Source organism: Cohnella mopanensis (assembly GCF_022352055.1).
Classification (GTDB): Bacteria; Bacillota; Bacilli; order Paenibacillales; family Paenibacillaceae; genus Cohnella; species Cohnella mopanensis.
In genome coordinates this window covers 57,672-147,559 of sequence record NZ_JAKRWM010000012.1, presented here as the reverse complement: position 1 = coordinate 147,559, position 89,888 = coordinate 57,672, and the positions used below count along the sequence as shown (strand labels likewise).

General features: G+C 51.1%; 75 protein-coding genes and 1 riboswitch (1 of these 76 only partly in view). Of the genes, 21 read left to right on the top strand and 54 right to left on the bottom strand.

The features are described 5' to 3' along the window. Nucleotides 1-1,411 precede the first annotated feature (1,411 nt). Nucleotides 1,412-1,732 carry an ArsR/SmtB family transcription factor gene (locus L3D05_RS18540; protein WP_239617805.1) on the top strand — a complete coding sequence of 107 codons (321 nt, stop codon included), beginning with the start codon at nt 1,412-1,414 and terminating at the stop codon, nt 1,730-1,732. Between the two features lie 219 nt (nt 1,733-1,951). Here the strand turns inward: L3D05_RS18540 and L3D05_RS18535 are convergent, their stop codons facing one another. After that, nucleotides 1,952-4,555: a hypothetical protein gene (locus tag L3D05_RS18535; protein WP_239617804.1), complete on the bottom strand. Its 2,604-nt coding sequence runs from the start codon at nt 4,553-4,555 to the stop codon at nt 1,952-1,954. A 219-nt stretch (nt 4,556-4,774) separates the two neighbouring features. Here L3D05_RS18535 and L3D05_RS18530 point away from each other — a divergent pair, with 219 nt between their 5' ends. The 4 genes from L3D05_RS18530 to chrA all read left to right on the top strand — a co-directional run bounded on the left by L3D05_RS18530 (nt 4,775) and on the right by chrA (nt 9,938). Further along, the gene (locus L3D05_RS18530) at nt 4,775-8,125 is read left to right on the top strand and encodes an SNF2 helicase associated domain-containing protein (protein ID WP_239617803.1); all 3,351 of its coding nucleotides are present in this window, start codon (nt 4,775-4,777) and stop codon (nt 8,123-8,125) included. Nucleotides 8,126-8,343: 218 nt separating this feature from the next. Continuing rightward, the gene (chrS, locus tag L3D05_RS18525; RefSeq protein WP_239617802.1) at nt 8,344-8,796 is read left to right on the top strand and encodes a chromate efflux transcriptional regulator ChrS; all 453 of its coding nucleotides are present in this window, start codon (nt 8,344-8,346) and stop codon (nt 8,794-8,796) included. Nucleotides 8,797-8,799: 3 nt separating this feature from the next. Further along, nucleotides 8,800-9,399 (top strand): chromate efflux transporter ChrB, encoded by a 600-nt coding sequence (gene chrB / locus L3D05_RS18520; RefSeq protein WP_239617801.1) that lies wholly within the window; start codon nt 8,800-8,802, stop codon nt 9,397-9,399. Continuing rightward, on the top strand, nt 9,399-9,938 hold the full coding sequence (gene chrA / locus L3D05_RS18515; protein ID WP_239617800.1) for a chromate efflux transporter ChrA: 540 nt from the start codon (nt 9,399-9,401) through the stop codon (nt 9,936-9,938). The genes chrB and chrA overlap by 1 nt, the downstream gene beginning before the upstream one ends. Nucleotides 9,939-10,013: 75 nt before the next feature. Here the strand turns inward: chrA and L3D05_RS18510 are convergent, their stop codons facing one another. From L3D05_RS18510 to L3D05_RS18420, 19 genes are all read right to left on the bottom strand, one after another. Continuing rightward, a complete protein-coding gene (locus tag L3D05_RS18510; RefSeq protein ID WP_239617799.1) occupies nt 10,014-10,991 on the bottom strand; it encodes a sensor domain-containing diguanylate cyclase in 978 nt (325 codons plus the stop codon). Between the two features lie 32 nt (nt 10,992-11,023). Beyond that, nucleotides 11,024-11,830 (bottom strand): alpha/beta fold hydrolase, encoded by an 807-nt coding sequence (locus L3D05_RS18505; protein ID WP_239617798.1) that lies wholly within the window; start codon nt 11,828-11,830, stop codon nt 11,024-11,026. A 78-nt stretch (nt 11,831-11,908) separates the two neighbouring features. After that, complete coding sequence (locus L3D05_RS18500; RefSeq protein ID WP_239617797.1) at nt 11,909-12,451, bottom strand: RNA polymerase sigma factor; 543 nt, start codon at nt 12,449-12,451, stop codon at nt 11,909-11,911. A gap of 100 nt (nt 12,452-12,551) precedes the next feature. Next, on the bottom strand, nt 12,552-13,229 hold the full coding sequence (locus tag L3D05_RS18495) for a TIGR00266 family protein (RefSeq protein ID WP_239617796.1): 678 nt from the start codon (nt 13,227-13,229) through the stop codon (nt 12,552-12,554). Nucleotides 13,230-13,287: 58 nt separating this feature from the next. Next, nucleotides 13,288-13,872, bottom strand: a complete 585-nt coding sequence (locus L3D05_RS18490; protein ID WP_239617795.1) for a hypothetical protein — start codon at nt 13,870-13,872, stop codon at nt 13,288-13,290. Nucleotides 13,873-14,471: 599 nt separating this feature from the next. Beyond that, a complete protein-coding gene (locus tag L3D05_RS18485) occupies nt 14,472-15,149 on the bottom strand; it encodes a hypothetical protein (RefSeq protein WP_239617794.1) in 678 nt (225 codons plus the stop codon). A 218-nt stretch (nt 15,150-15,367) separates the two neighbouring features. Then, nucleotides 15,368-16,465, bottom strand: coding sequence for a toxic anion resistance protein (locus L3D05_RS18480; RefSeq protein WP_239617793.1), 1,098 nt, complete (start codon nt 16,463-16,465; stop codon nt 15,368-15,370). A gap of 20 nt (nt 16,466-16,485) precedes the next feature. Next, a complete protein-coding gene (locus L3D05_RS18475; protein ID WP_239617792.1) occupies nt 16,486-17,196 on the bottom strand; it encodes a hypothetical protein in 711 nt (236 codons plus the stop codon). Nucleotides 17,197-17,311: 115 nt separating this feature from the next. Next, a complete protein-coding gene (locus L3D05_RS18470; RefSeq protein ID WP_239617791.1) occupies nt 17,312-18,334 on the bottom strand; it encodes an ATP-grasp domain-containing protein in 1,023 nt (340 codons plus the stop codon). Then, on the bottom strand, nt 18,331-19,140 hold the full coding sequence (locus L3D05_RS18465; RefSeq protein ID WP_239617790.1) for an HAD family hydrolase: 810 nt from the start codon (nt 19,138-19,140) through the stop codon (nt 18,331-18,333). The genes L3D05_RS18470 and L3D05_RS18465 overlap by 4 nt, the downstream gene beginning before the upstream one ends. Next, nucleotides 19,137-20,276 (bottom strand): cysteine protease StiP family protein, encoded by a 1,140-nt coding sequence (locus L3D05_RS18460; RefSeq protein WP_239617789.1) that lies wholly within the window; start codon nt 20,274-20,276, stop codon nt 19,137-19,139. Before L3D05_RS18460 ends, L3D05_RS18465 begins: the two co-directional genes overlap by 4 nt. Further along, nucleotides 20,273-21,634: a phosphoribosyltransferase family protein gene (locus L3D05_RS18455; protein ID WP_239617788.1), complete on the bottom strand. Its 1,362-nt coding sequence runs from the start codon at nt 21,632-21,634 to the stop codon at nt 20,273-20,275. Before L3D05_RS18455 ends, L3D05_RS18460 begins: the two co-directional genes overlap by 4 nt. Next, on the bottom strand, nt 21,627-22,835 hold the full coding sequence (locus tag L3D05_RS18450) for an HpcH/HpaI aldolase/citrate lyase family protein (RefSeq protein WP_239617787.1): 1,209 nt from the start codon (nt 22,833-22,835) through the stop codon (nt 21,627-21,629). The genes L3D05_RS18455 and L3D05_RS18450 overlap by 8 nt, the downstream gene beginning before the upstream one ends. Before the next feature lie 102 nt (nt 22,836-22,937). Beyond that, nucleotides 22,938-23,747: a TerC family protein gene (locus tag L3D05_RS18445; RefSeq protein WP_239617810.1), complete on the bottom strand. Its 810-nt coding sequence runs from the start codon at nt 23,745-23,747 to the stop codon at nt 22,938-22,940. Nucleotides 23,748-23,801: 54 nt separating this feature from the next. Next, on the bottom strand, nt 23,802-25,067 hold the full coding sequence (locus L3D05_RS18440) for a TerD family protein (protein ID WP_239617786.1): 1,266 nt from the start codon (nt 25,065-25,067) through the stop codon (nt 23,802-23,804). A gap of 35 nt (nt 25,068-25,102) precedes the next feature. Continuing rightward, entirely contained in the window at nt 25,103-25,684 is a 582-nt protein-coding gene (locus L3D05_RS18435; RefSeq protein WP_239617785.1) for a TerD family protein, read from the bottom strand. A 12-nt stretch (nt 25,685-25,696) separates the two neighbouring features. Then, nucleotides 25,697-26,275, bottom strand: coding sequence for a TerD family protein (locus L3D05_RS18430; protein ID WP_239617784.1), 579 nt, complete (start codon nt 26,273-26,275; stop codon nt 25,697-25,699). Between the two features lie 83 nt (nt 26,276-26,358). Further along, nucleotides 26,359-26,934 carry a TerD family protein gene (locus L3D05_RS18425; RefSeq protein WP_239617783.1) on the bottom strand — a complete coding sequence of 192 codons (576 nt, stop codon included), beginning with the start codon at nt 26,932-26,934 and terminating at the stop codon, nt 26,359-26,361. Nucleotides 26,935-26,980: 46 nt separating this feature from the next. Continuing rightward, nucleotides 26,981-27,565 carry a TerD family protein gene (locus tag L3D05_RS18420; protein WP_239617782.1) on the bottom strand — a complete coding sequence of 195 codons (585 nt, stop codon included), beginning with the start codon at nt 27,563-27,565 and terminating at the stop codon, nt 26,981-26,983. A 255-nt stretch (nt 27,566-27,820) separates the two neighbouring features. On the opposite strand from L3D05_RS18420, the gene L3D05_RS18415 reads away from it, so the two are divergent. The 4 genes from L3D05_RS18415 to L3D05_RS18400 all read left to right on the top strand — a co-directional run bounded on the left by L3D05_RS18415 (nt 27,821) and on the right by L3D05_RS18400 (nt 31,747). Then, a complete protein-coding gene (locus L3D05_RS18415) occupies nt 27,821-28,309 on the top strand; it encodes a DUF4358 domain-containing protein (RefSeq protein ID WP_239617781.1) in 489 nt (162 codons plus the stop codon). 6 nt (nt 28,310-28,315) lie between these two features. Next, nucleotides 28,316-29,710, top strand: coding sequence for an MBOAT family O-acyltransferase (locus L3D05_RS18410; RefSeq protein WP_239617780.1), 1,395 nt, complete (start codon nt 28,316-28,318; stop codon nt 29,708-29,710). Between the two features lie 14 nt (nt 29,711-29,724). Then, nucleotides 29,725-30,867 carry a DHHW family protein gene (locus L3D05_RS18405; protein WP_239617779.1) on the top strand — a complete coding sequence of 381 codons (1,143 nt, stop codon included), beginning with the start codon at nt 29,725-29,727 and terminating at the stop codon, nt 30,865-30,867. 97 nt (nt 30,868-30,964) lie between these two features. Next, nucleotides 30,965-31,747, top strand: coding sequence for a DUF4358 domain-containing protein (locus tag L3D05_RS18400; protein ID WP_239617778.1), 783 nt, complete (start codon nt 30,965-30,967; stop codon nt 31,745-31,747). 95 nt (nt 31,748-31,842) lie between these two features. Here the strand turns inward: L3D05_RS18400 and L3D05_RS18395 are convergent, their stop codons facing one another. Further along, the gene (locus L3D05_RS18395; RefSeq protein ID WP_239617777.1) at nt 31,843-32,319 is read right to left on the bottom strand and encodes a C40 family peptidase; all 477 of its coding nucleotides are present in this window, start codon (nt 32,317-32,319) and stop codon (nt 31,843-31,845) included. Between the two features lie 268 nt (nt 32,320-32,587). Here L3D05_RS18395 and L3D05_RS18390 point away from each other — a divergent pair, with 268 nt between their 5' ends. Then, nucleotides 32,588-32,950, top strand: a complete 363-nt coding sequence (locus L3D05_RS18390; protein WP_239617776.1) for a hypothetical protein — start codon at nt 32,588-32,590, stop codon at nt 32,948-32,950. Between the two features lie 98 nt (nt 32,951-33,048). Here the strand turns inward: L3D05_RS18390 and L3D05_RS18385 are convergent, their stop codons facing one another. Beyond that, complete coding sequence (locus L3D05_RS18385; protein ID WP_239617775.1) at nt 33,049-33,249, bottom strand: hypothetical protein; 201 nt, start codon at nt 33,247-33,249, stop codon at nt 33,049-33,051. Between the two features lie 258 nt (nt 33,250-33,507). Continuing rightward, nucleotides 33,508-34,533: a cation diffusion facilitator family transporter gene (locus tag L3D05_RS18380; RefSeq protein ID WP_239617774.1), complete on the bottom strand. Its 1,026-nt coding sequence runs from the start codon at nt 34,531-34,533 to the stop codon at nt 33,508-33,510. A gap of 260 nt (nt 34,534-34,793) precedes the next feature. On the opposite strand from L3D05_RS18380, the gene L3D05_RS18375 reads away from it, so the two are divergent. Further along, nucleotides 34,794-35,597, top strand: coding sequence for an AAC(3) family N-acetyltransferase (locus L3D05_RS18375; RefSeq protein ID WP_239617773.1), 804 nt, complete (start codon nt 34,794-34,796; stop codon nt 35,595-35,597). Between the two features lie 241 nt (nt 35,598-35,838). Here L3D05_RS18375 and L3D05_RS18370 read toward each other — a convergent pair whose 3' ends face one another. From L3D05_RS18370 to L3D05_RS18360, 3 genes are all read right to left on the bottom strand, one after another. After that, nucleotides 35,839-36,723, bottom strand: coding sequence for an ROK family protein (locus tag L3D05_RS18370; protein ID WP_255807602.1), 885 nt, complete (start codon nt 36,721-36,723; stop codon nt 35,839-35,841). Nucleotides 36,724-36,750: 27 nt separating this feature from the next. Further along, a complete protein-coding gene (gene thrC / locus L3D05_RS18365) occupies nt 36,751-38,154 on the bottom strand; it encodes a threonine synthase (RefSeq protein WP_239617772.1) in 1,404 nt (467 codons plus the stop codon). A gap of 81 nt (nt 38,155-38,235) precedes the next feature. Further along, nucleotides 38,236-39,174 (bottom strand): TRM11 family SAM-dependent methyltransferase, encoded by a 939-nt coding sequence (locus L3D05_RS18360; protein WP_239617771.1) that lies wholly within the window; start codon nt 39,172-39,174, stop codon nt 38,236-38,238. Between the two features lie 164 nt (nt 39,175-39,338). On the opposite strand from L3D05_RS18360, the gene L3D05_RS18355 reads away from it, so the two are divergent. After that, nucleotides 39,339-40,169, top strand: a complete 831-nt coding sequence (locus L3D05_RS18355; RefSeq protein WP_239617770.1) for a sugar phosphate isomerase/epimerase family protein — start codon at nt 39,339-39,341, stop codon at nt 40,167-40,169. 51 nt (nt 40,170-40,220) lie between these two features. Here the strand turns inward: L3D05_RS18355 and L3D05_RS18350 are convergent, their stop codons facing one another. From L3D05_RS18350 to L3D05_RS18330, 5 genes are all read right to left on the bottom strand, one after another. Beyond that, nucleotides 40,221-40,880: a hypothetical protein gene (locus tag L3D05_RS18350; RefSeq protein WP_239617769.1), complete on the bottom strand. Its 660-nt coding sequence runs from the start codon at nt 40,878-40,880 to the stop codon at nt 40,221-40,223. Nucleotides 40,881-41,319: 439 nt separating this feature from the next. Further along, nucleotides 41,320-42,120 carry a phosphodiester glycosidase family protein gene (locus L3D05_RS18345; RefSeq protein WP_239617768.1) on the bottom strand — a complete coding sequence of 267 codons (801 nt, stop codon included), beginning with the start codon at nt 42,118-42,120 and terminating at the stop codon, nt 41,320-41,322. 141 nt (nt 42,121-42,261) lie between these two features. Next, nucleotides 42,262-43,746, bottom strand: a complete 1,485-nt coding sequence (locus L3D05_RS18340; protein WP_239617767.1) for a glutamate synthase subunit beta — start codon at nt 43,744-43,746, stop codon at nt 42,262-42,264. An 18-nt stretch (nt 43,747-43,764) separates the two neighbouring features. Continuing rightward, nucleotides 43,765-48,366 (bottom strand): glutamate synthase large subunit, encoded by a 4,602-nt coding sequence (gltB, locus tag L3D05_RS18335; RefSeq protein ID WP_239617766.1) that lies wholly within the window; start codon nt 48,364-48,366, stop codon nt 43,765-43,767. Nucleotides 48,367-49,016: 650 nt separating this feature from the next. Continuing rightward, complete coding sequence (locus L3D05_RS18330) at nt 49,017-49,829, bottom strand: helix-turn-helix transcriptional regulator (protein WP_239617765.1); 813 nt, start codon at nt 49,827-49,829, stop codon at nt 49,017-49,019. A 130-nt stretch (nt 49,830-49,959) separates the two neighbouring features. On the opposite strand from L3D05_RS18330, the gene L3D05_RS18325 reads away from it, so the two are divergent. Together L3D05_RS18325 and bglX are read left to right on the top strand one after the other, a co-directional pair. Next, nucleotides 49,960-51,312 carry a glycoside hydrolase family 30 protein gene (locus tag L3D05_RS18325; RefSeq protein ID WP_239617764.1) on the top strand — a complete coding sequence of 451 codons (1,353 nt, stop codon included), beginning with the start codon at nt 49,960-49,962 and terminating at the stop codon, nt 51,310-51,312. A 17-nt stretch (nt 51,313-51,329) separates the two neighbouring features. Next, nucleotides 51,330-53,507 carry a beta-glucosidase BglX gene (bglX, locus tag L3D05_RS18320; RefSeq protein WP_239617763.1) on the top strand — a complete coding sequence of 726 codons (2,178 nt, stop codon included), beginning with the start codon at nt 51,330-51,332 and terminating at the stop codon, nt 53,505-53,507. A 341-nt stretch (nt 53,508-53,848) separates the two neighbouring features. Here bglX and L3D05_RS18315 read toward each other — a convergent pair whose 3' ends face one another. Continuing rightward, nucleotides 53,849-54,892 (bottom strand): glycoside hydrolase family 130 protein, encoded by a 1,044-nt coding sequence (locus L3D05_RS18315; RefSeq protein WP_239617762.1) that lies wholly within the window; start codon nt 54,890-54,892, stop codon nt 53,849-53,851. 184 nt (nt 54,893-55,076) lie between these two features. Between L3D05_RS18315 and L3D05_RS18310 the strand changes: the two genes are divergently transcribed. Beyond that, on the top strand, nt 55,077-55,778 hold the full coding sequence (locus L3D05_RS18310) for a metal-dependent hydrolase (protein ID WP_239617761.1): 702 nt from the start codon (nt 55,077-55,079) through the stop codon (nt 55,776-55,778). 301 nt (nt 55,779-56,079) lie between these two features. On the opposite strand, the gene L3D05_RS18305 is transcribed toward L3D05_RS18310, so the two are convergent. The 14 genes from L3D05_RS18305 to L3D05_RS18240 form a co-directional block, all read right to left on the bottom strand. Next, nucleotides 56,080-56,424 carry a potassium channel family protein gene (locus tag L3D05_RS18305; RefSeq protein WP_239617760.1) on the bottom strand — a complete coding sequence of 115 codons (345 nt, stop codon included), beginning with the start codon at nt 56,422-56,424 and terminating at the stop codon, nt 56,080-56,082. A gap of 85 nt (nt 56,425-56,509) precedes the next feature. Continuing rightward, nucleotides 56,510-58,387 carry a DUF2264 domain-containing protein gene (locus L3D05_RS18300; protein WP_239617759.1) on the bottom strand — a complete coding sequence of 626 codons (1,878 nt, stop codon included), beginning with the start codon at nt 58,385-58,387 and terminating at the stop codon, nt 56,510-56,512. Between the two features lie 12 nt (nt 58,388-58,399). Next, nucleotides 58,400-59,530 (bottom strand): glycoside hydrolase family protein, encoded by a 1,131-nt coding sequence (locus tag L3D05_RS18295; protein WP_239617758.1) that lies wholly within the window; start codon nt 59,528-59,530, stop codon nt 58,400-58,402. A gap of 40 nt (nt 59,531-59,570) precedes the next feature. Next, nucleotides 59,571-61,415, bottom strand: a complete 1,845-nt coding sequence (locus tag L3D05_RS18290; RefSeq protein ID WP_239617757.1) for a heparinase II/III family protein — start codon at nt 61,413-61,415, stop codon at nt 59,571-59,573. Nucleotides 61,416-61,429: 14 nt separating this feature from the next. Continuing rightward, nucleotides 61,430-63,028: a response regulator transcription factor gene (locus L3D05_RS18285; protein WP_239617756.1), complete on the bottom strand. Its 1,599-nt coding sequence runs from the start codon at nt 63,026-63,028 to the stop codon at nt 61,430-61,432. Next, on the bottom strand, nt 63,021-64,862 hold the full coding sequence (locus tag L3D05_RS18280) for a sensor histidine kinase (RefSeq protein WP_239617755.1): 1,842 nt from the start codon (nt 64,860-64,862) through the stop codon (nt 63,021-63,023). Before L3D05_RS18280 ends, L3D05_RS18285 begins: the two co-directional genes overlap by 8 nt. Nucleotides 64,863-64,930: 68 nt before the next feature. Beyond that, nucleotides 64,931-66,325: an ABC transporter substrate-binding protein gene (locus L3D05_RS18275; protein WP_239617754.1), complete on the bottom strand. Its 1,395-nt coding sequence runs from the start codon at nt 66,323-66,325 to the stop codon at nt 64,931-64,933. A 140-nt stretch (nt 66,326-66,465) separates the two neighbouring features. Further along, nucleotides 66,466-67,308 (bottom strand): carbohydrate ABC transporter permease, encoded by an 843-nt coding sequence (locus tag L3D05_RS18270; RefSeq protein ID WP_239617753.1) that lies wholly within the window; start codon nt 67,306-67,308, stop codon nt 66,466-66,468. Between the two features lie 18 nt (nt 67,309-67,326). Next, nucleotides 67,327-68,208, bottom strand: a complete 882-nt coding sequence (locus L3D05_RS18265; RefSeq protein ID WP_239617808.1) for a carbohydrate ABC transporter permease — start codon at nt 68,206-68,208, stop codon at nt 67,327-67,329. A gap of 200 nt (nt 68,209-68,408) precedes the next feature. Continuing rightward, nucleotides 68,409-69,224: a cobalamin-binding protein gene (locus L3D05_RS18260; RefSeq protein ID WP_239617752.1), complete on the bottom strand. Its 816-nt coding sequence runs from the start codon at nt 69,222-69,224 to the stop codon at nt 68,409-68,411. Between the two features lie 16 nt (nt 69,225-69,240). Beyond that, entirely contained in the window at nt 69,241-69,789 is a 549-nt protein-coding gene (cobO, locus tag L3D05_RS18255) for a cob(I)yrinic acid a,c-diamide adenosyltransferase (RefSeq protein WP_239617751.1), read from the bottom strand. Between the two features lie 43 nt (nt 69,790-69,832). Next, nucleotides 69,833-70,615, bottom strand: coding sequence for an ABC transporter ATP-binding protein (locus L3D05_RS18250; RefSeq protein WP_239617750.1), 783 nt, complete (start codon nt 70,613-70,615; stop codon nt 69,833-69,835). Between the two features lie 4 nt (nt 70,616-70,619). After that, entirely contained in the window at nt 70,620-71,657 is a 1,038-nt protein-coding gene (locus tag L3D05_RS18245; RefSeq protein WP_239617749.1) for a FecCD family ABC transporter permease, read from the bottom strand. Beyond that, a complete protein-coding gene (locus L3D05_RS18240; protein WP_239617748.1) occupies nt 71,650-72,660 on the bottom strand; it encodes an ABC transporter substrate-binding protein in 1,011 nt (336 codons plus the stop codon). The genes L3D05_RS18245 and L3D05_RS18240 overlap by 8 nt, the downstream gene beginning before the upstream one ends. Before the next feature lie 199 nt (nt 72,661-72,859). After that, a riboswitch (cobalamin riboswitch) is annotated at nt 72,860-73,053 on the bottom strand. A 358-nt stretch (nt 73,054-73,411) separates the two neighbouring features. Between L3D05_RS18240 and L3D05_RS18235 the strand changes: the two genes are divergently transcribed. Then, nucleotides 73,412-74,380 carry an alpha-L-fucosidase gene (locus L3D05_RS18235; RefSeq protein ID WP_239617747.1) on the top strand — a complete coding sequence of 323 codons (969 nt, stop codon included), beginning with the start codon at nt 73,412-73,414 and terminating at the stop codon, nt 74,378-74,380. Nucleotides 74,381-74,437: 57 nt separating this feature from the next. Here L3D05_RS18235 and L3D05_RS18230 read toward each other — a convergent pair whose 3' ends face one another. The 5 genes from L3D05_RS18230 to L3D05_RS18210 form a co-directional block, all read right to left on the bottom strand. After that, entirely contained in the window at nt 74,438-75,271 is an 834-nt protein-coding gene (locus L3D05_RS18230; protein ID WP_239617746.1) for a carbohydrate ABC transporter permease, read from the bottom strand. A 47-nt stretch (nt 75,272-75,318) separates the two neighbouring features. Next, entirely contained in the window at nt 75,319-76,197 is an 879-nt protein-coding gene (locus L3D05_RS18225; protein WP_239617745.1) for a carbohydrate ABC transporter permease, read from the bottom strand. Nucleotides 76,198-76,268: 71 nt separating this feature from the next. Next, a complete protein-coding gene (locus L3D05_RS18220) occupies nt 76,269-77,591 on the bottom strand; it encodes an ABC transporter substrate-binding protein (protein WP_239617744.1) in 1,323 nt (440 codons plus the stop codon). A 134-nt stretch (nt 77,592-77,725) separates the two neighbouring features. Beyond that, on the bottom strand, nt 77,726-79,330 hold the full coding sequence (locus tag L3D05_RS18215) for a response regulator (protein WP_239617743.1): 1,605 nt from the start codon (nt 79,328-79,330) through the stop codon (nt 77,726-77,728). Beyond that, on the bottom strand, nt 79,327-81,132 hold the full coding sequence (locus L3D05_RS18210) for a sensor histidine kinase (protein WP_239617742.1): 1,806 nt from the start codon (nt 81,130-81,132) through the stop codon (nt 79,327-79,329). Before L3D05_RS18210 ends, L3D05_RS18215 begins: the two co-directional genes overlap by 4 nt. Nucleotides 81,133-81,369: 237 nt before the next feature. Between L3D05_RS18210 and L3D05_RS18205 the strand changes: the two genes are divergently transcribed. The 4 genes from L3D05_RS18205 to L3D05_RS18190 all read left to right on the top strand — a co-directional run bounded on the left by L3D05_RS18205 (nt 81,370) and on the right by L3D05_RS18190 (nt 86,787). Further along, a complete protein-coding gene (locus L3D05_RS18205) occupies nt 81,370-82,248 on the top strand; it encodes an AraC family transcriptional regulator (RefSeq protein ID WP_239617741.1) in 879 nt (292 codons plus the stop codon). 186 nt (nt 82,249-82,434) lie between these two features. Further along, nucleotides 82,435-84,135 (top strand): molecular chaperone HscC, encoded by a 1,701-nt coding sequence (locus tag L3D05_RS18200; RefSeq protein ID WP_239617740.1) that lies wholly within the window; start codon nt 82,435-82,437, stop codon nt 84,133-84,135. Beyond that, nucleotides 84,135-86,111, top strand: a complete 1,977-nt coding sequence (locus tag L3D05_RS18195; RefSeq protein ID WP_239617739.1) for a J domain-containing protein — start codon at nt 84,135-84,137, stop codon at nt 86,109-86,111. The genes L3D05_RS18200 and L3D05_RS18195 overlap by 1 nt, the downstream gene beginning before the upstream one ends. 25 nt (nt 86,112-86,136) lie before the next feature. Then, the gene (locus L3D05_RS18190) at nt 86,137-86,787 is read left to right on the top strand and encodes a DUF1266 domain-containing protein (RefSeq protein WP_239617738.1); all 651 of its coding nucleotides are present in this window, start codon (nt 86,137-86,139) and stop codon (nt 86,785-86,787) included. A gap of 106 nt (nt 86,788-86,893) precedes the next feature. Here the strand turns inward: L3D05_RS18190 and L3D05_RS18185 are convergent, their stop codons facing one another. Further along, nucleotides 86,894-87,235, bottom strand: coding sequence for a zinc ribbon domain-containing protein YjdM (locus L3D05_RS18185; RefSeq protein WP_239617737.1), 342 nt, complete (start codon nt 87,233-87,235; stop codon nt 86,894-86,896). Between the two features lie 148 nt (nt 87,236-87,383). On the opposite strand from L3D05_RS18185, the gene L3D05_RS18180 reads away from it, so the two are divergent. Then, entirely contained in the window at nt 87,384-87,869 is a 486-nt protein-coding gene (locus L3D05_RS18180) for a DUF2798 domain-containing protein (RefSeq protein WP_239617736.1), read from the top strand. On the opposite strand, the gene L3D05_RS18175 is transcribed toward L3D05_RS18180, so the two are convergent. Next, nucleotides 87,858-89,402, bottom strand: coding sequence for a tetratricopeptide repeat protein (locus tag L3D05_RS18175; protein WP_239617735.1), 1,545 nt, complete (start codon nt 89,400-89,402; stop codon nt 87,858-87,860). The genes L3D05_RS18180 and L3D05_RS18175 overlap by 12 nt on opposite strands. 149 nt (nt 89,403-89,551) lie before the next feature. Continuing rightward, nucleotides 89,552-89,888, bottom strand: the 3' portion of a protein-coding gene (locus L3D05_RS18170; protein ID WP_239617734.1) for a cell wall hydrolase. It continues 656 nt past the right edge of the window; only the last 337 of its 993 coding nucleotides appear in the window; its start codon lies off the right edge, out of view; the stop codon is at nt 89,552-89,554.

Sequence of the window (89,888 nt, the reverse complement as noted above, 5' to 3'; positions counted from 1 at the left end):
CGAGCTTGGCGAACGCTCGTCCATGATGGGAGCCGCCGAAATGGCCATCGCCGGTTTCTTCGCAAGAGTGAAAGCGACTTAGCTAAGTCGCTTTTTTTGTGACTATGGTGGGCTCTCTCCTCGGTGCCGCTCTCGTATAGTCGCATTTTGCGACTATGACGGGCTCTCTACTCGTTGCCGCTCTCGTATAGTCGCATTTTGTGACTATGGCGGGCTCTCTACTCGTTGCCACTCACTTATAGTCACTTTTTGCGACTATAGCGGGCTCTCTCCTCGGTGCGGCTTGCTTATAGTCACTTTTTGCTACTATGGTGGGCGCTCTCCTCGTTGCGGCTCTCGTATAGTCACTTTTTGCGACTATGGTGGGCTCTCTCCTCGGTGCCGCTCTCGTAAAGTCGCATTTTGCGACTATGACGGGCTCTCTACTCGTTGCCGCTCTCGTATAGTCGCATTTGGTGACTATGGCGGGCTCTCTACTCGTTGCCACTCCCTTATCGTCACTTTTTGCGACTATAGCGGGCTCTCTCCTCGGTGCGGCTTGCTTATAGTCACTTTTTGCTACTATGGTGGGCGCTCTCCTCGTTGCTGCTCTCGTATAGTCACTTTTTGCTACTATGGTGGGCTCTCTCCTCGGTGCGGCTTGCTTATAGTCACTTTTTGCTACTATGGTGGGCTCTCTCCTCGGTGCGGCTTGCTTATAGTCACTTTTTGCGACTATGGCGGGCTCTCTCTCCGTTGCTGCTCTCGTATAGTCACTTTTTGCTACTATGGTGGGCTCTCCCCTCGTTGCCACTCTCGTATAGTCGCATTTTGCGACTATGGTGGGTTCTCTCCTCGTTGCCGCTCTCGTATAGTCGCATTTTGCGACTATGGCGGGCTCTCTACTCTTTGCCCCTCGCTTATAGTCGCATTTTGCTACTATGGCGGGCTCTCCCCTCGTTGCCGCTCTCGTATAGTCGCATTTTGCGACTATGACGGGCTCTCTCCTCGTTGCCCCTCACTTATAGTCACTTTTTGCGACTATGGCGGGCTCTCCCCTCGTTGCCACTCTCGTATAGTCGCATTTTGCGACTATGGTGGGGTCTCTCCTCGGTGCCGCTCTCGTATAGTCGCATTTTGCGACTATGACGGGCTCTCTCCTCGTTGCCCCTCACTTATAGTCACTTTTTGCGACTATAGCGTGCTCTCCCCTCGTTGCCGCTCCCGTATAGTCACTTTTTGCGACTATGGCGGGCTCTCCCCTCGTTGCCACTCCACTCTCGTATAGTCGGCTTTTGCGACTATGGTGACCCGATCTGCCTCGGCATCTATCTTTATTATGTTAGTATTTTATGGTATAAATTATTATATCGTTATATACGAATTTATTGATGCTAAATGGCACCCTAAACGGAGAAATGAGGTCGGAACGATGAACGATAAACTAGCGGAAATGGCCGAACTTCTAAAGTTACTGGGAGATCGGACTAGGTTGGCTATATTAGGTCTTCTGCAGGAGAGGGATTTATGCGTTGGAGATATCGTAGAATTACTGGGCACGAGTCAACCGAATGCCAGCCAACATCTTCGCAAACTAAAAAGCGCCGGCCTTGTTAAAGAGACGAAACGCGGCCAGTGGGTGTTCTATTCGTTGAATTTGGACGACTTCCCCGACCTCAAAATTTTCTTATCGCAACTGCCCGGCCGCAAAGAACGGCTTCGTTCGTTATCCATTTTGGGTAAGCGTAGTTAAAATATGTGTTACACTGACTTCACTCAAGGCACTTTTTGGGTCTTCGCACATCATCCGAGGTAACCCATCGCACATTCAAGGCACTTTTCTAGCTTTCATTCATTGCTAATATTCTGTAACACCTAGTGTACGGAGTAAAGCTCGAAGCTCGATACCTTTTCTGTATACCAACAGCTTCGCCGTTCCAAGAACGGTGAAGCTGTTTTATTTGGTATAAAGTTACTTTCGAGAGTTTAATTGAGTTAAATCCATGGTACCCAGTTGAGGTTGATCAGGAAGAGCTTCGCCGTAGGATGGCCTATACCCCAGCTTCAGAATAGCTGTCCCGTTGCTAGCCCCTTCGCCTCCAGCGATCCCTTCGCTTACCCATCCCTTTTCTAATTGATACCGCTCGATTTTCCCGCTTTGCTTATCCAACGCAACAAGTTCGTTCGAATAGGGATAGGTAATCGCCGAATATGAATACGAACCCTTGTCGCCCTCGACGCTAAAGAGGATCTTGTCACCATATTGAGCAAGCTTGCCAATTCGCGACTCCGCTTGGGAGAAGATCGGCTTAGCCGTGCCGTTAACCAAGTCGATCAGAATGATGCTACAGCCGTGCACCAGATAGATTTCCCCCCGCTCCGCATCATAGGCGTAACTATTCTCCCCGTCGGCCCATCCGTTGCAATCGGTCGTATCCTGAGGAAACGCGATCGTTTGCTTCCATTGCCCGCCGCCAGATAATCGTTCGACCCTGTTATCCGACAGGATCACGATATCTTTCTTATAAGGCAACGGCTTTACGACAGTTCTCCCGCTCTCCGGATATCCGATAAAATAACGCAAAAGCTTCATGTTTCCATCCTGCTTAGACAGCATAAATACGTTACCGTAAACGGACATCCAGCCGTTGCCCGTGTTCGGATCTTTGTAGTACGTAGCGGCGTCAATCTCATGGCTTACGACTGATAACTTACCAGAGGCTACCGGATCGGCCGGAGATTGTTTGACGACCTGCAATCGCTCAAGCCCAGCCGTTGTCGTTCCCTTTAAGCTCGTGATCTCCAAGCGCCCATCTTTAACCGCTTTAAGCCGATAAGGCATAGGCAATTCCAACACACCGGTCACTTCGAGCGAGTCCGATAATCGAATGACCCGATCCGCGAACGTGTCCGCGACATACCAGCTCCCATCCGCCCGAATATAATCTTGTGCCGTATATCCGTTAGCTCCTTCGCCGATCGTCGTTCTTAATGTAATCGGCAACTGTCCGATTAGCTTAAGGCTGCCTCCTTCCAGACGGAACAAGCGCTTATCCTGAAGCACATGCCATACTCCGTCAATGGAGCGGATTTGCCTGACTGCGGCGAAATCCGGATCGCAATCGAATAGACAACTCTCTCCGGAGGCATTACCGGCTTCCATCGCCTTCTGTACCTCTTGAGGTACCTCTGTATCCATCCAAGAGAGATCCCACATCTTCTGCGGGAGCTTGACTTTGACGGTCGGAATTTGCGGTTCGCCGCCCTGTTCAGCAGATTTAACTAACGTTAGCGGCTCTCCAAGCCACATCTGACCGATGTCCCCCGAGCCAAGCAACAAATCAAATACCGATAAAAATTCGCGACGGCGCGTCTCCGAAGTCTCATACGTCAGCAATCCTTTGATTTCCTCTACAAGTGACCCTTTCGTGACATAATGGCGTCTCTCGAAACTAGTATCGTCTCGATCCCCTTGAATATATCGAATCGTATCCACAGTCCCATTCCCCACCGTGTAAAAACTGCCCGAGTCCACCATGCGCCACTCCGTATGAAGCAACTCCGGAGCCGCTTCCAGCACCGAAACCGAACCGCTAAATGGTAAAGATAGCATTTGGCGCCCGCTTCCGCTATCATTAATACCGCTTAACAACGCCAATGGCTGCCGTTGCCCTACAATATCATCCTTCCACACCAACTTTTCCGTCTTATACCCCGGGTAGCGCACAACCCCGCGATTACCGCTCCCCCACTTCGCGGCAATGAGCGTGCCTCTCTCGTCCTGCAACGCCCTAAGTGCCTCTCCTTCTCCCTCGCCACCTTCAGCGGATAGAATTTGCCGATAACTTTGTAGCTGCATCGACTTCTCAGGCCGTTGTGATACGAATCGCTCGTATGCCGCATCCCTGTTTCCCCCTGCCTCGACGTTAACCGAGAGCAAGCTCGGATCGCCGGGCCAATAAGCGAATTCTCGGTATCGCCGATCATCGTCGGCAATCGCGAGCACGAAGAGCGCTGGATCATCCACTGCCGTAACGGATAAAACGCTTCTTGGATCTTGATAAGCTTCCTCGATCCTAACCGCTTCAGGAGCGGCCTCTCCCTTCATTTGAACGGAATACCACTCCCCGCGCAGACTGCTCTCCGGATTATTTTGCTGCAATGCGACTCCGATAAGAAGGTGATCCCCTTGCATCCAGTAAACAGCCTGTTCGCCGGCTAATTTAATTAGCGGAGGGGTACCCGCATCTTCCGAAGAAGCATCTTTGCCCGCATTGGAACCCACGACAACCTGTTCGAAGAAAATAGACCCCCTAAGCGCATAGAGAGCTTGCTTCGTCTGACCATTCTTATATAACACAATGGGTTCGTTCGAATTCGTAGCGAATGAGGAGCTAGCCTTCTGCCATTGGTCGATCTGCGTCCAGCGATCGTTCGACGTTACGGTTATCGGTTCGCTCACGACACTAAATGCAGGTCTCATCCGCTCATGCCGGCTTTCGAACACTAGCCACGCAATACCCGCAGCCACCGCGATCGTCACTAGGATTCCGCCCCATATCCACCTTTTACTCATCTCGGATCCCTCGCCTAACTCTCGTCTAAGGCGCCATCCATACCTGCCAAGTTCGCCTTACTAACTTAGACGGAATCGGATGTGGAAAAGTTTCCCTGACGAGTCGGCGATCCTCCCCCATAGCCCGATCGTAACTTTCCTCTCCAATCTGTTATCATAAGAGTATATAAATTCCGAGAAGCAAGACAAATACGCATTTCAATAGACAGGAGTACAGCAATGAGCTTTCAATTGACGAAACGGGTGATCAAGCTGTTATGCGGCCCGTATTCCTATGAACGGGGAGAAGCCGATTACCGCGCAGGCAAAGTGACGATCACCGAGTACGATTCCGATTCGTCGCAATATATCGCCACGGTTAAAGGAATCGATAGCTTCCAAGTGCAGATCAGCATCGACCGTAATGGGGATGTTGGGGCGCAATGCAGTTGCCCGGTCTTCGATATTTCCCCGAAATATTGCAAGCATATTGCAGCGGTCCTGCTCAGCGTGCACGATATACAGAATGCAGGCAAATCTCCTGTCCGTTCGTACGCCTCGTTGTTCTCAACGGAGGATAATCACTCTTCCGTCCAAGGGACGGGGCAATTGACTCCACGATTCACAACCGCCACGGCGAATGGCTCTTCCGGGTCGTCCGGAGACAACGAACTCGCTAGCGGTATGCTCGGCCTATTCCGTAATAAACCACCGCGTTCGAGCCATGCTAGGCATTTGTTAGATTCGAGGCAAGCGTTGGATGTGGAGTTTACTTTTAGCCCATTCCCATACGGATATCGTAAATATATGTTCGGAGTGGAGCTTAAGGTCGGTCCCGGCAAAGGGTACATCGTGCGGAAAATCAGAGAGCTGCTTGAACGGATCGCCCGAAGGGAATCCTATGTTTTCACCAAGCATTTTACGTATGAACCGGAGCTTCACCGCTTTACTAGAGAGAACGGCGCCATCCTCCAGCAGCTAATCGATATTTATCATAACGAGAAAATGTACAGGGAAACTTCCAGCATTTATTCCGCGCACGCAAGCCATATGAGCGGCGATAGAATGCTTCTGATTCCCCCGTCCGCCTGGGAAGATCTTGTTCCATTGCTTGCCGATGCGCCCATCGTAAAGCTCGAGCAGGATAACCAAATCTACGAAGGAATCCGTTTGGTCGACGAACCGGTACCGCTTCAATTCGAATTTAACCGAGACCAGACAGATGGCGACCAGGAAAGCTACCAGTTGGACGTGGTCGGCTTGGATCGGATTACCGTCATGGACGCTTACGGGATCGTTCTCGCCGAAGGCAAGCTGTTGAAGCTGAAAGGCGATCAATGCACCCGACTCTCCGAGCTTAAGCGGATGCTGGAATCTTCCCAAAGAAGCGAAGTGCGGATCAAGCCCGAACAAATGGAGATTTTCATGGAGCAGGTCATCCCCGGTCTCATGAAACTCGGCAGCGTCCGCATTGCCCAGGAAGTATCCGAACGCCTCGTCCAAGCGCCGCTCAAGGCTAAGCTGTACTTGGATCGAGTGAGAGACAAGCTGCTTGCTGGATTGGAGTTTCAATATGGCGATATTATCATCAATCCTCTAGAGGGGAGCGGCCAGCGACGCAGCACGAACCGCATTCTCATGCGGGACGGTGAGCAGGAAGCAAGAATACTGGAGTTGATAGATCAGAGCCGATTCGCCAAAACCGAGAGCGGATATTTTATGGACGAAGAAGAGGGCGAATATGAATTTTTGTTCCATATCGTTCCTCAGCTCGAGAAGCTGCTTCAGGTGTATGCGACCTCGGCCGTTAAGGCTCGCCTGCACGTCGGTCATACCCCTCCGAAAATCAGAGTGGACGTGGACGAGCGCACCGATTGGCTGGAATGTAAATTCGAGATCGAAGGCGTACCCGAGACCGAAATTCGCAATCTCCTGAAAGCGCTCGGCGAGAAACGCAAGTATTACAAGCTACCTAACGGAGCTTTAATGCCGCTAGAAAGCATCGATTATGATGAAATCAATCGGTTCATGAATGATATCGGCGTTCGTAAAAGCGATCTTCTAGGTACCGAATTCCGTCTGCCTGTCGTGCGGGGCCTTCATCTTATGAACTCCGAACAACAAGGCAATGCGATTAAGCTCGGCAAATCTTTCCGTGCGTTACTCGACAACATGCGAAATCCGGACAATCTGGAATTCCCCGTACCGGACAATCTCGCCACGATTATGCGAGACTATCAGAAGTATGGCTACCAATGGCTGAAGACGCTTGCCCACTATCGCTTCGGCGGTATTCTGGCGGATGACATGGGTTTGGGGAAAACGCTCCAAAGCATCGCCTTTATCGTCTCCATGCTACCTGAGATCAAAGACCAGCAGATGCCGGTAATTATCGTCTGCCCGGCTTCCCTGATGTACAACTGGCGCAACGAGCTTAAGAAGTTCGCTCCGGAAGTTCGTACCATCATTGCGGACGGAAGTAAAATAGAGCGAGATCGCGCGTTAAAACAATTATCCAACGTAGACGTCGTCATTACTTCCTACCCGCTATTGCGCAGGGACGTCGAATCCTATGCCGCACCGTCATTTCACACGCTTATTCTGGACGAGGCCCAAGCTTTCAAGAATCACGCGACTCAGACGGCTCATGCGGTGAAAGGCATTCAAGCCCGTTATCGATTCGCGCTTACCGGAACACCCGTGGAAAATTCCATCGATGAGCTGTGGTCGATCTTCGACGCGGTATTTCCACAATTGTTCCAAGACCGGAGGACGTTCAACGAGCTGACAAGAGAAACCGTCGCCAAGCGAATTCGTCCATTCCTGCTGCGGAGGCTGAAGACCGACGTACTGAAGGAACTGCCCGAGAAGATCGAGTCGCTCCAAACTTCCGAACTGCTTCCGGAGCAGAAGAAGCTGTACATGGCTTACTTGGCCAAGCTTCAGAAAGAAACGCTAAAGCATCTGAACGAAGAAGGCTTCCAGAAGAGCCGGATCAAAATTCTTGCTGGCTTAACTCGGCTCCGTCAGCTCTGTTGCCATCCCTCCCTGTTCGTAGAAGACTATGAAGGCCGTTCAGCCAAGTTCGAGCAGCTCATGGAAATCGTCGAGGAATGCCGCAGCGCAGGCAAACGAATGCTCATCTTCTCGCAATTCACTGAAATGCTAGGAATAATCAGCAGGGAGCTCGGTGATCAGGGCGTTCCATTTTTCTACTTGGACGGCCAGACTCCGTCCTCCGCGCGCGTCGAGCTTTGCAATCGATTCAATGAAGGCGAGCGGGACCTGTTCCTTATTTCCTTAAAAGCCGGAGGCACGGGACTGAACCTGACCGGAGCCGATACCGTGATTCTGTATGACCTCTGGTGGAATCCCGCAGTGGAACAGCAAGCTGCGGACCGCGCCCACCGGATGGGACAGAAGAACGTCGTGCAAGTACTGCGTCTCATTACCCACGACACGGTCGAACAGAAAATGTACGCGCTCCAGCAAAGGAAAAAGAATCTGATCGAGGAATTGATCCAACCGGGCGAAGAAGCGCTATCGACCCTGACGGAGCAAGAAATCCGAGACATTCTGATGCTGCAATAAAATATAACGCTAATGACCCCCTCTCCTCGTTGGAGTGGGGGTTTTCGCTCAGCGATCGAATCGTCCATTGATTGTGTATGGCAACATTTTACCGATCGAAATATTGAAAATGAAATAAAATGGCGTTATATTGTTACATATTGCAATTATTAAACAAGATTATATTTCGTATCGAAATAAAATGAACGAAATCTTGTATAACAAAGGAGTTGCTCCTCATGCAGCATATCGACGATATCGACCGGCAGATCATTAAAGCGTTGAACGCGAACGGAAGAATATCTTATACGGACTTAGCCAAGGATATCGGCCTCTCCCGCGTAGCCATACAAGCACGAATCAACGCGCTCATGGACGAAGGCGTTATCGAACGTTTCACCGCCGTCATCAATCCCGAGAAGATCGGCATTACCGTATCTGCCTTCTTCAACGTGGAGGTCGAGCCGAAATGCCTGCAAACCGTGGCCGATGTCCTGGCCGATGAACCTGCGGTTACAAGCCTTTACCATATGACAGGCCCAAGCAAATTGCATATGCATGGGTTGTTTACGAACAATAAGGAAATGGAAACTTTTTTGAACGAGAAGCTGTATCGGCTTCAGGGAGTCGTGAGCGTCGATTGCCAAGTACTGATTACTCGCTATAAGAGCAGAATGGGAATGAGGTTGTAACCGATGTCCGAACAAACGATAGGAAGGCCCTACGCCCAGCTCGCCTGGGCAATGAGCAAGACGGGTATTCTCGGATACGGAGGCGGCCCGTCCGTCATTCCCTTGATCCGCTATGAAGCGGTAACCCGCTATCGCTGGATGGAAGACGAAGAATTCGGAGAAATTCTCGCCATCGCCAATGCGTTGCCGGGGCCGATCGCCACGAAGATGGCCGCTTACCTCGGCTATCGCTTGAAAGGCGTTCTTGGTTCCATCGTCGCGATTCTAACGCATATATTGCCATCCGCGATCGCAATGATTGGCCTGCTTGCCTTTGTGGACTATTTAAGCAACTCCGCCGTCGTCCAAGGGATGATCGTCGCCGTTATGCCCGTCATCTCCGTCATGCTCGGCGTGATGGCCTACGAATTCGTCAAGAGAGCCTACAAAGGTCTCGGCAAGATCATGCTCGTCGTGTTTTGCGGGATTTCGTTCGTACTGCTCCAGATCGTCCCCGTTCATCCCGCCATCGTGATCGTCTTATTTTTAGGTTACGGGGCTTTCCATTATCGAATCGTCGATCGATGGAAAGCAAAAGCCAACAAACCCGGAGGTGAAGCCTAATGAAAGACTTCATCGACCTATTGCTTGGCTTCTTCCTTTCGAACGTGCTTGGATACGGCGGCGGACCGGCGTCGATCCCATTGATGTACCAGGAAGTCGTTACCCATTACCACTGGACTTCGGACCACCAGTTCTCGAACATTCTCGCGCTCGGCAATACGTTGCCGGGACCGATCGCGACCAAGATCGCGGCGTTCGTCGGTTATGACGTAGCTGGAATTCCGGGTGCTCTGATAGCGCTGGCGGCTACGGTCGTCCCTTCCGCCGTCGCCCTTATCGTACTGCTGAGAATCATGCAGCGTTATCGGCAATCCTCCGTCGTGAAAGGCATGACGCTGCTCGTACAGCCCGTTATCGCCGTCCTGATGCTTGTGCTGACGTGGCAGATGGGCAGAACCTCCATCGATTCTCTAGGAATCTGGCAAGCCCTTATCATTGCCGCTATTGCGTTATGGGCGATGGAGAAACGCAAAATCCATCCCGCCTTCGTCATTTTGTGCGCTTTTATATACGGAGGAATCGTCGTGCCCTATATTTAATCCACTTCATAGTCATCTTCGCGCGTGATTATAAAAAAGAGGACCAGACGGTTAGTCTGCTCCTCCTTTTTCTTGCTAACTTCGATCATCGGAATGAGTCACTCGATTCCGCCCTCTGCTTTTCGAGGTGTATAACGACTGATCGGCTCTCGAGACTATCGTTTCTTCATCATCTGCATCCGATACGGTTGCCACGCCTACGCTAACCGTGATATTGTATTCGCCCCAATCCCCTTGTTGGATCTCCATACGATACCTCTCGGCGACGAGAACGGCGTTGTCCCGATTGGCGTCCGGCAAAATGATGGCGAATTCTTCTCCCCCGTAACGAGCCACGATATCGATATCCCTGGATTGCGATTGCATGATTTTCGCCACTTTAATAAGAACTTCATCCCCCACGGGATGGCCGTAGGTATCGTTAATCCGCTTAAAATAATCGATATCGATGAGAAGCAACGAGAATGGAATCTGTAACCGATTGAATAAGGACATGCTCCCCTCCAGGCTTTCCTGGAACGATCTGCGGTTTTTCACGCCGGTCAAACCATCCGTCGACGCTTGCGCTTCAAGGCTTCGATTCAGCTTGATAAGCTCTTCCTGCTTCTTCTCAAGTTCCTCGTTTAAGGCTTTCAGCGTCTCGTGCGCCTCATCCTTCGCTTGGTTCAATTCCTCCAGCTTTCTTTTCGAACTTAGGATATCCCGTTCATATTCAATCCTCTTACGCATCTCGATTAAGACGCAATCGATATAAGTGTCCCCGTCGCGCTCTTTGCGAACTCCGTTCAAGAGTACCGGCACTTCCATATCGTTCTTATTCTTAAGTGTAAGATAGATCTCGTTGACGTAACCATTGAGCTGGATAAACGGATAAAAGTAAGTATGGAAAAAAATCTTATTCGCAACGTTCATAACCGTCTCGATATGCCGATTAAGCAATTCGCCGCGTTCGTATTTAAGCAGGTTTAGCAGCGTTTGGTTGGCGTCGGTAATCATTCCGGTATTCGATAGAGTAATAAAACCGCATGGAGCATAATTTAACTGGTCATCCATAAGGCCGCAGCCCTTTCCCTATAATTAACGAATCAGAAATGCATCAAATATTGTTTAATGTATTGCGTCGTTTCTTCCGGATGGCTTAAGTGAGGATAATGGCCTTTCGCCCTCATCAACTTCAGAGTGTTATTCCTCAGATTCGAATGCAAGTATTCTCCTACCTCTATGGGAGCGATACTATCCTCGGAACATTGCAGGATAAGAGATGGAACCGTAACCTTGTTCAACTCTTCGCGACAATCGCAGTAGAAGGTTACCTCCGCGAATTGACGCGCGATACCGGGATCTCTCGAACAGAACGTCTGTTCAAGCTCGTCCGCCAGCTCGCGACGCTCAGGATTATTCATAACGATCGGCGCCAAGTAACTGGCCCAGCCCGTGAAATTCATTTCCATCATGGTTAGCAGTTCTTCGATATCTTTTCTGTCGAATCCACCGTAATAGTCGGGTAGATCGTTAACGTAACAAGGTGACGGTCCGAGCATGATCAGTTGCCCGAAATATTCGGAGCGGCTGATCGAAGCCAACGTTCCGATCATTCCGCTAACCGAGTGCCCTACGAATATCGCATCGCGAAGCTCCAACGCTTCCGCGATCTCAAGTACGTCCTGCGCATACCCGTCCAATTGACCGTATCTTACCGGATCGTAATCATTCAAATCCGATTTTCCCGAGCCAACGTAATCGAACAAGATCACGCGGTAATCTTCCTCGAAGGCAGGCGCGACATGTCGCCACATCTCCTGATCGCATCCAAAACCGTGCGCGAATATTATTGGCCGATCGCCTTTACCCGTAATAGTAACGTTGTTGCGGGTTATAATGTCTTTTGCCATCATCTTCACCTCTCGTTTGTCATCCTTCAAACAAAGAGCCGAGAATATCCGGATCCCCCGGCGTTTCTCGGCTACTGACTAGGCCTTCTCCATATGCTTCTTAAGTAAATCCCGGCCCCTCTTCAGACGGGACTTTACCGTGTTCATCTTGACATGGTTCATCTCGACGATCTCTTCCATGGACATATCCAGCACGTATCGCTGATAGACCATCAGTCGATAAGCTTTAGGAAGCTTATCTATCGCCGCTAGCAAATGCTCCGAAGCTTCCTTCAAGATCAGCGCGTCTTCCGGCCGCATCGCATCGGCAGCCTGGTCTTCCCAGCCTTCGTGCTTCATCATGGGATGAGCTAACGTAAGCTTGGTTTTCCGCTTGCGCAAAATATCGATGCAGATGTTCTTCGTCGTAGTGAAAATTAAAGAGGAGACCGACCCTGCCGGGTCAAGGCGTTCGAAATTAATGTACAGCTTAAGGAACGTCTCTTGAACGGCCTCTTCGCTATCCATTTTACTCCGCAGGATTTTCCATGCGAAGCTGAAAATTTTATCTTTGTAGTGCTCGAATAATTGCTCGTAAGAGATAACAGGGATGCCCCTGTTGACGGTATGTTGCATATCCATAGGTTTGCACCTCTATTCTGTGAACCTCAATATCCCCCATTATATCAAAAGAGAGCTTGTCTGCTAAGAATTCACAGAAAATTTCGCAAAAACTACACGATTAGCGACTTGGGATAAACTTCTTGATCCAACTGCCGAATCCTGAAGGATTGCGGGTTTGTACGAGTACGACTCCTTCACCGCGGAATCTGCATACTAACCCTTCACCGCTTGTAATGCTGGAGAACCAGCCTTTGGAAGCTTTCTCGATCGTATAGTTCATGTAATCAGGCCAAGCGACCAGATGCCCGTTATCGATAATCCGCTCTTCTCCTGGCTCGAGATTGATGGCGTGAATAGCGCCGTAGGAAGATAAAAACACCGTACCGGTGCCGCTGATCTCGATAATGAAGAACCCTTCGCCGGACAAGAGACCACGGCTAAGATTTTGCATTTTCGTATTCACATGAATTCCGCTAGTTCCCGCTAAGAAACCATCCTTCTGCACGAACAGACGGTAGGAGCCGTCCAGCTCCACGGATTGAATATCCCCCATGGACGACGGAGCGAGCAACACTTCTCCGCCCCCCCGGTTCGCAGCCAGCTCTTGAAAGAAGAACGTTTCGCCGCTCAGCATTCTTCCCAGTCCCGCCATAATGCCGCCATCGGCAGTCCCTTTAACATCGATATTAGGAGACATGGACACCATTGCGCCCGATTCCGCTTTTACAGCCTCGCCTGCGTTCAATTGAATCTTCAGCAACGCGAATGCTCCCTGATACAGAACTTCATGTTTCATCGTTAACCCTCCGAGTGTCTGATTGGCTTATCTGTTCAACGATCTCAGGTACAGCGGTCTAGAATCGACGCCCATCCTTGTTACGGTCTCCTAAGAGGCTGTCCGGATCTATCAATTCATCTAATCTACCAGCAGTATCTTTGTAAATTCGCGTAATTTCTTGTATTTTATCAAACTCTACGTTTCCAGGACCCAAATTTTCATAGAACATTTTTTGCAACAAAGTATTAAAGAGCTGCAGTCGCTCCTCGACTGCTTGCAGCTCTTGGGCCAATATTTCATCGAAAGTATGGTTTCTAACCCAATCGTCTATCGGATCGTTGCCCGTTTCTTCAACCTCGTCATCGAATCTTCCGCCCCGAACCCGATCGTAGTCGTTCTGATTGCCGGAGACATCGATTGACGTTCTGAGTTGAGACAGCATAATCCTTTCCTTAGCTAGCATAACCTGAAACGGTTTATTCGCGAGCAGGTCCGCCACGACGAGACGGCACATGTCCGGGTTACCTAGCAAATTCGCATCGAAGGGATGAAGAATCCATTGGTTCTGTTTACAGTACAAATTAAACTCGAACCATTCGCCTCCATAATTGAATCGAACGTTAATCGTGGTAGGATCTAAGATTTCAAAAGTAAAATCCAAGCAGTATGCTCCTCCCGGTTGGCGAAGTTATCTATTGGTATAGTACCAAATCGGGGGACATTTGAACATCTTTTGCCATCCTACTCCTCGGAAAGCTCCATGATCGCTTCCGCCTTCTCGCTGCTCGCCACGACGATCAGAACCAGAATGCCAATGCCGATAACCCAACTCATGATCATGGAATCGACTTCCTCTCTATCAGGCCGGATACTATAGTGTATCCAGCTGAGAGAGGATTCATGACGGGTCATATTCCTAACGGGTTCTCTCCTTCCCCTACTTATCTCCTCATCCCGCTCCTACGAATGAATTAGTCGGTTTTCCCTCGCTACTTCTCCCTCACTCCCCCTCCTACGAATGAGTTAGTCGGTTTTTCCGTGCTACTACTCTCCTCCTCCCGCTCCTACGCATGAGTTAGTCGGTTTTTCCTCGCTACTTCTCTCCTCCTCCCCCTCCTACGCATGAATTAATCGGTTTTTCCTCGCTACTTCTCCCTCACTCCCCCTCCTACGCATGAGTTAGTCGGTTTTCCTCGTTGCTTTTCCCCTCCAATTCCATACGCCCGTCCGTACGCACGTCCGCCTGCACGCACGCACACCCTACTCGAGCTGCTTATTCCGATGGAAAAGATCCTTCGCCTTCTCCGTGATCATGAAAGCATGGCATCTAGTGCTGCCGCCCCCAACAGGATAGACTAGTCCCTTGGACTCGAGATTTCGCAGCACGCTCCTGCTGGCCTCTCTCTTAAGGTGGAGCCATGTACATATGTCCGCCATCTGGAACGGCTTATTCCGCAGCAAAGCAAAGCGCATGGCCTCTCTCTCGTATACGGGTAATTCGAGCAAACCTGTTCCTTCCGCAATACCGATACGACCGATTAATTCGTATAAATTCCGTTGGCAGAACTCCGGTTTTTTATCCAACTCATCCCGGCTATACGGAAAATAGATGTACCCGAAGATCGCAACCGAACGAGCGCGAGCCCTTTCGAAGGAAAACCGGTCCCGCGTTATCTTCTCCGCATGGGTGACGAAGTGGTCTTCCTCGAAAACGACCCGCAACCGGGAATGAAATACATCAGCGTATATTTTCGTACCTGATAAGCTGACCATTTCATATTCGATCTCCAAATCCTCAAAGCTCCCGAATACAGGAATTAATACTGATTCCAGCAGCTTCCTCGTCCCCGTCAAATCCCTCTGCAACATCTCAAGCCTCTGCCCTCCAACTCCCTTAACCTGCTTTTTCCAAAAAAGCTCATATTCCTTCTCGAACATATCAACCTGCTCCTCCCAAATTGAAAATAAAAAAGCCGCCAGCTCCCTGTGGGGAACCGACGGCGTGTGCTTCACGCGTCTTTCGAGCGTACCTGCATTGGTCTTGCTAGCGTACCTGCATTGGTCTTGCTAGAGTACCTGCATTGGTCGAGCGAGCGCAACTGCATTGGTCTTACTAGCGTACCTGCGACAATTAAACTCTTTAACATAATAAACAATTAGTCCAATAAACTCGTGACTTCCGGCTGTTGAATGGCAGCCGGCGTTGGAGAGCTTGTCCCGGCTTGCAAACCTAGACGTTGACCCATTTGCTTGTTGATCTCGGTCAGGCGCGTGGTTTGTTCCGTCGCCGATGCGATAATCGTACGGTTGGACTCTTCGCAACGGGTAATCGCCGAAGTCAGATCGTTCATCGCTTGGTTGATTTGCTCCATCGACATGGAGGACTTCGTCATCGCTTGCGTCGTCTTCTGCGTCGTTTCGTTGAGAAGACGGGCATTTTCCGCGAACTGCTTACCAAGCATTTCGTTCGTAGTGTTAACGGCATCAATAACCTTCAACTGATCATCCAAAGCCGTTGCGATCATCGCGGACACGGTAATGAGATGCTGCGTCTTATCAATTGTCGCGTCAACCGAATCGATCAGCTTGTCATTATTGTCGTTAATGATGTCCGAACCGGCAATCGCTTGCTGGTACAGCATGATCATCTCGGTCAAGGCTTGAATCCGAGTAACGACCTTGCGCAAGCCCCGTTCCAACTGAGCTTTTCTCGACTCGTTCTCCGGCTTGGCGATTTCTTGCTCGAACAATACTTTAAGCTGGTTCCCCATCTCTATGCGTTGCTGAACGTTATACATTTCCTGAAGACACATTTGCTTCAGATTGCGCATATGCACGATGTTCTCTTCCAACGTGTCTTTGCCGTTACGCAGCGCGGAGATGATCGCTTGTACGTTGGTTCTAACCGACTGATACTTCATGATGTAGTTTTTCATCGGAGTTTTGCGCAAAATTTTCTGCATTAGCGATAGATCCTTGCTCCGGTTCAAGTCGTCCACTTCATTGCGCAGCTTCAAAATATTGCCGGCGATTTCCGAACGCTTGCCGCCCAGAAGATCGTTCAACGGACGCTCCAGCAAAGTCAGGTTAGCTCCGGCTTTTTCCATCGTCTTCTGGCCCATTCTACCGATTTCGTCCATTAGAGAATCCAATTGAGTAGCGTCCGTCGAAGAAATGCGTTGAATCGTTGCTTGCGCTTCCTGTTGAACCTTTGCCGCGTCTGAATCCTTAAGCAGAATGACTTGCGAACTCATGCTTAAATCCTCCCTTAGAGTTAGTTGCTCGCACCGTAACGCTGGTGAATGAGCTCAGCTTTGTTTTTCAATTCCATAAGATCCTTCTGCTCGATAAAACCCGTGTAAGTCGTAATTTGACCGTCGATATCCTTAAGGCTGTTCAATAAAATTCTGCGATTCTGCCGTTTGGCTTCTCCGCTAAGATTAAGGAATGGCGTAATGGTTCCGTTGAGATCCTTCAAGACAAGGCGTTGGATCTTGTGATTAATGTCCCCGTTGTTGAATTGGACGAGTTGCGGAATGACCCGATTTAACCTGACGAGCAGCGATAGAGTACGTTGAACGATCTCGTTGTCCAGATTGTTCTTCTCTCCCTCGATCAGCACCATATCCTCGATCGTTCCAATATAATCCATGACCGTGTCCCATTCCGGTCCAAGAGCAGGGCCTCTATGCCCATGCGGATGGTTTGCATGCCCCGCGGACGTATCGGGAACCGAATTATTCTCGCCGCGTAACTGATCTACCCGTTGAGTGCTATTCGTTGCCGCCGACGCTGCCGCATTGGCGGACTCTCTCTCCGCGGCCAACTTGGCCACTTTAAGCTCGGCTTGACGAATCGTAGAGCCCAGAAGAGTTCCCAAGATAGGGAATATTAAAGATACGGTAACATGAACAAAGTTAACTGATACAAGACCTACAACATAACCGACGATTACGGAGGCAAGCCCCCATTTGGAACGAAGCAATGTTTCGCGTACCTCCTGTCATATGACCTTTGTCAGTAATTGAACCTCTTGTTCAAGTGGTTATATAACACAAGTGTATGGTTTTCAACCGCTCTCGTCAATTTATTATGTGTGGTCAGCCTTTGCCCTGCATAACAATCGGCAGCTCGAGATAACTCGCTTTGATTCCCAACCGAGGATCAGGCCGCTCGAAAGATTGTCCCATTATCGTCTTCACCGCTAGGTACGGCATGTTTACTCCGCTCAGGCACGTAATGAACAACCCACCAGACATTCTAGGATTAATCTCCAATAGCTTAGGAACGCCTTTGTTATATTTCACCTGTATGTTAAATACGTATGGAATCCGGCATTTAGCCGATACTTTCTCGGCAATTTCCATCAGCTCGGGCACATCGTCCAGCAAATAAATTCTTCCGGAGGATTTCCTCCTAGGTATGGCAACGATCAGCTTCCCTTCCGGATCCGCTAGGCAGTCGATGCTGACTTCGTCCTCCTCAAGAAGCTCCATCACCATAAGCTTAGGAAATTTCTCTACGGCGCTTAATGTGCCGTACGCTTGCTCGAAGGGAACCGACGAGCTTACCCAGCCGTACAGATTGGCCAAAGGATCCATGTCATTATCGATGATTCGAAATCCCATGCCCCCCTCGGAGTCCGTCGGTTTAAAACAAACCCGATGCCCGTTCCGAACAAGAGTATCATAAGCCGTCTTGAATTGGTCCGCGGTTTCGACGACGTAGTATTCCGGAATTGCCACGACTCCCGTCCCTTGCAACGTTTCATAGAATCGATCCTTCTCCAGCATACTCTCCAGTAACGGAATGTCTCTGCATACCATGACCTTGGTGCCGATCGCGTCGAAACGTTCGACTTCCTTGGCGATATCGAGCATTTTGAGACGCGGGATGAAAATATCGATTTCATGGCGGCGACAGAAGTCCACGGCATAATCGACGTACTCGGTGCCATGCAGCACCGGCTCCCGTTCGGAATAATCGCATGCTTGCAAGCTAAGATGGTTCGGATCCGGATGGGTACCGTAAAATTTGAAGCTGCCCCCGTCCGGGTTATCGCGAATCATGTTCATATAGTGGTAGGAAACGGAAAACCAGCGGTTAAAATAGATGTTCGTCATAACGCGTTCCTTACCTCCATCCGATTCATCAGCGAGCCCACGACTTCTTCGGACGCCCGGATTCCTGCGCGTTCCGTAAATCGAATATGGGCGTGTACGCCGTATTTCCGATATAACTCCCCATGCTTAGGAGCCACGAACTCATCCGCGACATCGAGCATGCTTTCATCTAGCAAGCTATCCCCGGCCGCGTACACGTACTTGGCTCCGGCTAATTCCTTCACATATCGCACCGCCGCGCCTTTGTTAACGTGATCGGGAACGAGATAGATTTTTCTTCCTTGAAGCGAGCAGTTCCATCCATGATCTTGCAGGCAAGCCGCCAGCTCGTCCATTTTCCCTTCGGGAAGACTAGCCCGATCTACGATTACGGAGTAGAACAACTCATCGCAATATCGATCTTTGATTACCCATTCCTTAGCTACTAATTCGTAGAACATCCGTTTGATGTCAAGAGAGGACGCGCACTCAGCGCGCACGGCCTCCCGTACGCGGCTATCCCACTCCCTGTCCGGTTGGCCATCGACAAGCACCTTACCGCCGTTACTGACGATGGCATAGCGCGAAACGACGCCTTCTGTTAGTCCGAATATTCTCTGATATTGTTCGTATACTCTTGTCGTCGTCGGAACAAAATGAATCCGCCGGCTAAGAGCTTGCAAATCATCGTATGCCTTCCGGGTCATGTACGAAAGATAGTCCCCCTCGTAGCACTCAACAGGTACGAGTTCATCGGGTTGCTCGATCGGTCCCATTGAATTCCGGGAGTAGATGAGCGTCTGGTCCAGATCGCAAGCAAAGATCAATCTGTTTCCCCCTTCAACGGCTTAATGATCCCGCAGCAAGAATAAGTTAAGTCCGGATACACCTCGACGGGGACGCCTCGGTCGCGTGCCAGAAGAAGGATCGAAGCCAAATTCGGATTGTCCGGGTCGTTCACGAGAATTTTCCACGGCACTCTTCTTAGAAGCACTCTCGTCGTTTCCCCGACTCCCGGCTTGATCAGATTGATGTCGGCAATGCCGTAATCTTGCTGAATTCTGCGAATATCCTGTTCGCCCTTCCAAGTCACGGGATCGCCGGTAGCTTCCATCAGCAACTCGGCTTCCTCCCCTGCTTCTTCTCTCACTTCTTCGAAGTAGGCCTCGATCGCGTCAATAAAGACGTTCGATAGATCGTCTTTCTCCCACTCCCGATAATATTTGGCGCCATGATAATCATCCGGTCCGATGAGATCGTCCCGCAAGACGGTTCGGCTCATCAATCCCGACACGGTGGAGTTCAAGCAAGCGCTCGGGATCAGAAAGTCTTCTCGCGTCCCGAAGGTTGCGGAGCAGCATCCTGGATCCGCCAGCACGGCCAGATCGTCGCTCAGCCTTATTCCGTATTTCTGCTCGAAGCTATCGCAAGCGTCAATAAGCACTTTACGGATGGCCCCTTTGCCCGTCCATCCGTCGACGAATTGAATGTCGGCTTGCGGATGGGTCCGCAAAATATACTTAAGAGCGTTCTCGTCGATGCCTTTGCCTCTAATAATCGAAATGCTGTAGTGCGGCACATCTCGATCGTAACGTTCCTTAATGTATCTACGAATCAATACGCCGATCGGCGTTCCCGCTCTGGCCAGCGAGACTAGCACCAGCGTGGAACCTCTTTTGCGCACGGTCTGCTCGGATACGACGGCCGCAGCCAGCGCAACCCGCCTAGCCGTCGCTTGAAGAGTCTTATGGAAGAGGGCAATGTACGCCTCGGACGGCCGGTATTCTACCGGCAGCATCTCGGAATAATGAGTGCCCGATTGAATCGCTTCCTCTCGGTCCTCTGTTCCCCTCTCCAATGCCACATTACTCAGATCTTTAAGCAAAAAGACGACGTCATTAGGTTTATAGCTCCCCATCACGGATGGAGAAGCTATCTTTCCGTCGAATATCGAAGCACTCATGAGCGCACCCCCGGAAGCTCCGACTTGCCGAAGAAAACGAGGTTTACGATCGGAATTCCAATCCGGGATAACGCCCGTTCGAAGGATTTACCCTTGTCCGCTTCAAATTCCCGTTCTATAAAAACGAAAGCTTCATCATATTGCCCCGGTGCCACGTTATACATAAAGTTGGCTACGGATTCATCGTCCACGGATTCGAACCGGTAGGCGGAAGTTACGGCATAATTCTTCTGTTGCATCGGATAGATGGGGCTCCTCGTCGTCGATTGATAATAAACTCCGTCGCCCATGAGATCCGCAATCCGCATCGGTACATACATGAACTCGCCGGTACCCATACATAGAATACGCTTGCCCGTTCTTCGCTCGCCCAAGTTTTTAGCCGCTTGAGCAACTTCCAGATCCAGCTCCGCCCCTTGCAGGGCATTCATCCCGAATCTGCCGGTATTCTGTAGATAAGGAATATCATCTTTCTCGGTATGCGATCCGCTAACATGCGAGAAAAAGTCCGATACATCGAACCGTCTGAAGCTGACGGCATTATCCGGCTTCTCCGTTGTCGCCGATTGTTCTTCATGAACGAGCGGGCTTCCTTCCACGGTTATCGCCCCTTCGACGAACGACAAGCAACGAATACGAATGTCCAACTCTTGCTCCAACTGATCGAATCGGCTTCTATCGGCTTGCGAACGCCAATCCAGCAGACTAGCCACGATATAGTCGCGTTGGCCGAACTTCTCGAATAACTCCTTTATGATGTTCAACGACGTTTTCCCCGTCGTCATCTCATCGTCGACGAGGACGATACGGGAAGCCTTGCGAAAAGTATCCGCGTCTTCGGCATAACAGCGGTGAGACATCGCATGGGAATGCTCTTCCTCGAAGTTGATCACCGATCTTCTGTGCTCGATTTGCTCGCGAGTCGTATGCAAGTACATGACGTTCCCTTCGAACGCATCGAACATACTATGTCCCAGCCCAGTAGCCGTTTCCGCGAATCCAATGAACAGGGTAGGCTCGTCCACCTTGATTTTGTTGTCCATTAATCGACGGTATAGTTCATCAGCTTTCTTCGGATCGTTACAAGCTTCTTGCAATTGTTGCACAGACAAGGAGGCGGGTGACGCCGGCTGGCGCTCAAGTATCGTGGTCTCATATAAACATCCCAGCATTGCCCCCGAAGCTAGAGATAGCGACGGATGGACCGGGAGATGCTTGCCCAGCAACTTACTGACGAACAGAAAGCTGCGTTTCTTATTGATTCTCGCCGCCATCTGGAAGAGATGATCTAGCTCTATGCCGTAAGGATTCGAAGTGATGTCCACTGTTACTTCCAATCCCTCAACAATCTTATACAATCGCTTCCTCTCGCCGTGTATCCGCGAGTAAGCAGGTGAAGTTATGTTTGTCATGTAACACCCCGAAAATCTTAGCTCGGATCATGATCCGGTTGGACCAGTTCAGATGCGGCTTAATTTCATTCATTTTGTTCTCGTACTGGCTCTTCATGACGCCTAGATCGCCTTGGCTATTGGAAATGATGCTCATTGCATCGATGTATTCTTCATGGGCTACGACGTACATCGACTGTACGGGTTGCAGATGCGTCGGATGAATGATCGTTTTGCCGATAATTCCGTTTTCCTTGTCGTAGGCAACTTCCCGAATTAAACCGTCCACGTACCGATCCAAATACGACATCCTCAGCCTTAGGCCGTCTTTGCCCATCGTTTCTTGGAACGGCGTGGCCCGCAATTGAGGCTTCAGCACGCGGTCGCTCTTGAAATATTCCCACACGGGGCCGGAAATGATGAATCGATTGTCTTCTCTTCCGAAAATATTGATTATGTCCGTTACGCAATCCCGGATAACGCCGATATCGTAGATCGTCATATCAGGGTTTCTCCTTAATCCGAACATGCTGGAGAAGTCCGTTGCTCCGATCCGCACGTTCAGCACATAAGGCTTGTATTTCGTTAATAGCGCCTGAATGCGAAGCAGCGTAGCCAATCGGCTCTCCCGGTAGATGACATCCGGCGTTTCCAAGATCGGCATCCCATATAGGATCGGGGCGTCCGGAGCTTTGCCTTTATTGTAAGCGTCTAATATACGGAAGTAATCTTCACCTTCGGCAGCCGTAAACTTAGGAAAAGCAAACCCCGTAATGAGCCGTACTTGATCCCCGAATCGTACAAGCAATCTATCGAATTGCTCCGCTGATCTTACTCGAATAAAGAGAAGAGGGATCGATTGGGGGAGCAAAATGCCCCTGTTCAAGAAATCCTCCAGCTTGTCCATCGTCTGGCATAGATTATGCTCCGCGAAATGAACTTGGTTGTCCCCAACCGCGTCCTCTAGATCGATGACCATGGACACGAGTCCTTTGATCTTCTTGTTCGCGATATCCTCCGCGATCGTCAGCCTGATCGCCGGCATATACAGCGCCGCTCCGACCGCATACGCCAATACTTCTTGCTCGGTCCTATTGTTAAACTCCGTTGGAAGATGATGAAAAATATCGTTTTCCTGCTCCGGGGTCAGATAGTCAAAGTACCGCACCGACATCACCCTCCTTAATGCTTCTTACCTTTGAATATGAATCCATCGTCGCTTCCAAAAAATATCCCCCACTTGTCCATGAGGGATATTTGCTACGAACGACTATTTGGCGGAATCGGAAGCTGTTGCCTCTTGTCCTTTTCTCTTGACGGAGCTGTAGATCATCGTTCCTACGAAGATCGCGATCAGAATGGAGAAGAATACCGCATGCGAGACATGGAATCCGAACGCTCCGGAAATCATCTTAGCGGCAATAACGATAATAAGGATAAAAGCCGCTTTCTCGAGTTCCGGGAATTTCTCGATCAACTTCAGGAACAACTGCGCAACGCCACGCATCATCAGTACCCCGAGAATTCCTCCGAGGAACAATACCCATACCTCTTCGCTTACGCCGAACGCCGCGAGCACGCTGTCGATACTGAAAGCAATGTCCATGATTTCAACCGCAAGAACGGTACGCCAGAAGCTAAGGCCTTTATTCTTGACTTCGCCCTCTTCCTCTTCCTCTTTACGACGAATGTAAGGAATGAGCGGAATGCCGCCGACTCGAGCGAAAGCGAATTCCAAGTGGAACAAGTTACTTAGGGCGATCCAGAGTAGATAGAGCCCCCCTGCGACTTTAATCCATGTGATCTTGACCAGGTAAGTTCCGATCCCGATGGCCAAAAATCTGAAGACGTAGGCACCGATAAGTCCGTAGAACAAAGCTTTCTTCTGTTGCTCCTTCGGAAGATGCCTGACCATAACCGCGAGTACGAGCGCATTATCAGCCGAGAGCAAACCCTCGAGAATGACTAGTGTACCGATAATCCCCCAAGTCGAAGGCTCCGATAAAATTTGGCCCATGTGGTTCCAATCGAAGAAACTTGCGAAACTATCAAAGAAATTACTAAAAAAATCTGCCATGATGCTCCCCCTACCGATATTTGCCCAAATTTTGTATATCGATTTCTATTCCCTTTTCTATTTCCTGCCCTTAGACCAACGAAGTCCCCAATTGTAGGCGACGTCCAGCTTCTGCTGATCATCGAAAAATTGAACGAGCCTCTCGATACTGAAGGTTTGATTATTCACGTTCTTAATCATTGCGATAGCGCATAAGCCCTTGCTGTTGTTGTACTCGTCCATTCTCACGACGATATCGGGACCGCCCGATTGGGTTATGGTCACTACGCCGTCTGCTTGAGACCAGTTCGTCACGCCTTCATAAATGAACGCGAAGATTACGATTCTCTCTATTTCCGAAACCTTCGAGCCATTAATTCTTAGATTTTCGCCACCGGCCAGCGCGCCAGTACGATCATCCCCATCCAAGGAGATGTAAGGCGGACGGCTAAAATCTCCGAAAGCGTTGCCTAACGCTTGAACGCCGCCCTTCGATCCGTCCTTCATTTCGAAAAGACAACCTAAATCCAAGTCGATTCCGGAAGCTGCTTTGAATAGACCGCCCGACTTCTTGCGATTCCAGTTCAAATTAACAAGAATTTCTCCCAGCGAGCCCGAGTTCTTCTGAAGGTTGATGACCTCTCCCTTCTTACGAAGCTCGATCTTATCTAGGCGTATCGTAGTCGGCTGCGCAGAAGGTGGCGCGGCTGGCGGTTGAGACGGCGGTTGTGGAGGGGAAGCTTGTCCTGCTGCAGGCTTGGACGCGGAATCCTCCCTAACGTCGACGCCGAAGCTACCGCACAACGCGGACAATCCGCCGGAATAGCCCGACCCGATCGCATTAAACTTCCAGTCTCCGTTGTATCTATATAATTCTCCCACGACAATCGCCGTTTCGATAGGAAAGTTTTTTCCAAGTTCATATCGAAGCAATTCGTTGCCAGTAGCTTCATCGATGATTCTAATATAGGCATCGTTCACTGACGAAAAATTTTGCTTGCGGGCATCTCCCTCATAGATCGTTAAGGTAAAAGGAACCTTCTCGATTTCTTTCGGAACGTTGCCTAACAAGACGTTTACTTGTTCTTTATCCGCATGGTTTCCATAAGTTTTCCTGTTGCTTTCCGCTACGATTTCTATCGCCCCTGCGGCACCGGAAGGATTCGAATAGAATATCAAATCTTGATCCGACCGGACTTTGCCGTTCGCTTGAAGCACGAACACCGAGAAATCCACATCGACCCCAGGGGACGTGTTCCAACCCATTCCGACAATTACGCGAGATAATGAGGGATTGGTTTTGGTGATATCTGCTTTCTGACCTTTGATGATCGACAACGACATTGCGAGATAGCCTCCGTTTGGTTGTACAGGTTCATTTACTTGGCGTCAAGGCCATAATTGTGAGCAAGCGCCGATAAACCGCCGGCAAATCCAGATCCGATCGCCTGGAACTTCCAATCCGGTCCGTGGCGATACAGTTCGCACACGACAACGGCCGTTTCTACCGAGAAGTCTTCCCCGAGATCATAACGTAAAATTTCGCTTCCGGATTGCTCGTCCAACAATCGAACGAACGCATTGGATACTTGTCCGAAATTTTGGTTGCGCCGTTCCGCGTCATGAATCGTTACGGTAATGCCGATCCGGTGGATTGTTTCGGGAATTTTGGAGAAGTCGATTTTAATTTGCTCGTCGTCCCCGTCACCTTGCCCGTCGCGATTATCGCCGGTATGCAGGACTGCTCCGGAATAGACGGATAGATTGTTATAAAATACGAAATCCTCTATCCCGCCTGCTTTACCGTTCTGATGCAACAAGAACGCGGATGCGTCCAAATCGAACCCATCGCCGCCCGTATATTTATTCGTATCCCATCCAAGTCCGATAACCGCTAGCTTCAGACCGGGATTCGTTTTCGTCAGATCGATTCTTTGCCCCTTCGACAAGCTGATCGTCATGGCAAACCCCTCCTATACTTGTACTCCGAAATCACGGCAGAGCCCTGCCAATCCGTCTCTATAGCCGCTTCCGACGGCGCTGAATTTCCATTCTCCGTTATGGCGATACAATTCCGCAACGACAACCGCCGTTTCGATCGAGAAATCTTCTCCCAGATCGTACCGGATTAGCTCCTCGTTCGTTCCGTCTTTCACGACTCGCGCGAAAGCGTTAGCGACTTGTCCGAAGTTCTGGTTGCGTGCCGCCGCATCGTGAATCGTAATGCAGAACGCAATTTTCTCGATATTCGCCGGAACTTGGCTCAGATCGATCGTCAACGACTCGTCGTCGCCCGCGCCTTCGCCAGTTTGATTGTCGCCGGACAACTGGATAGACCCGTTCGTATTGTTCTTGTTATTGTAGAAAATAAAATCGGCATCCGAATTCACTTTACCGGAAGCATTCAAGCAGAACGCGGACGCGTCAAGATCGAACGCGCTTCCGCCATCGTATTTGTTCGTATCCCAGCCTAAGCCGACCATCACTTTCACGAGACCCGGATTGGACTTGGTTAAATCTACTTTCTGACCTTTGGACAAATTAACGGCCATGCGGGGATGATCCTCCTTTAATTGGAAAAAGGACCGCGATCCGAATGAAAAGCGGTCCCTTGAAGTCAGGGTCTAACGAACGATTACATCAAACCGAAATCTTTGCACAAGCCTGCCAGACCGTCTCTATAACCGCTGCCGACCGCATTGAATTTCCATTCGCCACTGTGGCGATACAATTCTCCTACAACGACAGCCGTTTCAATGGAGAAGTCTTCTCCCAGATCATAACGGATCAATTCCGCTCCCGAATCTTCGTTCACGATCCGAACGAATGCATTCGTCACTTGTCCGAAGTTTTGTCCTCTCTCGGCAGCTTCATGGATCGTGATACAGAAGGAAACCTTCTCGACTTCGGCAGGAACGGTAGCCAGGTTGACTTTAACTTGCTCATCGTCGCCGTCGCCTTCGCCCGTCAGGTTGTCGCCCGTGTGCAAGATGGAACCGTTTGGATTTTGCAAGTTATTGTAGAAGATGAAATCTTTCTCGGACGCAGCTTTGCCCGTAGCGTTAAGGCAGAAGACGGAAGCATCCAAATCGAACGCTTGCCCTCCATCATACTTGTTCGTATCCCATCCTAATCCGATTAGCACTTTCGTGAGTCCCGGGTTCGTTTTCGTTAAATCGATTTTTTGGCCTTTAGATAAGCTGATAGACATAGAAGTAACCTCTTCTCATCATTTTATTTGGGGGTAGGTCGAATTATTATTGGTAAGTACGAGCCAGAACATCAATATGCGGCGAATTCGATCCTTCACCGATTGCGTTAAATTTCCATTCGCCGCCGTAACGGTAAATCTCGCCAACGATAAGCGCTGTTCTGCCGGAATAGTTGTCCGTTAAATTAAAGAGAACCAATTCTTGCTCATTGGTCTGATTAAGCACCCGAATATAGGCGGAGGAGATCATTCCGAAATCCTGCTTGCGATTCACGCAGTCATAAATGTTAACGACCACGAGAATCTTGTGAATGTTCGCGGGTACGCGTCCCAGATCAATATGAATTTGCTCGTCGTCCCCGTCGCCTTCGCCCGTGCGGTTATCGCCGGAATGAACGACAGAGCCGTCCGGACTCTTCAAGTTATGGAAGCATACAAGATTTTTCCCTTGAAGCTTGCCGTTCTCGTCCAGTAGGAGGGCGGAAGCATCGCAGTCAATATCTACTTTCTTGGAGCCGAAGAAGCTCTTCTTCTCCACGGGGTTCCAACCGAGACCAACAACTATCCTGCTAAGCCCGGCGTTACCCTTCGTTAAATCGACTTTCTGTCCTTTTACTAGAGAAATCGTCATTTCAATGGGGTCTCCCTTCAACTAGTTCAATCAAGAGCGATTTCGGTAATGGATTCTATGAATCTATCATCCATTGACTAACTTAATTTACGACAATATCTTCAAAAGGTTTCATCCAACATCTAAATTATAATCCATATTCGACTATCCCATCAATATTTGGGAATCGTAAGTTTACTGTAACCTTCTTTCCTTCCTTTGCGTCAGTACACTTGTCGAATTCGCGCAAACATACATCAAGGAGAGTGCATCAATATGAAAAAAAGAACTTTCGTTCTTCTGTTAACCCTCGTGCTAAGCGTAGCGCTGAGCGCATGCTCAAGCAACAATAAGGAAGCCGCAATAGAGTCTAAGGTACCTGCTAAGGAAATGGCAGACCAGATGTTAGCCCAGTTCGAGCAACCCATGCTAATGGAATTGGAAGCCGGCATGGTTCAACAGCTTTATCACCTTGACCCGGCTTTGCTCGAACAATATACGATCAGAATTCCCCTTATGAATGTGAAAACGAATGAAATCTCGATTTTGAAAGTCAAAGACGCCAAAGATGTCGCAACCGTCGAAGCAGCCGTCAAGCAACGTGCCGCGGACGTGCAGAAACAATTCGAGACTTATCTTCCCGACCAATATGAGCTTTCCAAAAACTATAAACTTGTCACCAAAGGAAACTACGTGCTATTCGTTATTTCGGAGAAAGCCGACGAAATCGTCAAATCTTTCGATAGCTTCTTCGAACAAAAATAATCGAATATGGTATTCAGTAGCCTGATTTTCCTATTCGTCTTTCTGCCCGCCGTCCTGCTTCTATACTATTGCTCGCCCTGGAGAATCAAGAATCTCATTCTGTTCTTAACAAGCCTTGTGTTCTACGCTTGGGGCGAGCCCGTCTATATCGTTATTATGCTCATTTCCACCGTAACGGATTACAGCTTCGGGTTGCTTCTTAGCAATCCGCGGCTGAAACCGATTCAACGCAAGTGGATCGTCGTTTTCTCTATTATCGTCAATCTCGCGCTTCTCTCGTACTTCAAGTACGCCGATTTTCTCATTCATAACGTGAATGATCTGCTCGGAACCGATATTCCGCTTACTGAGCTGGCTCTGCCGATCGGGATCTCCTTCTATACGTTTCAATCCATGTCCTACATTATCGACATCTATAGAGGGACGGCCAAGGCGCAGCGCAACTGGATCGACTTCGCCACGTTCGTCGCTTTGTTCCCGCAACTGGTCGCGGGGCCGATCGTTCATTACAAAACGGTATCGGAACAATTGCGCAAGCGTTCAATCAATATCGAGATGTTCGCGGAAGGCGTACGCAGTTTCATCATCGGGCTAGCGAAGAAGGTGCTGCTCGCCAATAATATCGGCCTGCTCTGGCATGCGATATCGGAAACCGATTCCGGCTCGTTGCCTGTGTTGACCGCCTGGTTGGGCATTATCGCCTTTGCGTTCCAAATCTATTTCGATTTCAGCGGTTATTCCGACATGGCCATCGGACTTGGCTTAATGTTCGGCTTCCGTTTCAACGAGAACTTCAACAAGCCTTATACCGCTCAGAGCATTACCGACTTCTGGCGGAGATGGCATATTTCCCTTAGCAGTTGGTTTCGGGATTACGTCTACATACCGCTCGGTGGCAACCGGCGGGGATTAGGCAAGCAATTGCGCAACATCCTCATCGTTTGGTTGCTAACGGGAATCTGGCATGGAGCGAGCTGGAACTTCTTGTTATGGGGCTTATACTTCGGCGTGATCCTGATTTTCGAAAAATGGTGGGTGTTAAAGCTGCTTGAACGTACGCCCCGTTGGGTACGTCACATCTATGCTATCCTTCTCATTCTCATTGGATGGGTATTGTTCGCATTCGAAGATCTTCCGTTAATAAGCGAATATCTGCAAGCGATGATCGGTCTGACCGGTCAACCGTTCTGGGACGACAATACGCTGTACTTCGCTTATACGAACGCGATACTGCTTGCCGTGCTCGTCATCGCTTCTATGCCTTGGAGAAAACTTTCCGCGGCTCCTGCAAGCGGCAAGGGCGCGATCCTGAACTTGATCTGGTGTGGACTATTGTTCTTCCTGTCCGTATCCTATCTGGTCGATGCGACCTTTAATCCATTCTTATATTTCCGGTTTTAAAAGGAGTTAGACTGATGAAACAGAAAGCTGATCGTCTATTGGTGGGAGGATTCGTTGCCGCGCTGTTTCTCATATCGTTAACCTTCTTCCTCCTGCCGATTACGCGGTTTTCAGAGCTTGAGAACCGCACTTTGCAGGCTGCGCCCAAATTCACTTGGGATAATCTGATCTCGAAGAAATTCGCCGAAGACGCGGAAAGCTTCGTAACGGACCATTTTCCTTACCGCGGCGATTGGGTATGGATGAAATCCTCGATCGAGCAATTACGATTGCAGCAAGAAAATAACGGAATTTACAAAGGGAAAGACGGCTACTTATTCGAGAAATTCGCCAAGCCCGATTATACGAAGGTCCAGCAATATATAGAAGCGATCAATCTATTCGCGGCCAGCCATCCTGAAGTTAGCACCACGTTCATGTTGGCACCGACATCGGTCGGCATGTACCCGGATCGCCTGCCTTGGAAGGCTCCGTTCTATTCGGAGGAGAAGGTCAACAACGTCATCGCGGATCAACTGAATAACAGCTTGACGTTCATGAACGGCTTCGACTTCCTGCGTCCGCATGCGACGGAATCGATCTATTACCGGACGGACCACCATTGGACGACATTAGGCGCTTATTATGCTTATTCGGCTTACGCCAAGCAGATGGGTTGGCAACCGCTCAGCTTGAAAGAATTCCAGGTAGCAACCGTCAGCGATTCTTTCCTAGGCAGTTTCCATACCCGCAGCCAGTTCAGCGGATTGACGCCGGATCAGATCCAAGCTTTCTTGCCGACCAAGCCCGTCCATTCGGAGATGTATATCGCAGATACGGATAAGACGCTCAATACTTTGTATGACGATAGCTTCCTTCGGAAGAAAGATCAGTACTCGTATTTCATGGGCGGGGTTCATGCCCTGACGACGATCAAGAGCGACCTTGATCCGCAGTCCGTCGACCTAGACAAGCTGCTTATCGTTAAAGATTCTTACGCCCATAGCTTTATTCCCTTCCTTACGCAGCACGTATCGGAGATCCACGTCATCGACATTCGGTATTACAATGGCACAATCGGCGATTACATGACCGCGAACGGAATCCGGAATGTTTTGTTGCTGTTCAATACCGCTACTTTCGTCGACAATGGCGAGATTCTGAAAATAGACAACTAGTCGCACAAAAGTTTGCCTAGCTGCAACCTTATTCGGACAAGCAGCGTCATTAGATTTATAGAACAGATTAAGATCAGACATCAAGGAGAACACACACATGAGAAAAAGCGCCGTCACGTTCCTGTTAGTTACGACATTATTAGGAGGTTTGCTGAGCGCATGCGGCAGCAACTCGGATAAGAACGCCAACGCCCCTATCGAGACGAGCGAATCGTCCCCGAGCAGCGAAGCGAGCCTCGGCGCGGATGATAACGCAAGCCCCGAGTCCAGCTTAAGCCCTGAAGCGAGCCCAAGCGCGGAAGCAAGTCCGAGCGAAGAGGCAAGTCCAAGCACTTCCCCGGAGCCTAGCAAGGAACCCGCTCCGAGCAAGAAGCCTTCGACGCCTAGCAAATCGCCGGAACCGAGCAAAAAACCGGAACCAAGCAAGAAGCCGGAGCCAAGCAAAAAACCGGAGCCTTCCAAGAAGCCTGAACCGAGTAAAGATCCCGCTCCTGCGACTAAAGATATCGTAGATTATATGCTAAAGCAGGTCGAGCAACCGAGTCTCATGGATATGGACGCAGATCGGATTAAAGAAACGTACGGAATCGATACGAGCCTGCTCGCGGGGTTTACGGTCAAAACGCCGTTGATGAACGTGAAGACGAACGAAATCGCCGTATTTAAGGTGAAGAACGCGAAGGATATCAAGACCGTGAAGAACGGAATCGAAGAACGCGCCGCTGCCGTGCAGAAGCAATTCGAAAATTATTTGCCAGACCAGTACGAAAACTCTAAAAATTACAAAGTCGTCACGAAAGGCGATTACGTATTGTTCTTGATTTCCGAAAGCGCCGACGATCTGGAGAAAGCATTTAACGCTTCTTTCAGCAGCAAATAATTAAACCTGCAATTCATCATTTTATTAAACAAAAAGAGACTGCCCCGCAAGGTCATGTACAGACCTTGCAAGGCAGTCTCTTTTTTGAAATGTGCTTATAAAACTCGACGCGCAGTTACGTAATTTTTAGTCCAATAGCTTGAATTCATGTTCGATACCGTTACGCCTTGGCTGCTGCTCGCATGAAGGATTTTACCGCTCCCCGCATAGATGGCCACATGGCTAATGCCGCCTCCGCCGGTCCGGAAGAATACCAGATCTCCTACGCTTAACATTCCCTTGTCGACCTTCTCGCCGATATAGGCTTGGGAAACGGAAGTTCTGGGCAAACTCACTCCGAATTGATCGAAAATATATTGCACGTAGGAAGAGCAGTCGAATGCATATGTAACGCCTGCTTCTGCTCCGAATTGATATGGCGTTCCTACATGTTCTTTACCGAAAGCGATGAGATTTAAAGATTCCGGCGTTGCGGCACTTGTTTGAGAAGTCGAAGCGATCATAGATCCGAATAATCCGGTTACGGTCAAGCTGCAAGCTAATATTGCTTTTATGGTAAATTTCTTAGTCATCTCGTAATTTCCTCCCGGCATCTCTGGTTGTTCGTTAACCATTGTCGTCGGAATTCACTATAGCACATCTATTTTTTCCGATAATTTTCCAAGAAGAACGCGAACGTAGATGACAGAACGCTTTTCGGTCTTTCTTAGAAAAGGGTTAGAAATCGTTAATGTTTCGAAAAGTAATTTCTGTAGAAAAAAATAGTTCGATTAGTATTGTAAAACCTTAAATTCCGAGTATAATACTTGGTATATAGAAAAAGCGACAGGAGATGCCTTCATGACCATATCGAATAATCGGATCGCCAGCCAATGGATAAATAATCAGCTTGATTTATATAACCTTGCCGTTAGCCTGGGAGATCAGGTCTGGCAGGATCAAATCCTTGATCGCTTGCGTAGCAAAGAGGAGTACATCCAACGCGAAATCCAAGAGCAAGCTTGGCAAGATCTATGGTTACGGTTCGATGACATCAATCGCAAAATTCTAGGAATATACGAACAGCTCCATACGAGCGTGAGCGAAGGGCATAAATCGAGTTTAAGGGAGCAAGCGTGGGAACTTCGGGCCTTGCGCGTGCAAATCGGCAAAAAGCTGAGAGAAAGCCAACCGGGCATCTCTAATGTTCTGCAAAGAGGATAAAGGGCTTTAAAATAAAAAAGAGGCATGCAGCGGTCTGCTCTGCCATGAAACTTATGGGTTGAGGAATGGTCTAGATTCCGTCAGCCATCGCTGCAATCTTACATCGAGGTTTGTTTCATATCGCGCATCATACTCATCATCATCGTAGTCATTTCATCGCACTCTTGCATTTTGCCCATCATCATGTCCATATCCATGCCATCCATCATTTTCATTTCCATCATGTTGTCCATCATCATCTTCATGCATTTCATCTTGCACATCATTTCTTCCATGCACATGTTCATCATCATGCTCATCGCCATTTTCTCCACGTTTCTTCACCTCATCATATGATTTGAAATCCTTTTCCCTTGTCTAAAGTACTATATTTCCAGCCCAGGATCAAGAACTTTTTGTTGATTTGATAAAAATATTATGTTATAAATAAAGATTAATGTTTTTATTCAAGGTAATCCGGTTGGATTTATTTCCTTGCTCGGAATGAAATTAAAAACCCCGAAAACCCTTATGTGATAAGGAATTTCGGGGTTTTCCGTATTTTCGTTCTCTAGTTGTTATACCTTTAGCTCAGAATGCCGGATGGATGAGGTCTCGATCTGAATCGTCGTGTGTTGGATCTTGAACCGCTCCTCTATGAGGCGAATAGCCTTCTGTAGTACCGCTTGATTATCGGCATCGTCCGAAATGAGAAGATGACAGCTTAGCGAATCCAAGCCGGACGTAATTGTCCATATATGAAGATCATGCACCTCGGTGACGCCTTGAATTTCGATTAACGTCGCTTTGACTTCGTCTTGGTTAACCGTAATCGGCGTCCCTTCCATCAGAATATGGACCGTATGCTTAATGACGCTCCATGCGCTCTTCAAAATCAGCAATGACACTAACACGCTTATGATAGGATCGGCCAAGTACCATTTGAACGCAAGCATGATCAATCCGGCTGCTATCGCGCCTACGGATCCTAGAGCATCTCCAAGCACGTGAAGATAAGCGCTTCTAAGATTTAGATTGTTCTTGACATCGCCCTTCCTCAGCAATGCCCATGCGCTTACGAGATTGGCGATCAGTCCGACTGAAGCGATCAAGATCATCGATAAGCTCGAAACCTCCGGCGGAGCCGAGAACCGCTTGAAAGCTTCCCACATAATGAATGCGGCGATGACGAACAAGGTAACCCCATTGAACAATGCAGCCAATATTTCGAAGCGATAGAAACCGTAAGTTTTGTTGGGAGATGCCGGTTTCGTCGCGAACCAGAAAGCGACTAAGCTCAAGGCCAACGAACTCGCGTCGCTCAGCATATGGCCTGAGTCTGACAATAACGCAAGACTGTTCGTCAGGATTCCGCCCACGAATTCTAGAATCATTATGACGGCCGTGATCACGAGCGCGATCGTCAGCCCCCGTTTATTGCCTTCCCGTCCGGCATCATGATGATGGTGCCCAAGCCCGTGATGATGATGCCCGTGGCCGTGATCGTGGCCATGACCGTGTTTGTGATCGTGTTTGTGATCGTGGTTGTGTTCATGACCGTGATCGTGATTGTCGTTTTCCCCGTGCTTATGAGTGTCTTTCATAATCGTATCCCTCACTAACATATGAATATATGCTCATATATAGTATGTATCAAAATAGCTAATCCTGTCAATAACATTCCCATTTTATTAATAACAAGCAAACATGGCTCTCGACGTCCAGCGATTTTGTCGTCTCTCAGAACCGTTTACTTCCTTTTTTTCGTTCATCGCCAAAAGTCGTCCAACCTTTGATATAATGTTTAGGAAACCGGTTTCGTTAAATGGTGTGAAATTAACTTATTGTTCTGGAGGCTGCAATAATGACGAAATCTACAGTGAACACAATTATTTTGACGAAAGAGCAATTGATCGAGCAGTTCAGCAACTGCGGAGTGTCCAAGGGTCAGACGATATTCGTGCACACTTCGCTAAGCAGCATCGGATTTATCGTTGGAGGCGCGGAAACGTTAATCCGGTCGCTACTTGAAATCGTAGGCGAAGAAGGAACGTTGATGATGCCTTCCCAAACGTGGAAAAATCTCGACCCTTCCACTGGGGTTCATTGGGAAGAGCCGGAGGAATGGTGGCCGATCATTCGCGAGCACTGGCCCGCGTACGACAAGGAAGTTACGCCTGCGATCGGCATGGGCGTAGTCGCCGAGATGTTCAGAAAATGGCCGGGAGCGAAGCGCTCTGATCATCCTGCAAGATCAGTAGCGGCCGTAGGTAAACATGCTGAGTATTTGACTCAAGAACACGATTTGAGCAATATTTTCGGTAAAAATTCTCCCGTAGATAAACTATACGAGTTAGATGGATATGTGCTGTTGATCGGGGTCGGCTACGATAAAAACACTTCCCTGCATCTTGCGGAAACAAGAGCCGACTTCCCGACTAAGAAATTCGCCGACGAGAGCAGCGCCGTGAGTATCGACGGAAAAAGAGTGTGGGTCACTTACAATACGCAGTCGGTGGATGACGTGGATTTCGTTAGACTGGGCAGCGAATACGATCAAGAGGCGGGCATTCGAATCCATAGGGTCGGCAATGCCGACGTTCGGTTAATGAAGCAAAGACCGTTAGTCGATTGGACCGTAAAATGGATGGAGAAACATAGAGTGTAACGCGTAACGGCACTGTTTGCCGCAATTGAGGAAAAATGGCCAGCAGGTCATCGATTAACGGCACTGCGTGCCGCTAAATCGAGGCCAACAAGCCATTTTTTGCTTTTAAAGCACAAATAGCGGCACCGCGTGCCGCTATTCTGAGAGAAATGACTTCATACTATAGAGTAACGGCACCACGCGCCGCTAATTCAAGAATCAAATGATGTAGAAGAGTACCCATGCGCTCATTTCCGTTAATCTACGCTTGCGCTTCCGCTAAAGCTCTTAAGCCAAGCGCGAGCGAGCCGCTCAAGCCGGCGTTGTCTCCGAGACCCGGCGGCACGATGTAATCATCGATCCCCGTGTCCAACGCCTCGGCAGCGACGTAACCCTTCAAGTTAATCCGAACCTGCTCGCGGATCAGCGGGAATAGTTGCAACTGATGCATAACGCCTCCGCCTAGAATGATCTTCTTCGGCGAGAGCAGCAGAATCGCGCTAGCCAACGCTTGGCCGATGTAGAAAGCTTCCATCTCCCATGCCGGATGATCGGCCGGCAGCTCGCTGCCCTTCACTTTCCATCTCGCTTCGATGGCTGGTCCTGCGGCCATCCCTTCCAAGCAATCGCCGTGGTAAGGACATTTGCCCTCATACGTATCCTGCGGATGACGACGCGTAAGCACATGACCGCCTTCCGGGTGCACCAATCCGTGAACCATCCGCCCTTCAACGAAAACGCCCACACCGACACCCGTGCCGATCGTATAGTAGAGACAGCTATCCAAGCCTTTAGCCGCGCCCCAAGTCGCTTCGCCTAACGCAGCCGCGTTAACGTCCGTGTCCCATCCCATCGGTACGTCGAACGCCTTCTGCAATTCGGGAAGCAACGGGTAGTTCGCCCATCCCGGCTTAGGCGTCGTCGTCACGTAGCCAAATTGGGGACTAGCCCGATCAATATTAATCGGACCGAACGAACCGATTCCGATTGCCTCGACCTGTTTGTCTTCGAAATAAGCGACGACTTGGGCAAGTGTCTTCTCAGGTTGCTCCGTCGGAAAGCTGATCCGCTCCAGAACTTCACCTTTCTCGTTCCCAATTCCGCACACGAATTTCGTTCCACCTGCTTCAATGGCCCCGATAATCAATCTATTTTCCCCCTGCTGACTTAGAATCTAATTAGTTACCCGATAGAAGCTTTCGAGTTGCGCGGCAATCTCTGCCTTCGCGTTATCGACAACGACTTGGCGTTGCGGCTTATCGAACAGCTCCTGAATGCGCTCTGGGAAGTTCTGCTCTATGCCGATAAGGCGAATCGCTTCGTCGAATTTAGCCGGATGAGCCGTCGCCAAGGAGACGAATGCTCCGTCGTTCTTATTCCCCGCCCCTTCATAGGCCGCGATACCGCATGCGGAATGAGGATCCAGCAAATAACCGTAACGCTCCTGATAGGTCTGGATCGTATTAAGGCACTCGGCGTTCCCGACGCTGTAAGCCGTCATATCCTGTTGGATACGCGCGATCTCTTCCGGCGTGAAGATAAGCTGCCCCTCCGCTTTGAACTTCTCCATGCGCGCCGACACTTCGCCCGCATCTTCTCCGCAGAAATAGTACAAATAACGCTCGAAATTGCTCGCGATCTGAATGTCCATGGACGGGCTGTGCGTGCTGCGGAATCCTTCCGGCTTGTATACGCCCTCGCTGATAAACCGCTCCAAAATATTGTTCTCGTTAGTAGCCAAGACGAGTTGCTTGATCGGCACTCCCATTTTCTTAGCCAAGTAGCCCGAGAAAATGTTGCCGAAGTTTCCTGTAGGGATGCTGAAGTTAACGCCGTCCGCTCTTACCTTCTCCGGCAATTGCAGGTAGGCATAGAAATAATAGACCGATTGCGCCAGGATACGCACGAAGTTAATGGAGTTAATCGCGCGCAGATGATATTTCGTCTTGAACGGAATGTCCGCGAACAGCTCCTTAATGATCTGCTGGCAATCGTCGAAGTTCCCGTTAACCGATAGGTTCAACACGTTGTCGTCCTGTACGGTCGTCATTTGCAGCTCTTGTACGCGACTGACTTTGCCGTTCGGATGCAGGATACAGATTTGAATGCCTTCCTTGCCGCGAACGCTGCTAATGGCGGATGCACCCGTATCTCCGGAAGTCGCTCCAAGAATATTGATGACTTTGTTTTGCTTTTGCGCCACGTATGCGTACAAATTACCCATGAATTGCAAAGCGACATCCTTGAACGCGAAAGTCGGTCCATGGAATAGCTCCAGCACGTGCAAGGAATCGTTTAAGGTCGTTAAAGGCAATACAGCCGGGCTCGTGAAGCCGGCGTAGCTATCTTGAATGAGCTTCCGCAAATCCGGCTCGGGAATCTCGTCATTCGTGAATAACGAGAACACCTCCAGCATGAGATCCTGATAGGTTAGCTTGGACCAAGCGTTCAATTGTTCTGCCGTAACGGAAGGAATCGTCTCCGGAACGATCAAACCCCCGTCTTCTCCCAAGCCCATCAGGAACATATCGATAAAGCCGATCGGCGTAACTTGTCCTCTCGTGCTTATGTATTTCATCGTGAATTTCTCTCCTCGTTATGAAATGTTCTTCATCTATTGTGGACGAAAGCGAACATAATTTCAACAACTGAGTGTTCGTTATTCGCAGACAAGTACGTGACGAATAAACTGCCCTTTACTGACCGTACATCGATCCTTGATTTTAAACCCTGCTTCCATGATGATCATATCCATCTCTTCGATCGTAATGACGACAAGCTTTGATGCAAATTCGCGGGCGCTGCCAAGCATTTCCCGTTTTTCTTCGAGTGACAGCACGGAGCAGAGATTGTACGGCATATCCAATATGGCCGCATCATAACGCTCTGTAATCTCCCGCATGTCGCCTAACGTAACGGTTGCCGAACCGTACTCGAAGAATGCCACGTTCTCCCTCGCCCCCATGGCCGCAAGCGGATTAATCTCTCGCCCTACGATATCGATATTCATCGACAACGCTTCTACCAACACGGTTCCGATGCCGCAGCAAGGATCGATAGCCCTTATGCCGTCGATGCGAGGAACCGCAATGTTAACGACGGACCTGGCGACGCGCGTACTTAGCGCCGTAGAGTATTTCCGGGGCTTCTCGTTGTGCTTTAACCAGATCGCCTCCCCGTGAACCAATTCTCCCAATCTCCATCGTCCGTCTATTCGAGCAAATCCGAATTCCCGGTCAGGCTTGCGCATATCCGCCCGGCCGCGGAATCGCGAGCCAATCTCCCGCTCCATCGCGCGTTTCTCATCATATTCGAACTTGGCCCCTTCCTCGGGATCGTGATTATCGATAGCCAGCACTTTAAAGGTCGAATCGCCCAATTCGATCTCGCCGACTCGCTCGGCGAGATCTTGCAAACTGTCGCCTACGAACAATATCTTTAATCTCATCTTGATGAAAGGACTTCGGCTAGGCTTCACTTCGATAGAGCTTCGCAGTAAATTGTATCGGCACTCGCTCCCGAATAGTGAACGCATTTCGAGCATGCATAAAGCGCGTTCCTCTTCGTTGGCGGCGAATGCGTATAGGTAATCGTTCATGCGTATCCGTCCTTTATCGATGACGCTCCTTCTTCTATAGTAAGATACCATTCCCGAAGAGCAAAAAACACCACAACTTGACCACAATAGAGGTTAGAAAACTTTGGAACAATGAACTACTATGAAGAAATAAAACAAATACTAGTAAAGGCAGGAATAGCCATATGTCCTATTTATCCATAAGCACTTGGAGCTTGCACCGATTGCTTGGCCCTCTACGTTGGACTTACTGGGATGCCGAAACCGGAACGCATCGCACGCATGTACAGGATCAACCCCAAACGCATACGCTTCTTGAATTACCGGAGCAAGCCGCCCGACGAGGTTATCGCGCGATCGAGGTTTGTCATTTTCATTTTCCGGAGACGGACGAGAGTTACTTGAAGCAGCTTCGCCAGTCCTTCGCGGATGCGGACGTTTCCTTCGACACGCTGCTCCTTGACTACGGCGACCTCACGACGGCGGACGAGACCCGAAGATCGGTGGATCTGCAGCTGTATCGCGAATGGATCGACATTGCCTCCCTGTGCGGAGCTAAGCAAATCCGCTTGATCGCGGGAGAAGCAGCTCCAACCGATGTCCAAGCCATTCGGCAATCGGCCATGGCCCTCTCGGAGCTGAACGAATATGCGGCTACCCGCAACGTGCAGGTCATCACGGAGAACTTCAAGGAACTAACGTCAACGGGAGCGAGCTGCCTGCAACTGTTGGGCGAGACGGGGAGCTTTATGCGGATGATTACGGATTTCGGCAATTTCCACGGGGAAGATAAATACGGCGAGATTGCCTCTACCACTCCGTACAGCGTGTCTATTCACGCCAAAGCCGCATACGACGAATCCGGCAATCCTGACGAGACCGAATTCACTCGATGCCTTGAAGCCGTTAAGTCTACTGGATACGATAGCGCTTATGTCCTCATCTACGACGGACCCGGCGACATGTGGGAAGGGCTTGAACGGATTAAGCGCATCGTAGAACCTTATCTACAATAATAATGAGCCTCCGTTCGCCCCGTTGCGCGAGTTCGGAGGCTCTTCTCTTCGTTATTCCACGACCACTTTCAACGCAGCTACTTGTCCCGGATAGGATTGATTCACTAAACCGGTCGTCCATGCTTGCGCACGTTTGCCCACAAGCCCGGAATCAAAAATATCCGTTGCCTCTTGCCCTTCTTCGAACGCTTTGCCGTCTTCTGTCAAACTCACCCAAAAGGCGAGCGGATCATCCGAATTGCCGTTTTTCTCATGTTCGTTCACGATTAGAATCCGGTTACCCTGCGTGTCCACTTCGGTGATTTTTCCGGTCACGGAAGCTTTGGCACTGCAACAAGCCCGAACGGAAATGTCCACCGGAAACGGTTCTCCGGCAAGCCCGAACAAACTGACCTTGAATGCATCAATATCTCTCTCCGACAATTCGCGTTCGACATCTCCGAAGCTGCGAATCTCTAGTTTAATCTCGTTTTCGCTAATCCCCGAGTATAGTATGGCAATCGAGTGTAGATCTCCAACTTCGCGCCATCCGTCGATGATTTTCTGCTGGATTTCCTGTAATCCTTCAGCCGTCTTCGTTTGAACATCTACCGGGTAGCCCGATTCAACGGGCACGGTAGATGGCATATTCGAGGCGCTTCTGGCATTATCGTCAGAGTTGCAGCCCGTTAGCGTCCAGATAGCCAACAGTAAGAGAATTACCTTCACCATATTGACCCTCCATGAAATGAAAAGAATGTCTTTTCACTCTATAACGAGAGTAACTCCTAAAGGTTGCAGCAAGGGGGCGGATAGGGAGGCGCGTGACGGATTCTTCGGCTGAAAAAACGCATTTTGAGAAAGATCTCGAAGTGTTATGGCCTAATTAGGGTGACATGGATGCGGGGTATATGTCGTGGAGTGTGCGATAGCGGCATCGGGTGCCGTTGAAATGTGTTACTGAGTGCGATATCTGCACGTTAGCGGTGGGGCGTGCCGCTATTCGGTCTTAATTACGGCAACTGGAGGAGTATTCGCGGAAATAGCGACTTCGGATGCCGTTATAGGTCCTACAGAGTGAAAAATGTAAGAAATAACGGCACTACGAGCCACTATCTCCAATCAGCGAGTATTGCAGACTTCCAGCCCCCATATGATTCCGTTACATCGACTATTGAATAAGACGCAACATTTGCACGACCGGACGGCCATCTCCGCTTAGCTTAGCTTCTCTGCTTCGGAGCTGCGATGAACCGTCGCCGTCAAGAAATATGCCGTTTACAAGCTGGCCATCCCCGATCCGTTCGACAATCGCTTGGCGAAATTCCGCGAGAGTTCCCCTCGTGGCGCTAACAACCAGATAAAGGTTCCCCTCCTTGTCGTATACGGCCGCCGAACGCAAACAATAATTATCCGGCAGCGGCGCGGCCTCCATAACGGACTGCTCTACCCAACTCTCATTCCGGTCAAGGCTCATGCTAATGCCCCCCTGTGCCCAGAACCGCGAGCGATCCGTAACCGATAGCTCCGAGGATTGCTGCACGACCTGCACGCTCAGCTTATCCAAGCTTCCATCCCATACCAAAGTTCCTCGCGCGTATTTTGCATTAGTTGCTCCCGAGCCGTATTGCCCCGCTTCCTTGTGCACGGGAATATCGTTGACGATGGCAATGCTAAGCAACGCATCCTCGTAAAAGAATCCACCGTTAATCCCATAATAGGGTACAGCAACCACGTTATTGCGTATGGTCGCCAGCCCGATATTGGAAGGCCGCGTAAGCAAATAATGCAATTCCATGCCGTTGGTTGCAACAGAGGTTCCATATGTATATTCATGCGGCATATCCAGCTCTTCATCCTTGGAATCGCCGCCTTTACTAAGCCCGTTAACTATTAAGGCTGCTAATAACACCAGTAGAGCTACAAGTAACCCCCCTGCAATCCAGAGCTTAATCTTCGTCTTTTTCTGCATCTATTGGCTACCTCTTTTATTTAATGTCCCAAATTATTCTCCTATTATATATTGAATTCACTAGAATCGACACCCGGTAAACTGAAAATGCCAAAGAGGCAGTCCCTTGGCATAACTGCCGACTGCCTCTTATCCATCTGATCACGGAAGCAACGTATCCCCCATCAAGTACCGGTCGCATTCACGCGCGGCTTCCCGGCCTTCGTTAATGGCCCAGACGACCAAGCTTTGTCCGCGTCGCATGTCCCCCGCGGCGAAGACGCCCTTCACGTTCGTTGCGTAGTGGCCGTATTCCGCCTTGGCGTTAGACCGTTCGTCCTTTTCTATGCCCAACTGATCGAGGATCGTATTTTCCGGACCCAGGAAACCCATGGCCAGCAAGACTAGCTGAGCAGGCCACACTTGCTCCGTGCCCGGTACTTCCGCCGGACCGAACCGACCGTTCGCATCCGCTTTCCACTCTATACCGACGGTATGCAGCTCCTTCAAGTTGCCGTTCTCATCCCCGACGAAACGCTTCGTCGAGATCAAGTATTGCCGTGGATCGCACCCATAGAGCGCCTTTGCTTCTTCCTGCCCGTAATCGAGCTTATATACGCGCGGGAATTGCGGCCACGGATTGTTGTCTGCCCGGGTTTCCGGCGGCTTCGCCATGATCTCGAACTGCGTGACGCTTCTGCAGCCATGTCGCAGCGAAGTACCCACGCAATCCGTTCCGGTATCTCCTCCGCCGATGACGATGACGTCTTTGCCCTCCGCGGAGATGTACTGGCCGTCAGCATGCTCGGAATCCAACAAGCTCTTCGTATTCTTGTGCAAGAACTCCATCGCCAGATGAATACCTTTGAGCTCGCGGCCTTCGATTGTCAGATCTCGGCCTTTCGTCGCCCCGCCGCACAGGACGACGGCATCGAACTGTTCGAGCAGCCGCGATGCCGGAACATCTTTGCCGATCTCCGTACTCGTCACGAACGTAATTCCCTCTTGGCGCAAGAGATCGACACGTCGCTCGACCGTTTTCTTGTCTAACTTCATATTCGGTATCCCGTACATGAGCAGACCTCCGATGCGATCCGCTCTTTCGTAGACCGTGACCAAGTGTCCCGCTTTGTTCAATTGAGCCGCGCATGCCAAGCCGGAAGGGCCGGAACCGATTACGGCAACCTTCTTGCCTGTACGAACCGTTGGAGGCTCGGGTAAGATCCAACCTTCGGCGAAGCCCCTGTCGACGATGGCTTTCTCGATATTCTTGATCGTAACGGGCGGATCATTCAACCCAACCGTACAGGAGCCTTCGCAAGGCGCCGGACATACCCGTCCGGTAAATTCCGGGAAGTTGTTCGTCTGGTGTAGACGATCCAACGCTTGACGCCACAATCCTCGGTAGACGAGATCGTTCCATTCCGGAATCAAATTGTTGACCGGACAGCCGGCCGCCATTCCGTTAATGATCTGTCCGGTATGGCAGAATGGGATGCCGCAGTCCATGCAGCGTGCACCTTGCTCCTTAAGCAGCTCTTCCGATGCCTTGCTCTGGAACTCCTGCCAATGGTCGATGCGGTCTAGGGGGTTAGCTTCAGGAGGCAGTTCCCTTCTAAATTCCATGAATCCGGTAGACTTCCCCATCTTCTCTCCTCCGTCGCCCTAGTTTCCGCTAACGCGGGACAAGTCCCTCATATTCGCTTCGAACGCGGCCATTGCAACCTCTTCGCCGCTTAAGCCCGACGCCGATAAGCGGTCCATCGCGTCTAACATCCGCTTATAGTCTTTCGGAATGACTTTGACGAAACTCGTCAGGCTATCGTCCCAACGCTCCAACACCGATTGCGCCCATGCGCTCTTCGTGTGGATCACATGGCGCTCGATCATCTCCTTCACTTGCTGCGCTTCATCCGACTGCTCTAAGCGATCGAGATGCACCATCTCCAGATTGCAGCGGGTAATGAAATCCCCTGCTTCGTCTAATACGTAAGCAATCCCCCCGGACATTCCCGCCGCGAAATTGCGCCCCGTCTTGCCCAGAATGACCACGCGTCCGCCCGTCATGTATTCGCAGCCATGATCGCCAACGCCTTCGACGACGGCATTCACGCCGCTATTCCGTACGCAGAAGCGCTCGCCCGCTATACCTCGAATATACGCTTCGCCTGATGTCGCGCCATACAGACTGACGTTTCCGATAATGATGTTCGCTTCCGTCTTGAAGATCGCTTTCTCCGATGGAGTCACGATGATTTTGCCGCCCGACAACCCTTTGCCGACGTAATCGTTCGAATCCCCTTCCAGCTTAAGGGTCATTCCTTTCGGTACGAACGCGCCGAAGCTCTGGCCTGCGGAGCCGATAAAATGGAACCTGATCGTATCCTCCGGCAGACCCTTCGCGCCATAACGCCGGGTAATCTCGCTTCCGAGGATCGTTCCGACGACGCGATTCGTATTGCGAATCGGTACGATCGCCGCTACCGGCTCACCGGAGATCAGGGCAGGCTCGGCAATCTTGAGCAGTACCTTGCGATCAAGTGAGTTGTTCAGGCCATGGTCCTGCGCAGTTTGGCAGTAACGCCCAACCTCCGAACCGACTTCCGGCTGATACAGTAACGGAGAGAGGTCTACGCCCTTCGCTTTCCAATGCGCGATCGCTTTGCGGCTATTGAGTTTGTCGGTCCGGCCTATCATCTCATTGACCGTGCGGAACCCTAGCAGAGCCATCCACTCGCGCAATTCCTGGGCGACGAAGCGCATGAAGTGGACTACATGCTGCGGATCGCCGTTAAATTTCTTGCGCAGCTCGGGATTCTGCGTGGCGACTCCGACGGGACAAGTGTCCAAATGACAGACGCGCATCATTACGCAGCCCAGCACGATCAGCGGCGAAGTCGCGAAGCCGAACTCCTCGGCTCCGAGCAAAGCGGCAATGGCGAGATCCCGACCCGTCATCAGCTTCCCATCGGTTTCAACTACGATCCGATCGCGCAGCTTGTTCAGAACGAGCGTCTGATGCGTCTCCGCTAAACCTAACTCCCAAGGCAATCCCGCGTGGCGAATGCTTGTCTGCGGGGAGGCTCCGGTTCCGCCATCATATCCGCTGATCAGCACGACATCCGCTCGGCCCTTGGCTACTCCCGCCGCGATCGTTCCCACTCCAACCTCGGAGACGAGCTTGACGTTAATCCTCGCCCGCGGATTCGCGTTCTTCAGATCATGAATAAGCTCCGCCAAGTCCTCGATCGAGTAAATATCATGATGCGGAGGAGGGGAAATCAGCCCCACCCCCGGAGTCGAACCGCGCACTTCGGCGATCCAAGGGTACACCTTGCGTCCCGGCAGTTGCCCGCCTTCTCCCGGCTTCGCCCCCTGAGCCATCTTGATCTGAATCTCATCTGCATTAACCAAATAGTTGCTCGTCACGCCGAACCGCCCCGAGGCGACTTGCTTGATCGCGCTGCGCCGGGAATCGCCGTTCGCGTCCATAACAAACCGATCCGGGTCTTCTCCGCCTTCCCCGGTATTGCTCTTCCCTCCGATGCGATTCATCGCGATGGCCATGCTCTCATGCGCTTCCTTGCTGATCGAGCCGTAAGACATCGCTCCCGATTTGAACCGTTTGACGATTTCGTCTACCGGCTCTACTTCTTCGATCGGAATACCGCCAGCCTGATCCGGCTTCAGTTCTAGCAACCCGCGCAGCGTAAAGAGCTTCTCTTGTTGGCCGTTGACCGCCTCCGTGAATTTCTTGAACAGATTGTAGTCATTCGTGCGGCATGCCTGTTGCAGCGCGTGGATCGTCTGCGCCTGATAAATATGCTCTTCTCCGTCCCGTCTCCACTGGTATTCTCCGCCGGCCGGAAGCACCAACTCGCCTCGTTCTTGCTGCGCATATGCCTTTCGATGCGGAATAAGCGCTTCTTCGGCGATAGTCTCGAGCCCTACCCCGGCGATTCTCGATGGAGTCCACGTAAAATACTTATCGACCAGCGACTGCTCCAGCCCCAGCGCTTCGAAGATTTGCGCGCCCCGGTAGCTCTGGATCGTCGATATCCCCATCTTGGACAACACTTTAACGACACCCTTGGTGGCCGCCTTCAAATAATTCTGGACCGCCTTCTCGTGAGAAATCCCGACAAGCAAGCCTTGGCGAATCATATCATCCAGCGACTCTAACGCCAGATACGGGTTTATCGCGCTTGCCCCATATCCGAGCAACAACGCGTAATGATGAATCTCCCGCGGATCACCGGACTCTAGCAGAAGGCTTACCTTCGTGCGCGTTCCCAGTCGGATCAAATGATGGTGCAGGCAAGATACCGCTAGGAGAGCCGGAATAGCCGCATTCTCGCGATCGATTCCCCGGTCCGATAGAATCAAAATGTTATGGCCATGCGAGATGACCCGATCGGCTGCTTCGCACAACTCCTTCAATGCAGCTTCCAAGCCCTGCGACCCTCCCGATACCGGGAAGAAAATCGGCAGCGTGATCGCCTTGAAGCCCGGCCTTCGGATATGGCGCAGCTTGGCGAACTGTTCATTGGATAGGATGGGCGACTTCACCTTGATCTGGCGACAGCTTTCCGGCTCGGGCTTCAGCAGATTGCGCTCCGGACCGATCGTCGTCCCCGTGGCGGTAATGATTTCTTCGCGAATGGCGTCTATCGGCGGATTGGTCACCTGCGCGAATAGCTGTTTGAAATAACTATATAACCGCTGCGGCCGTTTCGATAGAATCGCCAACGGAGCATCGTATCCCATCGACCCGATCGGCTCGACTCCGCTTTGGGCCATCGGCTCGAATACTTTGCGCAGCTCTTCGAACGTATATCCGAAAGCCCTCTGCCGCTGAAAAACCGTCGAATGGTCAGGCTGCGGCACATCCGGCGCGTCCGGCAGCTCCTCCAAGCCGATCAGATGCTCTTGCAGCCATTCCTGGTAAGGATGCTCCTTTGCGATTGAGGACTTCACTTCCTCGTCGGATATAATCCGTCCTTCTTTCGTGTCCACGAGCAGAATTCGTCCGGGACGCAATCTTTCTTTGTAGAGAACATTTTCCGGAGGGACCTCCAATACGCCTACTTCCGATGACAGAATAATCCGGTCATCCGTCGTGACGTAGTATCTCGCAGGTCGCAGTCCGTTACGATCCAAGAAGGCTCCGATCTGCGTTCCGTCCGTGAACGCCATGGCCGCCGGTCCGTCCCAAGGCTCCATCAACGTACTATGATATTCGTAGAACGCTTTCATCTGCTCCGTCATGCTTTCATGATTGGCCCATGGCTCGGGGACCATCATCATCGCCGCGTGAGGGAGTGATCGACCTGACAAGTACAGAAACTCCAGCGAATTATCGAACATGGCCGTATCGCTGCCGTCGTTGTCAATGACGGGCTTGACCTTGTGCATGTCGTTTCCGTACAGTTCGGTCTCAGCCATCGCTTGGCGGGCATGCATCCAGTTCACGTTACCGCGCAGCGTGTTGATTTCCCCATTGTGGATGACATACCGGTACGGGTGGGCTCGCTCCCAGCTTGGAAAAGTATTCGTGCTGAACCGGGAGTGAACGAGGGCAAGCGCCGTTTCGACGGCCCGATCCTGAAGTTCTACATAATACGAGTCAACCTGCTCCGGAATGAGCATTCCTTTGTAGACGATCGTTTTACTAGAAAGACTAGAGAAATAGAACGTACGTCCGCCTTCCAAACCGGAATAGCGGATCTCCTGCTCCGCACGTTTGCGGATAATGTATAACTTGCGTTCGAAGCCAAGCTCGTCGGAGATATCCCCCTGTTGGCCAATAAACACTTGACGGACGAACGGCTGCACGGATTTGGCCGTATCGCCGAGCTTCCAGTCGTTCGTCGGAACCGTCCTCCAACCGATCAGAGCCTGATTTTCTTCGTGAATGATGCTCTCGAGCCGCTTCTCGAATGATGCGCGCAACTCCGCGTCCTGCGGCAAGAACAGCATGCCTACCCCGTATTCTCCGTTTGCCGGGAGTTCTATGCCTTCTTTCCTTAATTCGCTCCTAAAAAACCCGTCCGGGATTTGCAGCAATATGCCCGCTCCGTCTCCGGTATTCGCCTCGCTTCCCTGACCTCCGCGATGGTCTAAGTTCCCCAGTACCGTCAATGCTTGGCGAACGATATCGTGCGATTTGCGCCCCTTGATGTTAGCCACGAATCCCATTCCGCACGCATCGTGCTCGAATTGCGGATCATACAGTCCTTGCTTGACCGGCAGCCCATTACGCTTCATAGTTCGCAACCTTTCTATACCATAATTTTTATGTATATATGCGAGTTGTCTGACTATGTATGGATTATTCAAATTTCCTCATGCAAGTGGGCAAAATCAGGACATAACTTGGTTGGGTAGTGGTGGGATGAGTGGTTGGGATAGGTGGTTGGGATAGGTGGTTGGGATAGGTGGTTGGGATAGGTGGTTGAGATGGGTGGTTGGGATAGGTGGTTGGGATAGGTGGTTGGGATGGGTGGCTGAGATGGGTGGCTGAGATGGGTGGCCGAGATGGGTGGCTGAGATGGGTTGTGAGTAAATGGAAAAATACATTTATTTTCGATCAACTAGTCGCTTTTTGATCCATTAACTGTATTTGTCCCTTTATATTAATGAAGTCCCCTCCTAAACAAACTGATTCAGATTCATTAACTGTACATTTCCCGTTATTTCCATCCTAGACGCGATAACGCTGTGATTAACTGTATTTTTACAGTTATCCCCGTAACAGAATAGAGAATCAGGATTCAAGCTTGTCGCCAATATGCAAAAAGCACCCCAACAAAGCAACACTTATTGTGTTTGGCTTTGTGAGGCGCTTCTCCCGATTGCTGTTACCTTTATTATGTTCATCTTACGCCCTTCTGTCAAACGTGATAAGCTCCGTATCTCTACCTCTTCCGATCGTTCAGTTGTTGCTTCTTCCTATATTGCCCTGGGGAAATCCCATATGTCTCGCGGAACACGCGATGAAAATAGGTGTAGCTGCTTAGCCCCGTTTCCAGAGCAATCTGCTCTAGAGACATCAGGCTATGATCGAGCAATTCCAACGCGTGTGACAGTCTGAGCTGCTGAACGTATTGCATGGCGGACATTCCGAAATGTTCCTTGAACAGATGCACCGCTCTGGATACGCTTAGGCCCGCATGGCCTGCGATATCCTGAAGCCTCAAAGTTTTGGCGGCGTTCTCCTCGATGTAATTTCTCATTTTCAGAGCATGGAACACGGATACCGATTGGGCTGGAGGAGCCTCCTCAAGCGCACGGTCGAGAAGCAAGAGCAGAGAACGGACGAGCAACGCAATCAACTCCGAATGTCCGCCGTCCAAACGCCGTTTCTCCGAAATCAATTGATGCCAAATTCCTTTGATTCTCTCATCCTCCACGATTTTTTTACGAGTGGGCCTGACTTTTTCCTCCCACCATTCATCCATCCCCTGTCCGGTGCACATCACGAAATAATCCCCATTAGGTTTCATGGGCTTCCCCGGCATCCCGATTCTAAGCTCGTAAATATCCCCTGGCTTAAACAAAAGCAGATCTCCAGGCAAAATTTCCGTATATTTCCCCTCCATCAGCGCTTCGCTAATTCCTTCCATCTGCAATCGGATAATATAGGTATCGAGACCGGTGCTATAGTCTTGCCAAAACGGGTCTTTATGTTTCGAATACCCGCACAATTGTACGTTTATATCATGGGCCATCCTATTTCCCACCTCAGTTACTATAATCATAATGACCAGATCGTATAGGTTTACAATCATATTGTTTCTACATATCCTGCGCCTCTTCCTCCTATAATAATCATATAAATGATTATGGAGGTTAACTATCATGAGCCAACGGAAGATTAGATTAATTCAGACCGAACAGAAGTCGCAGGACAGATTGACGGAGAAAACCTCGTTATCGTTCCATGCCGACGAGCATGGCGTCGAGAACCAGCTGATTAACGTCTACGACGACCTAACCTACCAAGAGATCATCGGTTTCGGAGGCGCCATTACGGAAGCCTCGGCAGTCACTGCCGCCAAACTCGGAGAAACTAACCGGGACAACATCATTAAAGCTTATTTCGACGCGGAGGAAGGCATAGGTTATACGCTTGTCCGAACGCATATTAATAGCTGCGACTTTTCCGTGGGAAATTACTCGTACGTCGAAGATGAGGATCCTTCGCTAGCCAACTTCGATATTAGCCGGGACAAACAAACGCTCATCCCGTATATCAAACAAGCAGCATCGGCTGCCGGAGACGATTTCCTCTTGTACGCTTCGCCGTGGAGCCCGCCAAAGTGGATGAAGACGAACGGGGAAATGAACAACGGAGGGAAGCTTAAACCGGAATACCGCGATGCTTGGGCTCGTTACTACGTCAAATTCATCGAGGCTTACGAAGCGGAAGGCTTGCCGATCTGGGGCTTAACGGTTCAGAACGAAGCCAAAGCGGTGCAAATTTGGGATTCTTGTATTTATACCGCCGAGGAAGAGCGCGATTTCGTCCGCGATCACTTGGGGCCTGCGCTTGAAGCCGCGGACCTTGCCCGCGTCCGCCTCATGGTTTGGGACCACAACAAGGAACGCATCTATGACCGCGCCAAAGTGGCGTTCAACGATATTGAAGCATCGAAATACATTTGGGGTATCGGCTTCCATTGGTATTCCGGCGATCATTTCGAAGCGCTATCCGCCGTGCACGATCGGTTCCCGGACAAAGGATTAGTATTTACGGAAGGCTGCCACGAAGGCGGCGTACAGCTAGGCTCGTGGAAGAGCGGCGAGCGTTATGCGCACGACATCATCGGAAACCTCAACAACTGGATGTCCGCATGGACGGATTGGAACATCGTCTTGGATGAACAAGGCGGACCGAACCATGTCGGCAATTACTGCGATGCGCCGATTATCGCCGATACGCAATCGGACAGCCTCACTTTCCAAAGCTCTTATTACTACATCGGCCATTTCAGCAAATATATCCGTCCGGGTGCCGTGCGGATCGCTAGCTCTAAATACACGGACAAGCTGGAAACGATCGCGTTCAAGAACACGGATGGAACAGCCGTCCTCGTCGTGCTGAACCGTACGGACGAAGAACTTCCTTATACGGTTCGGAACCGCGATGAAATCTCGGAATCGGTTATTCCCGCTCACTCTATCCAAACTTTATTATTCCCTTGCCCATAAGAGGAGCCGATCATCCTATGAATCAACACAAGTGGACAACGCCTGAAATACGAAGCAAAGCCGCGGAAATCCTTTCTCGGATGTCCCTCGAGGAAAAAGCAGGACAAATGACGCAATACGATTGGGGCTTTAATCCGATTAATCCGGATACCGGATTGTCCCAACGCGACGTCATTATTGACCAGATCGCCCAAGGAAAAGTGGGGTCGGTATTCAACCTGCCGGGAGCCGAACAAGCCAACTCCCTGCAGAAGCTTATTTTGGATAAAACAGCGAATGGAATTCCGCTATTGATCGGGCGCGATGTTATTCACGGATACCGTACGATATTCCCTATCCCGCTTGCGCAATCATCCGCATGGAATCCCGAGTTAGCCGGAAAGACAGCCGCAGCTTCTTCTAGGGAAGCGCAAACGGACGGGGTCGCTTGGGTATTCGCCCCGATGATCGACGTCACTCGCGATCCTCGATGGGGCAGAATCGCCGAAAGCATCGGCGAAGACCCTTATCTGGCTTCGGTCTACGCGAAAGCGTGGGTGGAAGGTGCGCAAACGGACGATGGCCCTGGTCTTGCGACGGCAAGCTGTCCGAAGCACTTCGCGGCCTATGGCTTGGCGGAAGCCGGAAGAGATTACAACACGGTAGATATCTCGGACCGCATGCTTCGGGAAGTCATCTTGCCTCCGTTCCGGGAAGCGGTCGAGTCCGGCGCACTCAGCATCATGGCCTCCTTTAACGAGATTAACGGAACGCCGGCATGCGCCAACCGTTATTTATTAACGACGATTTTACGCGAGGAATGGGGCTTCGAAGGCATCGTCGTTAGCGACTACAACGCCGTTCAAGAACTCATTACGCATGGCGTGGCCGCGGATGAAGAAGAGGCCTGCCTGCTTAGTATCAACGCCGGGCTGGACATGGATATGTCCTCCGGCATTTATATCCGTTATCTGCCTAAGCTTGTTCGCGAGGGCAAAGTAGACGAGCGGCTCGTGGACGAAGCAGTACTCCGCATCATTGCCGTCAAGCTGAAGCTCGGCTTGTTCGAGCAGCCGTTCGTAACGGCAATCGCAAGCGAGTATGCCACGGAATCCTCCCTGCCCCCGGAACATCTTTCCTTGGCCAGGCAATCCGCTCGCGAATCGATCGTCTTGCTTCGCAACGAGAAAGAGACTCTTCCTCTGAGCAGGAGTACCGCGTCGATTGCCGTAATCGGACCTCTCGCCAAAAGCCTGCAAGACCCGCTTGGCTGTTGGTCATTCGACGGGAGGCCGGACGACGTCGTTTCGTTGCTCGAAGGCATACGGCAGTCGGTCGGTTCGAACACCGCGATTCATTATACGCAAGGGTGCGATGTAGAATCCGACTCCGATGCCGGATTAGACGAAGCATTGGAAACCGCTCATCAAGCGGACGTTGTCGTCCTCGCTCTCGGCGAAACTTACTTGATGAGCGGAGAGGCCCGTTGCAGAACGAGCCTGGATTTGCCCGGCGGCCAAAGAAAACTGGCGGAAGCCGTTGCCGCATTGGGTAAGCCCGTCGTCGCCGTGTTGATTACAGGCCGACCGTTAGCTATCCCATGGCTTCAGGACTGCACGGACTCCATCGTTCAGGCATGGCATCTCGGCGTTCAGAGCGGTCACGCTATCGCCGAAGTCCTCTTCGGCGATTACAATCCAAGCGGACGTCTAACGGCTACGTTCCCGTTAAACGTTGGTCAGATTCCGATCTATTACTATCGGAAAAATACGGGGCGTCCTCCCGGAGGCGTCTATACTTCTTATTATATTGACTCTTCTACCGATCCTTTATATCCGTTCGGTTACGGACTCAGCTATACTTCTTTCCGTTACGGGGCGATCCGGTACGAGAAACAACGAATTAGCAAAGATGAAGCGTTCGAGCTCTCCATCGAAATTACGAATACGGGAACTCGCGAGGGTGAAGAAGTCGTTCAATGCTATATCCGGGACGAGGTGGCTAGCGTCACGCAGCCGCTCAAGAAATTGGCCGCCTTCCGCAAGATCAAGCTCGCACCCGGAGAAACGACTACCGTATCGTTCACGATCTCGGAATCGTCGCTTGCGATTCTCGACGCCGACATGAACCTCACCGTCGAACCCGGACACTTCACGATCTGGATTGGCGCGAATTCCTCCGCGGGCGAATCGGTTCGATTGACGGTTGAAGCTTGATTTCGTTTTATCCCTTTTAGTAGCACATATAAAAGCCTCCAACATCTATGGTGTTGGAGGCTTTTCAAATCACATTTATGCAGAATAAACTTTAAGCACGCCTCGCGGCTCTATTCCGAGAAAACCCAGCTCTTGCCCGACTTTAAGCACGCCTCACGGCTCTATTTCGGGAAAACCCAGCTCTAGCCCCACTTTAAGCACGCCTCGCGGCTCTATTCCGAGAAAACCCAGCACTAACCCCAATTTAAGCACGCCTCACGGCTCTATTTCGGGAAAACCCAGCTCTTACCCCGCTTTAAGCACGCCTCACGGCTCTACGCGACCTTCCCATGTTCAATAATTTAGAATGTACGATAAATCTCCTCCAACGTGAAGTCTGCCCGGGCCATAACCTCGTCCGCTGCTCCGTAATACATGCGAACCGTCCTCCCCGCCAATAGCGCTCCGCAGGAGAATACGACCCCGCCAAAAAAACCGAAAGCCTCGTAATCCGCATCCGGCGATAGAAGAGGAACCCGAGACCGTGCGAGCACCTTCCCAGGATCCTGCTTATCCAGCAGCACGGCCCCCATGCAGTAACGGTCATCCGAATCGGCTCCATGATAGAGCTCGAGCCAACCTTCCTCCGTCAACAAAGGCACAGCCCCGCCGCCCATGCGTCCGCCGTCCCAGCTTCCTTCCCGCAAACCCATCAGAAAGCGATGGTTGCCCCAGTGGATCATGTCCGGGGATTCAGCAATCCACATCTCCGGTGAACCAATCGCCTTAGGAACCGGCCGATGCAGCATATAATACTTGCCATGAATAAGCTCAGGAAAGATCGCCGCATCCTTGTTCTCCGGCGGCAGCAGAATCGACTGCTTCTCATACATCACGAAGTCGTCCGTCGTAGCAAGCCTAACCGCAACCCCCTTCGATGATACCGCGCTGTAGGTAATGTAATACTTGTCGCCGATCCCAGTTATGCGAGGATCCTCGATTCCCCAAGCCTCAAGCGAATCCGTAGGGAATAACGACGGCTTCTCATCCACGACGAAGTGAACGCCGTCCTTGCTCCGAGCCACACGGAGATGCGACATGGAGGTCAAATACGCATAACGCCCTTGCTGCTTAACGACACGAGAATCGTCGAACGTATATCGGGAATCGGTCACCGAAAGATGCTGGATCTCTAGCTGGCCGTCCCCCTCGTTCAACAAAGGAACCGCAACGAATTTCTCCGGCACCTCCGCCGGCATTTCCGCAACGCGTACAAGCAGAATCGTTTCATCCCCATAAGCAGCTACGCCTGCATTAAATGCGCCGACAACCTTGAAGTCCGGTCTGCTAGGCTTGACGTCGCTAACTTTAATGATCGGATTCTCGGCTAATCTTCCTCCCGTCATCTTTTACCCCCTCGGCTTTAAAGCCTTCTCATATGCAAAATTAATATATCGTATTCCTGATATTTCCATTCTACCCATTTGATTCTGGAACCCAGCCCTTGTTCCAATTATGGACATAAAAACCGATCCAGCGAAACAAAACCACGAACTAGGGTATACTTGGGAAAAAGAGGAGGATTGAATCATGCAAATCACGTATCACGGGCACTCTTGTGTCCAGATCGTTACGAAAGGCAAGTCATTGCTTATAGATCCGTTCCTAAGAGGCAATCCGATCGCGGTTACGAAGCCCGAGGACATTCAAACGGACTACATCCTTCTCACGCACGCGCATACCGATCATATTCTTGACGCGGAGCCAATCGCTAGAGCGAACGACGCCACCGTCGTTGCCACCTTCGAACTTGCCATGTATATGTCCTCTCGCAAGCAACTCAAGACGATCGACATGAATATCGGAGGCACCGTCGATCTAGGTTTCGCCAAGGCGAAGATGATTCAAGCCTTCCATAGCTCGGGCATCTTCCTGGAAGAAGGCCAAATCATCTACGGAGGTATGCCTGCCGGATATATCATTCAAGCCGAAGGCTTGACGATTCTGCATGCCGGAGATACGGCACTGTTCTCCGATATGAAGATGATCGGCGACCGTCATCCGATAGACATCGCTTTCTTGCCGATCGGCGACCATTACACAATGGGACCGGATGACGCCCTGCAAGCCGCGGAGTGGTTTGGAGCAAAATTGGTCATTCCGGTCCATTACAACTCGTTCCCGTTGATCCGTCAGAACGCACAAGATTTCGTTCGGCGATTGGAGGTCCAAGGCCAACAAGGACGTGTTCTCGCTCCGGGCGAGAAATTCGAAATAACAAAGGAGAAGTGAACGGCTACGCATTAATAAGGTTAAGACCGCTACTCCGCTTTATTTCCGCAAACTGCGCCCATTTTCGAGATTTAAAGCGGAAAAACCGTTCTATTTACTCCCTATGTGTCTTGTTCAGGTGATTAAAGCGGAAAAACCGCTTTACTTACTCCCTATGTGCCATTAGATACCTGAGTAGTAACGACTTTTACAGTTATTTCACATCCCTATCCACGCAAGCAAACACAACGTCAGAGATCACGTTCCTTCACGAAAAAAACCGCCAACACCCGAGAATTCGGGCATTGGCGGCTATTTCCCCTTACTTTTTCGCTCCATCGTCTTCCTCTTTGTGGTTCAGAGTGGCACTGGCGATATAGAACATCAATCCCAAGAACAAACCGGTACCGACCACAATGTAGATCATCGTGAATATTTTGCCTAGCGTCGTTTGAGGTTCGAAGTTCGGATGCCCCACCGTACTTAGCGTCGTAATACAGAAGTATAGCGCATCAACGATGCTCAGCCCCTCTTCTCCCGTATAAAACATCGTGCCCGAAACGAGCATGAGGAGGATGAGAATTAACAAGACTTGAAAGTTTTTGTCTTTGAAAGATCTGCGTATGCCTTTCAATAAGCGCATGAGAGTAATCAGGAATGAAACCATGCAAGAGAGATATCCTTTCCTAAGGCAACCTGTCAACCTCTGTTAAAAGTTCCCTCTATTGCACGGATCTATACGCAGCGGAATCTCAGAAGGAGGCGATCTCTCCGAACAACTTGCCCGACAACCGGATAATCCGTTCCGTATCTATCTGTTGATCCTCCTCTTCCACCCACTCCCGAACAAGCCTTTCCAGGTCATCCCCTTCAAGCAGGAAAGAGGCAGGCACCGCTCCCGGTTGACCATAGACGGCAGAAATAACCCAATGTATTCCCACGTCTATGTTCGCCTTCAACGTAGGAATAACCGTGCGAGGGTACATCAGGTTCGTGTTCGCGTTCGGGTAAATGAGTTCAGCCCCTTCGAAGCCGAGTAAGCCGACGATGCCGCTCGTCGCAATGCTGCAGGAAGCACTCGCACGATCCGCTTGAAGAGCCGAGGCCATATCCGCCGCTATCGGTAGTGCGAAACCTCCTTCCGCGACGGTCAATTCCCTCCCCGTCTCGATCCGATGAACCCGGACGTGCCATGGCAATCCCGCTATGATCCATGTCTTCACCTCGACGTCTTGCCATGGTTTCCAACGGGAGTAGAGAACGCGATCCCTGATGAACGTTTCCTCGTTCCTTCTCCGAACGCGGAACAAGTTATCCCGCTCGCTCAGGGCGAGCATAGAATCGAACGCCCCTTGAGCCAGCCCCCATTCCGCCCTTGGCACGCTAAACCCGAATAGGTTGGAATACGCGAATTTCTCGTATTTGGCCGACGTATGCGTATGCTCGTTAGAAGAAAGATGGCCCGTATTGAATGCCGCGACGTGATTATTATCCGATTGCCGCACAACTACTAGACTAGGATGAACCCGTTCGCCGATGGCATGAAGATCGGGAAGCGGCAGCTCCTCTTCCGTCCAGAAGGGATGGTCGTCCGCGAAGGCAAGCGGCAGGAACGCCTTCATCGCCCAATAAGGAGAACCGGGAGCGTTGTAGTTTTCCGCCATGACCAGATTCGGATAAGCATAACCGATAGCCAATACGCCGTCAGGACGGAAAATCGACTGCTTAAACCACCACCTCAGATTCCGTAGAACGATCCCCTTGATCACGCCGAAAGTAATCTCTTCCGTTACGGCTTCGGCGTATGCGAGCGCGCTCCAGAATGCCGATTGGGCGAACCGGTAAGCAAGGCTTCTCCCGTAAGGGATCGCCGATCCGTCCGCGGAAAACCAACGGATAAAGTCGCGCGCGAACAACGCCGCATTTGCTTTGAACTTCATGCTACGCTGCGGATCTTCTCCCCCCATCAACTTCGCGTACATCAAGCCGTAATAATGAATAGCGAACGGAGTGTAGTAATCGCTATGTCCACCTGGACCATCGGTATACCATCCGCCATCTACAGAAAACTGTTCAAGCCGGTCTAGATTCCGCTCCATCCCTTCCGCATCGTAGGGAAGACCAAGCTTCCGCAAGCCGATATTAACGAGCACGGGGAAAAATAGCCAATTGCAATCGTAGACCGGGTGCCGATTAACCGTAGACAACCATTCCCTCAGTCGGTTCTGTTGCCCGATCGTGAGCGGAGTCCATATTTGCTCCGGAATGACGGCAAGCGCGAATCCGATTACCGCCATCTCGACGAACCTCTGGTCATTGTCGCCCGGTGCGCCCCAATATTCCTCATGAACGGGGTCGGTCCCGTTCACGATGCCCTTCAAGCAAATATCCCATATCGGATCATTGCCTCCGCCTGCCAGATGAGGCACCATTCCCCACAATACCCGGGAGAAGCCCTCCATCTCGGCAATCGAAGCCGGATATGCCGCTCCGCTCCCTTCCAGCCTTAACCGGGCGCACCCTTCGCTGTAATAGGACTCGAGAGGTTCGACTAATTGCCGCAAAGCAAGGCGCATATCTTCTTTCGTGCGCAGCGGATTATCGCGTAACGCAAGCTGGGTTTGGATCATGGCCCCTCCTCCTTACTCCCAGAAGATTGCCCGCGTTCCTCTTAACCTAGCGAGTCCTTCAACGAAATAGAAGTCTCCATAGATAAGCGGAACGTCGATATTTTTCCCTTCCGGATAATGGCTCGTACCGTGTAGAATTAAACCTTCCTCATTATCTTGGTCCCAAGCGCCGTAATTGCGGTAGAGCGATTCCAGCATTTTGACGGCGGGCTGTCGGTACACATGCGCTTCCAACGCTCCTACTTTGTCCGCCAGCAACAGTAACCCGCTCGCGGCAATCGCCCCGGCTGAAGAATCCCGATACTTCGTCACATCCTGCGGCAAGCGAAAATCCCAATGGGGGACATGGTCTTCCGGTAGGTTGGATAAGAAGAAATGCGCCACTCGTTTCGCGGCGTTCAAATACGCCGGATTCCCGGTATGATGGTAAGACAGGGTCAATCCGTATAATGCCCATGCCGTCCCTCTGGACCAAGCGGACTCCGGCGCGTATCCTTGCCCGCCCTTGCCCTCTACGAATTGACCCGTCCATGGATCGAATTCGACGATATGGTATACCGAACCATCCGCCCGAACGAAATGCTGTAGTACGGTATCCATATGAGCTTCGGCTATGTGCCGATAACGAGGGTCCCCGCTTTCCCGCGAGGCCCAGTACAGCAGCGGGGTGTTCATCGCGCAATCAATTATAGCGTAACCAGCATTGTCCTCCCCTTCGGTCCAAGGATTCCAAGCCCGGATGTAACGTCCTTTCAGGTTAAAGCGTCCGACGAGGTAGTTCGCAGCCTTCAACGCCCGTATTTTAGACACTTCGCTATCGAGAAGCTTATGGGCCGCAACGCTCGTTAACGTCCACATGAATCCCAAGTCATGGTCGAGGCGAACATACCCGTCCAACACCGCATCCAATCGGGCTTCGCATTGCTCGGCCGTCATTCGGAAACGATCGTCTCCGCTCTCCTCGTACAATTGCCATAACATCCCCGGCCAGAAGCCGGCCGTCCACCAATTGGGCTGCTCCAGCACGTAAGTCCCGTTAACGCTCGCATGAGGGAAACCATCGCCGATCTGAGCGATATTCCGCAATGTTTTGTCCTTCGCCTTCGTCCAAGCTTCCTCTACCCAATTCGGCGTATGTTCCATCTCCCTAGACACCTCTCGCTTTATCTGGAATAAACCGTTCCTATTCCAACTCCGCTTCCCATTCGAATAGAAGTTGAACTCGGTTAGTTAGTTCAGGGCACCTTAAACAGAAATCGATCGCATACCAACTCTTCTCTTGTCCGAAATGATTTCGGAAAGCGCGCCGTTCAACGGTTGCTTCAAGCAGCGACTCGTCATAACGGATGAAAACCGCAGCTCCTTCGCCCGCTTTCCCGCCGATGCGAACGACTCCGCCTTCCTCCACGCTAGCAGCATTCAAAGCTACGATTCTCTCCACGATTTCTTCCGGCTCCGCGGCGAAAACAATATCGTCCGTAATGATCAATGCAGTCGAATCCGACTTACGCCATCTGATCTCCCTAACTAGCGACTTCAACTCTGGGACGTGGTACGCGCTGGACAACTCCATCCGCAAGATGTCCTCTTCTACTCCAGCGCTTGCCTCTAGCACGATAGCCCGGCAGTCCGCGCCTGCAGATTGCCCGTTCCCGCCTATGATCGGAACCGAATGCCCTTGCGAGCCGTTGCAATCGTAAGCGTAGCGCCCTTCGCCGAAATAATCGGCCGTATATTCGCCGCTCCCAAGATCCCCGGCAACAGTTATCCCGTCCGCTAACAAGAGAAACTGGCCGATGTCGTTATGATTATGCGGTTCATCGTTATTTCCGCCCTTGGCCGCGAAGCCGAAACGTCTGCCCGACGAAGACACATGCCGCGAGACAAGCCACTGCGCATCGGGCAAATAACGCGAGGCTTCCCCCCACTCCTGCCCCTCTAACCCCGGATCAAACCATACGATATCCCGGAAGGCCGGAGCCCAGCGGCTGCAATGATCGTCCGTGAAGCTTGCGCTATAGTGCCGGGACGGAACCTCTAACTCCGGATATATCCCGGCCAAATAATGCGTGAGCCCTACACGGAACGGTACGCGGGGAAGCGAGTCCGAGAAGCAAGCGACGGAATCTCCGTGTAAATAAGCCGCCTGTTGGAAAAGCGCAATGTTGCGAACCTTAGGATGACTGAATAAATCGAGCGTGCCATGGCTCAGTTTTTTCAGCAAATCCGCAAAGTAAGCGAAATAACCGAAGCCGTAGTTCCAGTAACCTAGTCCCTCCAGGCAAGCCCCGTCATCCCCGAACCCCTCGAAGTAATACTCTAGGCTAGCGAGCGCTTTCGATAACACTTTCACTAGTACATCCGCATCTTTAATCCTAAGCAACGCGGCGGAGCCGATGGAACCGGCGCATACGGCAGCCCAGTTATGCTTCGCCTTCTCCCAAAGGTGCGGGCCATGTTCCAGCAAGGGCTGAATCAATCGTACCGATATCGCTCCATCGATGTCCAAAGCCAGCCAAGAAGGAAGCCGATCCCCCAATACGCAGGCGATCTCGCCAAGAGAGAAGCCGGTCTCGGCGGAGAACAGGTCGATCGTTTTCGAAGGATCCGCTCCCTTTACGTGCGCGGGTAAGCACCATGTCCTTTCGTCCAATATCGCGCGCATAATCTCGATCAGCTTGTCGAGGTAGATCCCCTCTCCCGGCTCAAGCAAGGTCAGCAAGGCGAACGTATTTAACGTCCGGCGCCTAGCGAAATACAATCCCTCGTATGCCAACCGGTTGCCCGTTCGTTCGAATATCGAGAAAAGTTCTTCCGTTAGCTCGGGGATTGGCTCGTCAATGAGCCTCTCCCCCTCAGATCGGATCTCGTCGATCATCCGCCCGTAAGCCGGTGCCTGCGTTATTCTCCTCCAGAAGGCACTGGCCCGTTCCCCCGGAGGATAGTAAATTCGATCCCATAACGAATCGGAATCCGTCACAGATACGATACGTTCCGCATAAGCGGGAAGCAGTCGATCATCGATCATCCCCTGACACCGCCTTATCCCCGATATTCCATCGGCGTTACGCCGGAGTGAGCCTTGAATGTTTTAATGAAATAGCTTTGATTGTCATATCCGAGCTGCTCGCAGATTTCCCCTACGGTGCAGGCGGTTTGATCCAGCATTTCCTTGGCTCGCTCCATCTTCATGCGGGTGACGTATTCGATGAACGTCTCGCCGGTCTCCTTCTTGAACATCCGGCTGAAGTAGCTGGCATTCAAGTGCAGTACTTCCGCCACTTCATCCAAACCGATTCTCCGGTTCAGATGCAGCGTCACGTATTTGCACGCTTCCTTTACTTCCGGCCGCCGGCTGACGGACGCCTCGCCGTCCCCTTCCGCGGCCGCCGTCAATTGACCTTTTAACCAGTCTCTTAGCTCGCATATCGAATCGATCTCCGAGATTTCCTTATGCAGCGTATCGGCCGAGTACCCCGTGCGAACGTACTGCAACGAGCGCAGCTTCAGTTTCATATCCAGCAACAGCTTCAGCACCCAATCCTTTACGGCCGCCGGAGGATATTTCTCCCTCGCGATCCGCTCCATCCAAAGATCGGCTAACCGGCAAGCATCCGCCGCCCTCCTGCCGATCATAGTCTCCCGTAGTTCGGAGCTCGCCGCATCGTAATGGATAAACAAGTCGTCGGTCGCGCTCTCCTCGGACTTACTCTTCGCGATCGATCCCGCCGCGAGATAGAAGCGCTGATTCTCTCCCGCGAACATCGCTTGAAGATTTCGTTTTAACGTTTCAGGGGCGGCGCATTCCGCTCCGAGCAAGAACGTCATTCGAATCTTCAGAAACTTGAGCATCGCCGATTGGATCGAACGGATCTGGACGGAGGCGACGTCGTAAATATTCGTCTTCAAGCTGCGCTTATAAGAGAACAGCAGCAGTTGCTTTCTCTCGCTATAAGCGATATGAAGCACGCGCGCATCCGCTTCGCTCAGTACTTCCTGAATCACGTTGGCAACGGCGAACCGAAGCGTCTGCTCGGAAGCGAAGCGATTTTTCAGTTGCTGATAATCGTCCACGTACCCGATCGCCGGCAAACAAACTTCATCCCCGACGAACAAGCCGAAACCGTTCGCTTCCTGCATCCACTTGTCCGAGGAGAGCAACGGCTGATGGATGAAATTTTTGAATGCTTGCTCCTTGCGGAGCTCCAACGTATCGTTCACCAGGGCATGCAGCTTACGTTGCTCCCCGCTCATGTGCTTCTCCTCGTCCAACCCTTTCTTGAATCGATCAAGCATGCGTACCAGGTCTTCCGGCTGAAGGGACTCCTTAAGCACGTACTCCTGTATGTTCATCCTCATCGCTTGTTGCGCGTAGGCAAAATCGTCATGGCAGGACAATATAATAATCCGGGTATCCGGCTTGCGTTCCTTGATCTTAGCGCACAGCTCCAGCCCATTCATTCTCGGCATGCCGATGTCCGTGATGAGAATATCGGGCATGACGGTCTGCGCGTGTTCCCAGGCCATCGCCCCGTTCTCGAACGTGCCGAGCAAACGGAGTCCTTTCGATTGCCAGTCGATCGTCTCCGACAGCAGCTCCAAGACAGGATAATCATCGTCTACCAACATGACGTTATACATTTTCATCCGCCCTTTCGTCAGCGATCATCAAACGGATCGTCGTACCTTGATCCGGAATGCTCTCCACCGTCATCGAGAATCGTTCCCCGCGAAGAAGCTTCATTCGTTCAGCCACGTTCGCCAATCCGAGCCCCGAGAACGAGCCGACCGTGCCCACGCCGCCGCTCGGCTCGGCTTCCGATCGGACGGATGCGCCGACCGCGAGCAGCTTCTTGTTCAGAGCCTCTACTGCTTGTTCATCCATTCCAATCCCGTTATCCTCCACGGCGAGGACAAGAGTACTACCGTGCATCTCCGCGCCAATCCGGACATGCCCGGACTTCTGGTTAAAGCCGTGAATAAGCGCGTTCTCTACGAGCGGCTGCAGGAACAACCGCGGTACCCGTACAAGCATCGCTTCCGAGGCGATATCCAGCGTCAGCCGAACCTCTTCCTTCTGTCGCAAATTCATGAGCTCCACGTAATGGGCGAGTAGTTCTAGCTCCTCGTGCAAATAAATCTCGTCTTCTTCGTTCTTGATCGTCATGCGCAGCAGCGTCGACAACGACCCGATCATTTTGGCGCTCTCCGTATCTCCTCGGCGCATCACCTTCATCCGAATGGAGTTCAGCACGTTAAACAGAAAATGGGGATGGATTTGCGCCTGCAGCATTTTCAGCTCCGCCTTGCGCTTGCGCGTTTGCGTCTCGGACACTTCGGTGATCATCTCCTGCACCCGTCCAAGCATCTGATCCAGCAGAAAGCCTAACCGCCCGATCTCGTCCCGCCCCCGGATACCCGATCTTGCGCCCAGATTGCCGCGTTGAACGGCGGACACGGTTTTCCCCAACTGCACGAACGGTTTTGTGAAGGCGCGAAGCAGCGCGAGCAGCAGCAATAAAAAAATGACTAACGACGTAAATTGTACGAGGAATACCCGATTGAAAATCGAGCTGATGTTCACGATCGCTTCCTCGTACCGTTGCTTGGACACGAGCCTCCAGTCGTTGAAGGAGAGCGGCTTCTCAGTAATCAAATATTTCGTGCCGCCGACCGTCTCGACCGAGGAATGCAATCCCCCCGTAGAAGCCCCGACGTCATCGAACGTTTGCCCGATTTTCTCTGGGTCTCCGCTGGAAAGAATCCGATTGTTTTCGTCCAGCAGCATAACCTCTTGGTTGGACGGCAGCCGCTTGAACAGTTGGTTCACCCGTTTCTCCAGCACGGTCACGACAACGTAGCCGTAGATCTTCGAATCGTCCCGGCGCAGCGTGCGGGCCAACGATATCTGGTACGGATTATCGGGCGAGAGATATTGGAATACAGTTGGACTCGTCCCAACCCAATAGGAGCCGCCGATCCCATTCAGATCGTTCAGTTCCGTAAACCAAGACTCGTTCCGCAGGGAAGTCGGATTGTAATCGCTCATCGAGTAATTCGTGAAAGCGGTACCATCAGTCAGCAGCACCGATACATAACTTCTCTCGCTGACGGTCAAGCTGTCCAACTGTTGGATAATCCGGTTCTTGTTCGTGAATGATCGGTATTCGTCCTCCTCGTCGGCTTGCCCGAAGGCGAGCAGCTTGAAATAGGTGTTCATATCCGGATTGACCTGAATATAATTAGCGACGTTAAGCATGCCCTGGAACAAGTTCGAGACCGAACCGTCCACGAGCAACAACGAATCTTGCGCGTTCGATATTGCTTGGCGTTGCACCGCTTCTTGCGTTAGCGAGTTATAGATCAGTTGCGTCAGAGCCGCGGGAATCAGAATGCAGGCGATTGCGGCCGCCATCAGCTTATGCCGAATAGACAACCTTCCGAACCAGTTCCTCTCCCCGATCTTCCGCAACATTACCAACGCCCCCTCGCAATGACAAAGGGAGACAGCGATGTGCTGTCCCCGCAATGCCAGTATAGCATTTATTTTTTATTCGAATCGATGATCTGTTGCGCACGATCTTGGCTGTTCTTCACCATCGCGTCGATGTCTTGATTGCCGAGGATGAGTTTCTCGTATTCTTCGTTAACCGCTTTGTACACTTCCGAAAGATAAGAAGCCGCCGGAATCATCTCCGAAGCCTTGGACATCAAGAGCGTCTTGATAAGAGAGTCCTTGTCTACCAATTCGGGATTCATCGTTCCCGCCAGAATGGTATCGATAATCGGCGTCAGTTGATCGTTCGTTACCTTGCTCCAAGCCGGAACGTTCTTGCCCTGCACAAGCTGGCCTTCCGTCGTGTACCAGCGGGCGAATTTATACGCTTCTTCCTTCTGCTTGGAGATGGAGGAAACGGCCATATAGTCCGTCGCAACCGGCGCATATCCGATCGTATCGGCTTTGTCGTTCTTAGGGAAAGGCGCGACCGCGACATGGAACGTCAGAGGAAGCTTGTCGGTACCACCGATCTCCGTATTCATCCAGCTTCCGATCGTCAGCATGCTGGCGGATTGATTGAAAAATTGGTTCCGGTACGCGAGCTTCTGCGAGATGATATCGGAGTAAGGCACGGACGATTTGTCCGTTTTCTCCATCCTGACCCGCAGTTCCAGCGTTCTCTTGAAGTTCGGATCCGCCAGATTGGAGGAGCCGTCCGCCTTCAAGAAATCGGTATTCGTCGGCTGATTCAGCATCATCAGCTTCAGGAATTCCATCCAGCCCCCGCCTTGCGGTCCATGGAAATACGTGCCGTAACGCTTAGAGGTGCCTTCGCCCTTCGTCAGTTGCTTCGCGTAGTCCGCATATTCATCCCACGTCCAATCCGTCGGCACCGGCAACCCGGCTTCGTCGAGATGATCCTTGTTGAGCAGGACGTACCACGGGTTGAACTTGCCCGGAAGCGCATACACTTTGCCATTCAATGTTGTGTCTACTTTATAATCATCGGCGACCTTGAATCCTTCCTTCGCGATGAAGTCATCTAGCGGCTCAGCCATGCCTAGCGATACGCGCTGCGCGTATCCGGCCGGATCGCTGAACATCAATAAGTCGATAGCTTCTTGAGAAGCGAATGCCAGATCCAGCTTCTTCATCGCTTCCTGCGTATCGCCTTTGTCGCTGAGCACGATCGGTTCTACCGTGACGCCGGTTTTTTCTTCGTACGCTTTCAGCGTCGCAGACCAATTGTAAGTCGCCTCCGGACCGAACGTATACAACCGAAGATGAACGTTCTTCGCCGGCTCGGAACTCGACTCCGCGGCACTCGAACTGGCGGCAGGGCTGGTGCTGCCCTCTTTCTTGTCATTGCCTCCGCAACCCGCGAGCAATCCGGCAAGCATGATTCCGACTACCATTACGTTTAGCCACTTATTTCTCATGATCATGACACCCTCCCATTGGATAAGCAATCTGGTATTGACAATCCAAATTATATAGGCGACTTTCGGGCACTCCATGAAACTATATTTACTTAATATAAAATATTTTTACTTATTTTCTTATATCTGGATTGTGAGAGTCACCCCTTGACGCCACCAAGAGCGATGCCTTCGATCACGTTTTTCTGGCCAACGATGAATACGATAAGCAGCGGTATAATAGCCGACACCGCGCCCGCCATAATAAGAGAATAGAACTCGCCGCTCATGGAAGTAAACTTCTGCATCGCCAGCGGGATCGTATACAGCTTGTCGGTACGCAGGAAAATGAGCGGATTCTGGTAGTCGTTCCAAGTCCAGATAAAGCGCAAAATCGCGTACGTCGCCACGGCCGGTTTGACCAATGGCATCGCGATCGACCAGAAAGTACGCAGATGGCCCGCTCCGTCGACTTTGGCCGATTCGATGTATTCCTGATGGATGCCCATGAAAAACTGCCGGAGCATGAAGGTGCCTAGCACGCTGAAGCTGCCGATAATGATAAGCCCTAAGTGGCTATCGAACAACCCGATGTTACGGTACAGAATGAATTGCGGAACGAGGATCGCCTGGTTCGGCACCATATAAGTGGCGAGCACGATGACGAACAACGCCTTGCTGCCTTTGAACCGAACTTTGGAAAACCCGTATGCCGCAAGGCTCGCCGTCGTGCAAGAAATCAAAGTCGTGATCACCGCGACCTTGATCGAATTCAGGTAATACACGTAGAACGGATAATCGCCGAACCAGACTTCCTTGTAGTTGGCGATCGCGTTCCATTGCTTCGGAATCCATTGGATCGGATAGACGAAGACGTCCTTCTCTATCTTAAACGACGTGACAAGCATCCAGATGAAAGGCAGAAGGAACAGAATGCTCACGACGAATAGAAGGGCCGTTACGGCGACTTTCCGCCAATCCGGCTTCATAGCGATCCCACGCATGAACCTCTCTCCTTCCGGTTAATAGTTGACCCATTTTTTCTGCGCGATCCACTGTCCGGCCGTAATGATCATGACGAACGCGAACAGGACGACGGATACGGAAGACGCATACCCGATCTTCAAGTTGTTAAACGCCTGCTCGTACAAATACCAGACCATCATGCTCGTGGAACCGATCGGACCGCCTTGGGTCATGACCGCGATAATATCGAACACTTTGAACGAGGAAATGATCCCGGTTACGAGCAGGAAAAAGGATGTCGGTGACAGCAACGGGAACGTAATCCGTGCGAATTTCACCCAGGCGTTGGCTCCATCGATATCGGCAGCTTCGTATAGGTCGCGCGGAATCGATTGAAGTCCGGCGATGTAGATGATGAGATTGAATCCGATCGACACCCAGACCGTGATCATCATAATCGAATAAAGGGCGAATTTCGGATCGGCGATCCATTTGGGCGGATTGGCGATTCCGATCGCTTTCAGCATTTCGTTGATCGGTCCGTAGGACGGCTGGAATAACACCTGCCATACGATGGCCACCGCTACGATACTTGAGATATAGGGCATGAAGTAGGCGACTTTGAAAAAACCTTTCCAATAGACGTACCGATCGATCAGAATCGCCAGCACCATCGATACGAGCATGTAGACGGGGACGGCCAGCAGGAAGATCATATTGTTGCGCACAGACCGGATGAACGCGTGGTCGTCCAGCAGCTTGCCGAAGTTATCGAAGCCTATCCACTTCAGGCCGTCCCAGCCTTGCACGAAGTTCCAATCCGCGAAGCTGAGCGCGAATATAGCCAATATCGGCAGCAGAACGAGAACCGTTACGCCGATCAGCATTGGGCTGACGAACAGTAAACCCGCCAATGTCTCGCTATTCTTCAAGTTCATCCAGTTGCCGCGGGCCGGCTTCGCGTCGGTCTTGGGCGTCACAGCCGAGTTCTCCATATGCAACACCTCGAATCTGTTCGTAATCGTAAACTTGTTTTTATTATAAAGAAAAATACCGCCAGCTTTTGACGGTATTTTGATCTCCTACGCTATTAATTTTACTTTTATATTTCACAGCCGTAACGGTGAAGAACCGTCCGTCAACTAAACCATTGCTCGCTTGCCAGCGGATCAAAGGCCGGATAGACATCCGGATGCAGGGAAGCCGCAAGCTTCTGCAAGCCTACGATAAGTCGCGGGGACGGCCTGCAATAAAGCGGCTCTTCCATGACATGAATGCGTTCCTGCTGGACGGCGTCCAGACGAGACCAACCTGGGCGCTTCTTTACCGACTCGGGCTTTACTTGCTGTGCTTTAACTCCGACCCATGCCAGTAAAATATAGTCCGGCTCCCGGTTAAGCACATCCTCCAGATCCGTCTTTACGCTCGCTCGCGAATCTTCCGCGAACACGTTCTTCGCTCCGGCCAGCTCGCTAATCTCCGTCAGCCAATTGCCGCCGCCCGGCGAGAAAACGGGTTTCGGCCACCATTCCCAGTAGAGGGTTGGCCTCTTCTCGACTCTACGGCTCAACTCCGCGTATTGCTCCAGCATCTGCCGATACTTATGCACTGCATCCTTTGCTTGCTCAATCTTATCCGTCGCTTCGCCAACGACTAGCATGTTATTGCTAATATCCTCCAGGCTATTCGGATTCAAGATGATATAAGGAAGATTCCTTGCTTTCAAGCCTTCTATATTCTTCTCCATCCCGGGCACGGTAAGCGATGCAAGAACCAGATCGGGCTTAAGCGCTTCGACGGCATCGATATCGATGTCCATATCCGACCCCAGCCTCGGCAACTCTTGAATCGCAGGCGGCCAATCGGAGTAAATATCTACACCCACGATCATGGAGGAAAGCCCCATGAACGCCAGTAGCTCCGTATTGCTAGGACATAGCGATACGATTCTCATTTGCGCCGCCCTCCTCTCACATCTCGATTCCCATTACAGCCGATATGCCTTCTTCATAATAGTGCTTAACCGGCTTCATCTCCGTAACGAGGTCCGCGAGCTCCACGACTTCCGGTTGCGCGTTCCGTCCCGTTAATACGAGATGCATGCCTTGCGGTCGGTTGCGGATGACGTCCAACACCTCGCTAAGCGGCAGAACATCGTCTATCGGGAACGTGTTGATCGCCAGAGCATTGTTGATCTCGTCTAAAATAATGAGCTGATGCTCGCCCTTGGAGATACGCTCTTTGGCATACGCCCATGCCGTTCGAAGAGACTCGCGATGCTCCTCCGGCGTCTTCAGCCAAGTGAATCCGATCCCGAGCTGATGGATTTCAATGCCCAGCTTGTCGAATACGAGCTTCTCCCCATAAGTCCTTTGCGGGGATTTAATAAACTGCATCACGAGCACTTTGAAACCTCTGCCCGCGCCGCGGACCGCGAGCCCCATTGCCGCCGTCGTCTTTCCTTTGCCATCGCCCGTATAGACGAGCGTCAGACCGCGTTCTTTGCTCGGCTTATCCATAATCGAACCACCTTCCGCATGTTTTAATGAATGCATAACGTTATTACTCGATTATCCCGCCTTGAAGCATAATTTGCGGCAGCTTGTGAACCGGATGTTCGACGATAATTGGAGTCGTTCCGTATACCCGCTCAATAAGCTCGCTTCGCATAATTTCTTCAGGTGTCCCTATACTAATCGCTTCGCCCTGGCTTATCATTAACATCCGATCGCAATAGATCGACGCCAGATTTAGATCATGAAGAACGGCGACAACGGTAAGTTTCTCTTCTCGCTGCCATGTTTTAATGAGATCCATCATCTGAATCTGGTAACCGATGTCCAAATACGTTGTCGGCTCGTCTAACAGCAATAGGCTCGGCTTCTGGGCCATTACTTTGCCTAGCGCGACCCGTTGCCGCTCGCCCCCGCTCAGATGCTGCAGCGATCGATCTTGCAAATCGACCAGCCGAAGCTTCTCCAGTATGGAATCCACGATTCCCGACTGATCATCCTTCTCTTCCCCGAGCCAATTCTGATACGGGTATCGTCCCATCTCGACGATCTCCTTCACCGTAAAGTTAACCGGAGGAAGCGACTCCTGTTGCAACACCGCTAGGAAACGGGATAATTGCTTGCGTGAATAGCGCTCTATTGGTTCGCCGTTTATCTGAATGTCGCCCCCGCTTGCTTTTTCCACGCCGGACAACAGCTTAAGCAAAGTAGACTTCCCGCTACCGTTGGGGCCAAGAATGCCGAAGAACTCCCCTTGTGCCACAGAAAACCGAATATCCTTCAGGACATGAGCTTCGTTATAGGATTTGGAGAGATGATGGACTTGTAGCATACTTCTACGCCCCCAGCCTTTTCTTGTTTTTGCGAAGCAAATACGCGAAGAACGGCGCCCCAAGGAACGCGGTAACGACGCCTAACGGAATTTCCGTTGGGCTAAGCAGCATTCGGGCTAACGTATCGGCCCAGAGCAGATAGATCCCTCCGAATATGGCCGTTACGGGCAGCAATATCCGATAGTCGGGGCCGACCATCAATCGGACCAAATGAGGAACGACAAGTCCGACGAAACCGATCGTGCCGGCTACGGAAACGGCTGCTGCCGTAATTAAAGTGGAAACGCATAATACGATCATGCGCGTTCTGACGACATTCACGCCTAGATGCTCGGCCTGACGCTCGCCAAGAGCGAATAAATTCAGCGTCCGGCCGTAAGACAATAGCACCGCGATTCCGATGAGGAAATACGGTACGAGCATGAAAGTAAAAGACCATCCGCGCAAAGAAAGGCTCCCCATCAGCCAGAAGACGATTTCATTGATGACCTTATCGGACAGAGACACCATGAAGGATACCATCGATCCGAGGAATGCCTGCACGACAACGCCGGATAGAATCAACGTTTCCAACTGAAACTTGCCATTAATGACAGCTAATCGCAGCACGATGAATAGGCTGAGCATCCCCGTTACGAAAGCGACGGCAGATATGGTCCATTGTCCCAGTAGCGCTACCTGTAAGCCGAACAAAATAATAAAAGCCGCCCCGACCGCGGATCCCGATGCTACGCCAAGTGTATAAGGATCCGCTAGCGGGTTGCGCAATACGCCTTGGAACCCCGCCCCCGCAAGGGATAGGCATGCCCCGATCAGAATAGCCAATAAAATTCGGGGCAAGCGAACCTTCAGGATGATCTGCTCCGAGGAAACCGGCCAATCCGGTGTAACCCAGTGCCCGACAAAAGGCAGCTGATGCCATAATATGCCCCACACTTGGGAGATAGGCAAGCTAGCAGTGCCCATCGACAAGCTCACGACAACGGAAAGAAGGAGGAGCGCCAAACCCGCTCCTCCCCAGATCAAGATTTTCCTACTCACTCTTCACCAATCCCGGATAAATGCCTTCCGAAAGCTGCTTCAGCGCTTCCGTAATGCGAGGTCCGGGTCTAGATAGAATGTCTCCGTCCATGCCGACCAATTGCTTATCCGCGATCGCTTTGATTTTATCCCATCCGCTGCGCCCTTGGATAAGATCCTCCAGCTTCTTGCCGGACTTGTCGTCCGTAATGTTCAGCGTATAGATGATGACATCCGGATTGTCCGCGATGACCTTCTCTTCGTTGATCGGATTCCAGCCTTGCATATCGGATGCGATGTTCACGCCGCCAGCCAGCGTAATCAACTCGTCCATGAACTCGCCTTTCCCAACTGTCCAACCCGGCGAGAACTCGATGTATACCTTCTTCTTGTCTTCAGGTTTGATCGTGGCTGCCGCCTCGGTAACCTTGCGAACGTCTTCTTTCATCTGCGCGACGAGCGCTTCCGCTTCCGTCTGCTTATCGGAAATTTGGCCAAACAGCAAGATGTTGCCTAGAACGTCATCGATGCTTTTAGGCTCCGTCTTAACCAGCTTAAGATCTAGCGAGCGTAATTTCTCTACGGCCGTATCTTTGATGGAAATCCCCGTAATGACAAGGTCCGGCTCCAAGGAAATAATGGCTTCCACGTTCGGTTCGGTCACGCCGCCTACCTTCTGCTTCTCCAACACTTCAGGCGGGTAGTTGTCGTAATCGGATACGCCGACTACTTTATCGCCCAGCCCTAGAGCGAACAAAATCTCGGTCTCCGATACGGAAGTCGATACAATCTTCTCAGGAGCCTTATCGAACGTGAATTCAGTTCCCGTCGCATCTTTAACCGTAAGCGGGTACTCCGTTTTCTTAACCGCTGCGTCCGAAGACGGAGCTGCGCTCTCCGAAGCAGCCGGGCTTGCGCTTGAGCTCGCGCTCGGGCTTGCCGCAGAATTGTTATTATCCTTGCCACAGCCTGCTAATGCGACTGCCAATACTAATGTTAATGCAATTAACCATAATTTTTTCATTACTCAATCTTCCTCTCGTCAAGTTAGTAGAGCTGCTCTTGAACGATCAAATCTTTTTACCGGCAGTGCCATTCAACGAGAAAACCCCCGGTCTCCAGCAGGAAACCAGGGGTCAGCAGATCAGGAATTAACTTTGGATGATTAGGTAAACGCTCTATCATGTCCTGATTCGGCCAGTCCTTTTCCGCGAAGGATGTTCTTTGGCGAAGCCGAGTAGGCAGGTTTCCTGGCTTACGGGTTTGCTGACTCCCTCATCTTCCCATTCCTTGCGGAACAGTGATCTTGCGAGGTTATCCCCGTTATACAGTGGCGGGACCGCGCCGGGTTTGCACCGGCTTCCCTTTTAACCTTATACGCTTGAGCGTCGAAGGCACCTACAGGCTGTAAATTATTCAATTGGTCAAGCAGGAATCCCTTCTAGCATTATAGATGAACTTCGCGAAAAAAAGAAGTGATATACTTCATTCTAAATCTTCTTAAGTATGTTTCCATTGGTATCTTTGATGACTCTTATGTCACCATCGTCTGAATTGTCTGCTTCCAAAGTCCCTTGCTCCATAGCTCTTGAAGCGTCTCATGATCGATCAGCTTGCGACTCCACTTCTTCTGTTCAGTAACTTCAACTATTACATCTGGATCGGATTGGTCGAAATCGTATGCTTTTTCGTCGCCATTGTCGGATGTTTTAAGGGTTCTTCTCGACTATAGTAGTAGATATCATACGATTTATACTTCCTAGGAGGGCGATTTCATGAAAAACCAGCATTTGCTCGAAAGACAGCAATGGTTCGTTAATCAAAGATCGGGCATGTTCATCCACTTCAACAGCGCGACGTTCCAATTCGCGGACTCGGAGATAGAAGATTGGGAATTCGCCCACGAGAACGGAGGCCAGCCGCGCAGGTTCGTCTTCGATCCCCAGGACTGGAACCCGACCGCTCTCGACTGCGCTCAATGGGCGACGGCGGCCAAGTCCGCCGGCATGACGTTCGCCGCGTTGACGGCCAAGCATCACGAAGGCTTCAGCCTATGGCCGACCCGGCATACGGAGCATTGCGTCAGGAACGCGGCCAACCCAACGGACGTCGTGAAGGAATACTTGGACGCGTTCCGCAAGGAAGGCATCCAAGCGGGGCTGTATTTCTCGATCCTCGACTTGCACCATAAGATCAACCGGAATAAGTGCACTCCGGAAGACAAGCAGTTCATCAAAAACCAGATCCTCGAGCTGCTGACGGAATACGGTGAAATTCCGTTCTTGATCATCGACGGTTGGGACGCCGAGTGGGGCGGTCCTCGCTACGAGGTACTTCCGTTCCAGGAGATCGACCAGTTGGTCAAGGAACTCCAGCCCGATTGCCTGCTGATGAATATCGGCTGCGACGATCTCGCGCTTACCGATATCGCTTTCTACGAGAACGCCGCAGGCCAGGAAATCTCGGACTCGTTCAACGGGCCGGGCGCGAGCTGCAACATTCTGACCAAGACGTGGTTCTGGAGAACGACCGATACGGATATGGAGCTGAAAACGGCCGATTGGGCGCTCGATAAAATTAACGACTCCAATCGCCGCAACGTCAGCTTCCTGCTGAACGGCGCGCCGAACCAGCTCGGACGGCTCGACGACAACATGCTTGCCCGCTTCAAGGAGATCGGAGAGCGCTACGCGCGGCCCGCCGATCTGGCGGAACCGCCGGCCGACTGGCCGACCCGCGGATAAACGAAAAGATCCGGGCGCCTTCTTCTCGAAGGCGCCCGGATCTTTTTTATATTCGGCTTATTCTTTGACCGCTCCCGCCGCAAGGCCGCTGACCACCCTTTCCTGGAATATCAGGAAGACGACGATCATCGGGATGATGGAGACGATGATGGACGCGAAGATCGGCCCGTACTCCGTCAAGCTCTTGGCCACGAACGTAAGCATCGTCAGCGGAATCGTGAACATGCTCTTGTCCGAGATGAAAATGACGGCGAAGATCAAATCGTTATAGACGTACAGGAAAGTCAGGATGAACGCCGTCGCGATCGCCGGCATCGTCAGCGGGAAAATGATCGAAGCGAACAACCGGATCGGCCCGCACCCGTCCAGGGCAGCCGATTCGTCCAGCTCCTTGCCGATTCCCCTCATATGACTGGAGATCAGGAAAATGGCGAACGGCAGATGGAAAGCCGTGTAGATCAGGACCATCGTCAAATAGTGGTTCTGTCCTTGAACCCCGCTGACCAGCTTCATGAGCGGCACGAGCGTGGTATGGACGGGAATCATGATACCCAGCAAAAAGTAAAGCAAAACGGCGTTGCCGAACTTCAAGCCCAGCCTCGCTAGGACGAAAGAAGCCAAGCTGCCCAGCAGGATGACCGACAGCGTCGAGACGATCGCGATTCCGAAAGAGTTGCCGATCGCCCGCAGCATGCCCGCATCGAACAGCGCCCTAGCGTAGTTAGAAAAACTGTAGAGGCTAGGCAGTTTGAATGGAGCCGAATAGATTTCGTCGGTCGTCTTGAAGGAGGACATCGCCGTAAATACGAGCGGATACAACGTAATGAGCGCCCAGACGGCCGAAAATAGGTACAGTAACGAGCCGCCTAAGCGAAAACGCGCCAGACGCAAGAGAGATCACCTACCGTTCTTATTTCAGGGAACCGTTTCCGTTCCCCTTACTTGTCGTTGTTCAGGTATCGGTTCGTCACGATGCTCAGGAATAGACCCGCAACGAGAATAAAAGTACCGATACTGTTCGCGAGGCCGAAGTTCATATACTTGAAGCCTTGGTAATACAGCAGCGTCGCCGGCACGTCGGACGCCCCGTTCGGTCCGCCGGACGTCATGACGAAGATGATGTCGAACACCCGCAGCGAGCCGGTGAAGCAAGTGACCGCGTAAATCTTGAACGTGTCCTTCAGCAGTGGGATCGTAATGTAGCGAAGCTTCCGCCAACCCGTCGCGCCGTCGATCGCCGCAGCTTGATAGAGCTGCTCCGGAATGCCGACGATACCCGCCGAGAAAATGATCATATTGAGTCCCGCATACACCCACATGTTGATGATAGGCGTCGTGTAAGTGACGATCGTCGTATCTCCGAGCCAGTTGCGAACCAGGTTTCCGAGCCCGATCTCCGTCAGCAGCGTATTAAAGAGGCCTCCGTTCGGAAACAGAATGAACGTCCACATTAAGGCTACCGCCGTCATCGGCAGAACGACCGGCATGAAGAAGGCCGTCTTGAAGAAGCGATTGCCCTTCATCTTGCGGGAAATCAGATACCCGAGAAAAAAAGAAAGGGGCATCTGCAGGGCGAAACCGATCAGGATAAACTTCAGAACGTTCGCAAGCGACGTCCAAAACTCCGGCATTTGGAACATCGTTTTGTAATTGTCCAATCCGGAGAACACCATCTTCGAGCCGGCGATGCCGTTCCATTCGTAGAACGACATGAACACGGACTGAAGCACCGGATAGATCAAGAGCACCGTGTAGACCGCGAATGCCGGTAAGAGGAACAACGCCGCGGTCGCGTATTTGCTGCGATTGCTGATCATGGAAACCTCCGCATCCCGGACGGGAACGGACCGGCCGCGTCTACGGCCGCCGCGCCCGCCCGGGTCTTCTGTTATTTAAGCAGCTTGTCGACCTGGTCCTGCATGCTCTTCGCTGCTTTTTCGGGCGCCAAGCCGGCGAACATGCCTTGAATGCCGTTGCGAACCGTGTCCATCATCTGCGGCAGAGGATCGTAGGAATACAATTCCGCTTTGAACGTCGCGTCCTTGAACGCTTCCGAGTAGCTAATCGTGAGCGGATCCACCTTGGCGGGATCACTCTCGATCTTGACCGGGAACACGCCGCCTTTTTGCACCTGCTGATAATATTGGAAAGACTCCGGTGAGGTGACGAACTTCAGAAGTTGGATAGCCGCTTCCTTCTTCGCTCCCTCCGCTTTACCGGAAATCGAGAACGCCCCTCCGGCTCCGCCCATCCAGACGTCCTTGTTTTCCGGCTTGTCGCCGTAGTACGGGAACGGGAAAAAGCCGACTTTGTCGCTGATTGGTGATTGGCCCGCTTCCCCGATGTACCAGCTTCCGTCCATGTGCATCGCCGTCTTCTCGGTGTGGAACATGTTCTTCTCCGCGTTGACGTCGATAGAGACGATATTGTCCCCGAGGAATCCTTTTTGCTGCCAGCTCTTCATCTGCGTCAGCACGTCGATGAACGGCTGATCGTTGTACTTAGCCGTGCGGTTGCGAATGTCGTCCGCGATCTGCCCGCCCATCTTCTTGTCGACCAGGACGCTGTACAGATGTCCGCCGCGCCACGTATCCTTCTCGCCGAGCGCCATCGGAACGATGCCCGCGTCCTTCAGCTTTTGCGCCGCCGCTTCGAATTCTTCGATCGTGGCCGGCACCTCGACGTTCGCTTTCGCGAACAAGTCTTTGTTGTAGAAAATGCCGATCGCGTAGAACTCGTAGGGAACCGCGTACGTGCCCGGAACGTCCGGGAACTTCCAGTTCTCGAACACGTCCAGGTACGAGCCGGACCATTCTTTATCGGAGTCCAAGATCTCGGAGAGATCCATCGCCACGCCCTGTTTGGCGTATTCGGCGAACGCGGCCCCGCCGTAGTTGGCGAAAACCTCCGGAACGTCTCCCGAAGCGACGGCCGTCTTGAATTTCGTATTAAACGTGCCTTCGTCCTCTACGGACAGATCTTCGACGACGATATTCGGATTCAGTTGCTGGAACTCTTTCACTTTATCCCGGAAAGCGGTTGCATTCGGTTGATCGCTTGCCAAGCGGGTCAAAATCCGGATTTTCACTTTTTCCCCGCCCGCGTCGGCCGTCCCCGCGGACTCCGCGTTTTTGCCGCTATCTCCGCAACCGGACAATACCGAGGCCAGGACGACGACGCTTAGGCCCGACAACCCGATTTTTCTGAACATGCGCTTTTCCCCCTGTTAGATATGGTGTGCCTTGCCTCTCCGATTATAGAAGTCGCCGGGTCGGGGAGACATAGATTATCTTTGGTCGATTGGTAATATCTTTGGTCGAAGTCGTCCCGAGCGATGCGGAGGCTTCAGATTTTGGATTTAAAGTACAGGGAGGGGGAAATTCCGAACATCTTCTTGAAGCTTTTGCTGAAATAATAAGGGTCGCCGAAACCGACGGAATCGGTGATCTCCGACAGCTTGCCGTTTCCGTCGTCCATCATCGCTTTGGCTTGCGTCAATCGCTTGCGGATCAGGTATTCGCTGATCGTAATGCCCGCTTCTCTCTTGAACACGCTGCTCAGATGGCTCGGATTGATCGAGAGGTTGGCGGAGATCGCCTCCAGCCCGATTTCCCTGTTCGCGTAGTTTTCGTCGATGTACCTTTTGACCTTCTCGACCGTTCGGGCGTAACCGTGGAGCTTGCTCCGGCTATAGACGTTAAGCGCCTGCCGGCAGAGCCTCTCGAACCACGCCTTCGTCTCGCCGAGCGATTCGTGGCCGTCGAGCAGCGCTCCGGCGGAGAAATCGAGGTCGGCGAGTTCGGGGATTTCGATCTCGTTCTCCTTCGCGAATTGGGCGATCACGAGGAACAGCTCGGTCAGCACGAGAACGGCTTGATCGGCGAGCAAGCCGCGCTCCTCGATCTCGCGGAAGACGCGGCCGATTTCTCCGATTGCAGCCGACGAGTTGCCCGAACGCATCGGAATGAGCAGATCGTGCCGGAAATTCTCGAAGAACGAAGAAGCGCCGGCCTTGTTCTCGAGGGAACGATACGGAATGATCCGGTTAGGGCCCATCACGACCCGGTTCCTTCTCGCCGCGACCGCTTCCCGGTAGCTGGCCGCGATGCCGTCGAGCCCTCTCCCGACGTTCCCGACCCCGACCGTCACGGTGAAGCGAAGCCTTATCTCGATAAAAGACTTTGCTTCTTCGCTATGCCCGATGAGCCTCTCCAGGCCGTCCTCGTCTCCGACGCCGGCGATCAGCGCCGCATGGCCGGCGGAATCGTAGACGCATTCGACGGGATAACCGCGGGACAACGTTTCCGCGAAGATGTTCGACACGGCGAAATACCAGAGGCGCTCCTCCGCCGGGTCGACCTCTTTGCCGGGCAGGGCGTCGATCTGCACGACGGCAACGGCGGCCCGGTCGATCCCGGCGAGGTTCGGAGCATGCCGCTCCAGCTCTTGCCGGAAATCCCGGGACCGCGCGACGGGCTCGAGCAAAGACCGCAGGAGCTTCTCCTTCAGCACGTCCCGGCTTTCCTTGTAGCTCATCTCCATCAGGGCGAGATTGTTTTGCCGCGCTCTCTCGTTCTCGATCGACGAGGTCAGTTCGACGATGACGGATCTCAGCTCGTCTTTGTCGATCGGCTTGAGCAAGTACCGAACGACTCCGGCCTGAACCGCGGTTCTCGCGTAGTCGAAATCGCTGTACCCGGTCAGAATGACGACTTTCGTTCCCGGGTAATCCGCCCGGACGGTCTCCGCGAACTCCAGACCGTTCACGAAAGGCATATGGATATCGACGATCGCGATATCCGGGCGAAGCCGGCCGACCTGCTCCAGGGCGTCTTCCCCGTCGGACGCTTCGCCCGCGATGGCGCAGCCGAGCTCGTCCCAATTCAGGCACGCCTTCAAGCGTTCCCGGACCAGCCATTCGTCGTCTACGATTAGCAGCTTGATCATCATTCGTCGTCCTTCCACATTTCGTTCTTGGGCAAGCCGATCTCGACCGTCGTCCCCTCCGCGCCGCTGCGGATTCGCAGGCCAAAACTGTCGCCGAAATACAGCTTGATCCTCTTGTCCGTGCTTGCCAGCCCGAAGCCTGACCGCGCCTTCCCTTCCGGCGAATCCGACAGCATTTTGCCCAGCGTCTCCGGATCCATGCCGATGCCGTCATCGACGACGGATAGAATCAGCCGCTCGCGATCGGCGGAGCCGGCGATCCGAATCGTCCCCGGCCCGCGCTTATTGCGCAGGCCGTGAAGCAGCGCGTTTTCGACGAGAGGCTGCAGCAGCAGCTTGACCGTGGCGTACCGGTATAGGGACTCGTCCACTTCGATCTCGTAATTCAGCCGGTCGCCGTGGCGGATTTTCAACATTTTCAAATAGCTCTCGGTAATGTCCAGCTCTTCCTTGAGGGAAATGATCTTGCTCCCCCTGCTCAATACCCCGCGGTAGAAAAAAGCCAATTCATTCACCAAGCGGATGATCTCCCCGTTGCGGTTCAACTCCGCCAGTCCGTTGATACTTTCGAGCGTGTTGTACAGAAAATGGGGATTCAGTTGCGACTGAAGCAAGGCCAGCTCGTACTCTTCCTCTTTTTTCTGCTTGTCCAGAAGATCGTCCATCAATTCGGCCGTTTTCCGGATCATCCGGTTGAACTCGAGCGTCAGCGTGCCGATCTCGTCTTTGTATTTCACTTCCGCTCTCACGCCCAGGTCCCCGCCCGATACGAACTTCATCGTCTGCTTCAGCCTCAAGATCGGCCGGGTGATGGAATTGGATAGCAGGACGGTCACGAACGCCGAAATCGCAAGAAAAACAAAGCCGATCGAGAGCAGCTGGCTCGTCAGCCTCTTCTGGTCTTGCAAAATTTCGACCGTCGGCACGATGCCCACGACCGTCCAATTCAAGCGCTCGTAATGCCGGGAAATGACGAGAAACCGCTCGCCTCCGATCCCGAACGTCTTACCTCCGTTATGCTCCTTGATCCACCCGTAATAGGGCTGATCGGCGACCGAGGCGTACAACTCGTTCTTGTCCGCGTGCGAGACGGCCGTCCCCCGATCGTTCACGACGAAAATTTTCCCGCTGTCGCCCAGTCGGATTCGGTCGTACAACCCGGAGATCGTCCGTTCGTTGACGTTTGTCTCGATGACCCCGATCCTTCTTCCCGAGTCCGCGTCGATGATGCCCCTGACCAGCGTGACGATGTTCTGGGCCGAGCCCGACTGCGTATAGTTGCTCGGATGCGTGTCGAGCCAGCGCAATTGCCCGGTCGATTCGAACGTTTGGAAGTAGTCGTAGAACTCGGGCAACCTGTACTGCAGATTTTGCAGCCTCCCGGAATCGAACAGCCTCTGATGAAAGTCGTATATCAGCATCGAATCGATCAACGATCTGGCGCCGATGATGCCGTCCAGCGCGCTAAACGCCTTATTCCGGCTGTTGTAGCGGGAAAGCTCGTCCTTTCGGGGTCTGGAGGTGAGCACCTCCTGGATATCGCCGTTCGTGATCGCCGTCTTCGCGTAATCCTCGACCCTGTCGAACGTCAGGTCGAATTTCTCGGAGACGAGCGCGATGTTCTGGGACGTGTTCTCGATCGTTTTGCCGATCAGGATCGACGACGAGACGTTGTTTACGATGACGACCAGCAAAGCGAGAAGCACGGCAAAAAGCAAGGCAAAGGACAAGCTTAACCGGCTTCGGATGGATGAGGAATAATACAGCTCGTGCGCCCTGCGCAGCAATCGTTCCAATCGCGTCATGGTTCGGTCGGCTTCCACCTTTCGTACGGGGCCGATATATTGGGCAAACGCCATTCTTGCATTTTAACATAAGCGCTTCGGGATCAAAAAGGATTCGAATTGAAAGCGCTATTATTTTTGTTCGATCCCGTGTATGGCGTATGATATCTACTACTGTACCCGATTCGAACGCTCTAAACAGCTGACAATGGCGACTTCCTATAGTACAATCTCTACATTCACGAGAGGAGGGAGATCATGCTCGTACTCGAACTCAAGGTGCCGCCGTTTCCTTTGCTGGCCACGGTCGGGCACGTTCTATGGCCGTCCGGAGTCGTGCACGCGGAGCGAACCTTCGAGGCGTTCGATATGATCTTTTGCGCGAAGGGAGCTTTGTTCATCGAGGAGGACGGAGTCAAATACGACATCCGTCCGGGCATGATTCTGGTGCTTGAGCCGGGGAAAACGCATCGCGGCTATCGCCCGACGGAGGAGGATACCGAGGCGTATTGGATCCACTTTCAATACCCGGCGCATTCTGGGCCGCTCTTGAAAGAAAAGAACGATTGGCAGCAGTCGCTGCTGAAGCTGACGAATCAGGATACGGAGCCTCCTCCGACCCTGATCGACGTTCCCAAATTCGCTCCCGTCGATTTACGCGCGATTGTGCCCCTCTTGAAAGAAATGCTGCAACTGCACGGCGTACTGACCCATTACGGCTCTTTTGAATTGCATTTGCTGTTCGGGCAGGTGCTGACGCAGCTCCAGAACGGAATGAGGAAGAACAGCCCGCAGGCCCGCTCCTACTTTCTGGGGGAGAAGGCGGCATCGTACTTGGCGAACCGGTTGGAGCTTCCTTTCGACTCGGCGGAGATGGAACGCGATCTGCATTACCATTTCGACTATTTAGCCCGGTGCTTAAAGCAATATTGCGGAATGAGCCCGCTGCAGTACCGACATCGCTTGCAGATCGACCGCGCGAAACGGATGCTCGCCCATTCGGATCTGTCGCTGACGAAAATCCGGGAGCAATGCGGCTTCCAGGACAACAACTACTTCACGCGGCTGTTCAAGCGGCAAACCTCTTTTACTCCGGGCGAATACCGCAAGCGGTATCAGGTGTTCCGGGTCGATTAACCGGTCAGAACCCGATCTAGTCCGTTCCACCCGTTCGCCGATGCCGTGCATTTAAACTAGAAATCGCTCCGTTCTCCTTACCCTGAGAAAAAGCTGGCTTAAAATAATGATCTAAGTTTCCGATAATAAAATGGAAATCGGGAGAATTTTCCTTTTTCATGACATCTAGAAATGAGGGTTCATTGAATGACGGTAATCGGTATCGATCTAGGTACGACAAACAGCTTGGTCGCCTATTGGACGGAAGATGGTCCCACTATTATACCGAACGTGCTAGGGGAACGATTGACCCCTTCTATAGTCAGCGTGGATGAAAATGGAGAAATACTTGTAGGCCAAATCGCCAAAGAACGGTTAATGACTCACCCGGATCTTACGGCTGCTACATTTAAGAGATATATGGGCACGGAGAAATTATACCGTCTAGGTCAGTACTCCTTTTCTCCGGAAGAGCTGTCGTCCTTTATCGTGAAATCGTTAAAAACAGATGCGGAAGCTTTTCTCGGACGCGAAGTGACGGAGGCCGTCATTAGCGTCCCTGCGTATTTCAACGACACTCAACGCAAGGCGACCAAACGGGCGGCGGAAATCGCAGGCCTGAAGGTAGAGCGCCTTATCAGCGAGCCTACGGCTGCGGCGATTTCTTATGGTCTCCATCAGCAGCAATCGGACACGAAATTCCTCGTCTTCGATTTGGGCGGAGGCACTTTCGATGTGTCTATACTGGAGTTTTTTGAAGGCGTAATGGAAGTGCAGTCGATTGCCGGAGATAATTACTTGGGAGGCGAGGATTTTACGTTATTGTTGGTTTCTTTTTTCGTTGAATCAAAGGGAATTGACTACCAGCAACTCGACAACAAAGCTCGTTCCGCTCTATTCAAACAAGCCGAGATATGCAAACGTACTATAGGAAGCGGACATGCCGGACAAATGAGCTTTAAATGGGAGGACAAAGAATTCGAACTCACCCTGGATCGTAACGAGTTTGAGAAACTAGCCAGCCATCTCGTTCTCCGGTTGCGTCACCCAATTGAAAGGGCATTGCGCGATGCCTCTCTATCACCTGATGATCTTGATGCCGTTATCTTAATAGGCGGGGCGACCCGTATGCCGGTTATCAAATCGGTTGTCGGCAAAATGTTCGGGAAGCTGCCTTTCAGTCAGATTAATCCCGATGAGGCTGTTGCTTTGGGTGCCGCTATACAGGTCGCCCTCAAGGAGAGGAACGAGGCTCTTAAAGAGGTCGTTCTGACAGATGTATGTCCCTATACGTTAGGTATCGAAATTACAAAGACGATGGGGAACGGAAATTATGACAGCGGTCATTTTAGTCCGATCATTGAACGCAATACGCCTATTCCGGTTAGCAAGGCAGAGCAGTACTTTACGATCCACGATAATCAGAAAAATATTCGAGTGATTGTCTACCAAGGCGAGAGCCGCAAAGTGGACAATAATATTAAGCTAGGGGAGCTCTCGGTTCCAGTCCCTCCCGATAAGGCAGGAGAGCAAGCCATAGACGTTAGGTTCACCTACGATATTAACGGTATTTTAGAAGTAGAGGTGACTACGATCGGTACCGGATTAAAACAAAAAACCATTATCGAGAAAAATCCCGGTAAGCTGACGCAGCACGAGATCGAAGAAAGACTGAAGATATTAAAGGACATCAAGATTCATCCTCGGGAGCGGACGGAGAACAGGCTGCTTCTAGCCAAAGGCGAAAGGCTATATGAAGAAGCGCTAGGTGAGAACCGGGCCGAAATTGCTTTTATGCTGCAGCAGTTTGAACAGGTTCTTGCCTCTCAAAATGAACAGGAAGTTAAAAAGGCCTCTTCGCACCTCAGGAAACAGTTAGAGTACTTGGAGAGGTGGCGTGATTATTAATGCAGTTCTGGAAAATTCTCGGCATAGAACCTACGGATGATGTGTCAGCAATCAAAAGAGCATACGCGGTCAAGCTAAAGATTCATCATCCGGAGGAAGATCCGGAAGGTTATCAGCGGCTACGGGAAGCATACGATCAAGCGGTAAAACAGGCTAAACAGAAAGCCAAGAAGGCTATAAACCGTGATATTACGGAGACCGAGGACGATGGGCGGGAAGTCTCTGCCGCATTGGAGCAAGAACTGGATGAGCATGAGCATGAAAATGAGCATGAAGATGAACCTGAGGATGAGCATGAAGATGAGGATGACGCGGATCCAGATCATCCGTATCATCCTTATCGTTTGTTGTCGTTCCAAGAGTCGAATAACCCCTTCGTTCCTGATCATCCGTTTGAACGGTTTATCGAGCAGATCGAAGCGTTGTATGAGAACTTTTCATTACGGGTAGATACCAATAAGTGGATGGAACTGCTGGACTCGGACGCCGTTTGGAATGTAGAGCTGAACCGCACAACCTCTCGTATTCTGCTTGATTTTATGGAAGAGCATTACTTTGTGCCTGATGCCGTCTGGAAGCTCCTTGAGAACACGTTTCACTGGAGGGATTTGGCTGAGGAGGACAAAGAAAGCTTTCAAGGGCAATATCCCAAAGTATATACGTATGGGATCGGGAATGAACTTGTATTAAACATGGGATATTCGGTTCTTCTGAATGCCGCGGATTTGGATCATGACGTATTCCTACTCGCTCGGGAAAATGCCTTATTAGCCTTACTGGAGCAGGATTATTCAGCGGCCGAGCGCCATTTAAGAAAAGCAACGGAACGATTCGAGTCCGACCCGGATGTCATTCGGCTCCAAATCGAGTGTTATTCCCGATTGAAAAATCCGGAACGGGCTCTGGATGCGTGCAACGGACTTATTCTCCTCATCCCCGATTCGGTAGAAGGGCATCTGAACCGTGCTCGAATCAATTTCGAGGACGGTAAACCGCAAGAGGTACTACAAGATCTATCGCGAATCCTGGAACGAATTCCGAATCATACCTCTGCTCTATCTTTAGCAGGAAGATCATATATGAAGCTAGGAAAGTACGACAAAGCGCATGAAATGTATCAACGAATTCAGAAGGAGAACGCCAACGATATAGAAGCTATGCTAGCGCTAGCGGAACTCTCCGCAATAAAAGCGGAAACCATTAAGAAGCAAGAGGGAAGCGGCAATAGAAAAACGCTGAAGCAGTTGAAAATAGATCTTGGTAAGACGCCATTAAGCTATCGTCTTAAGCAGAGCGCCTTTCTCCTCTTAGGCGGTAAATGGTTCAGCCTGATTGCTATTATCGCGCTTCATATTTTCATCTCTTCTTCCTTCGTGAAGCATACGGGAGAGACGCCTATTCGTTTTCTCATCCATGCGACTAAACCGATCGAATATAAGACGGTTGTCTCGCTGGCAGACTTGGATTCGGATTCCCTTCTTCCGAAAGCAAGCACGACGGTTCGTATGGAGTTGTCCAAAGCCACTTATATGGGTATTAATCAAGTTCGGATGAAGGACGATGACGGCAATCCAAAGATCGCTTACCTCTCAACGGCCGAGGTGGAAAAGCAAGATCTTCTGTCCAATATCAGCGGGTACTTAAACTTCGTTATATTAGACGGAACTCCCCTGCTTATCTTGAGCGATTATGATCAGGCCAAAGCAATCTACGATAAAAAAACGATAGAAATCAAAGGAACCGTTCAATCTCTAAATCCGACGCTAGCGGGAGAATACGAAAAATGGAAAAAACGGTTTTTGAAAGCTGACCAGAGTCCTTTAGCGGATAAATACTTGAATTTGATCGAGAAGCCGGCTTCCGATCAAAGCAGCATTCCTCTACGGATCTATTTTTACCTTCTTGCGTTGGCCTTGTTCTATATTTCCGTATTTCGGGAAGTCCGAAGAGTAACTAGGTACCTTCGATATACATAATGGGGAGAAAGGGAGTGGAAAAATCATGAACATCTCAACTGCGGAAGCACAGGAGACCGCCCAACTATATATCGACGCGCTATCGGCAATGTGCATCGTAGGGAAACATGGCGATTACCATGTCCAAAATCCAAATTGGATCTTCACGAAAAGAAATTATCTACGTAATTTATGCCAACATTGGGAAGTCGGGAATTCCGACGAACTGAAAGATAACATTAAATGGTCCTTATCGGTGGGGCACAGAAAAGAATTCGAGGACATGAACCTTGCTTTATCTACCCAACCGGAATCCGACAGATCACATTATATCGAGATGGAGAAAGACAATCCTACTCGGCGCTATAAGCTCTCGATAGTGAATGATTACTTAGAACGCATGCCTCCAGGAGGAATTGCGGCGACCGATTATACCTGGGCGGTATTCAAGTGCTGTGCCGGGTTTAAGCTGGATTATTTAACCGAAGAAGAGAAGTGGAAATATATAAATGAAATTATCGCGATTATTAGAAGCAATTATACGAATTGGAAAGACTTCTTAATTAGTTTTACTGTCGGTTCCGCTTATACTTCCTTAAATAGGAGCGCCGATTATATAAGCGAGAACAAAGCATTGCTCGCTAAACTTCTTGTATCCCCCTATAGCCCGTTGCGTAAAGTGAAATTAAACGGTTAAGAGTTTGTTCAAGATGGCGCGGTTGACATCGCAAAAAGCCCCGAAGAGGATTTCCTCATCGGGGCTTTCTTCAACAAGCAATCGATTCAGTCGCACTAAACCGCTGTTAAATCTTCTTAACGAATTCCGATTTTAGCTTCATCTCTCCGAACCCGTCGATTTTGCAATCGATGTCATGATCCCCGTCAACCAACCGGATGTTTTTCACTTTCGTTCCGATTTTCACGACTAACGAGCTTCCTTTGACTTTAAGGTCTTTGATTACGGATACCGAATCGCCATCGTTTAAGATGTTTCCGTTGGCATCTTTGACAACCTTCTTATCGTCGCCATCCGCAGGATCGGATTCCAAAGACCATTCATGAGCGCATTCCGGGCAGATCAGAAGATTGCCGTCTTCGTACGTATATGCTGAATTACATTTTGGACAATTCGGAAGTTCTAGCATCTATATATTCCCTCGCCTTCGGACTCTACTTTATCAAGAATCTACTGTATGAAGCAGATCTTCCTCCCATTGTTCACAAACTGTTCACTTATGAGGAGGTTTCCGCTGTCTCTATAATTACAAGGGTAAAAAGAAAGGATGACGCGAATTGCCGACAACTAAGAAAGAAAATTTTTACTTTGGGTTGATGATGTGCTCCGGGATGGTCTTATTCATGACGTTTTATAATTTATTTACTCATGGCTTACTTGCAACGATAACCTTGAAAGAAGTCCTTATTCAACTTGTTATGGTCTTTATTACTGCATCCTTATTGGAAATATTTATCGTTGGCCCAGTGGCCAAGAAAATCGCATTCTCATTACCCTATGACAAATCCAAGAAGGGATTTGTCATTGTATCCCTTGCCTTTTGCATGGTGAGCGGAATGGTTCTCTGTATGTCTCTATACGGATTGGGGACATCATACTTTTCTAATAGCCTAATCGGAGAATCCATACTCGGAAGTTACTTTACTTTAGTCTTTAGAAATTTTATTTTCGCTTTCCCTCTACAGCTCCTAATTGTGGGACCGCTCGTTAGGTATTTATTTATTAATTTCGTTAAAGATAAGCTTAAACCCTTACATCAATAGCGCTTCAAGAGCCCGAGCTCCTTCATGCTCAGGCACCATCGCTAAAGTTCTGTGCGTATAGGCCAACGCAGCGTCCGCCTTGCCGACTTCATAGCAGCACACCGCTAGGTTGTAGATCACCTCGGAGTTTGCCTCACTATGTTTCAGTGACCGTTCCAAGTAGATGCGCGCATCCTCGAACAGTTCCATTTCATATAGCAGCATACCGCAATCTAATGCTAAGTTATGTTTCTCCTCCATGGGGTAGTAGCTTCTCCACATGGAGTGGATTCCGCTGCGGATGTCTTCCATCTCGGCTTCGTTACACGTTGGAATAAGAGTGGAGATACGCTTGGCGCTTTGCAGAAGCCACTGCGAATCGTAGCCGCCGAGCCGCCAGAGGGCAACGATTTGTCTCATTTCCATCTGCTCCAACTGCCCGTCGAACCATTGTTTCATGCTAAAAAAGTCGTCCGGGCCAAAGCGTTCTACAAACCGTCGATAAGCCAGACGAGTATTGGCGTAGCTCATCGGATCCTGCAGCATTAAAATGCAACCCACGTTTAAGTTGCTGTGATGGTGCGTGGTGAACAAAGAGAGAGCGCCTTTCCGTTCGAAAAAGGCTACAATCGCATGATAGTTTGCCGTTAACGAGAAGCTCCCGTGATGGATCAGCTTGGGGGGCTCCGCGAATTCCCAGTTCTCTAATCGGTGGTCGCCTTTATCCGCCGTAATCAGAACGAATCCCTGCTGCGACAGGCGGCCAAGCCGCTCTAAACAGGCCATTCCAATGGCCGGAAAGAGGATATGGGATTCCTCGAGCTTCTCTTTATATAGTTGTATCACGTCGCGGTAAGGGTACGTTTCTTGTTCGAAATCAGTCCCCTTACGATAATGGAACTCTAGGTTCACTTTCTCCAGCATTTCGGATGGGCTCAGATCGCCGCTGCCATCCGGAATCTGTAGAGAAACTTTGCAATCATAAATATTCCCTTCTTCCACATAAATCAATTCTTGCGGAATGCTATCAAAGAAGTAATTCGCAATAACGAGCAACGGTTGCTGCAGGTCGCCCGGCTTTATGCGGATACCCGAGCATGTCAAATGTAGCTCAGTATCCTTAACGGCATCGAATTTCGCAAAATCCAAAATCCCTTGTTCGACGAGGGGAATTAATTCGGGATGCCGCTCCCAGTAGGCTATATTCGTTACAGCTAAATCGCTCATGATATAGCGATAAGGAGGGATCGCGACGCCAGCATATTCCACTAGCTCTCCCAGTTCCTTAAGGACATGAAAGGCTAATCTGCCCGATCCCGCTCCAAGCTCGACTATCGAGACGGGGTCGGATAAATAGCCCGATTTCGCTCTATCTTGAAGAAACCCGAATATCATTTCCGCATAGGCTGCCGCAATAATCGGATTACTTGTTATGTATAGCGGGACTTCTTCGCTCTGCCAAGCCTTGATTCCCTGATCTTCATAATAGGATCGCTGCAGTTCCCAGATCGGTGCTTCACTGAAGCGATAGATGGGGAGTTCCGATTGTGTCATCTCACGCATACCTGCTTTACTTAATTTTGTAGAACGAATCTTAATGCTTAACCAGCTAGTGCTGTTGCTTAAATTATACCATTTGGTGAACTCCCGCATCCCCAATCCAACAAAAAGGGCTTCCCCGTATAAGGAGGAAGCCCTTTAGCCTATTTCGCGAATCTATGGCTGCCGATCGTCACGATCTTATCAAGACCGGACCAGAATGATCCCGATGTTACTTTAGGATCATAGAAATACACAGCGTCTTGAACGTTGTTCCTCCCGTTCAGGGCATCCTTAACGGCGCGGAGTACGCTTGCATTCGGTACGCTCTTATCCAGCATGCCATTGTGCGCGACGGGGAACTGCTTGCCGGAATAGATGACGTCGTAGATCGAATCCGGGAATCGCGAATCCTTCACCCTGTTAAGCACGACATTGGCTACAGCTAACTGACCTTCATAACCCTCATACCCGGATTCGACTTGCGTGAGCTTGGCCAGA

Excerpts from the sequence above, each read along its gene's own strand:
- L3D05_RS18500 (WP_239617797.1), bottom strand. The coding sequence starts at position 12,451 with ATGGATATGCAACATACCGTCAACAGGGGCATCCCTGTTATCTCTTAC.
- L3D05_RS18510 (WP_239617799.1), bottom strand. The coding sequence starts at position 10,991 with ATGGATGACCAGTTAAATTATGCTCCATGCGGTTTTATTACTCTATCG.
- L3D05_RS18220 (WP_239617744.1), bottom strand. The coding sequence starts at position 77,591 with ATGTTCAGAAAAATCGGGTTGTCGGGCCTAAGCGTCGTCGTCCTGGCC.
- L3D05_RS18540 (WP_239617805.1), top strand. The coding sequence starts at position 1,412 with ATGAACGATAAACTAGCGGAAATGGCCGAACTTCTAAAGTTACTGGGA.
- L3D05_RS18270 (WP_239617753.1), bottom strand. The coding sequence starts at position 67,308 with ATGCGTGGGATCGCTATGAAGCCGGATTGGCGGAAAGTCGCCGTAACG.
- chrB (WP_239617801.1), top strand. The coding sequence starts at position 8,800 with ATGTCCGAACAAACGATAGGAAGGCCCTACGCCCAGCTCGCCTGGGCA.
- L3D05_RS18485 (WP_239617794.1), bottom strand. The coding sequence starts at position 15,149 with ATGTTCGAGAAGGAATATGAGCTTTTTTGGAAAAAGCAGGTTAAGGGA.
- L3D05_RS18275 (WP_239617754.1), bottom strand. The coding sequence starts at position 66,325 with ATGAGAAATAAGTGGCTAAACGTAATGGTAGTCGGAATCATGCTTGCC.
- L3D05_RS18495 (WP_239617796.1), bottom strand. The coding sequence starts at position 13,229 with ATGAAACATGAAGTTCTGTATCAGGGAGCATTCGCGTTGCTGAAGATT.
- L3D05_RS18175 (WP_239617735.1), bottom strand. The coding sequence starts at position 89,402 with ATGACACAATCGGAACTCCCCATCTATCGCTTCAGTGAAGCACCGATC.
- L3D05_RS18415 (WP_239617781.1), top strand. The coding sequence starts at position 27,821 with ATGAAAAAAAGAACTTTCGTTCTTCTGTTAACCCTCGTGCTAAGCGTA.
- L3D05_RS18345 (WP_239617768.1), bottom strand. The coding sequence starts at position 42,120 with ATGCAGAAAAAGACGAAGATTAAGCTCTGGATTGCAGGGGGGTTACTT.
- L3D05_RS18280 (WP_239617755.1), bottom strand. The coding sequence starts at position 64,862 with ATGTTGCGGAAGATCGGGGAGAGGAACTGGTTCGGAAGGTTGTCTATT.
- L3D05_RS18375 (WP_239617773.1), top strand. The coding sequence starts at position 34,794 with ATGACGAAATCTACAGTGAACACAATTATTTTGACGAAAGAGCAATTG.
- L3D05_RS18190 (WP_239617738.1), top strand. The coding sequence starts at position 86,137 with ATGAACATCTCAACTGCGGAAGCACAGGAGACCGCCCAACTATATATC.
- chrA (WP_239617800.1), top strand. The coding sequence starts at position 9,399 with ATGAAAGACTTCATCGACCTATTGCTTGGCTTCTTCCTTTCGAACGTG.
- L3D05_RS18355 (WP_239617770.1), top strand. The coding sequence starts at position 39,339 with ATGTCCTATTTATCCATAAGCACTTGGAGCTTGCACCGATTGCTTGGC.
- L3D05_RS18340 (WP_239617767.1), bottom strand. The coding sequence starts at position 43,746 with ATGGGGAAGTCTACCGGATTCATGGAATTTAGAAGGGAACTGCCTCCT.
- L3D05_RS18215 (WP_239617743.1), bottom strand. The coding sequence starts at position 79,330 with ATGATGATCAAGCTGCTAATCGTAGACGACGAATGGCTGGTCCGGGAA.
- L3D05_RS18210 (WP_239617742.1), bottom strand. The coding sequence starts at position 81,132 with ATGACGCGATTGGAACGATTGCTGCGCAGGGCGCACGAGCTGTATTAT.
- L3D05_RS18470 (WP_239617791.1), bottom strand. The coding sequence starts at position 18,334 with ATGACGAACATCTATTTTAACCGCTGGTTTTCCGTTTCCTACCACTAT.
- L3D05_RS18390 (WP_239617776.1), top strand. The coding sequence starts at position 32,588 with ATGACCATATCGAATAATCGGATCGCCAGCCAATGGATAAATAATCAG.
- bglX (WP_239617763.1), top strand. The coding sequence starts at position 51,330 with ATGAATCAACACAAGTGGACAACGCCTGAAATACGAAGCAAAGCCGCG.
- L3D05_RS18530 (WP_239617803.1), top strand. The coding sequence starts at position 4,775 with ATGAGCTTTCAATTGACGAAACGGGTGATCAAGCTGTTATGCGGCCCG.
- L3D05_RS18420 (WP_239617782.1), bottom strand. The coding sequence starts at position 27,565 with ATGACGATTTCTCTAGTAAAAGGACAGAAAGTCGATTTAACGAAGGGT.
- L3D05_RS18535 (WP_239617804.1), bottom strand. The coding sequence starts at position 4,555 with ATGAGTAAAAGGTGGATATGGGGCGGAATCCTAGTGACGATCGCGGTG.
- L3D05_RS18225 (WP_239617745.1), bottom strand. The coding sequence starts at position 76,197 with ATGATCAGCAATCGCAGCAAATACGCGACCGCGGCGTTGTTCCTCTTA.
- L3D05_RS18235 (WP_239617747.1), top strand. The coding sequence starts at position 73,412 with ATGAAAAACCAGCATTTGCTCGAAAGACAGCAATGGTTCGTTAATCAA.
- L3D05_RS18440 (WP_239617786.1), bottom strand. The coding sequence starts at position 25,067 with ATGTCGTTGTCGATCATCAAAGGTCAGAAAGCAGATATCACCAAAACC.
- L3D05_RS18325 (WP_239617764.1), top strand. The coding sequence starts at position 49,960 with ATGAGCCAACGGAAGATTAGATTAATTCAGACCGAACAGAAGTCGCAG.
- L3D05_RS18405 (WP_239617779.1), top strand. The coding sequence starts at position 29,725 with ATGAAACAGAAAGCTGATCGTCTATTGGTGGGAGGATTCGTTGCCGCG.
- L3D05_RS18480 (WP_239617793.1), bottom strand. The coding sequence starts at position 16,465 with ATGAGTTCGCAAGTCATTCTGCTTAAGGATTCAGACGCGGCAAAGGTT.
- L3D05_RS18300 (WP_239617759.1), bottom strand. The coding sequence starts at position 58,387 with ATGATCCAAACCCAGCTTGCGTTACGCGATAATCCGCTGCGCACGAAA.
- L3D05_RS18310 (WP_239617761.1), top strand. The coding sequence starts at position 55,077 with ATGCAAATCACGTATCACGGGCACTCTTGTGTCCAGATCGTTACGAAA.
- L3D05_RS18200 (WP_239617740.1), top strand. The coding sequence starts at position 82,435 with ATGACGGTAATCGGTATCGATCTAGGTACGACAAACAGCTTGGTCGCC.
- L3D05_RS18250 (WP_239617750.1), bottom strand. The coding sequence starts at position 70,615 with ATGCTACAAGTCCATCATCTCTCCAAATCCTATAACGAAGCTCATGTC.
- L3D05_RS18505 (WP_239617798.1), bottom strand. The coding sequence starts at position 11,830 with ATGGCAAAAGACATTATAACCCGCAACAACGTTACTATTACGGGTAAA.
- L3D05_RS18195 (WP_239617739.1), top strand. The coding sequence starts at position 84,135 with ATGCAGTTCTGGAAAATTCTCGGCATAGAACCTACGGATGATGTGTCA.
- gltB (WP_239617766.1), bottom strand. The coding sequence starts at position 48,366 with ATGAAGCGTAATGGGCTGCCGGTCAAGCAAGGACTGTATGATCCGCAA.
- L3D05_RS18360 (WP_239617771.1), bottom strand. The coding sequence starts at position 39,174 with ATGAACGATTACCTATACGCATTCGCCGCCAACGAAGAGGAACGCGCT.
- L3D05_RS18330 (WP_239617765.1), bottom strand. The coding sequence starts at position 49,829 with ATGGCCCATGATATAAACGTACAATTGTGCGGGTATTCGAAACATAAA.
- thrC (WP_239617772.1), bottom strand. The coding sequence starts at position 38,154 with ATGAAATACATAAGCACGAGAGGACAAGTTACGCCGATCGGCTTTATC.
- cobO (WP_239617751.1), bottom strand. The coding sequence starts at position 69,789 with ATGGATAAGCCGAGCAAAGAACGCGGTCTGACGCTCGTCTATACGGGC.
- L3D05_RS18435 (WP_239617785.1), bottom strand. The coding sequence starts at position 25,684 with ATGACGATCAGCTTGTCGAAGGGGCAAAGAATCGATCTGACGAAAACG.
- L3D05_RS18290 (WP_239617757.1), bottom strand. The coding sequence starts at position 61,415 with ATGATCGATGATCGACTGCTTCCCGCTTATGCGGAACGTATCGTATCT.
- L3D05_RS18400 (WP_239617778.1), top strand. The coding sequence starts at position 30,965 with ATGAGAAAAAGCGCCGTCACGTTCCTGTTAGTTACGACATTATTAGGA.
- L3D05_RS18285 (WP_239617756.1), bottom strand. The coding sequence starts at position 63,028 with ATGTATAACGTCATGTTGGTAGACGATGATTATCCTGTCTTGGAGCTG.
- L3D05_RS18295 (WP_239617758.1), bottom strand. The coding sequence starts at position 59,530 with ATGGAACATACGCCGAATTGGGTAGAGGAAGCTTGGACGAAGGCGAAG.
- chrS (WP_239617802.1), top strand. The coding sequence starts at position 8,344 with ATGCAGCATATCGACGATATCGACCGGCAGATCATTAAAGCGTTGAAC.
- L3D05_RS18260 (WP_239617752.1), bottom strand. The coding sequence starts at position 69,224 with ATGAGAATCGTATCGCTATGTCCTAGCAATACGGAGCTACTGGCGTTC.
- L3D05_RS18265 (WP_239617808.1), bottom strand. The coding sequence starts at position 68,208 with ATGAACTTGAAGAATAGCGAGACATTGGCGGGTTTACTGTTCGTCAGC.
- L3D05_RS18395 (WP_239617777.1), bottom strand. The coding sequence starts at position 32,319 with ATGACTAAGAAATTTACCATAAAAGCAATATTAGCTTGCAGCTTGACC.
- L3D05_RS18460 (WP_239617789.1), bottom strand. The coding sequence starts at position 20,276 with ATGAGTGCTTCGATATTCGACGGAAAGATAGCTTCTCCATCCGTGATG.
- L3D05_RS18385 (WP_239617775.1), bottom strand. The coding sequence starts at position 33,249 with ATGAGCATGATGATGAACATGTGCATGGAAGAAATGATGTGCAAGATG.
- L3D05_RS18315 (WP_239617762.1), bottom strand. The coding sequence starts at position 54,892 with ATGACGGGAGGAAGATTAGCCGAGAATCCGATCATTAAAGTTAGCGAC.
- L3D05_RS18305 (WP_239617760.1), bottom strand. The coding sequence starts at position 56,424 with ATGGTTTCATTCCTGATTACTCTCATGCGCTTATTGAAAGGCATACGC.
- L3D05_RS18240 (WP_239617748.1), bottom strand. The coding sequence starts at position 72,660 with ATGAAAAAATTATGGTTAATTGCATTAACATTAGTATTGGCAGTCGCA.
- L3D05_RS18350 (WP_239617769.1), bottom strand. The coding sequence starts at position 40,880 with ATGGTGAAGGTAATTCTCTTACTGTTGGCTATCTGGACGCTAACGGGC.
- L3D05_RS18185 (WP_239617737.1), bottom strand. The coding sequence starts at position 87,235 with ATGCTAGAACTTCCGAATTGTCCAAAATGTAATTCAGCATATACGTAC.
- L3D05_RS18425 (WP_239617783.1), bottom strand. The coding sequence starts at position 26,934 with ATGTCTATCAGCTTATCTAAAGGCCAAAAAATCGATTTAACGAAAACG.
- L3D05_RS18380 (WP_239617774.1), bottom strand. The coding sequence starts at position 34,533 with ATGAAAGACACTCATAAGCACGGGGAAAACGACAATCACGATCACGGT.
- L3D05_RS18430 (WP_239617784.1), bottom strand. The coding sequence starts at position 26,275 with ATGGCCGTTAATTTGTCCAAAGGTCAGAAAGTAGATTTAACCAAGTCC.
- L3D05_RS18410 (WP_239617780.1), top strand. The coding sequence starts at position 28,316 with ATGGTATTCAGTAGCCTGATTTTCCTATTCGTCTTTCTGCCCGCCGTC.
- L3D05_RS18205 (WP_239617741.1), top strand. The coding sequence starts at position 81,370 with ATGCTCGTACTCGAACTCAAGGTGCCGCCGTTTCCTTTGCTGGCCACG.